The 115,343-nt window shown below is 71.9% G+C and carries 98 protein-coding genes, 1 tRNA gene and 2 pseudogenes (2 of these 101 cut by a window edge); 54 read left to right on the plus strand and 47 right to left on the minus strand.

Features of this window, described 5'->3' with window-relative positions; all coding sequences use genetic code 11:
* On the minus strand, positions 1–1,895 hold the 5' portion of the coding sequence (acs, locus tag ES689_RS01635; RefSeq protein WP_146899313.1) for an acetate--CoA ligase. The gene continues 91 nt to the left of window position 1, outside the view; only the first 1,895 of its 1,986 coding nucleotides appear in the window; its start codon is at positions 1,893–1,895; the stop codon falls past the left edge of the window.
* 401 nt (positions 1,896–2,296) lie between these two features.
* On the opposite strand from acs, the gene ES689_RS01640 reads away from it, so the two are divergent.
* The 15 genes from ES689_RS01640 (at position 2,297) to ES689_RS01710 (ending at position 17,247) form a co-directional block, all read left to right on the plus strand.
* The gene (locus ES689_RS01640) at positions 2,297–3,412 is read left to right on the plus strand and encodes a TadA family conjugal transfer-associated ATPase (RefSeq protein ID WP_146899316.1); all 1,116 of its coding nucleotides are present in this window, start codon (positions 2,297–2,299) and stop codon (positions 3,410–3,412) included.
* A complete protein-coding gene (locus ES689_RS01645) occupies positions 3,409–4,371 on the plus strand; it encodes a type II secretion system F family protein (protein ID WP_146899319.1) in 963 nt (320 codons plus the stop codon). Before ES689_RS01640 ends, ES689_RS01645 begins: the two co-directional genes overlap by 4 nt.
* A gap of 108 nt (positions 4,372–4,479) precedes the next feature.
* A complete protein-coding gene (locus ES689_RS15495; protein WP_191330124.1) occupies positions 4,480–4,734 on the plus strand; it encodes a DUF4244 domain-containing protein in 255 nt (84 codons plus the stop codon).
* A 3-nt stretch (positions 4,735–4,737) separates the two neighbouring features.
* Positions 4,738–5,085, plus strand: a complete 348-nt coding sequence (locus ES689_RS01655; protein ID WP_146899322.1) for a TadE family type IV pilus minor pilin — start codon at positions 4,738–4,740, stop codon at positions 5,083–5,085.
* 224 nt (positions 5,086–5,309) lie between these two features.
* Positions 5,310–5,657 (plus strand): helicase, encoded by a 348-nt coding sequence (locus ES689_RS01660; RefSeq protein ID WP_146899326.1) that lies wholly within the window; start codon positions 5,310–5,312, stop codon positions 5,655–5,657.
* A gap of 151 nt (positions 5,658–5,808) precedes the next feature.
* Entirely contained in the window at positions 5,809–8,760 is a 2,952-nt protein-coding gene (gene topA / locus ES689_RS01665; RefSeq protein WP_146899329.1) for a type I DNA topoisomerase, read from the plus strand.
* Entirely contained in the window at positions 8,760–9,386 is a 627-nt protein-coding gene (gene tmk / locus ES689_RS01670) for a dTMP kinase (RefSeq protein WP_146899332.1), read from the plus strand. Before topA ends, tmk begins: the two co-directional genes overlap by 1 nt.
* A 10-nt stretch (positions 9,387–9,396) precedes the next feature.
* Positions 9,397–10,542, plus strand: coding sequence for a DNA polymerase III subunit delta' (locus tag ES689_RS01675; RefSeq protein WP_146899335.1), 1,146 nt, complete (start codon positions 9,397–9,399; stop codon positions 10,540–10,542).
* Positions 10,543–10,556: 14 nt separating this feature from the next.
* Positions 10,557–11,216 (plus strand): TetR/AcrR family transcriptional regulator, encoded by a 660-nt coding sequence (locus ES689_RS01680; protein ID WP_146899339.1) that lies wholly within the window; start codon positions 10,557–10,559, stop codon positions 11,214–11,216.
* Positions 11,217–11,276: 60 nt separating this feature from the next.
* Positions 11,277–11,349: transfer RNA gene (locus ES689_RS01685), tRNA-Thr, on the plus strand.
* A gap of 109 nt (positions 11,350–11,458) precedes the next feature.
* Complete coding sequence (locus ES689_RS01690) at positions 11,459–12,439, plus strand: Gfo/Idh/MocA family protein (RefSeq protein ID WP_146899342.1); 981 nt, start codon at positions 11,459–11,461, stop codon at positions 12,437–12,439.
* 91 nt (positions 12,440–12,530) lie between these two features.
* Positions 12,531–14,084 (plus strand): D-alanyl-D-alanine carboxypeptidase/D-alanyl-D-alanine-endopeptidase, encoded by a 1,554-nt coding sequence (gene dacB, locus ES689_RS01695; protein WP_146899345.1) that lies wholly within the window; start codon positions 12,531–12,533, stop codon positions 14,082–14,084.
* A 54-nt stretch (positions 14,085–14,138) separates the two neighbouring features.
* Entirely contained in the window at positions 14,139–14,711 is a 573-nt protein-coding gene (locus ES689_RS01700) for an isochorismatase family protein (RefSeq protein ID WP_146899348.1), read from the plus strand.
* Entirely contained in the window at positions 14,708–16,183 is a 1,476-nt protein-coding gene (locus tag ES689_RS01705) for an NAD-dependent succinate-semialdehyde dehydrogenase (RefSeq protein WP_146899351.1), read from the plus strand. The genes ES689_RS01700 and ES689_RS01705 overlap by 4 nt, the downstream gene beginning before the upstream one ends.
* The gene (locus ES689_RS01710; RefSeq protein ID WP_146899354.1) at positions 16,180–17,247 is read left to right on the plus strand and encodes a Gfo/Idh/MocA family oxidoreductase; all 1,068 of its coding nucleotides are present in this window, start codon (positions 16,180–16,182) and stop codon (positions 17,245–17,247) included. The genes ES689_RS01705 and ES689_RS01710 overlap by 4 nt, the downstream gene beginning before the upstream one ends.
* Before the next feature lie 85 nt (positions 17,248–17,332).
* Here ES689_RS01710 and ES689_RS01715 read toward each other — a convergent pair whose 3' ends face one another.
* From ES689_RS01715 to ES689_RS01755, 9 genes and pseudogenes are all read right to left on the minus strand, one after another.
* A complete protein-coding gene (locus ES689_RS01715; RefSeq protein ID WP_146899357.1) occupies positions 17,333–18,382 on the minus strand; it encodes a 3-hydroxyisobutyryl-CoA hydrolase in 1,050 nt (349 codons plus the stop codon).
* A 94-nt stretch (positions 18,383–18,476) separates the two neighbouring features.
* Positions 18,477–20,429, minus strand: a complete 1,953-nt coding sequence (locus ES689_RS01720; protein WP_146899360.1) for an ABC transporter ATP-binding protein — start codon at positions 20,427–20,429, stop codon at positions 18,477–18,479.
* Positions 20,430–20,556: 127 nt separating this feature from the next.
* Positions 20,557–21,903: an MFS transporter gene (locus tag ES689_RS01725; protein ID WP_146899363.1), complete on the minus strand. Its 1,347-nt coding sequence runs from the start codon at positions 21,901–21,903 to the stop codon at positions 20,557–20,559.
* Between the two features lie 206 nt (positions 21,904–22,109).
* Positions 22,110–22,751: pseudogene (gene ribA, locus ES689_RS01730) on the minus strand (GTP cyclohydrolase II); the annotation flags it as partial.
* Between the two features lie 17 nt (positions 22,752–22,768).
* On the minus strand, positions 22,769–23,770 hold the full coding sequence (gene ribD, locus ES689_RS01735) for a bifunctional diaminohydroxyphosphoribosylaminopyrimidine deaminase/5-amino-6-(5-phosphoribosylamino)uracil reductase RibD (protein WP_146901674.1): 1,002 nt from the start codon (positions 23,768–23,770) through the stop codon (positions 22,769–22,771).
* 65 nt (positions 23,771–23,835) lie between these two features.
* Positions 23,836–24,495, minus strand: coding sequence for a GNAT family N-acetyltransferase (locus ES689_RS01740; RefSeq protein ID WP_191330126.1), 660 nt, complete (start codon positions 24,493–24,495; stop codon positions 23,836–23,838).
* 2 nt (positions 24,496–24,497) lie between these two features.
* Entirely contained in the window at positions 24,498–25,544 is a 1,047-nt protein-coding gene (trpS, locus tag ES689_RS01745) for a tryptophan--tRNA ligase (protein ID WP_146899373.1), read from the minus strand.
* A 48-nt stretch (positions 25,545–25,592) separates the two neighbouring features.
* Complete coding sequence (locus tag ES689_RS01750) at positions 25,593–26,438, minus strand: exodeoxyribonuclease III (RefSeq protein WP_146899376.1); 846 nt, start codon at positions 26,436–26,438, stop codon at positions 25,593–25,595.
* 10 nt (positions 26,439–26,448) lie between these two features.
* Positions 26,449–27,543, minus strand: coding sequence for a YihY/virulence factor BrkB family protein (locus ES689_RS01755; protein WP_146899379.1), 1,095 nt, complete (start codon positions 27,541–27,543; stop codon positions 26,449–26,451).
* Positions 27,544–27,665: 122 nt separating this feature from the next.
* Here ES689_RS01755 and ptsP point away from each other — a divergent pair, with 122 nt between their 5' ends.
* Both ptsP and ES689_RS01765 read left to right on the plus strand, forming a co-directional pair.
* Positions 27,666–29,318, plus strand: a complete 1,653-nt coding sequence (gene ptsP / locus ES689_RS01760; protein WP_146899382.1) for a phosphoenolpyruvate--protein phosphotransferase — start codon at positions 27,666–27,668, stop codon at positions 29,316–29,318.
* 62 nt (positions 29,319–29,380) lie between these two features.
* Positions 29,381–31,588 (plus strand): RDD family protein, encoded by a 2,208-nt coding sequence (locus ES689_RS01765; RefSeq protein WP_146899385.1) that lies wholly within the window; start codon positions 29,381–29,383, stop codon positions 31,586–31,588.
* Here the strand turns inward: ES689_RS01765 and ES689_RS01770 are convergent.
* Positions 31,581–32,513, minus strand: a complete 933-nt coding sequence (locus tag ES689_RS01770; protein ID WP_146899388.1) for a hypothetical protein — start codon at positions 32,511–32,513, stop codon at positions 31,581–31,583. The genes ES689_RS01765 and ES689_RS01770 overlap by 8 nt on opposite strands.
* Positions 32,514–32,677: 164 nt before the next feature.
* Here ES689_RS01770 and ES689_RS01775 point away from each other — a divergent pair, with 164 nt between their 5' ends.
* Complete coding sequence (locus tag ES689_RS01775) at positions 32,678–33,868, plus strand: DUF6177 family protein (protein ID WP_146899391.1); 1,191 nt, start codon at positions 32,678–32,680, stop codon at positions 33,866–33,868.
* Positions 33,858–34,205 carry a hypothetical protein gene (locus tag ES689_RS01780; protein ID WP_146899394.1) on the plus strand — a complete coding sequence of 116 codons (348 nt, stop codon included), beginning with the start codon at positions 33,858–33,860 and terminating at the stop codon, positions 34,203–34,205. The genes ES689_RS01775 and ES689_RS01780 overlap by 11 nt, the downstream gene beginning before the upstream one ends.
* A gap of 59 nt (positions 34,206–34,264) precedes the next feature.
* Here the strand turns inward: ES689_RS01780 and ES689_RS01785 are convergent, their stop codons facing one another.
* From ES689_RS01785 to ES689_RS01805, 5 genes are all read right to left on the minus strand, one after another.
* Positions 34,265–35,032, minus strand: a complete 768-nt coding sequence (locus ES689_RS01785; RefSeq protein WP_123546571.1) for a succinate dehydrogenase iron-sulfur subunit — start codon at positions 35,030–35,032, stop codon at positions 34,265–34,267.
* Positions 35,033–35,034: 2 nt separating this feature from the next.
* The gene (gene sdhA / locus ES689_RS01790) at positions 35,035–36,852 is read right to left on the minus strand and encodes a succinate dehydrogenase flavoprotein subunit (RefSeq protein WP_123546570.1); all 1,818 of its coding nucleotides are present in this window, start codon (positions 36,850–36,852) and stop codon (positions 35,035–35,037) included.
* 72 nt (positions 36,853–36,924) lie between these two features.
* Positions 36,925–37,371, minus strand: coding sequence for a succinate dehydrogenase, hydrophobic membrane anchor protein (gene sdhD, locus ES689_RS01795; protein ID WP_123546569.1), 447 nt, complete (start codon positions 37,369–37,371; stop codon positions 36,925–36,927).
* 4 nt (positions 37,372–37,375) lie between these two features.
* The gene (gene sdhC / locus ES689_RS01800) at positions 37,376–37,834 is read right to left on the minus strand and encodes a succinate dehydrogenase, cytochrome b556 subunit (RefSeq protein WP_146899397.1); all 459 of its coding nucleotides are present in this window, start codon (positions 37,832–37,834) and stop codon (positions 37,376–37,378) included.
* A gap of 142 nt (positions 37,835–37,976) precedes the next feature.
* Positions 37,977–39,152, minus strand: coding sequence for a glycosyltransferase family 1 protein (locus tag ES689_RS01805; RefSeq protein ID WP_146899400.1), 1,176 nt, complete (start codon positions 39,150–39,152; stop codon positions 37,977–37,979).
* 157 nt (positions 39,153–39,309) lie between these two features.
* On the opposite strand from ES689_RS01805, the gene ES689_RS01810 reads away from it, so the two are divergent.
* The 10 genes from ES689_RS01810 (at position 39,310) to ES689_RS01855 (ending at position 49,520) form a co-directional block, all read left to right on the plus strand.
* Positions 39,310–40,428, plus strand: a complete 1,119-nt coding sequence (locus tag ES689_RS01810; protein ID WP_146899403.1) for a mannose-1-phosphate guanylyltransferase — start codon at positions 39,310–39,312, stop codon at positions 40,426–40,428.
* Positions 40,429–40,582: 154 nt separating this feature from the next.
* Complete coding sequence (locus tag ES689_RS01815; RefSeq protein ID WP_146899406.1) at positions 40,583–41,671, plus strand: BMP family protein; 1,089 nt, start codon at positions 40,583–40,585, stop codon at positions 41,669–41,671.
* Between the two features lie 118 nt (positions 41,672–41,789).
* The gene (locus ES689_RS01820) at positions 41,790–43,310 is read left to right on the plus strand and encodes an ABC transporter ATP-binding protein (protein ID WP_146899409.1); all 1,521 of its coding nucleotides are present in this window, start codon (positions 41,790–41,792) and stop codon (positions 43,308–43,310) included.
* Positions 43,307–44,584, plus strand: coding sequence for an ABC transporter permease (locus ES689_RS01825; RefSeq protein WP_146899412.1), 1,278 nt, complete (start codon positions 43,307–43,309; stop codon positions 44,582–44,584). Before ES689_RS01820 ends, ES689_RS01825 begins: the two co-directional genes overlap by 4 nt.
* A complete protein-coding gene (locus tag ES689_RS01830) occupies positions 44,581–45,870 on the plus strand; it encodes an ABC transporter permease (RefSeq protein ID WP_146899415.1) in 1,290 nt (429 codons plus the stop codon). Before ES689_RS01825 ends, ES689_RS01830 begins: the two co-directional genes overlap by 4 nt.
* Positions 45,867–46,286 (plus strand): cytidine deaminase, encoded by a 420-nt coding sequence (locus ES689_RS01835; RefSeq protein ID WP_223269328.1) that lies wholly within the window; start codon positions 45,867–45,869, stop codon positions 46,284–46,286. Before ES689_RS01830 ends, ES689_RS01835 begins: the two co-directional genes overlap by 4 nt.
* Positions 46,287–46,300: 14 nt before the next feature.
* Positions 46,301–47,623 (plus strand): thymidine phosphorylase, encoded by a 1,323-nt coding sequence (locus ES689_RS01840; protein ID WP_146899418.1) that lies wholly within the window; start codon positions 46,301–46,303, stop codon positions 47,621–47,623.
* A gap of 54 nt (positions 47,624–47,677) precedes the next feature.
* Positions 47,678–48,802: an adenosine deaminase gene (locus tag ES689_RS01845; protein WP_146899421.1), complete on the plus strand. Its 1,125-nt coding sequence runs from the start codon at positions 47,678–47,680 to the stop codon at positions 48,800–48,802.
* A gap of 2 nt (positions 48,803–48,804) precedes the next feature.
* Entirely contained in the window at positions 48,805–49,251 is a 447-nt protein-coding gene (locus tag ES689_RS01850; protein WP_146899424.1) for a PTS sugar transporter subunit IIA, read from the plus strand.
* A complete protein-coding gene (locus ES689_RS01855) occupies positions 49,248–49,520 on the plus strand; it encodes a PTS sugar transporter subunit IIB (protein WP_146899427.1) in 273 nt (90 codons plus the stop codon). The genes ES689_RS01850 and ES689_RS01855 overlap by 4 nt, the downstream gene beginning before the upstream one ends.
* A 100-nt stretch (positions 49,521–49,620) precedes the next feature.
* Here ES689_RS01855 and ES689_RS01860 read toward each other — a convergent pair whose 3' ends face one another.
* Both ES689_RS01860 and ES689_RS01865 read right to left on the minus strand, forming a co-directional pair.
* Positions 49,621–51,291, minus strand: coding sequence for a phospho-sugar mutase (locus ES689_RS01860; protein WP_146899431.1), 1,671 nt, complete (start codon positions 51,289–51,291; stop codon positions 49,621–49,623).
* A complete protein-coding gene (locus ES689_RS01865; RefSeq protein ID WP_146899434.1) occupies positions 51,288–52,118 on the minus strand; it encodes a purine-nucleoside phosphorylase in 831 nt (276 codons plus the stop codon). The genes ES689_RS01860 and ES689_RS01865 overlap by 4 nt, the downstream gene beginning before the upstream one ends.
* A 257-nt stretch (positions 52,119–52,375) precedes the next feature.
* Between ES689_RS01865 and ES689_RS01870 the strand changes: the two genes are divergently transcribed.
* Complete coding sequence (locus ES689_RS01870) at positions 52,376–53,323, plus strand: endonuclease domain-containing protein (RefSeq protein ID WP_191330128.1); 948 nt, start codon at positions 52,376–52,378, stop codon at positions 53,321–53,323.
* Between the two features lie 47 nt (positions 53,324–53,370).
* Here ES689_RS01870 and ES689_RS01875 read toward each other — a convergent pair whose 3' ends face one another.
* Positions 53,371–55,128, minus strand: coding sequence for a biotin carboxylase N-terminal domain-containing protein (locus ES689_RS01875; RefSeq protein ID WP_146899442.1), 1,758 nt, complete (start codon positions 55,126–55,128; stop codon positions 53,371–53,373).
* Between the two features lie 79 nt (positions 55,129–55,207).
* Positions 55,208–55,897, minus strand: a complete 690-nt coding sequence (locus tag ES689_RS01880; RefSeq protein ID WP_146899445.1) for a nucleoside triphosphate pyrophosphatase — start codon at positions 55,895–55,897, stop codon at positions 55,208–55,210.
* Positions 55,898–55,923: 26 nt separating this feature from the next.
* On the opposite strand from ES689_RS01880, the gene ES689_RS01885 reads away from it, so the two are divergent.
* The 4 genes from ES689_RS01885 (at position 55,924) to ES689_RS01900 (ending at position 60,327) form a co-directional block, all read left to right on the plus strand.
* Positions 55,924–57,165, plus strand: coding sequence for a class I SAM-dependent RNA methyltransferase (locus ES689_RS01885; protein ID WP_146899448.1), 1,242 nt, complete (start codon positions 55,924–55,926; stop codon positions 57,163–57,165).
* Between the two features lie 75 nt (positions 57,166–57,240).
* Positions 57,241–57,939 (plus strand): response regulator transcription factor, encoded by a 699-nt coding sequence (locus tag ES689_RS01890; protein ID WP_223269329.1) that lies wholly within the window; start codon positions 57,241–57,243, stop codon positions 57,937–57,939.
* Positions 57,929–59,182, plus strand: a complete 1,254-nt coding sequence (locus ES689_RS01895) for a sensor histidine kinase (RefSeq protein ID WP_146899451.1) — start codon at positions 57,929–57,931, stop codon at positions 59,180–59,182. Before ES689_RS01890 ends, ES689_RS01895 begins: the two co-directional genes overlap by 11 nt.
* Positions 59,179–60,327 (plus strand): hypothetical protein, encoded by a 1,149-nt coding sequence (locus tag ES689_RS01900; RefSeq protein ID WP_223269330.1) that lies wholly within the window; start codon positions 59,179–59,181, stop codon positions 60,325–60,327. The genes ES689_RS01895 and ES689_RS01900 overlap by 4 nt, the downstream gene beginning before the upstream one ends.
* A 361-nt stretch (positions 60,328–60,688) precedes the next feature.
* Here ES689_RS01900 and ES689_RS01910 read toward each other — a convergent pair whose 3' ends face one another.
* Together ES689_RS01910 and ES689_RS01915 are read right to left on the minus strand one after the other, a co-directional pair.
* The gene (locus ES689_RS01910; RefSeq protein WP_146899453.1) at positions 60,689–60,958 is read right to left on the minus strand and encodes an acyl-CoA carboxylase epsilon subunit; all 270 of its coding nucleotides are present in this window, start codon (positions 60,956–60,958) and stop codon (positions 60,689–60,691) included.
* The gene (locus ES689_RS01915; RefSeq protein ID WP_146901680.1) at positions 60,955–62,535 is read right to left on the minus strand and encodes an acyl-CoA carboxylase subunit beta; all 1,581 of its coding nucleotides are present in this window, start codon (positions 62,533–62,535) and stop codon (positions 60,955–60,957) included. Before ES689_RS01915 ends, ES689_RS01910 begins: the two co-directional genes overlap by 4 nt.
* 136 nt (positions 62,536–62,671) lie before the next feature.
* On the opposite strand from ES689_RS01915, the gene ES689_RS01920 reads away from it, so the two are divergent.
* The 3 genes from ES689_RS01920 (at position 62,672) to ES689_RS01930 (ending at position 65,391) form a co-directional block, all read left to right on the plus strand.
* A complete protein-coding gene (locus ES689_RS01920; protein ID WP_146899456.1) occupies positions 62,672–63,466 on the plus strand; it encodes a biotin--[acetyl-CoA-carboxylase] ligase in 795 nt (264 codons plus the stop codon).
* Positions 63,467–63,470: 4 nt separating this feature from the next.
* Positions 63,471–64,022, plus strand: coding sequence for a PH domain-containing protein (locus ES689_RS01925; protein WP_223269331.1), 552 nt, complete (start codon positions 63,471–63,473; stop codon positions 64,020–64,022).
* A 61-nt stretch (positions 64,023–64,083) separates the two neighbouring features.
* Positions 64,084–65,391, plus strand: a complete 1,308-nt coding sequence (locus ES689_RS01930) for a UDP-glucose/GDP-mannose dehydrogenase family protein (RefSeq protein ID WP_146899462.1) — start codon at positions 64,084–64,086, stop codon at positions 65,389–65,391.
* 11 nt (positions 65,392–65,402) lie between these two features.
* On the opposite strand, the gene ES689_RS01935 is transcribed toward ES689_RS01930, so the two are convergent.
* Positions 65,403–65,867, minus strand: a complete 465-nt coding sequence (locus tag ES689_RS01935; protein WP_146899465.1) for a GtrA family protein — start codon at positions 65,865–65,867, stop codon at positions 65,403–65,405.
* A gap of 123 nt (positions 65,868–65,990) precedes the next feature.
* Between ES689_RS01935 and ES689_RS01940 the strand changes: the two genes are divergently transcribed.
* The 4 genes from ES689_RS01940 (at position 65,991) to ES689_RS01955 (ending at position 70,789) form a co-directional block, all read left to right on the plus strand.
* The gene (locus ES689_RS01940; RefSeq protein WP_146899467.1) at positions 65,991–67,127 is read left to right on the plus strand and encodes a 5-(carboxyamino)imidazole ribonucleotide synthase; all 1,137 of its coding nucleotides are present in this window, start codon (positions 65,991–65,993) and stop codon (positions 67,125–67,127) included.
* Between the two features lie 97 nt (positions 67,128–67,224).
* Positions 67,225–67,692: a 5-(carboxyamino)imidazole ribonucleotide mutase gene (gene purE / locus ES689_RS01945; protein ID WP_146901683.1), complete on the plus strand. Its 468-nt coding sequence runs from the start codon at positions 67,225–67,227 to the stop codon at positions 67,690–67,692.
* 14 nt (positions 67,693–67,706) lie between these two features.
* Positions 67,707–69,041, plus strand: coding sequence for an LCP family protein (locus ES689_RS01950; RefSeq protein ID WP_223269332.1), 1,335 nt, complete (start codon positions 67,707–67,709; stop codon positions 69,039–69,041).
* A gap of 152 nt (positions 69,042–69,193) precedes the next feature.
* Complete coding sequence (locus ES689_RS01955; protein WP_146899473.1) at positions 69,194–70,789, plus strand: hypothetical protein; 1,596 nt, start codon at positions 69,194–69,196, stop codon at positions 70,787–70,789.
* A gap of 74 nt (positions 70,790–70,863) precedes the next feature.
* On the opposite strand, the gene ES689_RS01960 is transcribed toward ES689_RS01955, so the two are convergent.
* From ES689_RS01960 to ES689_RS01990, 7 genes are all read right to left on the minus strand, one after another.
* Positions 70,864–72,954 carry an acyltransferase family protein gene (locus tag ES689_RS01960; protein ID WP_146899476.1) on the minus strand — a complete coding sequence of 697 codons (2,091 nt, stop codon included), beginning with the start codon at positions 72,952–72,954 and terminating at the stop codon, positions 70,864–70,866.
* A 100-nt stretch (positions 72,955–73,054) separates the two neighbouring features.
* The gene (locus ES689_RS01965) at positions 73,055–74,194 is read right to left on the minus strand and encodes a glycosyltransferase family 1 protein (RefSeq protein ID WP_146899479.1); all 1,140 of its coding nucleotides are present in this window, start codon (positions 74,192–74,194) and stop codon (positions 73,055–73,057) included.
* Entirely contained in the window at positions 74,169–75,068 is a 900-nt protein-coding gene (gene rfbD / locus ES689_RS01970) for a dTDP-4-dehydrorhamnose reductase (protein WP_146899482.1), read from the minus strand. The genes ES689_RS01965 and rfbD overlap by 26 nt, the downstream gene beginning before the upstream one ends.
* Positions 75,065–76,051 carry a dTDP-glucose 4,6-dehydratase gene (gene rfbB, locus ES689_RS01975; protein ID WP_146899485.1) on the minus strand — a complete coding sequence of 329 codons (987 nt, stop codon included), beginning with the start codon at positions 76,049–76,051 and terminating at the stop codon, positions 75,065–75,067. The genes rfbD and rfbB overlap by 4 nt, the downstream gene beginning before the upstream one ends.
* A 57-nt stretch (positions 76,052–76,108) precedes the next feature.
* A complete protein-coding gene (locus ES689_RS01980) occupies positions 76,109–78,025 on the minus strand; it encodes an FkbM family methyltransferase (RefSeq protein WP_146899489.1) in 1,917 nt (638 codons plus the stop codon).
* Positions 78,026–78,072: 47 nt separating this feature from the next.
* Complete coding sequence (locus ES689_RS01985) at positions 78,073–79,500, minus strand: glycosyltransferase family 2 protein (protein WP_191330130.1); 1,428 nt, start codon at positions 79,498–79,500, stop codon at positions 78,073–78,075.
* A gap of 23 nt (positions 79,501–79,523) precedes the next feature.
* On the minus strand, positions 79,524–80,894 hold the full coding sequence (locus ES689_RS01990) for a glycosyltransferase family 4 protein (protein WP_146899495.1): 1,371 nt from the start codon (positions 80,892–80,894) through the stop codon (positions 79,524–79,526).
* Positions 80,895–81,049: 155 nt separating this feature from the next.
* On the opposite strand from ES689_RS01990, the gene ES689_RS01995 reads away from it, so the two are divergent.
* Both ES689_RS01995 and ES689_RS02000 read left to right on the plus strand, forming a co-directional pair.
* The gene (locus ES689_RS01995) at positions 81,050–81,871 is read left to right on the plus strand and encodes an ABC transporter permease (protein ID WP_146899498.1); all 822 of its coding nucleotides are present in this window, start codon (positions 81,050–81,052) and stop codon (positions 81,869–81,871) included.
* Positions 81,872–81,888: 17 nt separating this feature from the next.
* Positions 81,889–82,596 carry an ABC transporter ATP-binding protein gene (locus tag ES689_RS02000; RefSeq protein WP_223269333.1) on the plus strand — a complete coding sequence of 236 codons (708 nt, stop codon included), beginning with the start codon at positions 81,889–81,891 and terminating at the stop codon, positions 82,594–82,596.
* A 91-nt stretch (positions 82,597–82,687) separates the two neighbouring features.
* Here the strand turns inward: ES689_RS02000 and ES689_RS02005 are convergent, their stop codons facing one another.
* Positions 82,688–84,178 (minus strand): glycosyltransferase family 2 protein, encoded by a 1,491-nt coding sequence (locus ES689_RS02005; protein ID WP_191330132.1) that lies wholly within the window; start codon positions 84,176–84,178, stop codon positions 82,688–82,690.
* A 34-nt stretch (positions 84,179–84,212) separates the two neighbouring features.
* The gene (locus ES689_RS02010; protein ID WP_146899503.1) at positions 84,213–85,568 is read right to left on the minus strand and encodes a glycosyltransferase; all 1,356 of its coding nucleotides are present in this window, start codon (positions 85,566–85,568) and stop codon (positions 84,213–84,215) included.
* A 113-nt stretch (positions 85,569–85,681) separates the two neighbouring features.
* Between ES689_RS02010 and ES689_RS02015 the strand changes: the two genes are divergently transcribed.
* The 4 genes from ES689_RS02015 (at position 85,682) to ES689_RS02030 (ending at position 88,388) form a co-directional block, all read left to right on the plus strand.
* Positions 85,682–86,290 carry a dTDP-4-dehydrorhamnose 3,5-epimerase family protein gene (locus ES689_RS02015; protein WP_146899506.1) on the plus strand — a complete coding sequence of 203 codons (609 nt, stop codon included), beginning with the start codon at positions 85,682–85,684 and terminating at the stop codon, positions 86,288–86,290.
* Positions 86,291–86,296: 6 nt separating this feature from the next.
* Complete coding sequence (gene rfbA / locus ES689_RS02020; RefSeq protein WP_146899509.1) at positions 86,297–87,157, plus strand: glucose-1-phosphate thymidylyltransferase RfbA; 861 nt, start codon at positions 86,297–86,299, stop codon at positions 87,155–87,157.
* Between the two features lie 106 nt (positions 87,158–87,263).
* Positions 87,264–88,121 (plus strand): D-alanyl-D-alanine carboxypeptidase family protein, encoded by an 858-nt coding sequence (locus ES689_RS02025; RefSeq protein ID WP_146899512.1) that lies wholly within the window; start codon positions 87,264–87,266, stop codon positions 88,119–88,121.
* A 36-nt stretch (positions 88,122–88,157) separates the two neighbouring features.
* Positions 88,158–88,388, plus strand: a complete 231-nt coding sequence (locus ES689_RS02030; protein ID WP_146899515.1) for a hypothetical protein — start codon at positions 88,158–88,160, stop codon at positions 88,386–88,388.
* A gap of 21 nt (positions 88,389–88,409) precedes the next feature.
* On the opposite strand, the gene ES689_RS02035 is transcribed toward ES689_RS02030, so the two are convergent.
* From ES689_RS02035 to ES689_RS02060, 6 genes are all read right to left on the minus strand, one after another.
* Positions 88,410–89,276, minus strand: coding sequence for a glycosyltransferase family 2 protein (locus tag ES689_RS02035; protein WP_146899518.1), 867 nt, complete (start codon positions 89,274–89,276; stop codon positions 88,410–88,412).
* Positions 89,273–90,412, minus strand: coding sequence for a glycosyltransferase family 1 protein (locus ES689_RS02040; RefSeq protein ID WP_146899521.1), 1,140 nt, complete (start codon positions 90,410–90,412; stop codon positions 89,273–89,275). Before ES689_RS02040 ends, ES689_RS02035 begins: the two co-directional genes overlap by 4 nt.
* A gap of 64 nt (positions 90,413–90,476) precedes the next feature.
* A complete protein-coding gene (locus ES689_RS02045) occupies positions 90,477–91,436 on the minus strand; it encodes a GDP-mannose 4,6-dehydratase (protein WP_146899524.1) in 960 nt (319 codons plus the stop codon).
* A gap of 3 nt (positions 91,437–91,439) precedes the next feature.
* Complete coding sequence (locus tag ES689_RS02050) at positions 91,440–92,429, minus strand: GDP-mannose 4,6-dehydratase (RefSeq protein WP_146899527.1); 990 nt, start codon at positions 92,427–92,429, stop codon at positions 91,440–91,442.
* A 106-nt stretch (positions 92,430–92,535) separates the two neighbouring features.
* Positions 92,536–94,704 (minus strand): carbohydrate binding domain-containing protein, encoded by a 2,169-nt coding sequence (locus ES689_RS02055; protein ID WP_146899529.1) that lies wholly within the window; start codon positions 94,702–94,704, stop codon positions 92,536–92,538.
* On the minus strand, positions 94,701–95,312 hold the full coding sequence (locus ES689_RS02060) for a hypothetical protein (protein ID WP_146899532.1): 612 nt from the start codon (positions 95,310–95,312) through the stop codon (positions 94,701–94,703). Before ES689_RS02060 ends, ES689_RS02055 begins: the two co-directional genes overlap by 4 nt.
* Before the next feature lie 195 nt (positions 95,313–95,507).
* Here ES689_RS02060 and ES689_RS02065 point away from each other — a divergent pair, with 195 nt between their 5' ends.
* Genes ES689_RS02065 through ES689_RS02075 form a run of 3 tightly spaced genes read left to right on the plus strand, consistent with a single transcriptional unit; the run spans position 95,508 to position 98,778 of the window.
* The gene (locus tag ES689_RS02065) at positions 95,508–95,756 is read left to right on the plus strand and encodes a hypothetical protein (RefSeq protein ID WP_146899535.1); all 249 of its coding nucleotides are present in this window, start codon (positions 95,508–95,510) and stop codon (positions 95,754–95,756) included.
* Positions 95,753–97,282: a glycosyltransferase gene (locus tag ES689_RS02070; protein WP_146899537.1), complete on the plus strand. Its 1,530-nt coding sequence runs from the start codon at positions 95,753–95,755 to the stop codon at positions 97,280–97,282. Before ES689_RS02065 ends, ES689_RS02070 begins: the two co-directional genes overlap by 4 nt.
* Positions 97,279–98,778 (plus strand): glycosyltransferase family 1 protein, encoded by a 1,500-nt coding sequence (locus ES689_RS02075; protein WP_146899540.1) that lies wholly within the window; start codon positions 97,279–97,281, stop codon positions 98,776–98,778. The genes ES689_RS02070 and ES689_RS02075 overlap by 4 nt, the downstream gene beginning before the upstream one ends.
* Here ES689_RS02075 and ES689_RS02080 read toward each other — a convergent pair.
* The 6 genes from ES689_RS02080 to ES689_RS02105 all read right to left on the minus strand — a co-directional run bounded on the left by ES689_RS02080 (position 98,755) and on the right by ES689_RS02105 (position 106,965).
* Positions 98,755–99,825, minus strand: a complete 1,071-nt coding sequence (locus tag ES689_RS02080; RefSeq protein WP_191330134.1) for a glycosyltransferase family 2 protein — start codon at positions 99,823–99,825, stop codon at positions 98,755–98,757. The two genes, ES689_RS02075 and ES689_RS02080, sit on opposite strands and share 24 nt — an antisense overlap.
* Entirely contained in the window at positions 99,822–100,802 is a 981-nt protein-coding gene (locus ES689_RS02085; RefSeq protein WP_146899546.1) for an NAD(P)-dependent oxidoreductase, read from the minus strand. The genes ES689_RS02080 and ES689_RS02085 overlap by 4 nt, the downstream gene beginning before the upstream one ends.
* Before the next feature lies 1 nt (position 100,803).
* Entirely contained in the window at positions 100,804–101,820 is a 1,017-nt protein-coding gene (locus tag ES689_RS02090) for a glycosyltransferase (RefSeq protein ID WP_223269334.1), read from the minus strand.
* A gap of 86 nt (positions 101,821–101,906) precedes the next feature.
* Positions 101,907–103,814, minus strand: a complete 1,908-nt coding sequence (locus ES689_RS02095) for a DUF2339 domain-containing protein (RefSeq protein ID WP_146899549.1) — start codon at positions 103,812–103,814, stop codon at positions 101,907–101,909.
* Positions 103,811–106,108, minus strand: coding sequence for a hypothetical protein (locus ES689_RS02100; RefSeq protein WP_146899552.1), 2,298 nt, complete (start codon positions 106,106–106,108; stop codon positions 103,811–103,813). Before ES689_RS02100 ends, ES689_RS02095 begins: the two co-directional genes overlap by 4 nt.
* Positions 106,108–106,965, minus strand: coding sequence for a glycosyltransferase family 2 protein (locus ES689_RS02105; protein WP_146899555.1), 858 nt, complete (start codon positions 106,963–106,965; stop codon positions 106,108–106,110). The genes ES689_RS02100 and ES689_RS02105 overlap by 1 nt, the downstream gene beginning before the upstream one ends.
* 176 nt (positions 106,966–107,141) lie before the next feature.
* Between ES689_RS02105 and ES689_RS02110 the strand changes: the two genes are divergently transcribed.
* The 3 genes and pseudogenes from ES689_RS02110 (at position 107,142) to ES689_RS02120 (ending at position 110,205) form a co-directional block, all read left to right on the plus strand.
* Positions 107,142–108,095 carry an ABC transporter permease gene (locus tag ES689_RS02110; protein ID WP_223269335.1) on the plus strand — a complete coding sequence of 318 codons (954 nt, stop codon included), beginning with the start codon at positions 107,142–107,144 and terminating at the stop codon, positions 108,093–108,095.
* Positions 108,096–108,137: 42 nt separating this feature from the next.
* Positions 108,138–108,833: pseudogene (locus tag ES689_RS02115) on the plus strand (ABC transporter ATP-binding protein); the annotation flags it as partial.
* A gap of 16 nt (positions 108,834–108,849) precedes the next feature.
* Entirely contained in the window at positions 108,850–110,205 is a 1,356-nt protein-coding gene (locus ES689_RS02120) for a hypothetical protein (protein ID WP_146899564.1), read from the plus strand.
* Here ES689_RS02120 and ES689_RS02125 read toward each other — a convergent pair.
* Positions 110,167–111,480: an exopolysaccharide production protein gene (locus tag ES689_RS02125; protein ID WP_146899568.1), complete on the minus strand. Its 1,314-nt coding sequence runs from the start codon at positions 111,478–111,480 to the stop codon at positions 110,167–110,169. The genes ES689_RS02120 and ES689_RS02125 overlap by 39 nt on opposite strands.
* A gap of 62 nt (positions 111,481–111,542) precedes the next feature.
* On the opposite strand from ES689_RS02125, the gene ES689_RS02130 reads away from it, so the two are divergent.
* On the plus strand, positions 111,543–112,322 hold the full coding sequence (locus tag ES689_RS02130; protein WP_146899571.1) for a polyprenol monophosphomannose synthase: 780 nt from the start codon (positions 111,543–111,545) through the stop codon (positions 112,320–112,322).
* A gap of 81 nt (positions 112,323–112,403) precedes the next feature.
* On the opposite strand, the gene ES689_RS02135 is transcribed toward ES689_RS02130, so the two are convergent.
* The gene (locus tag ES689_RS02135) at positions 112,404–114,224 is read right to left on the minus strand and encodes a hypothetical protein (RefSeq protein WP_146899575.1); all 1,821 of its coding nucleotides are present in this window, start codon (positions 114,222–114,224) and stop codon (positions 112,404–112,406) included.
* Between the two features lie 10 nt (positions 114,225–114,234).
* Positions 114,235–115,343: the 3' portion of an O-antigen ligase gene (locus tag ES689_RS02140; RefSeq protein ID WP_146899578.1), read on the minus strand. 259 nt of this gene lie beyond the right edge of the window; only the last 1,109 of its 1,368 coding nucleotides appear in the window; its start codon lies off the right edge, out of view — the gene reads right to left on this strand; it ends in the stop codon at positions 114,235–114,237.

Consider the following 115,343-nt stretch of genomic DNA (forward strand, 5'->3'; position numbering starts at 1 on the left):
AGGAGGCGCCGCATGATCTTGCCGGAGCGCGTCTTGGGCAGCTCGTCCACGAGCACGATCGAGCGGGGCCGGGCGATCGCGCCGATCTGTTGCGCGACGTGCGCTTTCAGGGCGACGGCCGCCTCCTCGGGGGTGAGGCTCTTCTTCTTCTTGTTGCGGAGCACGACGAAGGCCACGACGGCCTGGCCCGTGGTCTCGTCCGCGGCGCCCACGACTGCGGACTCGGCGACGATGGGATGGGAGACGAGCGCGGACTCGATCTCCGCCGTCGAGAGCCTGTGGCCCGACACGTTCATGACGTCGTCGACCCGGCCGAGCAGCCAGATGTCGCCGTCCTCGTCCCGGCGTGCGCCGTCGCCGGCGAAGTAGCGGTCCCCGAAACGGCTCCAGTACGTCTCCGCGTAGCGCTCAGGGTCGCCCCAGATGCCGCGCAGCATCGACGGCCAGGGCTCGGCGACGACGAGCAGCCCGCTGTCGCCGTCGGTCACGGACGCGCCCTGCTCGTCGACGACGTCGATCGAGATCCCCGGCAGCGGGGTCTGGGCGGCGCCCGGCTTCGTGGAGGTGATCCCGGGCAGCGGGGAGATCATGATCGCGCCGGTCTCCGTCTGCCACCAGGTGTCGACGATCGGCGTCGTGCCCGCGCCGACCACCTCTCGGTACCAGAGCCACGCTTCCGGGTTGATGGGCTCGCCCACGGACCCGAGGAGCCGCAGCGACGAGAGGTCGCGCGCCTGCGGGATCTCCCGGCCCGCCTTCATGAAGCTGCGGATCGCGGTCGGGGCCGTGTAGAAGAGCGAGACCCGGTACTTCTCGACGATGTCCCACCACCGGCCGGGGGCAGGCGAGTCGGGGGTCCCCTCGTAGAGCACCTGCGTGGCGCCGTTGGCGAGGGGCCCGTAGACGACGTAGCTGTGGCCGGTGATCCAGCCCACGTCGGCGGTGCACCACCAGACGTCCGTCTCCGGACGGAGGTCGAAGACCGTCGCGTGGGTGGTCGCGACCTGCGTCAGGTAGCCGCCGGAGGTGTGCAGGATGCCCTTGGGCTTGCCGGTGGTGCCGCTCGTGTAGAGGATGAACAGCGGGTGCTCCGCCTCGAACGACTCGGGCTCGTGCTGGTCGGAGACGCCCTCGAGCGCCTCGTGCCACCACCGGTCGCGTCCCTCGGTCCACTCGACCTCGTTGCCGCCCCGGCGGACCACCAGCACGTCGCGGACGCTCGACTCGCCGCCGACCGCGAGCGCGGCGTCGACGGCGGGCTTCAGGGGAGCGACGACGCCCTTCCGCCACCCGCCGTCTGCCGTGATGACGAGGACGGCCTGGGCGTCGTCGATCCTGGCGCGCAGGCTCTCGGCGCTGAAGCCGCCGAAGACGACGCTGTGGACGGCGCCGAGACGGGCCACGGCGAGCATCGCCACCACCGCCTCCGGGACCTGGGGGAGGTAGATCACGACACGGTCGCCGGCCACGACTCCCATCGAGGTGAGCACGTTCGCGGCCTGGCTCACCAGGGAGGTGAGCTCGGCGTAGGTGACCGAGCGGCTGTCGCCGGGCTCGCCCTCCCAGTGGAGCGCGACGCGGTCGCCGTGGCCCGCCTCGACGTGCCGGTCCAGGCAGTTGTAGGCGACGTTCAGGCGACCGTCGGCGAACCAGCGGGCGACCGGGGCGCCCGACCAGTCGAGGGTCTCCGTCGGTTCCACGTCCCACGACAGCCGCTGACGTGCCTGGTCGCCCCAGAAGGCGAGGCGGTCGGCACCGGCGGCGGCGGCGAGCTCCGGTCCGGCCACGGCCCGGGCGGCGAACTCGGACGACGGGGGGAAGGCGGCCACGGAGGCGGACCCCGCCCCTTCTTCGTCCGTGGCGGGGCTGGTGGGGATGTCCTGACGGTCGACCATCGTCGTCCTCTCGCGTCGTTGCGGATGCGGGCGCCTGCGCCCCGAGCGAGACTACTCCGGGCCGCGTCGGCGCCCGGGCGTGCGTGCCCGCGCCGTCACGCCTGGCCGGGAGGCGAATGCCGCCGAGCGGGCACGGCCACGATGCTGGCACCGCCCTGCCCCCGTGGGGTACACTCGACACGTCCGGATTCAACCCCGGTGTGCAGCGCGAGCGATTCCCCCCGATCCAGCGCTGCCGTGGCGGCACCAGTTCCCCCCAACTGGTGCCGCCCCTCTTTTTTGCCCTGACGGTCGCCCAGGATCACCCGGGTGATCCCTCCCCAGGGATCCTCGCACTGACCTGGTCCCCAGGATGCACAGTCCTGTCTGTCCAGTCGGCGGGGCGTGGCTAGGGTCCGGACATGACCGGAGCGCCTCCCGGCCCCACCCCGGGCCTCACCCTCGACCACCCGTTCACCACCGTCACTTCGACGCCAGGGCGCTTCGTGGCGTCGGCGCCGCCGATCACCTCGACGCATCGGGGTACGCGAGCTACGAACGGGGTACAAGACTCCCGGGTCGACTGGTCGTGGCTGGGGCCGCTCGCCCCTCTCCTGGACGACCCCGAGGTGACCGACGTCTTCGTCACCGGCGGGTCGGGCACGTGGGTCGACCGAGGAGGAGGCGCCCGCCCCGAGCCGCGGGTCCACCTCTCCGAGGCGGCCGTCCGCGAGCTCGCCGTGAGGCTCGTCGCCCGGGGCGGGCGCCACGTGGACGAGGCCAGTCCGTGCGTCGACGTGCGGCTCCCGGGCGGCGTGCGCGTCCACGTGGTCCTGCCTCCGATCTCGACCTCGGGGACAGCGCTCTCGATCCGTTTCCCCCGAGCCGTGCCGCCGACGCTCGACGACCTCAGCCGGGCCGGGTTCTTCGCCGACGTCGACGAGGACGCCGTGCGGGCGTGCGTGGACCGTCGGGCCAACGTCCTCGTCACGGGGGCGGGCGGGACCGGCAAGACGACCTTCCTGGCGGCCATGCTCTCCGCGTCGTCGCCGGGTGACCGCATCGTCACCGTCGAGGACGTGGCGGAGCTCCGCGTGGTCCACCCCCACGTGGTCTCGCTCGAGGCCCGCCAGCCGAACCTCGAGGGGGTGGGCGGCGTCGACCTGGCCAGGCTCCTGCGAGAGGCTCTCCGCATGCGTCCCGACCGCCTCGTCGTGGGCGAGTGCCGGGGTGCCGAGGTCCGAGACCTCCTGTCGGCGCTGAACACCGGGCACGACGGCGGAGCCGGCACGCTGCACGCGAACGGCCTGGCCGACGTCCCGGCCCGTCTCGAGGCCCTGGGAGCGATCGCCGGCCTCACGCCGGCGGCCATGGCTCGCCAGGCCGTCAGCGCGCTCGACGCCGTGTTCCACCTCGAGCGGGCGGGCGGCGGGCGGCGTCTGGCCGTCATCGGCTCCCTCGGCACGTCGGCGTCGGGCGAGCTGACGGCCCGCGAGGGCCTCGGAGCCACGGTCGTCGGCGGCCGACGCGGCCCGTGACGCAGCGGGGCCGCCGTCGACGTCCGCTCACTCCCGCCGCGACGGTGGTCGACCGACTCGCGGTCCTCCTCGCGGCCGGTGTGGCGCCTGCCTCCGCCTGGACGCACGTGGGGGAGGCCGAGCCGGACGGGCCCGTGCGTGCCGTGGCGACGCACGTCGGCCGCTCTGCGGACGAGGGCGTCCCCGTGTCCGTGTCCCTCCGGCAGGCCCTCGAGCACCGGGCGTTCGACGCGGCCGTGGACGGCGGACGGCACGCGGAAGAGTGGGCCCAGGTAGCCTGCGCCTGGCACGTGGCGGAGCGCAGCGGAGCTCCGCTCGCGGGGTGCCTGGGCAGCTTCGTCGCCGCTCTCCGCCAGGCCGACGCCGCTCGTCGCGAGGTGGAGGTGGCGCTCAGCGGCCCGCGCTCCACGGGGCGCATCGTCCTCGCCCTGCCGCCGGTCGGCCTCCTCTTCTCCCTCGGGCTCGGCGTCGACACCGCCTCGGTGCTCTTCGGCAGCCCGGCGGGGTGGGGGTGCCTCGCCACGGGAGGCTCTCTCGTGCTCGCCGCCCGCGCCTGGAACGGCCGGTTGGTCCGCTCGGCGGTCCCGAGCGCCGCCGTGCCGGGTCTCCGTCTCGAGCTGCTCGCCGTGGCCGTCTCGGGCGGAGGGTCCTGGGAGGGCGCGCTCGCGCTCGTCGACGAAGCCTGTCGCGACCGGCTCGGAGTCGACGCGGCGGACGACGGCGGGGGAGAAGCGGTCCTCGAGCTCTCGAGGAGGGCGGGAGCCCCGGCGGGTGCGTTGCTGCGCGCAGCGGCCGCGGAACGCCGCCTGGACGCGACGACCGCGGCGAGGTCCGCGGCGGCGAAGCTCGGATCGACCCTGATGCTGCCCCTGGGGGTCTGCGTGCTGCCGGCGTTCCTCGTGGTGGGCGTCGTCCCGCTCGTGGTCGCCCTCGTCTCCTCCACAGCCGAGGTCCTCTGAGGATCTGTGCCCAGGAGGCGCGGCTCGGCCAGCGCCGTCCGCCCCCCGGGATCGAGACTCGCTGCTGACCACGACGCGTGGTCGCCGCCGACCGAGAGAGAGCACCACATGAGCACCACCCTCACGACCCCGCCCGTCATCCTCACCGATCCGCCTGCTGCTGCTGCTGTTCCTGCCCCTGCCGGACGCTCTGCCTCGACCCGGAGGCGGTGGATGTCGGAGGACGGCGCCGCCACGGCCGAGTACGCCATCGTCATCATGGCCGCCGTGGGGTTCGCGGGCCTGCTCGTCGTCATCATGCGGTCGGACGAGGTGCGCGGGGTCCTCGGGGACCTCGTCCGCTCGGCGCTGACGGTCGGCTGATCGGTGGGGAGCGCAGCCGTCCGCCGCGACGTCGGCAGCGTCACCGCCGAGTTCGCCGTCGTCCTGCCCGCCGTCCTCGCCGTCGTCGCGCTGGCGGTCGGGGCCGTCGGGGCCTCCGCGCAGTCCGTCCGGCTCGAGGACGCGGCTGCCGTGGCCGCCAGGCAGACGGCGAGGGGAGATGCCGACTCGGTCCCGCGGACCCTGGCGTCCCTCGCGCCCGGTGCCGTGTCGAGCTCGTCCGACGACGGCTCGCTCGTCTGCCTCACGGTGGCCAGGCCCGTGTCCCTCGGTCCTCTCTCCGGAGTGGTCACTCTCCGGGCGCGCAGCTGCGCGCCGAGCGCCGGCGGGTGAACGGCGGGGAAGCTCCGAGCGGGCGAGAGGAGGTGCGCGCAGGGGAAGAGGTGCGCGGAAGAGAAGAGGTGCACGGAAGAGAAGAGGTGCGCAAGAGACAAGAGGTGTCCAGGAGAGAAGAGGTGCACGGGAGCGAGGAGGAGCAGACGAGAGGAGTGAGGCGCAGGAGGGGCCGGACCGTCCTGGGCCGCAGGGTCCGCCCCGGCGACAGGGGCAGCGCCTCCGTGGCCTGCGTCTCGGTCGTCGTCGTGACCGCCGTCCTCGCCGTCGCCGCCCTCGCGGGGACGCAGGCGCTCGCCGAGCGGAGCAGGGTGGCGGGCGCCGCGGACGCGTCCGCGCTCGCCGCCGCCGACGCCGCGGCCGGGCTCGTCGCGGACGGTGCCGGCCCTTGTGCGCGGGCGGCGTCGTCGGCCGCGGCGAACGCCGTCGAGCTCACCTCCTGTGCGGTCGAGGGGCTCGTCGTGACGGTCGTCGTGACGGGGTCCGCTGCCCTCCTCGGGGTCGTCGTCCGGGCTGCCGCCACGGCGGGTCCGCCTCCGTCCGCACGCGACCAGACCGGTCTCGGGCCGTGAGCCGGAGCGCCGGAGGGTGTGTGTATGGTGTGCCTGTCGGCAGCGCACGATCCGTCGGTCCCCAGGTCGGGACGCCTCGAGAACCGCCCGCCACCGCCCCCTGACCGGTCCTCGTGACCGGATCCAGACGTTCCCCGAAGCAAGGAGTCCCGTGCCAGGCACGAAGAAACTGGTCATCGTCGAGTCGCCCGCGAAGGCCAAGACGATCGGGCAGTACCTCGGCAGCGGCTACGAGGTGCTCGCCTCGGTCGGGCACATCCGTGACCTCGTCGAGCCCAAGAACCTGCCCCCCGAGCTGAAGAAGGGGTCGCTCGGCAAGTTCTCCGTCGACGTCGAGAACGGCTTCGAGCCCTACTACGTCGTCTCCGACGCCAAGAAGAAGACGGTCTCCGACCTGAAGCGAGCGCTCAAGGGCGCGGACGAGCTCTACCTCGCGACTGATGAGGACCGCGAGGGCGAGGCCATCGCGTGGCACCTGCTGCAGGAGCTGAAGCCGAAGGTCCCCGTCAAGCGGATGGTCTTCCACGAGATCACGAAGGACGCGATCCAGCAGGCGCAGGAGAACACCCGCGAGCTCGACACTGCTCTCGTCGACGCCCAGGAGACCCGACGAATCCTCGACCGCCTCTACGGCTACGAGGTCTCGCCGGTGCTCTGGCGCAAGGTGGGCCCCGGCCTCTCCGCCGGTCGCGTGCAGTCGGCGGCCACGCGCCTGGTCGTCGACCGCGAGCGGGAGCGGCTCGCGTTCGTCTCCGCTTCCTACTGGGACCTCACCGCCACCTTCGAGCCCGCTGCCGACGCCGTCCCGTTCTCGTCGCGCCTCGTGCGGGTCGACGGCACCAGGGTCGCCAGCGGCCGCGACTTCGACGACCGAGGCCAGCCCAAGGGGCAGGCCGTCGCCCTCGACGAGGCCTCGGCCGGGGCGCTCTCCCGCGCGATCCAGGCGAGCGGCGTCGACATCGTCGTCTCGTCGGTCGAGTCCAAGCCGTACACGCGCCGTCCTGCCGCCCCGTTCACGACGTCGACCCTGCAGCAGGAGGCGGCGCGCAAGCTGCGCTTCTCCGCCCGCCAGACGATGAGCGTCGCCCAGTCGCTCTACGAGAACGGGCACATCACCTACATGCGCACCGACTCGCCCTCGCTCTCCCAGCAGGCGACGAACGCCGCCCGCTCCCAGGCCGCGTCGCTCTACGGCGCCGACACCGTGCCCGAGAAGCCCCGCGTGTACACGGGCAAGAGCAAGAACGCCCAGGAGGCGCACGAGGCGATCCGCCCGTCCGGCGACACGTTCCGCACGCCGAGCGACATGCAGTCGACCCTCCGGGGCAACGACTGGAAGCTCTACGACCTCATCTGGAAGCGCACCGTCGCCTCGCAGATGGCGGACGCCAAGGGCTCGACGGCCTCCGTCGTCGTCACGGCCACGACCGCCGACGCGGTGGCGGGCGTCTCCGCCGAGGGCGTCGCCCGCACCGCGGCCGAGTTCGTCGCGACCGGCACGGTCATCACGTTCCGCGGCTTCCTGAACGCCTACGAAGAGGGGCGCGACGAAGACCGGCACGGTGCTGCTGACTCGGCCGAGGCCAAGCTGCCGCCGCTCACCGAGGGGCAGCAGCTGACGCTCGACGAGATCGAGGCGAAGGGCCACGACACGAGCGCGCCGCCGCGGTACACCGAGGCGAGCCTCGTCAAGACCCTCGAAGAGCTGGGGATCGGGCGTCCGTCGACCTACGCCGCCATCATGTCGACGATCGTCGACCGCGGCTACGTCACGCCCCGGGGCACGGCGCTCGTGCCGAACTGGATCGCGTTCTCGGTCGTGCGGCTGCTGGAGGAGTACTTCGGCGACCTGGTCCAGTACGACTTCACGGCCAGCATGGAGGACGACCTCGACCTCATCGCCGGCGGCGACGCCGACCGGGTCGACTGGCTCAACGGCTTCTACTTCGGCAACGACACGCACCGCGGGCTCCGCAAGGTGATCGACAACCTCGGCGAGATCGACGCGCGCGACATCAACTCGATCCCGCTCGGCGAGGGCCTCACCCTGCGCATCGGCCGCTACGGCCCCTACCTCGAGGCTCCGGGCGACGATCCCGAGACCCCCCGCCGGGTCAACGTCCCCGAGGACATGGCGCCGGACGAGCTGACGCCCGCCCGTGCCCGCGAGCTCATCGACGCTCCCGTCATCGGCGACCGCGTCGTCGGCGTCAACCCCGAGTCCGGCAAGGAGGTGCTCGCCAAGGACGGCCGTTTCGGCCCGTACGTGACGGAGCGCACCCCGGAGGGGATCACGGCGGACCCGGCGACGGGCGAGGTCGTCGAGACAGGGGCCGCCGCGGCCACGGCTGAGGCGACGGCGACGGGGGAGCCCGCGAAGAAGGCGCCCGCCAAGAAGGCCCCGGCCAAGAAGGCGGCGCCCAAGGAGCGGACGGCATCGCTGTTCAAGAGCATGAGCGTCGACACCATCGACCTCGACACCGCTCTCGCGCTGCTCGACCTGCCGCGCACCGTGGGTGTCGACCCGGAGACGGGCGACGAGATCCAGGCTCAGAACGGCCGCTACGGCCCCTACCTCAAGAAGGGCACCGACACCCGGTCGCTCACCGGCGAGGACCAGATCTTCGAGATCGACCTGCCCGGTGCGCTCGAGCTCTACGCCCAGCCCAAGTACGGCGCGAAGCGCGCCAGCAGTGCCCTCGCCGAGTTCGAGGCCGACCCGGTCAGCGGCAAGCCGATCAAGATCAAGGACGGCCGCTTCGGGGCGTACGTGACGGACGGCGAGACCAACGCCACCATCCCGCGCGGCGAGACCGTCGAGGAGGTCGACTTCGAGCGGGCGATCCAGCTGCTGGCCGACAAGCGCGCCAAGGGCCCTGCGAAGAAGCCCGCCGCGAAGAAGCCTGCCGCGAAGAAGCCCGCTGCCAAGAAGCCCGTCGCGAAGAAGCCGGCCGCGAAGAAGCCCGCGGCTGCGAAGCCCGCTGCTGCGACGTCGACTGCCACGAAGCCCGCCGCGGCGAAGAAGCCCGCTGCGGCGCGGAAGCCCGCTGCGGCGAAGGCCGCCGCGGCGAGCACGGACGGCGCCGCCCCGGAGGCCTCGTAGTGGCCGGTCTGTTCATCACCCTCGAGGGCGGCGACGGATCGGGCAAGACCACGCAGGCGGCGCTGCTCGAGGAATGGCTCGGCGGGCAGGGTCACGTCGTCGTGCGCACCCGGGAGCCCGGCGGCACCGACCTCGGCCTCGAGCTGCGGCAGATCGTCCTGCACCGCAGGGGGCACATCGCCCCGCGGGCCGAGGCGCTGCTCTACGCCGCCGACCGCGCCCACCACGTCGAGACGCTCGTGCGCCCGGCTCTCGACCGCGGCGAGGTCGTCCTGCAAGACCGGTACGTCGACTCGTCCGTCGCCTACCAGGGCGCGGGCCGCGTGCTCGGCGGCGACGAGGTCCGCGAGCTCTCCACCTGGGCGACCGGCGGGCTGACGCCCGACCTCACGGTGCTCCTCGACCTCGACCCCCAGGTCGGCCGGTCGCGCCTCGACGCGGCCGAGAAGTCGTACGACCGGCTCGAGTCCGAGGCTGCGGCGTTCCACGGCCGTGTCCGCGACGCCTACCTCGAGATCGCCCGTGCCGAGCCCGGGAGGTTCCTCGTGGTCGACGCGACGCTGCCCGTCGGCGAGGTGGCGGCGACCGTGCGTGCCAGGGTCGCCGACCTCCTGGCCGAGCAGTGAGCAGCGACCGATGAGCAGCTGGGACGGCCTGACCGGCCAGGCCGACGCCGTCGAGCTGCTCAGGGCGGCCGCCTCGGCCGACCCCTCCCGGTCGGCCATGACGCACTCGTGGCTGATCACCGGCCCGCCCGGCTCCGGTCGCTCGAACCTCGCCTACGCCTTCGCGACCGCGCTGCTGTCGAGGGGCCACGACGACGAGGCGACGAGCCGTCAGGTCGACGCCCGGTCGCACCCCGACCTGGCGGTGCTCAGCACGGAGCGGATCATCATCACCATCGACGAGGTGCGGTCGCTGGTCGCGTCGTCCCAGTTCTCGCCGTCGGTCGGCCGCTACCGGGTCGTCGTCATCGAGGACGCGGACCGGATGACCGAGCGCACCAGCAACCTGCTGCTCAAGGCCCTCGAGGAACCGCCGCCCCGCACGGTGTGGATCCTCTGTGCCCCGAGCGAGGCCGACCTCATCCCCACCATCCGCTCCCGGGTGCGCAGCATCCGCCTCCGCACGCCGAGCGTGGCCGACGTGGCCGACCTGCTCGTGCGTCGCGACGGCATCGACCGCGAGACCGCCGTGACGGCGGCGCGCGAGGCGCAGAGCCACATCGGCATGGCGCTCCGCCTGGCGACCGACCAAGAGGCGCGCGAGCGTCGCCGACGGACGCTCGAGGCCGCGCTCGCCATCCGCAGCGTGTCCGACGCGGTGAACGCTGCGACGACGATGCTGGCCGTGGCCGGCGACGACGCCAAGGCCATCACCGAGCAGCGCGACGCCCAGGAGCGTGCCAGCGCGCTCCGCTCCCTCGGCGTCGAGCCCGGAGGAACGGTGCCCCCGGCTCTCCGCAGCCAGCTCCGCGCGCTGGAGGACGACCAGAAGCGCCGGGCGACCCGGAGCCTGCGCGACGGCATCGACCGGATCCTCGTCGACCTGCTGTCGCTCTACCGTGACGTCCTCCTGCTCCACCTCGGCGTGGGCGAGGAGCCGATCAACCAGGCCGTGCGCGGTCGGCTCGACGAGGCCACGGCGGCCTCGTCGCCCGCGAGCACGCTCGCCGTCATGGACGCGATCGCCGTCGCCCGTCGGCGGATCGAGTCGAACGTCGCCCCCGCGCTGGCTCTCGAGGCCATGCTGGTGGCCGTCAGCCGACACGCGGTCAGGTGAGGCAAGATGGCGGCATGACCGACCCGACTGCCGCCCCGGGCCTGCGTGAGCGCAAGCGCCTGGCCACCCGACGGGCCATCCAGCTCTCCGTCCTCGACCTGATCGGCGAGGAGGGACTCGAGGCCGTCACCGTCGACATGATCAGCCGCCGTGCCGACGTGTCGCCCCGCACGTTCTTCAACTACTTCACGTCGAAAGAAGAGGCGGTCGTCGGCGACCTGCCGGACCTGCCCGAGGGCGAGTCGCTCGACCGGTTCCTCGGCGCGCACGACGAGCCGATCATCGACGGTCTCATCCGCCTCCTCGACGAGGCGGTCGTGACGGCGACCTTCGACCGCGACCTGGTGCAGCGCCGACGCATGGTGCTCCGCAGCCATCCCGACCTGCTCGCCCGCCGGATCGCCTCCACCCGCGTGCTCGAGGACCGCCTCACCGGCATCGTCGCCCGCCGGCTGGCCACCGCCCCCGGCCGCGCGGACGACGCCACGGAGGAATCCGACCTCAGCAGCGCCCACCTGCTCACCCTCGTGGCCATCGCCGCGCTCCGGCACGCCTGGGGCGAGTGGATCGACGACGACGACGCCGACCACGCGACGGACCACCGTTACGGGCTCCGCGCCCGCATGGAGGCGTCGTTCGCCGAGCTCGGCCGCGTCGTGACGCGACAGGTCTGAGAATCCGCTACAGTGGGTGATCGTGCCGCGAGGCACGGGTTCTCGATCTGATCGAGATCCGCCGCTTTAGCTCAGTCGGCAGAGCGTCTCACTCGTAATGAGAAGGTCTGGGGTTCGATTCCCCAAAGCGGCTCCGAAGAAGGCCCCGATCCCCGCCGGATCGGGGCCTTCACCGTTCCCGGCACCGCGCCTACACCGTTCCCGGCTCCGCGACGCCGCGCGCTGCCTGGTAGACAGGTCGCATGAGCATCCGATGGGGAATCCTCGGCGCCGGCGGCATCGCCGACACCTTCGTGAACGACCTGACGACGGCAGGGATCACGGTCGCGGCCGTCGGATCACGTGACGCCGACAAGGCCCGGCGCTTCGTCGACGACCACGGCATCGCCACCGCGCACGGCAGCTACGACGACCTCGTCGCCGATCCGGAGGTCGACGCGGTCTACGTCGCGACGCCGCACGTCTTCCACGAGCAGAACGCGCTCCTCGCGATCCGGGCGGGCAAGCACGTCCTCGTCGAGAAGCCGTTCACCGTGACCGCCGACGAGGCCGGGCGGGTGTTGACCGCGGCTCGCGAGGCGGGCGTCGTCGCACTCGAGGCGATGTGGACCCGCTACCTGCCGCAGCAGGTCCGGCTCCGCGAGGTCGTCCGCAGCGGGGTGATCGGCGAGCCGCGCCTCCTCACGGCCGCCCACATGCAGTCGCTGCCGACCGATCCGCGGCACCGCCTCAACGACCCGGCACTCGGCGGCGGCGCCCTGCTCGACCTCGGCGTCTACCCGGTCTCGTTCGCCCACGACCTGCTCGGCCCGGTCGGCGCCGTCGCGGCGACGGCCGTGCTCAGCGACCAGGGCGTCGACGTGCGCACGGGCATCACCCTCCGCCACGAGAACGGTGCGACGTCGAACCTGTTCTGCGCGCTCGACACCGCGGGGCGCAACGACGCCGTCCTGCACGGCAGCGCGGGTCGCATCGAGATCGACCACACCTTCTACGCCCCTGGCGGGTTCACCGTCGTCGATGCGGGCGGCGAGGTCGTCGAGCGGTTCGACTCGGACGAGGGCGACCTGCGCGGCATGCACCACCAGGCCCTCGAGCTGGCCCGCCTGGTCGAGGCAGGCGACCTCGAGAGCCCCGCCCTCACCTCCGACGGGATCGTGGCCGTGATGGCCACCATGGACGAGGTCCGCCGCCAGGTCGGCGTCCACTACCCCGAGCGCTGAGCCGAGCGCCGAGCCGGCCGGATGGGCCCGAGAGCCGAGGAGGCGCGGGCGCGGCCCCCGGAGGAGGCACGCGTTTCGTAGGATGTCCTGGATGAGCGAGCAGGACGCGACCCCCGACGACCGTCCCTCCGACGACGGCGCCCCCGAGGTGACGGCGGAGGGAGACCGGACGCGAGATGTGCGCGCGTCGGTCGCGCGCCTCCTGCGGGAGCACCCGCGCACCGCTCTCGTGACCGCCGGCGTCCTCGCGTTCGCCCTGCTCGGCGGCGGCGCGGTCGCCGCCGGGGCCGCGACCGCCCCCGACGCCTCGTCCGGGTCGAGCGCGCTGGCCGACGCCGACGCCGATGCGGACCCCGCAGTCGGACCGACCGACGTCGTCACCGTCACGCCCGACCCGACCGTGGCACCCGACCCGCAGCGGGCCGCCCCCGCGGTCGTCCCGCCCGCGACGAAGCTGCGGACCTGCTCGGTGGCCGCCGCCGCCTCCGACCCTCGCCTCGCGCAGTTCGAGGGGTCGGTGGTCGACGCCGCGACGGGCGAGGTCCTCTTCGACCGGAACGGCTCGACCCCGGCCCGGACCGGCAGCGTGCTCAAGACCCTGACGAGCGCCGTCGCGCTCTCCGTCCTCGGCGGCGACCACCGGCTCACGACCACGGTGACCGGCGATCCGGGCAGCGGGAGCGTCGCCCTCGTGGGCGGCGGCGACGCGACCCTCAGCGCGACGGGCCGCAGCGTGTACTCGGGCGCCCCGACGCTCGCCGACCTCGCGGGGCAGGTCGCCGCCTCCCTCGGCGGACAGCCGGTCTCGCAGATCACGCTCGACGCCACCTGGTGGAGCCAGGCCGACAGGTGGGACCCGTCCTGGAAGCGGACCGAGCAGACGATCGGCTACCACAGCGAGGTCACGGCGCTGATGGTCGACGGCGACCGTGCCGACCCGTCGGCGAACACGAGCCCGCGCAGCACCGACCCGGTCGGGCGTGCGGGCGAGGCGTTCCGCTCCGCGCTCGTCGCGGCGGGCGTCCCGGGCGCCGCCTCGGCGTCGATCTCCCAGGGCACGGCGAGCAGCACGACCGTGCTCGGCTCCGTCCAGTCGCAGCCCGTCTCGACCCTGATCGGCCAGATGCTGCCGAACTCGGACAACACGCTGGCCGAGATGCTGGCTCGGGCCTCGTCGCGGGTGTCCGGGGCGGACGGGTCCGCCGCCTCCTTGACGGCCCTGTACCGGTCGGCGCTCGGCGGCACCTACGGGCTCGACACGTCGGCGATCACGATCGTGGACGGCTCGGGGCTGAGCGAGGACAACGCGGTTGCGTCGACCTTCGTGGCGCGGCTGATGATCCAGGTGCGCGACCGCGCGCACGGCCTGGGCACGGTCTACGACGCCCTGCCGATCTCGGGCCGCACGGGCACGCTCGCCTCCCGCTTCACGGGCTCGAACGCCGACGCCCGCGGCGCCGTCCACGCCAAGACCGGCTGGATCGACACCGCGTACACGCTCGCCGGCTCGATCGACTCGGCGGACGGCACGCCCCTGACCTTCGCGTTCTACGCGATCGGCCCGGTGCAGGACAACGCCCGCAGCGCGCTCGACACCCTCACGGCCTCGGTGTGGCGCTGCGGCGGCTCGCTCGCGAACACCTGACCCGACCAGCACCAGCACCGAACCAGCACCAGAGCACAGAGGGAGGATGGGAGCATGACCACCGCGCTCTTCGTCATCGACGTCCAGAACGACTTCACCGAGGGAGGCGCCCTCGCCGTCACCGGGGGCGCGAGCGTCGCCGCCCGGGTGACGGAGCACCTCCGAACGGACCGTGCCCGGTACGACGTCGTCGTCGCGAGCCGCGACTGGCACGACGACCAGGGCGACAACGGCGGACACTTCTCGGCCGAGCCGGACTACGTCGACAGCTGGCCGCCGCACTGCGTGCGGGGCACGGCGGGCGCCGAGTACCACCCCGACCTCGACGTCTCGCTCGTCGACGAGCACGTGCGGAAGGGAACGGGAACTCCGGCCTACTCGATCTTCGAGGCCGCCACCGAGTCGGGAGAGTCGCTCGTCGACCTCGTGGCACGGCACGGCGTCACCGACGTCGACGTCGTGGGCCTGGCCACCGACCACTGCGTCCGGGCGTCGGCCCTCGACGCGGCGCGGGCGGGGCTCCACGTCAGGGTCCTGACCGACCTCGTCGCCGGGGTCGCCGAGGGGCCGAGCGCGGCCGCCCTCGACGAGCTGCGCGCGGCCGGCGTCGAGACGGCGCGCTCGTGAGCGCCGCCGACGAGGTCCGCGTCCTGGCGGCGGTGCCGACCGGCCTGCACGTCGACGGCGAGTGGGCCCCGGCGGCCTCGGGCCGCACCTTCGACGTGCACGACCCGTCGACCGGCGAGGTCATCGCGACGGTCGCCGACGCCGACGCGTCCGACGGCCTCCGCGCCCTCGACGCCGCCGTCGCGGCCCAGGCCGCCTGGGCGGCCACACCGCCCCGTACCCGCTCCGACATCCTGCGGCGGGCGTTCGACCTGCTGCGTGAGCGCGCCGACGACCTCGCCCTGCTCATGACGCTCGAGATGGGCAAGCCGCTCGTGGAGTCGCGCGGCGAGGTCGCCTACGGCTCGGAGTTCGTCCGCTGGGCCAGCGAGGAGGCGGTCCGCGTCTCCGGCCGCTACGGCACGAACCCCGAGGGCACCGGCCGGACGATCGTGCTGAAGCGCCCCGTGGGCCCGTGCCTGCTCATCACGCCCTGGAACTTCCCCCTCGCGATGGCGACGCGCAAGATCGCGCCCGCCCTCGCGGCCGGCTGCACCGTCGTGGTCAAGCCCGCCGACCTGACCCCGCTCACCACCCTCGCCCTCGTCGGCATCCTCACCGAGGCCGGGGTGCCGCGCGGCGTGGTCAACGTGGTGACGACGACCTCGGCCGGCGACGTCTGCGAGCCCCTGATCCGCGACCCGCGCCTCCGCAAGCTCAGCTTCACGGGCTCGACGCCGGTCGGCTCGACCCTGCTCGCCCAGGCGTCCGAGCGCGTGCTCCGCACCTCGATGGAGCTCGGCGGCAACGCGCCGTTCCTGGTCTTCGACGACGCGGACCTCGACGCCGCCGTCGAGGGCGCCCTGCTCGCCAAGTTCCGCAACGTCGGGCAGGCCTGCACCGCCGCCAACCGGTTCCTCGTGCACGAGGACGTCGCGGACGAGTTCGTCCGCAGGGTGACCGAGCGCGTCGCGGCGATGACGCTCGGCCGCGGCACAGACGACGGGGTCGACGTCGGCCCCCTGATCGACGACCGGGCCGTCGACAAGGCCGAGCGCCTCGTCGAGGACGCCGTCGCGCGCGGCGCCGTCGTGCGGACGGGCGGCGCGCGCGTCGACGGCACGGGCACGTTCTACGAGGCGACCGTCCTCGACGGGGTGCGGCCGGGCAGCGAGCTGCTCACGACCGAGATCTTCGGCCCCGTGCTCGCCGTCTCCACCTTCGCCGACGAGGAGGAGGCGGTGCGGAAGGCGAACGACACCGAGTTCGGTCTCGTGGCCTACGCCTTCACGCGCGACCTGGCACGCGGCCAGCGGCTGGCGGAGACCCTCGAGACCGGCATGCTCGGGCTCAACGTCGGCGTCGTGTCGAACGCCTCGGCGCCGTTCGGCGGCGTCAAGGCGTCCGGCCTCGGCCGCGAGGGCGGCCTGGAGGGCATCCAGGAGTACCTGGAGACCGTGTACCTGATGACCCCCGACCCCTTCGCCGCATGAGCGCCGCCGCAGGGCAGCAGCCGCGTGAGGTCGGCCGGCCCCGCCTCAGGGTCGGGATCGTCGGCTACGGCCTCGCCGGCCGGGTGTTCCACGCTCCGCTCGTGGCGGCGGACGACTCGTACGAGCTGGCCGCCGTCGTCACGCGCGACGGCGACCGTGCCGAGCAGGCCCGCACGTCGCACCCCGGGGTCGAGGTCGTCCCGCAGGCGGGTGACCTCGACGCCCTCGGACTCGACCTGGTGATCGTCGCGACGCCGAACGCGACGCACGCCGAGGTGGCCGCGGACGCGCTGCGCGCCGGGTCCGCGGTCGTCGTCGACAAGCCCGTCGCGACCACCGCCTCCTCGGCCCGTGAACTGATCGAGCTCGCCGAGTCGCTCGGGCGGACGCTGACGGTGTACCAGAACCGTCGGTGGGACGGCGACTTCCTCACGGCGTCGCGGCTCGTGCGGGACGGCACGCTGGGCGACGTCCACAGCTTCGAGTCGCGCTTCGAGCCCTGGAAGACCGCCAACCGCGCCGGCTGGAAGTCGTCGGCGACGGCCGCGGAGGGCGGGGGCGTCCTGTTCGACCTCGGCCCGCACCTGGTCGACCAGGCGCTGCACCTGTTCGGACCGGTGCTCGACGTGCACGCCGAGATCGCGCGGCGACGCCCGTCAGGAGCCGCCGACGACGACGTCTTCGTCTCGCTGCGACACGAGAACGGGGTCCGCTCGCGACTCTGGATGAGCCACGTCGACGCGCAGCCCGGCCCCCGCCTCCGGGTGCTCGGCACGTCGGGGGCGTACGTCGTCGACGGGCTCGACCCGCAGGAGGCGCAGCTCGCCTCGGGCACGTCGCCCCGCGATCCCGGGTACGGTCGCGTCCCCGACGAGCGCCACGGCCTGGTCGGCATCGGGGGCGATGCCCGGCGCGAGCCGACCGACCAGGGGCGCTACCCGCTGTTCTACGAGCAGCTCGCCCGTGCGCTCCGGGGGACGGGACCCGTGCCGGTCGACCCCCGCGACTCGCTGGCGGCGCTCGAGGTCATCGAGGCGGCGCGGGAGTCCGCGGGACCGGCCTGACGCGGAGCGCCTTAGAGTTCCCTCGGCTCCGGCTCCGGCTCCGGCTCCGGCTGCGGCTACGGCTACGGCTCGCCCTGGCTCCGGGTCAGAGGCGCGTCTCCCAGTCGACACGCGCCAGGACGGCCGCGGCGTCGACCTCGGCCAGGGAGCCGGGCGACCAGCGCGGCGCCCTGTCCTTGTCGACCACGCGGGCGCGGATGCCCTCGACCAGGTCGGGCGAGTCCGCGAGTGCGGTGACGAGCCCCAGCTCCTGGCCGAGAACCGCCTCGAGGTCGGGCAGCCCGCGCGCCCGACGCTGTGCGGCCAGCGTGAGCACGACGGAGGTGGGCGAGGCGGCCTCGAGGTCGTCCGCCGCCCCGCCTGCCGCGGCGACCCCGTCCTGCTCGAGTTCACGGAGCCGTGCGAGCACCCGTCCGGCGTCGTCGCCCCGGTAGGCGTCGTCGATCCAGCTGCGGTCGACGGCGAGCGCCGCCGGGGGAGGCTCGACAGCGAGTGCCCTGACCGCGTCGGGTCCGCCCGTGGCGAGCGCGTCCAGCACGAGGTCGCCGCCGGGCTCCCCCTCCTGCTCGACGAGGACGTCGGCGAAGCCCGTGAGCAGGGCGTCGGAGGCGGTCATCGCCGTGCCCGTGAGCGCCAGGTGGGTGCCCAGCTCGCCGGGCGCCCGCGAGAGCAGGTAGCTGCCGCCCGCGTCGGGCGTGAGCCCGATCAGCGTCTCGGGCATGCCGACCCGGCTCCGCGGCGTCACGACCCGGAGCGAGACGTGGCCGCCGAGCCCGACTCCCGCCCCCATGGCGATGCCGTCGAGGTACGAGACGACCGGCCGGTGCCAGCGGGCGAGGCGGAGGGCACCGCGGTACTCCCGGCGCCACATGGCGACGCTGCGGGCAGGGTCGGCGGTCGCGTCCCGGTGGATCGCCGTGATGTCGCCGCCGGCGCAGAACCCCCGGGGGCCCGCGCCCCGCAGCAGCAGGCTCTCGACCGCGTCGTCGTCCTGCCAGGCGTCCAGCGCCTGCTCGATCAGGCCGAGCATGCCCTCGGTCACCGCGTTGATCTTGCCGGGCCGGTTCAGCGTCACCACGCCCACGCCCCGGTCGACGTGGAACAGGACCTCGGGCTCGCGGGCGTCGTCGCTCATGCCGCCAGGCTAGGCGAACGAGCGGCCCGGCGACACGGCGCCCGGCGACACGGCGCCCGGCGATCTGGCGACCTGGCGCCTCGGGCGGCAGGGGTCAGACGAGCAGCTGGTGCTTCGCGAGGTCCTTGTAGAGAGGCGTGCTCTCGACCAGCTCGGAGTGCGTCCCGACGCCGACGACCCGGCCGTCGTCGACGACGACGATCTGGTCGCTGTCCACGACGGTCGAGAGCCGGTGCGCGATCACGATGAGGGTCCGGCCCTCGGCGACGGCGTCGATGGCCTCGCGGAGGCGCTGCTCGTTCAGCCCGTCGAGGCTCGACGTCGACTCGTCGAGCAGCAGCAGCGGGGGCGCCGAGAGCAGCGTGCGGGCGATCGCGAGCCGCTGGCGCTCGCCGCCCGAGAGCAGCACGCCGTCCTCGCCGACCTGGGCGTCGAGGCCGAGCTCGCCGCGCTCGAGCACGGCGGTGAGGTTGACCGCTTCGAGCACCCGGCGGCAGTCGTCGTCCGTGGCCTCGGGCGAGCCGAGCGTGAGGTTGTCTCGCAGCGTGCCCGCCAGCACGGCGGCGTCCTGCTCGACGTAGCCGATCTGCGCGCGCAGGTCGACGCGGTCGAGGGCGCGCACGTCGACCCCGCCGAGCCGGACCACGCCGGAGGTGGGGTCGTAGAAGCGCTCGATCAGGGCCAGGATCGTGCTCTTGCCTGCCCCGGACGGGCCGACCAGGGCGGTGCGCTTGCCCACGGGAGCCGAGAACGAGACGCCGCGGAGCACGGTGAGGTCGTCGTCGACGCCCTCGCGCGCCTCCTTCGCGGCGGTCGTGCCGTCGGGGGCGGGAGGCGAGTCCGGGTAGCGGAAGTGCACGTCGTCGAAGCGGATCGCTGCCTCCGTCTCGACCCTGGCGTCGCCGCCGAGGCTCGCCGCGACCGCCTCGTCGCCCTCGGTCTCGCGGGGCAGGTCGAGGATCTCCTGGATGCGGCCGAGCGCGCCGAGCGCCTGGTTGACGCTGAGCACGGCACCCATCGCCTGGCCGAGCGGCATGATCATGAGGAACAGGAAGAGGATGAACGACACGAGCGAGGCGATGTCGATCGTGCCGTTCGCGACGCGGAACCCGCCGACTCCGAGCACGACGAGGAACGACGCCTGCAGGGCGACGGAGGCGATGGGCACGACGAGCGCCGAGATGCGCGCGACCTCGAGGCCACGCTGGTACGCGCCCTCGGCGTCGGCCTGGACGCCGACGATCTCGCGCTCGGTGGCTCCGCTGGCCCGGATGGTCCGCACCGAGCTGATCGACCGCTCGACGGCGGCGGTCAGGTCGCCCACCTTCTCCTGTGCGCGCCGGCTCGCGACGCGGATGCGGCCCGAGAGCAGCACGACGACCGTCACCGAGACGGCCACCACGAGCACGGTGAGGCCGAGCAGCACGGGGTCGATCAGGAACATGCCGACCAGGGCGCCGACGAAGGTCAGCGAGCCGCCGATCGCCTCGACGAGGCCCTGGGTCAGGACGGCCCGCAGCAGCGTCGTGTCGCTGCCGACGCGCGACACGAGGTCGCCGGTGCGGCGACGATCGAACTCGCTGACGGGGAGGTGCAGCAGGCTCGAGACGAGGCGCCGGCGGCTCGAGAGAACCACGCCCTCGCCGGTGCGCTGCAGGAGGTAGTGCTGGAACCCGCTGAGCAGGCCGGCCACGACGACGAGGGCGACGAGGGCCCAGACGAGTCGGCCGAGCGTCTCGCCCTGCTGCACGAGCGTGATCACCTGGCTGACGAGGAGGGGCTGGCCGAGCGAGGCGGCGGCGCCCAGCACGCTGAGCACGATGATGACGACCATCACCTTCTTGTGCTCGAACAGGTAGGGGAGCAGCTGGCGGAAGGTGGCCCTCGGCCCGTCCGCCTCTCGCCGACGCGATCGTCCGCGTCGTGCGGGGGCGGGGGCGGGTGCAGGCGCAGGTGCAGCTGCGGGCGCAGGTGCAGCTGCAGGTGTGGCTACGGGGGACGACGCGGATCGAGTGCTCGGGCCGGAGCGGCTCGTGTCGGAGCTCATGGTGCCTCTCGGGGAAGGTCGTGGCTGATCGCCTCGACCACGGTACTTCGTCCGGTCTCCCGTCACCTGCGCCTGCGCTGGGACCCCGCCGCGTCAGCCCGCCCGGTCAGCCCGCAGAGGCGCCGCGTCAGCCCGCCGCGTCGTACTGCACGTGCTTCGTCTCGCGGCTGAGGATCAGCGCCACGAGCGTGAGCACGGCCATGGACGACAGGTAGAGGCCGACCAGCCAGGTGCTGCCGCCCGCCGCCTGCCAGAGCGCGACCGCGATGAACGGCGCGACGGCCGCGCCGAGGATGCTCGCGACGTTGTAGCTGATCGCCGAGCCCGTGTAGCGCACGCTCGTCGGGAACAGCTCGGGCAGCACGGCGCCCATCGGGCCGAAGGTGAGCCCCATGAGGGTGAACCCGACGATCAGCAGGGCCTGCGCGCCGAGCGCCCCGGCCGCGAAGAACGGCGCGAACAGGAACCCGAAGACGAGGATCGCGCTCGTCACGACGATGAGCAGGGCGCGGCGGCCGAAGCGCTCGGCCAGCGGGCCCGACACGAGCGTGAAGATGCCGAAGAACACGCAGCCGAAGATGAGCATCAGCAGGAACTGCGTGCGGTCGATGCCGAGCCCAGGAGCCTCGCCCGACGCCTCTGCGGTGCCGTAGGTCAGCGTGAAGGTCGTCATCAGGTAGAAGAGCGTGTAGGTCGCGAGCATGATGAACGTGCCGAGCACGAGCGGGCGCCAGCTCGTCGTGAACACCCGGGCGAGCGGCAGCTTCGCGACGTTGCCCGAGTCGACCACGGCCTGGAACGCCGGGGTCTCGATCAGCGTGAAGCGCACGTAGAGGCCGATGATCACGAGCAGGGCGCTCGCGAGGAACGGCACGCGCCAGCCCCAGCTCAGGAACTGCTCGTCGGTGAGGTTCGCGTTCAGGGCGATGAACACCAGGTTCGCGATGATGAAGCCGATCGGGGCGCCGAGCTGCGGGAACGTGCCCCAGATCGCGCGACGGCCGGCCGGCGCGTTCTCGGTCGCGAGCAGCGCGGCGCCGCTCCACTCGCCGCCGAGCCCGAGGCCCTGGCAGAAGCGCAGCACGACCAGGCACGCGGGCCCGGCCACGGCCCAGCCGGGCGTCGTGCCGGCCGGGATGCAGCCGATCAGCACCGTCGCCAGGCCCATGGTGAGCAGCGAGGCGACGAGGGTGCCCTTGCGGCCGATGCGGTCGCCGAAGTGGCCGAAGACGATCGAGCCGACGGGGCGCGCGATGAACGCGACCCCGAAGACCGCGAAGGAGGCGAGCCTCGCGACGGCCGGGTCGTCGTTCGCGAAGAAGACGGTCGGGAACACCAGCACGGCCGCCGTCGCGTAGACGTAGAAGTCGTAGAACTCGATGGAGGTGCCGACGAGGCTCGCGAGGACGACGCGCGAGCGCTTGTTGACGGGCGGGGCGGGGGGCGTCGACGAGGCGACGGTGCTGCGGGACATGCGGACTCCGGTGCGGCGAGGAGCGGACGAGTGGCGGCGGCCGGGGCGACGTCCGGAGCCAGGTGGGCTCGACGGGGTCGCAGGCGGAGATCCTGCCCCGGGAGATCGGCGGGGCGTGCGGTGCCGTGGTGCGTGGTGAAGGTGGCCGCTCGTGACAGCCCTCGTCCATCCTACGTCGCAGCGGGTGGTGCTGCTGCCCGTGTCGGTCAGGCGTCGCCGTGCAGCTGCCCCGGCAGCTCGTGGCCCATGCGGTCACGCTTGGTGTCGAGGTAGCCCTCGTTGAAGGCGCCCACGCCGACCACGAGCGGCACCGACTCGAGCACCTCTATCCCGTGCTGCACGAGCTGCCGTCGCTTCTCGGGGTTGTTGCTCAGCAGCCGGACCGACGTGACGCCGAGGTCGCGAAGCATGTCGGCGGCGGCGCCGTACTGGCGTGAGTCGGCGGGCAGCCCGAGTGCCAGGTTGGCGTCGAGCGTGTCGAGGCCGTCCTCCTGCAGGCGGTAGGCCCGGAGCTTGTTGATCAGGCCGATGCCGCGGCCCTCGTGGCCGCGCAGGTAGACGACGACGCCGCCGTGGTCGCGGATCGTGTCGAGCGCGGCGTCGAGCTGGGGGCCGCACTCGCACTTGAGCGACCCGAACGCCTCGCCGGTCAGGCACTCGGAGTGCACCCGCACGAGCGCCCCGTCGGAGGGGGCGGCGCCGTCGGGCCCGGAGGCGACGATCGCGATGTGGTCGGCGCCGGTCTCGACGTCGGTGTACGCGCGCATCCGGAACGTGCCGTGCGAGGTGGGGACGGTGGTCTCGACCTCGAAGGTCACGTGGGAGTCGGGGGAGGCGGGTGCCGGGTCGGGCAGAGGGGCGTCGGTCATGAGGTGCTCCGGGTGTCGTCGCGGGCCACGACCAGCAGGTCGGTGCCGAGCAGGGTGACGTCGGCGACGCGCAGGCGTCGCTGGTCGTCGATGGTGGCGACGCCGAGGTCGTCGAGTGCGGTGCGCGCGCCGCCGAGCAGCGTCGGGGCGAGGTAGACGAGGTAGTCGTCGGCGAGGCCGGCGCGGACGAAGGCGGAGGCCACGGTCGGGCCGCCCTCGACGAGCACGCTCCGGACGCCGAGCCGCCACAGCTCGTCGAGCGCGGCCGCGGGGTCGTGCCCCGCCACCTGCACGAGGTCGCGCGGGTGGCTCCGCAGGCGGGCGGCGGCGGGCACGGCGCGGTCCCCGACGACGACGGGGACCGGCTGGTCGGCGAGCAGCTCGCCGGCGTCGCCCCGGGCCGTGAGGCTCGGGTCGTCGGCGAGGACGGTGCCCGTGCCCACGAGGATCGCGTCGTGGGCGGCGCGCACTTCGTGCACGTGCTGCCGGGCGGCCGTGCCCGTGATCCAGCGGCTCGTGCCGTCGGCAGCGGCGGCCCGGCCGTCGAGGCTCGACGCCCACTTGACCGTCACGAACGGACGGCCGTGCCGCACCGGCACCAGCCAGTGGCGCACCAGCTCGGTCGCCTCGTCGACGAGCAGGCCCCGCTCGACCGCGACGCCGGCCTCGAGGAGGCGCGCGCCGCCTCCTGAGGACCGCTCGCCCGGGTCGTCGACCGCGTACACCACGCGGGTCACGCCCGCCTCGATCAGCGCGGTGCTGCACGGGCCGGTGCGGCCGGTGTGGTCGCACGGCTCCAGCGTGACCACCGCGGTCAGGCCTGTGGCGTCGCCGTCGCGGAGCTGGGCCAGGGCGTCGATCTCGGCGTGCGGGGTGCCCGCGCCGCGGTGCCAGCCCTCGGCGGCCGTGCTGCCGTCGGGCCGGAGGAGCACGCAGCCCACCTGGGGGTTGGCTCCGCGGGCGGGTCCCCTCGCGGCCAGCTCGAGCGCTCGTTGCATGGCACGGGTGAGTGACTCGGCGTCGTCGCGGCCGTCGGAGGGAACGTCTGGGGTGTTCGGGTCCGTCACGAGTCCTCCGGGCGGCGGGGCGTGCCCGGCGTCTCCGGGGCACTGTCGTCAACGTCGGCAGGGCGTAGCCATTCCCGCGGGGGCTCGCCGGCCCCGCCCGTCAGGTCGGGCCAGCCCTGCTTCGGGAAGCGCTCGTCGACGGGGCGCAGCCGCGCCTTCCAGCAGAGGGGGCGTCCGCCGTCGCGGTCGGGCTGCGTGCCGGGCCCGACACCCGTGTAGGTGAAGCCGGTGCGGCGAGCGACCGCGGCAGAGGCGTCGTTGCCGACGTAGCCCTCCCAGTGCAGCTGGTCGAGGCCCCCGTCGCCCAGCGCCCAGTCGGCGACGAGGCGCACCGCCGCCGTCATCAGGCCGCGGCCCCGGGCCGCGGGCGTCGTCCAGAAGCCGATGTCGCGGGTGCGCATCCGCACGCTCACGACGCCGAGCAGCAGCGACGATCCGGGCCCGCGCAGGCCCCAGGTCGCCTCCCGGCCGGTCGCCCACCCGTGGTCCACGATGCGCTCGAGGAAGAACCGGGCGTCCGCCGGCGCGTAGGGCCGGGGCACCGTCGTGAAGCGCTGCAGCACAGGGTCCTGACAGGCCTCGACGATCGCCTCGACGTCGGCCGCACCGGGCACCTCGAGACGGACCGCCGACGACTCGAGAACGAACGGCTGCACGATCAGGCCCTGCGGACGAACCCGATGCGGTCGTACACGGTGTCGAGCGTCGCCTGCGCGACGGCGTCGGCGCGCTCGGCGTTGCCGGCGAGCACGCGGTCGAGCTCGGCAGGGTCGTCGAGCAGCTCGAGCGTCCGCGCGCGGATCGGGGTGAACGTCTCGACCACGACCTCGGCCACGTCCTTCTTGAGGTCGCCGTAGCCCCGTCCTGCGTACTGCTCCTCAAGAGCGTCGACGGAGGTGCCGGAGAAGGCGGAGAGGATCGTGAGCAGGTTCGACACGCCCGCCTTGGCGCCGCGGTCGAAGCGGATCTCGCGCTCGGCGTCGGTGACCGCCGACTTGATCTTCTTCGCCGTGCGCGACGGCTCGTCGAGCATCCAGACGATGCCGGAGTCGGTCGCGGCCGACTTGCTCATCTTCGACTCGGGCGTCTGCAGGTCGTAGATGCGCGCGGTCTCCTTGAGGATCGCTGCCTCGGGCACGACGAAGGTCTGGCCGTACCGGGAGTTGAAGCGCCCGGCCAGGTCACGGGTCAGCTCGACGTGCTGGCGCTGGTCGTCGCCGACCGGCACCGACTCGGCCTGGTAGAGCAGGATGTCGGCCGCCATCAGCGTCGGGTACGCGAAGAGCCCGAGGGTGGCGGCGTCGGCGCCCTGCTTGGCGGACTTGTCCTTGAACTGGGTCATGCGGCTCGCCTCGCCGAAGCCCGTCAGCGTGTTGAGCACCCAGGCCAGCTGGGCGTGCGCGGGCACGTGAGACTGGATGAAGAGGGTCGACCGCTCGGGGTCGATGCCCGCGGCGATGTACTGCGCCGCGGTGCGGCGGGTCTGCTCACGGAGCGTCGCCGGATCCTGCGGCACGGTGATGGCGTGCATGTCGACGACGCAGAAGAGGGCGTCGTGGCTCGACTGCAGCTCGCGCCACTGGAGCAGCGCGCCGACGTAGTTGCCGACGTGCAGGGAGTCGGAGGTCGGCTGCATGCCGGAGAAGAGACGGGGCCGGGCGTCGGCGCGGGCGGGAGCGGTGCTGGCGGGGGCGGTGCTGGTCATGGTGTCCTCGGGAGAGAGCCGGGGAGGACCCGGCGTCGGCGGTGCAGGTCAGATGTCGTAGTCGACGACGACGGGCGCGTGGTCCGACCAGCGCTTGTCGTACGAGGCGGCGCGGTCGACGACCAGGCCGGAGGCGCGCTCGGCGAGGGCGGGCGTCGCGACGTGGTAGTCGATCCGCCAGCCGGTGTCGTTGTCGAAGGCCTGTCCGCGCCAGGACCACCACGAGTACGGCCCCTCGACCTCGCCGGCGAGGCGACGGCCGACGTCCACCCAGCCGAGGCCGGTGCCGCCCTCGCCGTCCGCGGTCTCGACGTGCTCGCCCGCGGGGCCGAAGAAGCGGTCGAAGTAGGCGCGTTCGCGCGGCAGGAACCCGGCGCGCTTGACGTTGCCCTTCCAGTTCTTGATGTCGAGCTCACGGTGCCCGACGTTCAGGTCGCCCGTCACGACGGCGAGCTCGGAGTGCTCGGCGAGCTGGGGCAGCCGCTCGCTCATCGCGTCGAGGAACTTCCACTTCTCGTCCTGCTTGTCGGTGCCGACCTCGCCCGAGTGGACGTAGGTGCTGACGACTGTGACGATCGTGCCGTCGACGTCGTAGTCGGCCTCGATCCAGCGACCGGCGCTGTCGAAGTCGTCGGCGCCGAGCTCGACGCGGTGGATCTGGGCGGCGCCCCGGGAGGCGATGGCGACGCCTGCCCGCCCCTTGGCCGTGGCCGGGTGGTGCAGCACGTTCCACTCGGGGCCGAGCAGGCCCTCGAGGTCCTCGGTCGTGGCCCGCACCTCCTGCAGGGTGAGGACGTCGACCCCGCGGTCGGCCAGCCACTCGCCCATGCCCTTGCGGTACGCGGCACGGATGCCGTTGACGTTGACCGAGGCGAGACGCAGACGAGAACCCATGGCAGAGAGACTAGCGGCGGCCCGGGCGGCGGAGGGCCTCCGGCAGCCTCGAGGCCAGGGCGTGCAGCCGCTCGGCCGCGCGCGTCCTGCGGGAGCCGGGCCGCGCCTCCTCGGCCAGCCGTGCCTCCTCGAGCAGCCGCAGCCGCTCCGCCTCGGCGTGGGGGTCGGCCAGCACGCCGATGTCGTCCATGCCGACGGCGATCCAGCCCGCGGCGAGCAGCAGCACCTGGCAGAGCAGGTTGATGACGAGCAGCAGCCCGACGATCGCGGCGAACGACGCCAGCAGGGGGTTCGAGCCGGCGGCCCGCAGCAGGGTGCCGCCGACGAAGGTGATGAGGACGAAGCCGGCACCGCCGATCGCCGAGCCGGCGAGGAGGCGGCGGGCGGGGATGTGCAGGCCGGCCAGCACCCGGAACAGCACGGCGAGCACGGCCGTGTCGAACACGAACACGAGCACGAGCCCGACGAGGCGCAGCAGGGCCACGGAGGCGTCGGAGTCGGTGGACAGGCCGACGAGCCGGAGGCCCCAGGTCACGGCCGTGGTGCTCAGGAGCGAGATCGACGCGGACACCAGCACCGTCGCGCCGAAGGCCAGCGCGAGGACGAGGTCACGGGCGATCAGCCGGAGGAGCGGCGTCGCGGGCTGCGGCGCCCGGAACACGGTGCGGACCGAGTCGCGCATGCTCCCGAAGAGCCTGATCGACGAGAAGAGCAGGCCGACGAGGGCGACCGTGCCGGTCCAGCCGAAGACGGAGGCGTTCATCAGCGCGCCGGGCTCGACGACGCCCGCGCCGGTGTCGTCCTTGATGACGCCGGGCACCGCCGACTGGATGAAGGTGATCAGCTCGTCGCGCACCACCTCGTTGCCCGCCACGACGAAGCCCGCCACGCTGAAGCCGACCCAGAGCGCGGAGAAGAGGGCGAACAGCGCCTGGTACGTGAGGCCGGCGGCCAGCAGAGGGCCCTTCTGCACGACGTGCCGGCCGACGACGCGGACGGCCCTCGACGACGCGAGGCGCGCCCCGGCGGCCCGGGCAGAGGAGGAGGGGGCGCGGGGGTCCGGGACGGCGTCGCCGCGCTCGGTGTCGTCGGGGCGGCGGCGCATGGACCCAGGGTACGGGGGCGTGCACGGGCCGCCCGCCACCGCTCGCGTACGATGTCGCTGACCCCGCGGCGCCGCCGATCAGCGTGCCCGCCGCAGACACCGCGAGCACGAAGAGGTACACAGTGGCACTACAGGGCGTTGGCGTCGGACGTGGAGTGGCCGTCGGCCCCGTCCTGAGGATGCCCGAGCCGCTTCCCGAGCCCGGCACCGAGGGGCGCACCGCGGACGCCGCCGTCGAGTCGGCCGCCGTCGCCACCGCGCTCGCCGCCGTCGCCTCCGACCTCGCCGCGCGGGGCGAGAAGGCAGGAGGCGAGGCGAAGGACGTGCTGGACGCCCAGGCCCTGATGGCCCAGGACCCGACCCTCGTGGAGGACGTCGACCAGCGCATCGCCGACGGCTCCACGGGCGAGCGCGCGGTCTTCGAGGCCTTCGCGGCCTTCCAGGAGATGCTCGTCGGCATGGGCGGCTACATGGCCGAGCGCGCGACCGACCTGGGCGACGTCGCCCAGCGCGTCATCGCCTCGCTGCGCGGCGTCGCGGCTCCCGGCGTTCCCGAGAGCGACACCCCGTTCGTGCTGGTCGCCCCCGACCTGGCGCCGGCCGACACGGCCCTGCTCGACCTCGAGAAGGTGCTGGCCCTGATCACTCGCGACGGCGGCCCGACCTCGCACACCGCCATCCTCGCGCGCTCGAAGTCCATCCCTGCGATCGTCGGCGTCACCGGCGCGCTCGACCTCGCCGACGGCACCGTCGTCGTCGCCGACGCCGCCACCGGCGTCGTCACCGTCGACCCGTCGGCCGCCGAGGTCGCCGACGCCGAGCAGCGGATCGCCGACCGCGCCGCCGCGGCCGCCGCGCCCCTCACCGACGGCGCGCTCGCCGACGGCCACACGGTGCCCCTGCTCGCGAACCTCGGCTCGCCCGACGAGGCCGCGGGCGCCGTCGCGCTCGGCGCCGAGGGCGTCGGCCTGTTCCGCACCGAGTTCCTGTTCCTCGGCAACAGCACCGCCCCGACCGTCGAGAGCCAGACCGCCAGCTACACGGCGCTTCTCGAGGCGTTCCCCGGCCGCAAGGTCGTCGTGCGTGCGCTCGACGCCGGCGCGGACAAGCCCCTCAGCTTCCTCAACGACGCCCACGAGGAGAATCCCGCTCTCGGCCTGCGCGGGCTGCGGGCGCTCCGCGTCAAGGAGCAGATCCTCCGCGACCAGCTCAGCGCGCTCGCCGCGGCGCAGGCCGCGACCACGGCCGACCTCTGGGTCATGGCGCCCATGGTCAGCGACGCAGAAGAGACGGAGTACTTCGTGTCGCTCGGCCGCGAGCTCGGGCTCAAGACCGTCGGCGTGATGGCCGAGGTGCCGTCGCTCGCCGTGCTGGCCGACCAGATCTTCGCCTCGGCCGACTTCGTCAGCGTCGGCACCAACGACCTGACGCAGTACACCCTCGCCGCCGACCGCATGCTCGGCTCCGTCGCCAGCTACCAGGACCCGTGGCACCCGGCCGTGCTCCGCCTGGTCAAGGTCCTCGGCGACGCCGGAGCGGCCGCGGGCAAGCCCGTCGGGATCTGCGGCGAGGCCGCGGCCGACCCGCTGCTCGCCGTCGTGCTCGTCGGCCTCGGCGCGACCACGCTGTCGATGACGCCCGCGGCGCTCGCCGACGTCCGCCTCGAGCTGGGGAACCACACGCTCGAGCAGGCACGCGCCCTGGCGACCGCGGCGATCGCGGCGACCACCGCCTCCGGCGCGCGCGAGGCGGCCGAGGCCGTCGCCGCCGGCTGACGTCGGCTGAGGAGGGGGATGCAGGACGAGACGGCCTCCGTGCGTCGCGGGCGTCGGTCGCCGTGAGCGGGGGGATCGTGGGGGAGGGGGCGGCGTCCCGCGAGGGCGCCGCCTCCCGGGAGGTCTGGCCCGATCAGGAGGCCCAGCTCGTCCTCGTCCGCCGGCACGGCGGAGAGGTCGTGGCGCTCGACCGCGACCGCCTCGAGTTCCGCACCTCCTCCGACCGGCACGTGGTCGAACGGACCGGCTCGGGCTGGCGGCTGTCGTCCGGTCCTCACGGGCAGGTGCCTGAGCCCGTCCTGACGACCCCCGACCCGGCCTACCTGCAGCGTCTCCTGCTCGGGCCGGTCATCGCGTCACGACGCCTCGGCCTGGGCTACCCGGAGCCCTGGCTCCCCACGGCTGCCGACGACGACGTCGGCGGCGGCTTCGACGTCCGTCGCGGCGGGCCCGACGGCGCCGTCCTCCTGGTGGACCGCCGTGACGGCACCGCCGTGCGCTTCGACGGCGCGCTGGCCGAGGAGCGCGCCGTCCAGGCGAGCTGGACGGCGCGTGTGGCGTGGCGCGACCTGCTCGAGGTCGCCGAGCACCGTGACGCCGCCCGGCGGCTCGGGGTGCCAGGAGCTCCCGGAGCGCCCGCGGACGAGGCGAGCCGGCACGAGGCGAGCCGGGACGAGGCGAGCCGGGACGAGGCGAGCATCGGCGACGGCGCGGCCTCCGCTCTGCTCCCCGTCCCCGCGTCGGTGGTCGGGATCGTCGACCTGCCCGGGTGGGACGCCGTGTGGCGGTCGGTGGCGGGGCACCTCGCCGTCGTCGTCGACTCCGGGACGGCGAGGGAGCTCGCCGCCATGACCCCGGCAGACCGCGGCTGGGAGGCCGACCCCCTCACCGAGGGCGTCTGGGACGCCGTCTGGACGGAGCAGGTGCGACCGCTCGACGGCGCGGGCGTCGTCGCCCTCTGGGCGCCGTGGGCCCGCGCGACCGGTCGTGACCTCGCCGCCGGCGACGCCGTCGATCCGTCGTCGCGGCCCGACGCGCCCGACGCTCCGCTCGACGCCGTGCTCCAGGACCTGGGCGACGTCGTCGACGTGCTGGTCGAGGCGGCCCTCGAGGTGCGGATGGCGGCGACGGGAGGCGGCGGGGCCCTCGAGGCCGCCGGCGCGGGCGCCGTCGCCGCTGCGGTCGCGGTCGTCCCCCGGGCCCGAGCGGCCGACCACGACACCCGCGCACTGGTGGCGGCCCTCGCCGAGCGCGGCCGCATGCGAGTCGTCGACGAGCCGGGTGCCGAGCTCGCGGTGGGCAACGGCGACACGGGGTTCCAGGTCGTCGTCTCGGCCCGTGGCGCGGACGTGGCCAGCACGGAGCGGGGCACGTCTCGTGTCCGTGCCGCGGCGGGCACCCTGGACCTTGCCCTCAGGGTGCTCCTCTGGGAACTGCGAGTCCCCGTGCGGGCCGCACTCGGACTGCCCCGGATCGCCCTGGTCGACGACGTCGGCCAGGTCCCGTCCGACGTCGACGTCGAGCTCGAGGAGCGGACGACGATCCTGTCCTGGGAGACGGGCGGCACGGTCGAGCGGGTCGCCTTCGTCGGGTCGGGGCACCGTCGGTCGGCCGTCGGCTTCTCCCGTGTCGCACACCGAGACGCCGCGGAGATCGTCGCGCTCGTGCTGGAGCCGGGACCGGCTCCCGTGACGGGACCGGCGCCCGCGACGGGGGCGGCGCCCGCGACGGGACCGGCGCCCGCGACTGCACCTGCCGCGGCCACGGCGCCCTCGCCCGCGCCCGCCTCAGCTCCGACACCGCCGCTCGCACCCGCACAGGGCGTCGTCGTCGCGGGCACGGGCCGACGCGCTGCCGGGTTCATGGTCGACGCGGTGCTCTCTGTCGTCGTCCTCTACGGCGCGTTGTTCGCCGCCGCCGCGCTGGTCCCGGACAGAGCCGTCCAGACGACCGTCGTGCCCGCGGCGTTCGTCACCGCCGAGCTGCTGTGGCTCTGCGGGCTGGCCGTCGCCGTGGGCAGGTCGGGGAGGACGCCGGGCAAGGCCCTGCTCGGCCTGCAGGTCGTCAGCGCCGACGAGCCCGGCCGGGTGATCGGGATCGGCAGGGCGTTCGTCCGGGGCCTCGTCGTCGTGCCGCTCGGCCTCCTCTGGCCCTGGCTCCTGCTCCTGCTGCTGTCTGCCACGACCCTCGACCGGTCGGGCAGGGGGAGGGGCTGGCACGACCGGGCTGCCCACAGCCAGGTGGTCGACGTGCGGCGGGGCCTCAGGTGAGGACGGCCCGCAGGTGCTCGGCGACGATCGCGTCGATGACTCCGGCGACGGCCGCCTCGACTGCCGGGACGACCTCGGGGGAGGCGACGCGCGCCTCCTCGAGGCCCAGCTCGGGGTCGACCGACTCGACCGCGTCCACGGCCGGCAGCACGCCGGCGTCGACGGCTTCGGCGTGCAGCCGGAGGAGCGTCGCGACACGGTGGGGCGCGATGACGTCGAGCACCACGGCGTCGCGCACGCGGAGCGCGACGTGCCCGAGCGTGAGCTCCGGGGCGTCGGACTCGTCGGCGGGCGTGGCCTCGGGCGACGACGCCACGGGGGAGGCCGCGGTCTGCTGCGCGATGCTCGCGAGCACCCCCGGCCAGCCCCAGCGGTCGGCCAGGCCGGCGAGCGAGGCGGGAAGGATCGCCGCGGGCGTGGTGGTCGCGGCGGGGGCGGCAGGCGACCCGGAGGCGGTCGGCGCGGTCGGGGCGGCAGGCGTGACGCCCTCGGGCAGCCACTCGGGCCGGTACTTCTCCGCACGCGGGAAGCGCTCGAGGTCGGCGGCGTAGTCCGCGTCCGACGGGACGACGTCGTCGCCCGTCGCCTCGAACGGCGAGGCGGCGTCGTCGAACACCCGGCGCTCGCCGTTGAAGCGGGCGGTGAACGAGCCGTCGGACGAGAGGGTCAGCACGAGCGAGAACCAGGTGCCGCGCTCGGGATCGGCCATCGCCTCGCGGAGCTGCGTGCCGAGGGCCGCCACGTCGGGGGTCGCGAGGTCCTGCTTCGCGCTGCCGGCCGCGTCGAGCGCGTCGACCCAGGTCCGGCTGACGTCGCCGACCTGGAGGAGGAAGAGCGTCGCCTCCGCCCAGTCGACGTCGGCCATCGACTCGGCGACACGGGCGGCGATCTGGTTCTGCAGGTCCTGCTGTCGGGCGACGTCCACGTCGGGGCCTCTCGGTCGTGATCGGGGATCGGGAGCGGTGCCGACGCGGCGGGCGTCGCGGACGGCACCGACAGACTATTCGCCCGGCCCGCCTCCTGCCCTCTTCCCGACGAGCTGGCTCCTGCACCGGTCACCGCCCAGGGGCCTGGAGCAGACTTGTCGTCGTGGGCACCCCTATCCGACACCCGTTGATCGACGCCGTGAGCGCGCGCGTCGTCCGGGTCGACAGCCGGTCCCGCGTCGTCAGGCTGAGCCCGCCCCTCGCCGACCTCCTCGCCCGACGTCGCGGCCGGCGCCGGGTCGTCCTCGTCACGGGTGAGTCCTCCCGCCTGACCGTGGGCACACGGGCAGCGCTCGTGCACGCCGGCGCAGCCTGGGCCGTGACCGACGAGCACGGCGACCTCCGCGACGGCCTGACCGGGTCCCCGTACGCCGACCTCGACGCGGCGGGCTGGCCGCCGACAGGCGGGGACGGCCCGGACGACGACGCGCTCGCCCAGGAGACGACGGCAGTCAGGGAGGCGGTCGACACGACCGCCCAGCTGTCGGTCGACCTCACGGTGCTGCACCGCACCGACCACGACACGACCCTGGGCGGCGCGGTCGAGGCCCTCTCCGAGGCCGTAGCCGGAGCCGTCCCCGACCGCTGGGGCGAGACCGAGCCGCTGCGTCGGCCCTGGGACCGGTGGGTGCTGACCCAGAGCGCGCGGCACGCCGCGCCCGAGCTCGTCCGGGTGGTCGTCGAGGGGCCGGGCCTCTCGGGCACCGTCACGGCACGCGTGACGGAGAACGGCATCGAGGAGACGACGGCGCTCACGATCACCGTGCCCGTCGTCGCCGCTGCGGGCCGTGCCGAGACCGACCCCGTCGACGCCGCCGTCGAACGACTCACGGAGGCGCTGTCGGAGATCGCCCGCACCTCCGTCCCCACCTTCGCCCTGGTGGTGGCACGCGAGGGCGAGCCCGACCGCAGCGTCCGGGCCGTCACGTACCCGCCGCCCAACCCGGTGGTCCTGCTGATTGGTGCTCCGTCCGTCGCGCGGCTGGGCCTGGCAGCCTCGACGATCCCCGTCCCCCGGCCCGTGACCGTGGTGGGGCGTCCGCGCCTGCCGGCCTACGTCGTGTCGCTCGGCGACGCCGCCACGTCGGGGTGGGACGCGCTGCACGACACCCTCGACGCGGTGGGACCCGAGCGCCTGGCCGAGATGGTGTCGCCGCCGCTCCTGGAGGCGTGGGAGGACGACCTCCACGAGCACGACCTCCTGCACGAGGGGCGAGGCGCCGGGCCCGAGGCCCGGGTCGACGACCAGGCCGACACCGACACCGACGAGGAGGCGCCCCCCGGTGCCCCGTGACATCACGATCCTGAGTCCGCACGTCGTCGACGTCCTCGACCTCGCCACGGCGGCCAGGGCGGTCGACGAGTCCCTCGGCGTCCGCGAGATCGACGGCGGAGCGGCCCTGCAGGTGTTCGGCGGCTCGGGCGACGCCGTCCTCACCGTCTTCGGCTCCGAGGAGATCACGGTCGCCGGCGAGATCGAGCGCCTGCTGCCCGACCCGCCCGGCGTCCGCCTTCCCGTGCACTGGGTCGACGCGGTCGCGCCTCACGGCGCCGACGGGGAGCGAGGGGTCTCGGTGGCCCTCCGGCTCGCGCTCGGACTCGAGGCCACCTGCATCGTCGAGGACGACTGAGGGCCCGGCACCACCGAGGTGGTGCCGGGCCCTCAGCCTGGCGCGGGTGCGCGGCGGGATCAGCTCACGGGTGCGACGCTGCCGCGCAGCACGGCGTTCTTGACCTCGGCGATCGCCTTCGTCACCTGGATGCCGCGGGGGCACGCCTCGGTGCAGTTGAAGGTCGTGCGGCAGCGCCACACGCCCTCCTTGTCGTTGAGGATGTCGAGGCGGACCTGGGCGCCCTCGTCACGCGAGTCGAAGATGAAGCGGTGCGCGTTGACGATGGCGGCCGGGCCGAAGTACTGGCCGTCGGTCCAGAACACGGGGCAGCTGGACGTGCACGCGGCGCACAGGATGCACTTGGTCGTGTCGTCGAAGCGCTCGCGCTGGGTGGCGCTCTGGATGCGCTCCTTCTCGGGCTTCGAGGAGGCCATCAGGAACGGCTGGATCTCGCGGTACGACTGGAAGAACGGCTCCATGTCGACGACGAGGTCCTTCTCGAGGGGCAGGCCCTTGATCGCCTCGACGTAGATCGGCTGGCTGAGGTCGAGATCCTTGATCAGGGTCTTGCAGGCGAGGCGGTTGCGACCGTTGATGCGCATCGCGTCCGAGCCGCAGACGCCGTGGGCGCACGAGCGACGGAACGTCAGCGAGCCGTCCTGCTCCCACTTGATCTGGTGCAGGGCGTCGAGCACGCGGTCGGTGGGCAGCACCTGCACGTCGAAGTCCTGCCAGCGCGGCTCGTCGTCGACCTCGGGGTCGAACCGGCGGATGATGAGCGTCGCCGTGAAGGTGGGGACCGCGTCGGAGGCGGTGGGGGCGTTCTCGAGGACTGCGGAGCTCATGCTCAGTACTTCCGTTCCATCGGCTGGTAGTTCGTGATCACGACGGGCTTGGTGTCGAGTCGGATGTGGTCGCCCGCGAGCGACGAGTGCGGGTCGCCGGTCAGGTAGGCCATCGTGTGGACGAGCCAGTTCTCGTCGTCGCGCGTCGGGTAGTCCTCGCGGAAGTGGCCTCCGCGGCTCTCCTGGCGCGACCGGGCCGAGTACACGACGACCTCGGCGAGGTCGAGCAGGAACCCGAGCTCGATCGCCTCGAGCAGGTCCGTGTTGAAGCGCTTGCCCTTGTCCTGGACGGAGATGTTCTTGAAGCGGTCGCGCAGGTCGGCGATGACGTGCGTCACCTCGTCGAGCGTCTCCTCGGTGCGGAAGACCTGGGCGTTGCGGTCCATGCTGTCCTGCAGCTCCTTGCGGAGCGTCGCGATGCGCTCGGTGCCGGTCGCGTTCCGCACGTCGGCCACGAGCCCGCGGACGAAGCCCGCCGGGTCCTCCGGCAGCGGCACGAACTCGGCGGTCCTGGCGAACTCGACGGCGTTGTTGCCGGCGCGCTTGCCGAAGACGTTGATGTCGAGCAGCGAGTTGGTCCCGAGCCGGTTCGACCCGTGCACGCTGACGCAGGCGCACTCGCCGGCGGCGTACAGGCCCGGCACGACGGTCGTGTTGTCGCTGAGCACCTCGGCGTGGACGTTCGTGGGGATGCCGCCCATCGCGTAGTGCGCCGTCGGCAGCACGGGCACGGGCTCCGTGTAGGGCTCGACGCCGAGGTAGGTGCGGGCGAACTCCGTGATGTCGGGCAGCTTCGCGTCGATCACGGCCGGGTCGAGGTGCGTGATGTCGAGGTAGACGTACTCCTTGTGCGGGCCGCCCCCGCGACCCTCGCGGATCTCGGTCGCCATGCAGCGGGCGACGATGTCGCGCGGCGCCAGGTCCTTGATGGTGGGGGCGTAGCGCTCCATGAAGCGCTCGCCCTCGCTGTTGCGCAGGATGGCGCCCTCGCCGCGAGCGGCCTCGGACAGGAGGATGCCGAGGCCGGCGAGGCCGGTCGGGTGGAACTGGAAGAACTCCATGTCCTCGAGAGGGAGGCCCTTGCGCCAGATAATGCCGACCCCGTCGCCCGTCAGGGTGTGGGCGTTGGACGTCGTCTTGTAGATCTTGCCGAAGCCGCCCGTGGCGAAGACCACGGACTTGCCCTGGAACACGTGCAGCTCGCCGGTGGCGAGCTCGAGCGCCACGACGCCGGCCGGCCGTGCCACGCCGTCGACCTCGCCCATGATCAGGTCGAGCACGTAGAACTCGTTGTAGAAGTCGATGCCGAGCTTGACGCAGTTCTGGTACAGCGTCTGGAGGATCATGTGCCCCGTGCGGTCGGCGGCGTAGCAGGCACGACGCACGGGGGCCTTGCCGTGCTCGGCGGTGTGGCCGCCGAAGCGGCGCTGGTCGATCTTGCCCTCGGGCGTGCGGTTGAACGGCAGGCCCATGTTCTCGAGGTCGAGGACGGCGTCGATGGCTTCCTTCGCGAGGATCTCGGCGGCGTCCTGGTCGACGAGGTAGTCGCCTCCCTTGACCGTGTCGAAGGTGTGCCACTCCCAGTTGTCGTCCTCGACGTTGGCGAGGGCCGCGGCCATGCCGCCCTGGGCGGCTCCCGTGTGCGAGCGGGTCGGGTAGAGCTTCGAGATCACGGCCGTGCGGGCGTTGGGCCCGGCCTCGATCGCGGCGCGCATCCCCGCGCCGCCGGCGCCGACGATCACGACGTCGTGCTGGTGGTAGTGGATGCCGTCGACGACGGAGTCCTGGTCGGACGAGGCGGGAGCGGAGGGAGTGGTCACAGTTCTTTCCGAGGGACGGTGGTGCCGGCGGCGGGGCAGGTCGAGGAGGCGGTGGTCGTCACGCCGAGGAGGTCAGGCCGAGCAGATGGACGGCAGCATGTCCGCCGGCGCGTTGGCCGGGCACGGGTCGAAGGTCCAGACGACGAGCGTGCCGAGGAGGAGGAGCACGGCCGCCGAGACGACGAGCGTCCCCAGCAGGACGCGGCGCACGGCGGGGCGCCCGACGTAGTCGTTGACGATCGTGCGCATGCCGTTCGAGCCGTGGATCAGCGCGAGCCAGAGGAGCAGCGTGTCGTAGACCTGCCAGAACGGGTTCGCCCACTTGCCGGCGACGAAGCCCCAGTCGATGGCCTTGACGCCGCCCTCGCCGGCCAGCAGGTTGACGAACAGGTGGCCGAAGATCAGCACGACCAGCACGGCGCCGCTGACGCGCATGTAGATCCAGCCCCACTTCTCCCAGTTGGTGCTGCGGCGGGCGGTGCGCGCGCTGCGCGGGGCCTCGACGGTCTCAGTGGTCATCGCGTTACTCCGAGAAGACGTTCATCAGGTGGCGGGGGGCGAAGCCGGCGAACAGCACCACGGCCACGCCGATCACGATCCAGAAGAGGAGTCGCTGGTGCTTGGTGGCCGGGGCCCAGAAGTCGATGAGGATGATGCGCAGGCCGTTGAGGGCGTGGAAGAGGATCGCGGCCACGAGGCCGGTCTCGCCGAGGCCCATGATCGGGTTCTTGTAGGTGCCGATGACCGCGTCGTACGCCTCGGGGCTGATCCGCACGAGAGCCGTGTCGAGGATGTGCACGAGGAGGAAGAAGTAGATGCTCACGCCGGTGATGCGGTGCAGCACCCACGACCACATGCCCTCGCGGCCGCGGTAGAGGGTGCCGGCGAAACGGCCGCCCCTGCGGGGCTCGGGCACGCGCGGCGACGAGCCGCCCGACCTGCCTGCCGGTGACGCCAGTGTTCCCGTCGACTGCTCAGCCATGAGCGGCCCTCCTCGCGGACGAGGCGGTCGGCTGCGATCCGGGGGAGGACAGCCGCGTCCGCCGTGTGCGTTCATAGAACTGTCCCAGCATACGAGCGGCGTGCGCGCTCCCGCCGCTTAGGCGGGCCTAAGAACGGTCGATCTACCTCGATGTCGAGAGAAGGTCGCCTGTCGTGGCCGCTCGGGCGGCCGTGGTCCGTCGGACCTCGGCCCGAGCGTCGGCGTAGTGGCCCAGCAGGTCGTCGCCGACGCCCTCCCAGGTGCGGCCGACGACCGCGCGACGCCCGGCCTCGCCGAGGCGGGCCCGCAGCGCCCCGTCCGCCACCAGCGTGCCGACCGACCGCCGGAGCGAGTGGTCGTGGCGCGGGTCGAACAGGTAGCCGTCGACGCCGTGGCGCACGAGGTCGAGAGGCCCCCCTGCTGCCGGCGCGACCACCGGCAGGCCCGCGGCGTGCGCCTCCTGCACGGTCTGTCCGAACGTCTCGGTCGTGCCGGTGTGGACGAAGACGTCGAGCGCGGCGTAGGCGTCGGCGAGCTCGTCCCCGTGCAGGGGGCCGGTGAAGAGCGGGTCGAGGTGGCGCAGCCGCCGACGGAGCGAGGGCAGCGACGGCCCGCCGCCCACGACGACGAGGCGGACGCCGTCCCGGCGGCGCAGGGCCCCGAGGCGCTCGACCTGCTTCTCGGCGGCGAGCCTGCCGACGTAGCCGACGAGCACGTCGCCCGGCCCGGCGCCCGCCCTCGCGCGCAGCCGCGACGCGGCGTCGCCCCCGCGGCGGTTCGGGTGGTAGCGGCGCGCGTCGACGCCCCGCCCCCACGTCGCCAGGCGCTGCACGCCTGCTCGCTCGAGATCACGCAGGGAGGCGGTGGACGGCACGAGCGTGACGGTCGCCTGGTCGTGGATGCGCCGCACCAGGCGCCACGCCACCGCCTCCGTCACGGAGCCGAGCCCGCTGGTGGCCGCGTAGCGCGCGACGTCCGTCTGGAACACGGCCACGCTCGGGAGGCCGAGCCTGGCCGACGCCGAGATCGCCTGGGCGCCGAGCAGGAACGGCGAGGCGACGTGCACGACGTCCGGGGCGAAGGCCGCGAGGGCCCCCGCGACCTGCGGGCCCGGCAGGCCGACGGGGAACTGCCGGTACGCGACGGACGGCACGCGGTGCACCCTGGCCCCGGCGTAGGAGGCGTGTCCACGGCCGGCCGGGGCGATCACGAGGGCCTCGTGGCCGCGGCGCTCCAGGTGGTCGAGCACGCGCAGCACGCTGGTGGTCACGCCGTTGACGGTGGGAAGGAAACTCTCGGTCACGATGGCGACCCGCATGGGCACTCCTCGACTCGGCGTGCCTCCAGGCTGGCGCGCCGTCGTGGCCGGGCGGAGCAGACGCCGTGACGCTGCGGTGTCGGGTCGGTGAACTCCGGGAGGGGGCGACGGACGGTCGTGCCCGGTCGACGCGAGTCCGCTCGGTAGGGTGGCGGTCATGACCAGCACGGACGGCCTCGACCGCTTCTACAGCATCATCCCCGCGGGCGGCATCGGATCGCGCCTCTGGCCCCTCAGCCGTGCGGACGCCCCCAAGTTCCTCCACGACCTCACGGGCAGCGGGTCGACCCTGCTCCGCGGCACCTGGGACCGACTCGCGCCCCTCGCCGGAGAGCAGCGGATCATGGTCGTCACCGGCCGCTCCCACCGGGCTGCGGTCGAGGCGCAGCTGCCGGCGCTCGCCGACCACAACGTCGTGCTCGAGAGCGAGCCGAAGGACTCGACGGCGGCCATCGGGCTGGCCGCCGCCATCCTGCGTCGGCGTGAGCCCGACGTCATCATCGGCTCGTTCGCCGCCGACCACGTGATCGCCGACGTGCGGGGGTTCGGACGCGCGGTGCGCGAGGCGATCGCCCTGGCCGACGCAGGGTGGATCGCGACGATCGGCATCACCCCGACAGAGCCCGCCATCGGCTTCGGCTACATCCACGTGGGCGAGGGCCTCGACGTCGAGGGCGCGCCCAGCGCCAGGCGGGTCAGGTCGTTCGTCGAGAAGCCCGACCTCCCCACGGCCGAGGGGTACGTCGCCGGGGGCGACCACCTCTGGAACGGGGGCATGTTCATCTCACGTGCCGACCGCCTCCTCGAGCAGCTGGGCGAGACGCGACCCGACCTGCTCGCGGGCATCGAGGAGCTCGCGGAGGCGTGGGACACCTCGCGCCGCGGCGCGGTCGTCGACGCCGTCTGGCCGGGCCTCGAGAAGATCGCCATCGACTACACCGTCGCCGAGCCCGCGGCGGCGGCGGGGCGGCTCGCGGTCGTGCCCGGCGACTTCGACTGGGACGACGTCGGCGACTTCGCCTCGATCGCGAAGCTGCACTCCGCCGGTCGGAAGAGCGACCTCGCCATCCTCGGCGAGAACGCGCGCGTGCTGTCCGACGCGTCGAGCGGCATCGTCGTGGGCCACAGCGGTCGTCTCATCTCGCTCATCGGCGTGAACGACATCATCGTCGTCGACACCCCCGACGCCCTGCTCGTCACGACGACGGCGAACGCGCAGCGCGTCAAGAGCGTCGTCGACGCGCTCAAGCTGAGCGGCCGCAGCGACGTCCTGTGACCCGGGCGGTGTTTCGGCGCCGTTACGTCCTGGTCCCGCTTGTGTAACGCCTCCGCATCACTCCGTCCGCACGGTCGGGAGCGGCCGTCACAGTAGGTAACCTGTCGCCATACGTGCCCGGCTCACGGTGCCGGGCTGCATCTTGGAGGACAACTTGACTACAACTGCGCGTAGGGCCGTCTTCAGCGGCCTCGCACTGGCCAGCAGCGTCGCCATCCTGGCCGGCTGTGCCTCGGCCCCCGAGGGCGACGGCGAAGCGGCCGGCGGCTCCGGCGGCAGCGACTTCGTGCCCTGCATGGTCTCCGACGCCGGCGGCTTCGACGACAAGTCGTTCAACCAGCTCGGCTACGAGGGCCTCACCGAGGCCGCCGAGGCCGAGGGCGCCGAGGCCAAGACGGTCGAGTCGGCCGACGAGACGGTCTACGACGCGAACCTGTCGAACCTCGCCGACCAGGGCTGCGGCCTGATCGTGACGGTGGGCTTCGCGCTCGCCGACGCGACCAAGACCGCCGCCGAGGCCAACGCGAACATCAACTACGCCACGATCGACGACTCGTCGATCACGGCGGACAACGTCAAGCCGATCACCTTCAACACCTCCGAGGCGGCGTTCCTCGCCGGCTACGCGGCGGCGAGCTACTCGAAGACGGGCACCGTCGGCACCTTCGGCGGCATGCAGTTCCCGACCGTCACCATCTTCATGGACGGCTTCGTCGACGGCGTCGAGTACTACAACGAGCAGAAGAGCGGCGACGTCAAGGTCGTCGGCTGGGACGTCGCGTCGCAGACCGGCACCTTCACCGGCGGCTTCGAGGCCGGCACCACGGCCAAGCAGAGCGCGCAGACCCTGATCGACCAGGGCGCCGACGTGATCCTGCCGGTCGGCGGCCCGATCTACCAGAGCGCCGCCGAGGCGATCCGCGACTCCGGCTCGGACATCGTCCTCGTCGGCGCCGACTCGGACACCTACGAGACGGACAGCGCCAACAGCGACCTGTTCCTCACCTCCGTGCTCAAGGGCATCAAGCAGGCGACGGACGACGTCACGACGCAGGCCGCCTCGGGCGACTTCTCGAACGAGCCCTACGTCGGCACGCTGGAGAACGACGGCGTCGGCATCGCTCCGTTCCACGACTTCGAGGACGAGGTCGACGCCGGCCTCTCGGACGAGCTGGACACCATCAAGGCAGGCATCATCGACGGCTCGATCACCGTCGAGTCGCCCTCCTCGCTGACGAACTGACACCAGTCCGCAGCAGGTCAGGCATCGATTAGCATGGCCTGATCGAGGGCCCGGGCAGGACGGTCTCCACCGTTCGTCCCGGGCCCTTCCCACGCCTACACCGAGGTAGATTGACGAGATGAAGCTCGAGCTCAAGGGCATCACCAAGCGATTCGGCGCACTGACCGCCAACGACCACATCAGCCTCACCGTCGAGCCGGGAGAGATCCACGCTCTCCTCGGCGAGAACGGGGCCGGCAAGTCGACCCTGATGAACGTCCTCTACGGCCTGTACCAGGCCGACGAGGGCGAGATCCTGCTGGACGACGTCGTCCAGCACTTCTCGGGTCCCGGCGACGCCATGGCCGCGGGCATCGGCATGGTGCACCAGCACTTCATGCTGGTGCCCGTCTTCACCGTCGCCGAGAACGTCATGCTCGGCCACGAGGAGACGAAGGGCGGCGGCCGCCTCGACCTGGCCGCCGCGCGCGCCAAGGTGCGCGACATCTCGCGTCGGTTCGGCTTCGACATCGACCCCGACGCCGTCGTCGAGGAGCTCCCCGTCGGCGTGCAGCAGCGCGTCGAGATCGTCAAGGCGCTGTCGCGCGACGCGAAGGTGCTCGTCTTCGACGAGCCCACCGCCGTGCTGACCCCGCAGGAGACGGACGAGCTGATGGGCATCATGCGCCAGCTCCGCGACGCGGGCACCGGCATCGTCTTCATCACCCACAAGCTGCGAGAGGTGCGCGAGGTGGCGTCGCGCATCACGGTGATCCGTCTCGGCAAGGTCGTCGGCGAGGCCGAGCCCTCGGCGAGCAACGCCGAGCTCGCCTCGCTCATGGTCGGCCGCGCCGTCGAGCTCACCGTGCAGAAGGGCCCCGCCGACCCCGGCGAGGCCGCCCTCGTCGTCGAGTCGCTGCGCGTCGTCGACCCGATCGGGCAGGTCGTCGTCGACGACGTCTCGTTCGAGGTCCGACGCGGCGAGGTGCTCGCGATCGCGGGCGTCCAGGGCAACGGGCAGACCGAGCTGACGGAGGCGATCCTCGGCCTCCAGCCCCGGGTCCAGGGCCGCGTCACCCTCGACGGCCGCGACATCACGGGCCACAGCGTCCGTCGGGTGCTCGACGCGGGCGTCGGCTTCGTTCCCGAGGACCGCAACGAGGACGGCCTCGTCGGCGAGTTCACCGTCGCGGAGAACCTCATGCTCGACCGGTCGCAGTCCGGGCCGTTCGTCCGTCGGGGCTCGCTCCGCCTGGCGGAGCTCGCGGCGTTCGCCGTCGAGAAGGTGCGCGAGTTCGACATCCGCACCCAGGGCATCACCACGCCTGCCGGTCGCCTCTCCGGCGGCAACCAGCAGAAGGTCGTCCTCGCGCGTGAGCTGAGCCGCGACCTCCGGCTCTTCGTGGCGGCGCAGCCGACGCGCGGCATCGACGTCGGCTCCATCGAGTTCGTCCACAAGCGCATCGTCGCGACGCGCGACTCGGGCGTGCCCGTGATCGTGGTCTCCACCGAGCTCGACGAGGTCGTCGCGCTCGCCGACCGCATCGCGGTGATGTACCGGGGCACGATCATCGGCATCGTCCCGGCCGACACCCCGCGCGACGTGCTCGGGCTCATGATGGCCGGCGAGGCCCCCCAGACCAAGGAGACCGCGGCGTGAGCGACGCGACCACCACGACCACCCCGGCGCCCCAGGGCGCACCGACCGGCGGCGCGTCCGACACGGGCGACTCGCGCGGCTCTCGGCTCCTCCGCGAGATCACCACCGGCAACGCGGCCATCTCCGTGCTCGCCGTCGTGCTCGCGCTCGTGGTCTCCGGGCTGCTGATCGGCTTCACCGACCCCGACGTCCAGGCGACGACCGGCTACTTCTTCTCGCGCCCCTCCGACTTCTTCCAGGCTTTCTGGGCGTCGGTGGGCGGAAGCTACTCGTCGCTGTTCCAGGGTGCCGTGTACAACTTCCGCGTCGACGGCTTCGCCGCGGGCATCCGGCCCCTGACCGAGACGCTCAACTACTCGGTGCCGCTGATCGCCGCGGGCCTCGGCGTCGCGCTCGCGTTCCGCGTCGGCCTGTTCAACATCGGCGCCCGCGGCCAGATGCTGACCGCGGCCGGCGCGGCCGGCTGGGTCGGCTTCTCGTTCGACCTGCCCCTGGCCGTCCACCTCCCGCTCGCCCTGCTCGCGGGCATCGCGGGCGGCGCCGTCTGGGGCGGGATCGTCGGTCTGCTCAAGGCGCGCACCGGCGCCCACGAGGTGATCCTCACGATCATGCTCAACTACGTGGCCTTCTACCTGATCGCGTACGCACTGCGCACCCCAGGCCTGCTCCAGGCACCGGGCAGCCCCAACCCGAAGTCGCCGGCCACGCTGCCGAGCGCCGTGCTCCCCGACCTGTTCGGCGCGCGCTACAACCTCAACTGGGGCTTCCTGCTCGTCATCGTGATCACCGCGGTCGTGTGGTGGCTGATCAACCGGTCGACGCTCGGCTTCCGCTTCAGGGCTGTCGGCGAGAACCCGCACGCCGCCCGCACCGCCGGCATGAACGTGAAGAACATCTACCTCTACGCGATGCTCATCTCGGGCGCGCTCGCGGGCGTGGCCGGGTCGACGCAGGTGCTCGGCACGCTCACCACCGGCTTCACCTCGGGCATCGACGCCGGCATCGGCTTCGACGCCATCACCGTGGCCCTCCTCGGTCGGTCGCGGCCCTGGGGCGTCTTCGGCGCCGGCATCCTCTTCGGGGCGCTCAAGGCCGGCGGCTACTCCATGCAGGCGGCGAACGGCGTCCCCATCGACATCGTCCTCGTCGTCCAGTCCCTGATCGTGCTGTTCGTGGCGGCCCCGCCGCTGGTCCGCAGCATCTTCCGTCTGCCCGCGCCGGGTGCCCCTCGGGTGCCGCGCGGCTCGAAGAAGGAGGCGGTGGTCACCAAGTGAGCACCCTCACCCCCGACACGGCGGTCCCCGCCGCGCCGACCCCCGGCCTCAGCCGCACCGCCACGCGCAGCTACAAGGCGCCGATCGCCTTCGCGGTCTTCACCGTGATCGCGGTCGTCCTGTTCGTCGTCAACCCGCGTGAGGGGTCGAGCACGTTCCGCCTCGCCACCGCGACCGACTTCTTCGCGCTGCCCGACGCGGTGCTGCCCTCGGCGGCCACGGGCATCGCGCTCACGGTCGTGCTCGCAGTCGTGACCGTGCTGGCGTTCCTGCTCGCGCGGCGCGCCCAGCGTGTGCCGATCTGGCTCGTCGCCGTCTTCGGCGTGCTGTTCCTCGTCGCGTTCCTGACCTGGACGAGCGCAGACGCGACCATCCCCGTCCCCGGGCTCCTCCTCGGGGCACTCGCCCTCAGCACGCCGCTGATCTTCGGCGCCCTCGGCGGCGTGATCAGCGAGCGGGTCGGCGTCGTGAACGTCGCCATCGAGGGCCAGCTCCTGGCCGGCGCCTTCGTCTCGGCCGTCGTCGCGTCCGCGACCGGGTCCGCGTACGTGGGCCTCGCCTCCGCCATGGTCGCCGGGGTGCTCGTGTCCATGGTCCTGGCCGTCTTCAGCATCCGGTACATCGTCGACCAGGTCATCGTAGGCGTCGTGCTGAACGTTCTGGTCACGGGGCTCACGAGCTTCCTGTACTCGCAGGTCCTCACCAAGTCGGACGCGCTCAACCAGGGCATCCGGTTCCCGCAGCTGCCGATCCCCGGGCTCAGCCAGATCCCGATCGTCGGGCCCGTGTTCTTCCGGCAGACGATCATCGTGTACCTGATGTACATCGCCATCGCGGTCGTCTTCTACGGGCTGTTCCGCACCCGGTGGGGCCTGCGGCTCCGCGCGGTGGGCGAGCACCCGCAGGCGGCCGACACCGTGGGCATCAAGGTCAACGCCACCCGCTTCTGGAACGTCTCGCTCGCGGGCGCCATCGCCGGCCTCGGCGGGGCGTACTTCACCCTCGGCTCGCTGGGCAACTTCCAGAAGGAGATGACGGCCGGGGCCGGCTTCATCGCCCTCGCGGCGGTCATCTTCGGCCGGTGGGACCCGATCCGGGCGACGCTCGCGGCGCTGCTCTTCGGCTTCGCGTCGAACCTGCAGAACGTGCTCGGGGCCATCGGGTCGCCGGTGCCGAGCGAGTTCATGCTCATGCTGCCGTACGTCGTCACGATCTTCGCCGTCGCCGGCCTCGTCGGCCAGTCTCGGGGCCCTGCCGCGTCCGGCAAGCCCTACGTGAAGTCGTGAGCGTCGCCGAGGCCATCGACTGGGAGGCCCTGCGCGAGGCCGCCCGGGAGGCGATGACGAAGGCGTACGTGCCGTACTCGCGCTTCCCGGTGGGCGCTGCCGCACTCACCGTCGACGGCCGCCTCGTGACCGGCTGCAACATCGAGAACGCCTCGTACGGCATCACCCTCTGCGCCGAGTGCTCGCTCGTCTCCGACCTCGTCATGGGAGGTGGCGGCCAGCTCGTCGCCTTCGCCTGCGTCGACGGCAACGGGGGCGTCCTGATGCCGTGCGGCCGCTGCCGGCAGCTGCTGTACGAGCACTCGCACGAGTCGATGGTGCTCGACACCGTCTCCGGCCTCAAGACCATCGACGAGGTGATCCCGGACGCGTTCGGGCCCCGTCAACTCGAGCAGTACCGCGACTCGCAGTCGTAGCTAGGAGCACCACCATGACCACCAGCGACACCGCCCCCACCGCCTCCTCGACGGCCGTCGAGCCGTTCGACACCGTCGACCTGATCCGTGTGAAGCGCCGCGGCGACGCACTCGAGACGCCGCAGATCGACTGGCTGATCGACGCCTACACGCGCGGGTACGTCGCCGACGAGCAGATGGCCGCGCTCACCATGGCGATCTTCCTCAACGGCATGGAGCGCCGGGAGATCCGCGACATGACGCTCGCGATGATCCGCAGCGGCGAGACGATGGACTTCACGGGCCTCGGCAAGACGACGGTCGACAAGCACTCGACCGGGGGAGTGGGAGACAAGATCACGCTGCCCCTGGCACCGCTGGTCGCCTCCTTCGGGGTCGCCGTGCCCCAGCTCTCGGGCCGCGGCCTCGGGCACACGGGCGGCACGCTCGACAAGCTCGAGTCGATCCCCGGCTGGCAGGCGTCGATCTCGAACGAGCGCATGCGCGAGATCATGGCCGACTCCGGCGCGGTCGTCTGCGCCGCCGGCTCGGGCCTCGCCCCCGCCGACGGCAAGCTCTACGCGCTCCGCGACATCACGGGCACGGTCGAGGCGATCCCCCTGATCGCGTCGTCGATCATGAGCAAGAAGATCGCGGAGGGCACGGCCGCCCTCGTGCTCGACGTGAAGTTCGGCTCGGGCGCCTTCATCCAGGACATCGAGCAGTCGCGCCTGCTGGCGCAGACCATGGTCGACCTCGGCAAGGACGCGGGCGTCGCGACGACCGCCCTGCTCACCGACATGAACGTCCCCCTCGGCCTCACGATCGGCAACGCGCTCGAGGTCCGCGAGTCGGTCGAGACCCTCGCCGGAGGCGGTCCGTCCGACATCAGGGAGCTCACGGTCGCGCTCGCCCGCGAGATGCTGACCCTCGCGGGCCAGCCCGACGCCGACGTCGAGGCCGCACTCGACGACGGCCGCGCGATGGACGCCTGGAAGACCATGATCCGTGCCCAGGGCGGCGATCCCGACGCGGCGCTGCCGACCGCCCGCGAGACGCACGTCGTCACCGCGAGCCGGAGCGGCTACCTCACCGAGCAGCAGGCCCTGCCCTTCGGCATCGGCGCCTGGCGTCTCGGCGCCGGCCGTGCCCGCAAGCAGGACCCGGTCCAGGCGGCCGCCGGCATCGAGCTGCACGCCAAGCTCGGCGACGCCGTCGTCGAGGGGCAGCCGCTCTTCACGCTCCACGCCGACGAGCCCGCGCGCTTCGAGCGCGCGCTCGAGGCCGTCGAGGGTGCGTGGTCGATCGGCGACGAGCGCGTCGAGCGCGGCCCCCTGGTCGCCGGCCGCGTCTCCTGACCCGCGGGCGTCGCCCCCCAGCGACGTGACGGTCGGCGGCGGTAGCCTTGTCCCATGAGCGCACCGGACAAGGACTACCGCCTGCCTGACGGCGGACCCCGCATCGCCCCCCTGCCGAAGGTGTCGTTGCACGACCACCTCGACGGCGGGCTGCGGCCCCAGACCATCGTCGAGCTGGCCGACGAGATCGGCTACGAGCTGCCCGTCGCGGGCGGTGCCGACGAGCTGGGGCGCTGGTTCGTCGACAGCGCCGACTCGGGCAACCTGCCCGACTACCTCAAGACCTTCGACGTCACGACGGCGGTCATGCAGACCGAGGCGGGGCTCGAGCGGGTCGCGCGGGAGTTCGTCCTCGACCTGGCAGCCGACGGCGTCGTCCACGGCGAGGTCCGCTGGGCGCCCGAGCAGCACCTCCAGGGCGGGCTCACCCTCGACCAGACCGTCGAGGCCGTCCAGCGCGGCATCGAGCAGGCGATGGACCAGCTCGACGGCGAGGGCCACGTCATCTCCGTCGGCCAGCTGGTCACCGCGATGCGGCACGCGGACCGCGGCCTCGAGATCGCGCAGCTCGCGATCAAGCACCGCGAGGCAGGCGTGATCGGCTTCGACATCGCGGGGGCCGAGGCGGGCTTCCCGGCGTCGAACCAGCGCCCGGCCTTCGACCTCCTGGCACGCGAGTTCATGCCCGTCACCGTCCACGCCGGCGAGGCCGACGGCCTCGAGAGCATCCGCAGCGCGCTCCTCGACGGCCGCGCCCTCCGCCTCGGTCACGGCGTCCGGCTCGCCGAGGACATCCGGGTCGTCGCGTCCGCGGGCGACCAGACGACGGTCGAGCTCGGCCCGATCGCCGCGTGGGTCCGCGACCGCGAGATCGCGCTCGAGCTCTCGCCGCAGTCGAACCTGCAGACCGGCGCGATCGCCGCGTGGGGCCGCGACCTCGACGACCATCCCTTCGACCTGCTCTACCAGCTCGGCTACTGCGTCACGGTCAACACCGACAACCGCCTGATGAGCGACACGAGCCTCACGAAAGAACTGGCGTTGCTCGCCCAGGCGTTCGACTACGGCCTGTCGGACCTCGAGACGTTCCAGCTCAACGCCGCGGCGTCGAGCTTCCTGCCCCTCGAGGACCGAGAGGCGCTGGCCGACCGGATCACGGCGGGCTTCGGGGAGGTCTGACCGTGGCGCTGCCGTCCCTGCCCGACTCGGCGATCGTCATCGCCGCCGACGCCCCCGACTGGCGCGCCGCCGTCCGTCGGGCGGGCGACGCCCTGGTGGCGTCCGGCTCGACCCGTGACGGCTACGGCGACGAGATGGTCCGCATGATCGAGGAGCACGGCCCGTACGTGGTCATCGCGCCGGGCCTGGCGCTCGCACACGCGCGTCCGGACGAGAGCGTCCTGCACGACGGCCTCGCCGTGGTGAGCCTCGCCGAGCCGGTGCCGTTCGGCCACCCGCACAACGACCCCGTGAGCGTCGTGCTCGCCCTCGCGGTGAAGTCCGTGGGCGGGCACCTCGAGTCGATCGCCGACCTGGCGAACGTCTTCAACGACGCCTCGGTGATCCCTGCCCTGGCGGCCGCGACGAGCGCCGACGAGGTCCGTCGGCTGATGGGGGCGACAGAATGAAGATCGTGACGATCTGCGGTGCCGGCATCGGCAGCAGCGGCATCCTCAAGGTCAACGCCGAGCGCGTCCTGGCGCGGCTCGACATCGAGGCCGACGTGGTCGCGGCGGACGTGGCCTCGATCGCCAACGTGGCCGACGACGCCCAGGTCATCCTCACGTCGCAGGAGTTCGTCGAGGCGATCGGGACGACCTTCGCCGACGTCATCGTGATCCAGAACCACTTCGACCAGGCCGAGCTCGCCGAGAAGCTGCAGAAGTCCCTGGGCTGACCGCAGCCCCCTCGACGACAGAGGGCCAGGACGCACGACGTGCGACCTGGCCCTCTGTCCGTAGTCCGGTTCGCGCCGGAGCGACGACCGGCTCCGGGAGCTAGCGCAGCAGCTCGCGCATGCCGGCGTCGAGGTCGGCGACCGCCGCCTCCGCCGCAGCCCGACGCGCGAGCGCGTCGCCCTCGGTGCTGGACGCGTCGATGTAGACCTTCAGCTTCGCCTCGGTTCCGCTCGGGCGCACGATCACGCGGGACCCGTCGGTGAACCAGTAGCGCAGCACGTCACCGGCGGGGAACCCGCCGAAGCCGTCCCGGAAGTCGTCGACACGGTCGACCCGGTGCGATCCCACGGTCGCGGGAGGCGCCTCCCGCAGTCGGCTCGTGAGCCTGCCGATCTCGGCGAGGTCGTCGACCCTGAGCGAGATCTGCGACGACGCGTACGCCCCGAAGCGCTCGTCGAACGCGACTAGGTGCTCGGCGACGGACGAGCCTGCCGCGGCCAGCTCGGTCGCCAGCGCGAGGAAGTCGACCGCGGCGGAGATGCCGTCCTTGTCGCGGACCTTCTCGGGGTCGACGAGGTAGCCGAGGGCCTCCTCGTAGCCGTAGAGCAGCCCGCCGACGCGGGAGACCCACTTGAAGCCCGTGAGGGTGTCGACGTAGTCGAGCCCGTAGCGCCCGGCGACCTCGCGCAGGGCCGGCGACGAGACGATGCTCGCGGCGAGGGTGCCGTCGACGTCGTCGCGTCGGGCTCGCTCGGCGGCGCGCCAGCCGAGCAGCGCGCCCACCTCGTTGCCGGACAGGCGGCGCCAGCCCTCGGCCGAGGGGACGGCGACGGCGAGCCGGTCGGCGTCGGGGTCGTTGGCGATCACGAGACCGGCCGACACCCGGTCGGCGGTGGCGAAGGCGAGGTCGAGCGCCCCGGGCTCCTCCGGGTTGGGGAACGCCACGGTCGGGAAGTCGGGGTCGGGGGCGGACTGCTCCGCGACGGGGACCGGCTCGACGAAGCCGGCCTGGCTGAACACCCGGCGGGCGACCTCCCACCCGACGCCGTGCATGGCCGTGTAGACGACGCGGGGCTGCGTGCCGGAGGCGGCTGTGCCGGCGAGCGCCGCCGTGCGGCGGACGTACTCGTCGACGAGGTCCTCGCCGGCCTCGGACCAGTCGTCGGACCGCGGCAGCTCGCTGACGGGCCTCGTGGCCGCGTCGTCGATGTGGGCCGCGATCTCGGCGTCGACCGGGGCGACGATCTGCGAGCCGGCGTCGACGCCGCCGAGGTACACCTTGTAGCCGTTGTCCTGAGCGGGGTTGTGGCTGGCGGTGACCATGACGCCGGCGCTGACGTCGAGGTGGCGCACCGCGAAGGCCAGCACCGGCGTGGGGAGGGCACGCGGGAGGATCGTCGTGCGGACCCCGGCGGCGGCCATGATCTCGGCGGTGTCGCGGGCGAAGACGGCGCTGTTCTTGCGCCCGTCGTAGCCGACGACGATCGAGGGCTCCTGCTCGCGTGCCGTGAGGAACGCCGCGAAGCCGGCCGCGGCCTGCGCGACGAGCACTCGGTTCATCCGGGCGGAGCCGGCCCCGAGTGCACCACGGAGCCCGGCCGTGCCGAAGGCCAGGCGGGAGCCGAAGCGGTCCTGCAGGTCCGCGGCGGCGGAGGCGTCTCCGGACTCGACGGCCGCCAGGACGGCGTCGAGCTCGTCGCGGGTCTCACGGTCGGGGTCCTGGTCGCGCCAGGAGCGGGCTGCGGCGACCAGGGCCGCGTCGTCGGTCACAGGGCCGCCACGATGCGGGCGAGGAGCTGGCTGATGGCGCCCTCGGCGTCCCTGCCGGCCTGCAGCACCTCCTGGTGGCTCAGCGGCGTCGTCTGGATGCCGGCGGCGAGGTTCGTGATCAGCGACATGCCGAGCACCTCCATCCCGGCCTCGCGGGCGGCGATCGCCTCGAGCGCCGTCGACATGCCGACGATGTGGCCGCCCATGGCCTTCGCCATCTGCACCTCGGCCGGCGTCTCGTAGTGGGGGCCCCTGAACTGCGTGTAGACGCCCTCGTCGAGGCTCGGGTCGATGCCCTTGGCGAGCTCGCGCAGGCGCGCCGAGTAGAGGTCGGTGAGGTCGATGAAGGTCGCGCCCTCGAGCGGGCTGTCGGCCGTGAGGTTGATGTGGTCGCTGATCAGGACGGGGCTGCCGGGCGTCCAGGTCTCCTTGATGCCGCCCGCGCCGTTCGTGAGGATCATCGTCCGGGCGCCCGTGGCGGCGGCGGTGCGGACGCTGTGCACGACGCGGCGGACGCCGTGGCCCTCGTAGTAGTGCGTGCGGGCGCCGATGACGAGGGCGTTCTTGCCGCTCGGGAGCGCGATGCTGCGGATCGAGCCCGTGTGGCCGACGACCGCCGAGGCGCTGAAGCCGGTGATCTCGGTCGCGGGGACCTCGGCGGTCGTCTCGCCGATCAGGTCGGCGGCCTTCGCCCAGCCGCTGCCCAGGGTGAGGGCGATGTCGTGGTGGGCGACGCCGGTCGCGCGGGCGATGTCGGCGGCGGCGGTGCGGGCGACCTCGAACGGGTCGGCGGCACCGTCGAGGGGGTGCGTGGGGGTCTCGGACATGCGCTCCACTCTAGGTCCCGCGCCCGCCTCCTCCATCGCTCTCCTCATTCAGGAACTCGAGTCCTGATCTGCGCGGCGGGGGGACTGATCCTCCTGATCCGTGCACGGTTCAGGAACCTCGAACACTGCCTTCCTGCATGTTGCGCGTCCACAGGGCGTCACCGTCGTTCCCGCACGAGGCGCAGGTCTCCGTCATGCGTCCACAAGGCAGACGAGGAGGCGCGTGTCGGGGCTCGGACACCGGTGACCATGCCGACATGGACCTCCTGCAGACACTCGCCGCGTTCGGCGGCATCGCGACCCGCCGACAGCTCCTCGCGAACGGACACAGCGGTGGCGACCTGACGACCGCGGTGCAGCGAGGTGCCGTCCGCAGGGTCCGCCAGGGGCACTACACGAGGCTCGACGCGGCCACGGACGCCGTCGCGGCCGTCCGCCTCGGCGGCCGCCTCGCGGGCCCCTCCGCCGCCTCCGTGCACGGACTCTGGGCCGGCTACGACCGGCGTCTGCACGTCTCGGTCGCGAGGAACGCGTCCCGTCTGCGGGTGGCGCGTCGGGTCGCGCCGGGGGGCGAGGACGCGCCGAGGTCCGCCGACGGGTCCGTGGTGGTCCACTGGACCGACACGGAGCCCCTCGCGCTCGCTGAGCCGTGCTGGCGGTCGTCCGTCGTCGTCTGCCTGCGACAGATGGTCGCGTGGTGCGACGAGGTGACGGCGGTGGCGTGCGTCGACACGGCCCTGCAGGCCCGCCTGGTCGGGCTCGACGAGCTCACGGCGGGCCTCGAGGGCCACGGCCCTCGCGTCCGGGCCGTGCTGCAGAGGTGCCGCCCGGGCTCGGACTCGGGTGTCCAGTCGATGGTGCGGCAGGCGCTCGCGGCCAGGGGCGTCGACGTCGAGCAGCAGGTGTGGGTCACGTCGGTCGGGCCGAGCGACATGCGCCTGCGAGGTCGTCGCGGGCAGGCGCTCCGCGTGCTCGTGGAACTCGACGGCTTCGCGTTCCACTCACGGCGAGACGCGTTCGACCGGGACCGGACGAAGGACGCGGAGGCGGCGTCGGCCGGCTACACGACCCTGCGGTTCAGCGCTGACCAGGTCGAGCGAGATCTCGGAGGGGTCGTCGACACGATCACGCGCGTTCGCGACGCACACGATGAAGGAACGCAGGCGTCCCTGTTCCTGGATCGTGCACAGTTCAGGACGATCTGACCCCCTCTCGCGAGGATCAGGACGGAACTTCCTGAATGAGGAGCGGGCTAGTCGATGCTGAGCAGGACGTGGCCCGACGAGACCGTCTCGCCGACCGTGGCCGAGATGCCCGAGACGACCCCGTCGCGGTGCGCCGCGACCGGCTGCTCCATCTTCATTGCCTCGAGCACGAGCACGAGATCGCCCTTGACGACCTGCTGGCCCTCCTCGACGGCGAGCTTGACGACGGTCGCCTGCATGGGCGACTTGACCTCGGCGCCCGTGGCGGTGACCACGGCGCCGCGACCCGCGCCGCGACGGCGGGGGGCGGCCGCAGGAGGCGCGGTGCGCGCGCCGAGACCAGCCGGCAACGAGACCTCGACGCGCTTGCCGCCGACCTCGACCACGACGGTGGTGCGCTCGTCGTCGGGGCGGGGCGCCTCGGCCTCGCCGCTCCACGCGGGGATGTCGTTGACGAAGTCGGTCTCGATCCAGCGGGTGTAGATAGAGAACGGCTGGCCGCCCTCGGGGGCGAAGGCCGGGTCGCGGACGATCGCGCGGTGGAACGGCAGCACGGTGGGCAGGCCGGCGACCTCGAACTCGTCGAGCGCGCGGCGGGATCGCTCGAGGGCGTCCTCGCGCGACGAGCCGGTGACGATCAGCTTGGCGAGCAGCGAGTCGAACGAGCCGCTGATCTCGTCGCCGGCCTGGACGCCGCTGTCGACGCGGACGCCGGGGCCGCCGGGCGCCTTGAAGACGTGCACGGGGCCGGGGGCAGGCATGAAGCCGCGGCCCGCGTCCTCGCCGTTGATGCGGAACTCGAACGAGTGGCCGCGGGGCTCGGGGTCGCCGTACTCGAGCACGCCGCCCTCGGCGAGGCGGAACTGCTCGCGGACGAGGTCGATGCCGGTGATCTCCTCCGAGACCGGGTGCTCGACCTGCAGGCGGGTGTTCACCTCGAGGAACGACACCGTGCCGTCCTTGCCGATGAGGAACTCGCAGGTGCCGGCGCCGACGTAGCCGACCTCGCGGAGGATCGCCTTGGACGACTCGTAGAGAGCGGTGGTCTGCGCCTCCGTCAGGAACGGGGCGGGCGCCTCCTCGACGAGCTTCTGGTGACGGCGCTGCAGCGAGCAGTCGCGCGTCGACACGACGACGACGTTGCCGTGCGCGTCGGCGAGGCACTGCGTCTCGACGTGGCGGGGCTGGTCGAGGTACTTCTCGACGAAGCACTCGCCGCGGCCGAAGGCGGCGACGGCCTCGCGGACGGCCGAGTCGAACATCTCGGGCACCTCGTCGCGGGTGCGGGCGACCTTGAGGCCGCGACCGCCGCCGCCGAAGGCCGCCTTGATGGCGACGGGGAGCCCGTGCTGGTCGACGAAGTCGAGCACCTCGTCGGCGCCCGAGACGGGGTTGAGGGTGCCGGGCGCGAGGGGCGCGCCGACGCGCTCGGCGATGTGCCGGGCGCTGACCTTGTCGCCGAGCTGCTCGATCGCCTCGGGGGAGGGGCCGATCCAGACGAGGCCCGCAGCCGTCACGGCGCGGGCGAAGTCGGCGTTCTCGGCGAGGAACCCGTAGCCGGGGTGCACGGCGTCGGCACCCGAGCGGCGGGCGACCGAGAGGATCTTGTCGATGACGAGGTAGGTCTCGGCGCTCGTGGTGCCGCCGAGGGCGTACGCCTCGTCGGCGAGGCGGGCGTGCTGGGCGTCCCTGTCCTGGTCGGCGTACACGGCGACGCTGCCGATCCCGCTGTCGCGCGCTGCGCGGACGACCCGGACCGCGATCTCTCCACGGTTGGCGATGAGGACCTTGCTGATGGACGGCATAGTCCCCCACCCTATTGCGCCGCCCGCAGCCTCCTTTGGATGACGTGCACGAAAACACGCAGGAGGCGCGTGAGGATTGCTACAACGCGCCGGCGGTCGGCGAGGTCCACAGCTCGTGCCACGGCACGCCGAACCCGCGCACCAGCGAGCGCAGCACGGGCACGGACAAGCCGACGACGGCGCTCGGCGTGCCCTCGATGTGGGTGATGAACGCCGAGGCACGGCCGTCGATGGTGAACGCGCCCGCGACCTCGAGGGGCTCGCCCGTCTCGACGTACGCCGCGAGCTCGGCCGGGTCGAGGTCGTCGGCGAAGGTGAGGTCGGCGCTGGCGACGGCCCCCGCGCCGGAGGAGGGGAACGCCGCGTCGGCCCGGGGCACGCCGCCGCGGTGGTCGATCAGCCAGTGCCCCGACCACAGGGTGCCCCGCCCGACCTCGGCCATGCGCCGCCAGCGGTCGAGGGCGAGCGCGGGCTCGTGCGGCTTGCCGTGCACCTGGCCGTCGAACTCGAAGGCGCTGTCGCCCCCGAGCACGAGGCCGTCGAGCGGGGATCCGTCGACGGTCACGTCGAGCACCGCCTCCGCCTTCGCCCTGGCCAGCAGCGACACCGTCTCGGAGGCGGTGAGGGATCGGCCCGCCGCCTGCTCGGCGGACGCGACCGCCGCCTCCTCGTCGACGCCCGGGCTGATCAGCACCGGCTCGACGCCCGCGGCGCGCAGCAGGGCGAGGCGAGCGGGGGAGGTGCTGGCCAGGTAGAGGGGAACGGTCATGTCCGCCAGCCTGGCAGACTCGGGGCATGGGAGACATGCTGGGCCGCGAGGTCGAACTGGACGTGACCGGGATCGCACACGGGGGCATCTCGGTGGCGCGCCTCGACGGGCGGGTCGTGTTCGTGTCGGACACGCTGCCGGGCGAGAAGGTCCGCGCGCGGGTCACCGACGACCGCAAGAAGTCGTTCTGGCGGGCCGAGACGCTCTCGGTCGTCGAGGCCAGCCCGCACCGCCGTCCGCACGTCTGGTCGGCCGCGTCGGTCGACCGCGACCCCGAGGACCGAGCCGGCGGCGCCGAGTTCGGGCACATCGAGCTCGCCCACCAGCGCGAGCTCAAGTCGCAGGTGGTCCGCGACGCCCTCACGAGGACGGGCGGGCTGCCCGACGACCAGGCGACCGTCCCGGTCGAGGTGCTGCCCGGCGACGACGAGCGCGGCGGGACCGGCTGGCGCACCCGGGTGCGCCTCCACCTCGACGACGAGGGCCGCCCCGGGCAGTACGCCGCGCGGTCGCACCGGGTCGTGCGCGTCGCCGACCTGCCGCTCGCGACCCCCGAGGTCGCCGAGGCCGCGCCGCTGGGGGACGCCTTCCCGGGCGAGCAGCACGTCGACGTGCTGGCCCCGAGCACAGGAGGCGCCCGCCTGATCATCGGCGGCCAGGCGCCCAGCACGGTCACCGAGGTCGTCGGCGACCGCACGTTCCAGCTGGACGACGGCGGATTCTGGCAGGTGCACCGCCACGCCGCGGTCACGCTGACCACCGCCGTGCAGCAGATGATCGACCCCGAGCGCTTCGAGCCGGGCGCGGCGAACCTCGACCTCTACGGCGGCGTGGGGCTGCTCGCGGCGGCCGTGGGCGACGCGTTCGGCAGCGCCGTCCGCATCACGAGCGTCGAGAGCGACGAGCGCGCGACCGACCACGCCTCGGAGAACCTCGCCGACTGGCTCGGCGCCTCGGCCGTCACGGCAAGGGTCGACCGCTGGGTGCGCCAGGCCGCCGCCCAGGCGACCTCGGCCGAGCGCGGCCGCTTCCGCGAGGCGACGGTCGTGCTCGACCCGCCCCGCTCGGGAGCGGGCCGACCGGTGGTCGACGGCGTCGCCGAGCTCGCCCCCGCGCAGGTCGTCTACGTCGCCTGCGACCCCGTCGCCCTCGCCCGCGACCTCGCGCTGTTCCGCGACCACGGGTACGACGTCGACGCGATCAGGGCCTTCGACCTGTTCCCGAGCACGCACCACGTGGAGACGGTGGTCCGGCTGCTCCGGCGGTGACGCCCCTCACGTTACGATGACCACGTTGACGACCCGGAATTCAGGGACCGGGTCGCACACGAACGAAGGACCATCGTGACCGACACCTCGACGGACGCCCCGGCGTCGACCACCCCCGCCCCCGTCCGCGTCGCCATCGTGGACGACCACGAGTCGGTGCGGCTCGGGATCCAGGCGGCCTGCCAGGCCGAGGGCTTCGACGTGGTGCTGACGGCAGCCGGCGTGCAGGAGCTCGTGGAGTCCCTCGCGGGCCGCGAGGTCGACGTCGTCGTGCTCGACCTCTCGCTCGGCGACGGCTCGACGGTCACCGAGAACGTGAAGCGCGTGCAGGCGACCGGCTCCGCCGTCCTCGTCCACAGCATCGCCGACCGGGTGGCGAGCGTCCGCGAGGCTCTCGCCGCCGGCGCGGCCGGGGTCATCCCCAAGTCGTCCGCGACGAAGACCGTGATGGCCGCCGTCGCGACGGTCGCCAGGGGCGACGTGCTCAACAACCTCGAGTGGGCCAGCGCCATCGACGCCGACCGCGACTTCGCCAAGGCCCAGCTCGGCCGGCGCGAGCGCGAGATCCTGCACCTCTACGCGTCGGGACTGCCCCTCAAGCTCGCCGCGCAGCAGCTCGGCATCGGCTACTCGACCGCGCGGGAGTACCTCGACCGGATCCGGGTCAAGTACGTCGAGGTCGGGCGTCCCGCGCCGACGAAGGTCGACCTGCTCCGCCGCGCCGTCGAGGACGGCATCCTGCCGGGCCTCGACGCGGACGGCGATGGCCGCTGAGCCCCTCCCGGCGCTGACGCCGCCGACGACGCGCTCGGCGCGGAACCCGATCAGCCGTGCCCTGTTCGACAAGGTGCTCGGCCGGGTCATCGCCCTGGCCGGGCTCATCTTCGGGCTGCAGGCCCTGCAGACGACGACGGCCCAGATCGAGGTCATGCAGGTGGCGTGGGCCTGGCTGATCGGCCTGGGCATGCTCGGCGCGATCGTGGCCGTGGGCGTGGCGAGCGTCCTCGTGCGCGGGGTCGAGACGACCTGCGCGATCCTCGCCGTCTTCTACCTCGTCGCGCTGATCACGTGGCCCCTCGCGGTCGTCGACCCCGACCAGGTCCTGGTCGGCGTGCCGTGGCTCTGGTACCTCTGCACCGTCGCCACCGCAGCGGCGGCCTACGCCTTCTCCGCCTGGATCGCGATCGGCTACTCGGTCGTCGTCCCCCTCGTCTACGGCGCGATCCGGCTGACGCCCTCGGGGGGAGGCGAGTCGCCGACGCGGGCAGCGCTCGACTCGACCTACGCGATCCTGCTCGGCGGAGCCGTGCTCGTGCTCGTGCTCGTCCTGCGCCAGGCGAGCGCGGCCGTGGACGCCGCCCAGGCCACGGCGGTCGCCCGCTACTCGGGTGCGATCAGGGAGCACGCCACCGAGCTCGAGCGCGTGCAGGTCGACGCCATCGTGCACGACAGCGTGCTGACGACCTTCATCCAGGCGGCGAGGGCCTACACGCCGGCCGAGCAGGTGCTCGCCACGACCATGGCCCGGAACGCGATGGCCCACCTCACCTCGGCCGCCGCGACGACGCCCTTCGACGAGTCGACGACGAGCCTCGCGAGCCTCAGGAGGCGGTTGTCCGAGGCGGCGGACGCGAGCGGCGTCGTCGTCGAGCTGCGCACCGACGACACGGACGACCGCGTGCTGCCGACGACGGCCGCCGAGGCCATCGTGAGCGCTGCGGCCCAGGCCCTCGTCAACAGCTCCCAGCACGCGGGTCCCGGGCCCGTCCGGCGCTGGGTCGCCCTCGAGGGCACGGGCGAGGCCGGGGTCCTCGTCGAGGTCGGCGACGACGGGGCGGGCTTCGACCCCGCCGCGGTGCCCGAGGAGCGTCTCGGCGTCCGTGTGTCGATCATCGAGCGCGTGGCCAACGCGGGCGGGCGGGCCTGCATCGACTCCCGGCCCGGCGCGGGCACGGTCGTCCGCGTCATGTGGCCGACGGGCTTCGTCGTCGGGCCGCAGAGGGACGCCTCCTCGTGAGGATCTCCGTTCCCCGCTGGCTCATCGTCTCGCTGGCGGCGGTCTTCTCCGGCTACCACCTGGTGCTCGCGGCGGTCTCGCTCGGCCAGGCCGCCGATCCCGTGCCCGTCGTCGCCTGCATGGTCGCGTACGCGGTCGTCACGGCCGTCGTGCTGTGGCCCAGCAGCCATCCGGTGCTGCCGGTCTGGGCGGCCGCCTTCGCCCTGGCCGTGAGCATCGTCGTGCCGCTGGTCGTGACGAGCGTCCTCGACCCCGACGCGGAGAACGGCTACGCGACCTGGTACGTCGCCGCCGTGGGCACGCTCATGGTGATCGTCTCGACCCGTCGCCGCCAGGGGTTCGCGTGGCTCGGCGTGGGGTTCATGGCCGTGCAGGGCGTGGCGTGGGCCGGGCTGTCGCCGATCGCCGACCTCGGCATCGTGGGCAGCGTCAGCTGGGTCGCCTTCTCGCACGCCATCTCGTCCACGCTGACCCGGGCGGGTCGCGAGACCCGGGAGTTCATCCTGGCCGAGCACGAGGCCGCCGACTGGCAGGCAGCCCAGGAGGCGCACGTCAACGAACGTCAGTACCGCCTCCTGCAGACGGGCCGGACCGCACGGCCCATGCTGCAGGCCATCGTGTCGCAGTCGGGCGACCTGTCGCCCGGGCAGCGGCAGGAGAGCCTCCACCTCGAGGGCGCCATCCGGGACGAGATCCGCGGGAGGCGCCTCCTCGACGACGAGGTCCGTCGCGAGGTCATGGCAGCGCGTCGCCGAGGGGCCGAGGTCAGCCTGCTCGACGAGGGCGGCATCGACGACGTGCCCGACGACGAGCTGCGGCGCATCCACGAGGCCCTCGCCGAGGCCCTGCACGGCTCGCGCGCCGACAAGCTGATCATCCGGACGGTCGGGGGCGGCGAGCAGGCCGTCAGCGTCGTCGGTCTCGGGTCGCCCGACCTCAGCTCGAGCGCGCTCGGTCGAGGGGTCTCCGCCGAGGCCGACGAGGACGACGACGACGACGAGGTCCTGCTCTGGCTGCAGATCCCGCGCCGGGCAGGGGACGCCGAGAACGGCCTGCGGGTCGCCGGCCGGGACGACCTCGACGACCTCGACGACCTCGACGACCTCGACGACCTCGACGACCTCGACGGCCCCGCCCTCCACTAGGCCCCGGAACGGGAAAGAGGCCAGGGCCGGGAACGGGAAAGAGGGCCAGACACCCGTCTGGCCCTCATGGGAGATATCCCGGTCCAGGGCGACAACCCGAATGTCGCCCTGATCCGCCTCCGACCGAGAACTCGCTTACCCTAGTCAGCTCTCGATCGGTGGTGCGACTCATGGAGAGGCACCTAGCAAGAACGAGTATGTCGTCCCGTGCCGTGAGCGCAAAGTCGTCATTTAGGGGGACAGGGCGGGGGCTTCGGCCTCGTCTACCCCCGTTCGGGTGGCGTGGTTCCGGGGCTGTCGGCCTGATGCCCGTCAGGCCGGGGTACACGCGGGGGGTACGTCAGGGCGTTCGCCCAGCCGGTCAGCCGGAGAAGCTGCGCCAGCGGCCCGGGCCGCTGGCGAGCGGCGCCCGCAGGCGAGCCGCTCGCGACGACCAGCCGGACGGAGCGGAGCTCCGGGGCGTCGTGGCGCGTGCCGCCGCTGCCTCGGCCTCGAGGGCGGCGAGGACGGCGGTGACGGCGGCGAGCTCCTCGGGCGTCGGCGCGCCCCCCACGACGCGCAGCAGCGACTGCTCCGGCTCGTTCCCGGCGTCGACCCCGTCGACCCCCTCGGCTGCGTGACGGCCGCTCACAGGGGGATGTTCCCGTGCTTCTTCGGCGGCAGGTCGGCGCGCTTGGTGCGCAGGGCCCGCAGCGCCTTGACGACGGCGACCCGGGTCGCGGCGGGCTCGATGACGCCGTCGAGCTCGCCACGCTCGGCGGCCAGGAACGGGCTGGCGACGTTGTAGGTGTACTCGCTGGCCAGGCGTGCCCGGACCTCGGCGACGTCCTCGCCCGCCGCCTCCGCGGCCTTGATCTCGTTGCGGTACAGGATGTTGACGGCTCCCTGACCTCCCATGACGGCGATCTCGGCGGTCGGCCAGGCGAGGTTGATGTCGGCGCCCAGCTGCTTGGACCCCATGACGATGTAGGCGCCGCCGTAGGCCTTCCGCGTGATGACGGTGACGAGCGGCACGGTCGCCTCGGCGTAGGCGTAGAGCAGCTTCGCGCCGCGGCGGATGACGCCCGTCCATTCCTGGTCGGTGCCCGGCAGGTAGCCGGGCACGTCGACGAGCGTGAGGATGGGGATGCCGAACGCGTCGCAGAAGCGCACGAAGCGGCTGGCCTTCTCGCCCGCCTCGATGTTGAGCGTGCCGGCCATGGCCGACGGCTGGTTGGCGATCACGCCCACCGAGCGGCCCTCGACGCGGCCGAAGCCGATGACGATGTTGGGCGCGAAGAGCGGCTGCACCTCGAGGAACTCGGCGTCGTCGACGACGTGCTCGATGACGGTCATCACGTCGTAGGGCTGGTTCGGGCTGTCGGGGATCAGCGTGTTCAGCTGGCGGTCGTCGTCCGTCGTCTCGAGCTCGACCGCGGTGTCGAAGACGTGCGGCTCCGACAGGTTGTTGTCGGGCAGGTACGACAGCAGCGAGCGCGCGTAGTCGAGCGCGTCGTCCTCGTCGCTCGCGAGGTAGTGCGAGACGCCGCTGACCTTGTTGTGCGTGAGGGCGCCGCCGAGCTCCTCGAAGCCGACGTCCTCGCCCGTGACGGTCTTGATGACGTCGGGGCCCGTGACGAACATGTGGCTCGTCTTGTCGACCATGATGACGAAGTCGGTGAGCGCGGGCGAGTACACCGCGCCTCCTGCGGCCGGGCCCATGATCAGCGAGATCTGGGGGATCACGCCGGAGGCGCGGGTGTTGAGGCGGAAGATCTCGCCGTACTTGCCGAGCGCGACCACCCCCTCCTGGATGCGGGCCCCGCCCGAGTCGAGGATGCCGATGATCGGCACGCCCGTCTTCAGGGCGAGCTCCATGACCTTGATGATCTTCTCGCCGGCGACCTCGCCGAGCGAGCCGCCGAAGATCGTGAAGTCCTGCGAGTAGACCGCGACCTGGCGGCCGTGGACCGTGCCGGTGCCCGTGACGACCGCGTCGCCGTAGGGGCGCTTCGACTCCATGCCGAAGGCGTGGGTGCGGTGCCGCACGAACTCGTCCAGCTCGACGAACGAACCGGGGTCGAGCAGGCCGTCGATGCGCTCGCGGGCGGTCATCTTGCCCTTGGCGTGCTGCTTGGCGATCGCGGCCTCGCCGCTGGCCGTGACGGCCTCGTGGTAGCGGGCCTTGAGGTCGGCGAGCTTGCCTGCCGTCGTGCGGAGATCGGGCATCGAGGCGTCGTCGCGGGGAGCGGTGTCAGAAGTCACATCGGTCACTCTACCGAGGGCCCCCGCGGTCGCCGTTGGAGGTTCCCTCGCGCGCGACGAGTCTCGGATGGTGGAAGTCGTCAACGCCTAGGCTGGCCGCGTGACCGACCCCACGAGCGACTCCTTCCCCCTGAGCTCGGCCCACAGCCCGCGCCTCGTGCACGTCGCCGAGACGGGCTCGACGAACGCCGACCTGCTGGCCGACACGTCGGCTCCCCACCTCTCGGTGCTCGTCACGACGTCGCAGACCGCGGGCCGGGGTCGTCGCGGCCGCACCTGGACGGCGCCTCCTGGGCGCACGCTCGCGGCCAGCGTCCTGGTCGAGCGCCGGGGGCTGCCCGTCGAGTCGCTGGGCTGGCTGCCGCTCGCTGCCGGGGTCGCGATGCGCGCCTCCCTCGCGGCGCTCGTCAGGACGGGCGAGGTCGGGCTCAAGTGGCCGAACGACGTCCAGGTCGACGGGCTGAAGGTGTGCGGCATCCTCGCGCAGGCCAGGGACGACGGGGCGGCCGTGGTCGTCGGGGCCGGCGTCAACCTCGCCCTGGCGCGTGACGAGCTGCCGACCCCTGTGTCGACCTCGCTCTCGCTGCACGGCGCGGAGGGGACGACGGAGGAGCTCGCCGACCGGGTCCTCTCGGCGTGGCTCGCCGAATTCGTCCTGGTCGTCGAGGCCCTCGTGGCCGCGGGCGGCGACCCGGAGGCGAGCGGGCTGCGAGCCCGCGTGCTCGCCGAGTGCACCACCCTCGGCCGCGACGTGCGCGTCGAGCTGCCCTCCGGCGAGGTCCTGACGGGCTCGGCGTCGTCGATCGACCACGACGGCCGTCTCGTCGTCGAGGCGCGGACCGGGGGAGTCGTCGCCGTGTCCTCGGGCGACGTGACGCACCTGCGGTATGAATGACCCCGTGAGCACGGCCGAGCAGCAGCCCCGAGAAGAGGTCGTCGCGCGCCTGCACCCGCACTCCCGGGTGCTGTTCTGGCCGTCGGTCGCCCTCGTCGCGGTGAGCGCCGCGGGCGGGTACTTCGGCAGCTGGTTCGACCTCGAGTGGCAGAACTGGGTCGTGCGCGGCGCCGCCGCGCTGCTGGCGGTGCTGCTGTGGCTCGTCCCCGTGCTCGTGTGGCTCGGCCGCCGCTACGTCATCACGACGAGGCGCATCGTCCTGCGCCGAGGGTTCTTCGTGCGCTCGCGCCAGGAGCTCCTGCACAGCCGCGGCTACGACCTCACGGTGCGGAAGAACGCCGTGCAGAGCGTGTTCCGCAGCGGGGACGTGCTCGTGAACACGGGCCTGGACCGCCCGGTGGTGCTGTGGGACGTGCCGGGAGCCGACCTGGTGCAGGCCACGCTGCACGACCTGATGGAGGCGGACCAGACGCTGATCGCCCAGCGCCGCAGGCTCGACCAGTCCGCGCCGGGCCAGCACGGCGCTGCCGACCCCTGGCCGCCCGCGCGCGGCTGACGCCCGACGTTCGACGCCCGTCGATTTTCCGGCCAGGGTCCGGACACGCCAAGATGTCCCCATGCGCATCTCTGTCATCGGCTGTGGTTATCTCGGAGCGGTCCACGCCGCGTGCATGGCCGAACTCGGCCACGACGTCGTCGGCATCGACGTCGACGAGCGCAAGGTCGCCGAGCTCTCGGCCGGCCGGGCCCCGTTCTTCGAGCCGGGCCTCCCCGAGGTGCTCCAGCGAGCCACCGAGAGCGGACGCCTCCGCTTCACCACCGACATGGCGGAGGCGGCGGGCGCGCAGGTTCACTTCGTCGCGGTGGGCACGCCCCAGACCGCCGGCAGCCACGCGGCCGACCTGACCTACGTGGACGCGGCCGTCACCGGGCTGCTGCCCCACCTCGCGGACGGCGACCTCGTCGTCGGCAAGTCGACCGTTCCGGTCGGCACCGCAGCCCGTCTCGGCGAGCTGGTCCGCGCCTCCTCGGACGGTGCCGACCTGGCCTGGAACCCCGAGTTCCTCCGCGAGGGCTTCGCCGTGCAGGACACCGTCTCGCCCGACCGCTTCGTCTACGGCGTGCCCGCGGGGCAGCCGGGGGAGCGTGCCACGGCGCTGCTCGACGAGGTGTACGCCAAGGCGCTCGCGACGGGCACGCCCCGCATCGTCACCGACTACGCGACGGCCGAGCTGGTCAAGGTCTCCGCCAACGCGTTCCTCGCCACGAAGATCTCCTTCATCAACGCCATGGCCGAGATCGCGGAGGCGACGGGCGCGGACGTCACGCAGCTCGCCGACGCGATCGGCCACGACGCCCGGATCGGCCGGCGGTTCCTCAACGCGGGCCTCGGCTTCGGCGGCGGCTGCCTGCCGAAGGACATCCGTGCGTTCCAGGCGAGGGCCGACGAGCTGGGGCTCCGCTCCCTCGACTTCCTGGCCGACGTCGACGCCGTCAACCTTCGTCGCCGCGACCGCGTGGTCTCCCTGGCAGAGGAGCTCGTGGGGACGGTGTCGGGCTCGCGCATCGCCGTCCTCGGCGTGGCCTTCAAGCCCGACAGCGACGACGTGCGCGACTCGCCGGCGCTCGACGTGGCCCGGCGCCTGCACGCCGCGGGCGCCCACGTCGCGGTCTTCGACCCGGAGGCGAACGCCACGGCCGCCCGCCTCGCGCCCGACCTCGACTACGTCGCGGACGCGACCGCCGCGCTGCGAGGCGCCGACGCGGTCCTCGTCCTCACCGAGTGGCCCGAGTTCCGCCAGCTCGACCCGGCCCTCGTCGGCGAGCTCGCGGCGCACCGTCGGGTCGTCGACGGCCGCAACGTGCTCGACCCTGCGGCGTGGCGTGCTGCCGGCTTCGAGTACAGGGGCCTCGGTCGCCCTTAGCGCCGGACGGGTCAGGCGCCGGTGAGCCCGGCCGGCACCGGGTTCGTGCGCGCGGGGTGGAAGACCCACAGCTTGTAGAGCGTGAAGCGGAACGCGGTGCCGAGCGCCAGGCCGACGACGTTCGACGAGACGTTGTCGGCGAGGGGCGACGTGAAGCCGAGCACGTAGTGCGACACGTACAGGCAGAGCAGCCCGATGCCCATGCCGCCGAGGGCGACGGCGAAGAACTCGAGGGCCTCGCGGAGCGCCTGGCCGGGGGCCCGTCGCGTCTCGCCGAAGGTCCAGAGACGGTTGCCGAGCCACACCACGGCGATCGAGACGAGGCTCGACACGAGCTTCGCCAGCAGGGGGCCCGCCGCGACGTCGTCGGGCGAGAAGACCGTCAGCCGGAGGGCGTTGAACACGGCGAGGTCGACGACGAGCCCGCACAGGCCGACGAGGCCGTAGCGGACGAGCTGGCGGAACAGGCGGTGCATGCGGCTCCCCCCGGGATCGGCCAAGATGGACCGTGGCTCGGCGCGCGACAGTGCGACGCGTCGACGAACACGATCCGAGCATCATCGCAGCAGGACGTGCCCCGCACACAGTCAGGAGACGAGATGGCCTTCCGTGTCGGAGTGATCGGAGGCGGGCAGCTGGCCCGCATGATGGTTCCCCCCGCCGTGCACCTGGGCCTCGACATCCGGGTGCTCGCCGAGGCCGAGGGCTCGTCGGCGAGGCTGGCGGCGACCCAGGTGGGCGACCACCGCGACGTCGACACCGTGCTGGCGTTCGCCCGCGACGTGGACGTCGTCACGTTCGACCACGAGCACGTCCCCCAGCACGTCCTCAGGGCCCTCGTCGACGCGGGCGTGCGCGTGCACCCCGCACCGGAGGCGCTGGCCGTGGCCCAGGACAAGATCGTCATGCGGCAGCGGCTCACCGAGCTCGGCCTCCCCGTGCCCGACTGGGCCGCGGTCGCCGACGCCGCCGAGCTCGCGGCGTTCCTCGACGCGCACGGCGGACGGGCCGTCGTCAAGACGCCCCGGGGCGGCTACGACGGCAAGGGCGTCCGCGTCGTCCGCGCCGCGGACGAGGCGGACGACTGGTTCGCGGCGCTCGCCGAGGGCGACCAGGGCGGAGCGCTCCTCGTCGAGGAGCTCGTCGAGTTCCGTCGCGAGCTCGCCCAGCTCGTGGCCCGGCGCCCGAGCGGCGACGTCGTCGCCTGGCCCCTCGTCGAGACCGTGCAGCGGGACGGGGTCTGCGCCGAGGTGATCGCGCCCGCGCCGGGCGCCGCCGACAGGGTCGTGGACCTCGCCGGGCAGATCGCCCGGACCGTCGCCGACGAGATCGGGGTCACCGGAGTGCTGGCGGTCGAGCTGTTCGAGACCACGGACGACCGCCTCCTGATCAACGAACTGGCCATGCGACCGCACAACACGGGGCACTGGAGCATCGACGGGGCCGTCACCGGCCAGTTCGAGCAGCACCTCCGCGCCGTGCTCGACCTCCCGCTCGGCTCCACGACTCCGCACTCCGACTGGAGCGTCATGGTGAACGTGCTCGGCGGGCCCGCCCAGGGCACGCTGGCCGACCGCCTGCCCGCCCTGATGGCCGACCAGCCCGCCGCCAAGGTGCACGACTACGGCAAGGATCCGCGGCCCGGCCGCAAGGTCGGCCACGTGACGGTCTCGGGCGACGACCTCGACGACGCGGTCTGGCGGGCGCGCGCCGCTGCCTCGTTCTTCGAGGGCTGACGCTATCCTCTAGTCCGTGTCCGACCCGAAGAGCACCGCACCCGCCAGCCCGACGACGCCCAACGACCCGTCGGCGTCGCCGCTGGTGTCCGTCGTGATGGGCTCGGACAGCGACTGGCCCACCCTCCGCAGCGCCTCGGACATCCTCTCCGAGTTCGGCATCGCGCACGAGGTCGAGGTCGTGTCGGCGCACCGCACGCCCGAGAAGATGATGCGCTTCGGCCAGGATGCCCAGGGGCGCGGCGTGCGGGTGATCATCGCCGGTGCCGGGGGAGCAGCCCACCTCCCCGGCATGCTCGCGTCCGTCACCACGTTGCCCGTCATCGGCGTGCCGGTGGCGCTCGCGAAGCTCGACGGCCTGGACTCCCTGCTCTCGATCGTGCAGATGCCCGCGGGCATCCCGGTCGCCACCGTGTCCATCGGCGGTGCGGCCAACGCGGGCCTCCTCGCCGCCCGCGTCCTGGCGACGTCGGACGCCGTGCTCACGCAGCGGCTGGCCGACTACGCGACGAGCCTCGGCGAGCTCGTCGAGGAGAAGAACGCAGCCCTCCGGCGGTCGCTGTGAGCGCGGCGCTGCCGGTGCGGAACCCGGATCTCGGCTCGCCCGCGTTCATGACGAGGCGCGCCTGGACGCTCGTCCTGCTCAACGTCCTCGTGCCGGGCTCGGCCCAGGTGCTGGCAGGAAGCCGCCGCCTCGGCCGGTGGGGGCTCGCGTCGACGCTGGTGTTCTGGGCCGTCGCGCTGATCACGGGCGCTCTCGCCTTGTTCTGGCAGACGCCGCTGCTGACCGTGGCCACGAACGTCGTCGCGCTCACGGCGGTCCAGGTGTTCCTCGTCTACTACGCCGTGCTCTGGCTCGTCCTGACCGTCGACACCCTCCGCCTGCTCCGCATCGTCCGGGCCCTGCCGACCGCTCGGGGGTTCATCGCCGGGGTCATGGCGCTGCTGCTCGTCGCGACCGTCGGCCCCGCCGCGTGGGGCGCCTACCTCACGACCGTCCAGCACGGGCTGCTCAACAGCCTGTTCACGTCGCAGGCCGCAGCGGCCGAGCCGGTCGACGGTCGGTACAACATCCTCCTGCTGGGCGGCGACGCGGGCTCTGACCGGACCGGTCTGCGGCCGGACAGCATCTCGGTCGCCAGCATCGACGCCGAGACCGGCGCGACGACGATCATCGGCGTGCCGCGCAACTTGTACAACGCGCCGTTCGCGGGGGGCTCGCCCCTCTACGGCGAGTTCCCGACCGGCTACGACTGCGGTGACGACTGCCTGGTCAGCTACCTCTACACCTACGGCGAGGAGCACCCCGACCTCTACCCCGACGCCGAGGCGGCGAGCAGCAACCCCGGCGTCGAGGCCATGCGCGACGCGGTCGAGGGCGTCACGGGCCTGGCGATCCAGTACTACGTGCTCATCGACATGCAGGGCTTCGTCGACCTGATCGACGCCCTCGGCGGCATCCAGGTGAACAACACCGAGGGCCGGCTGCCGATCAACGGCGGGGTGGACTCCGACGGCCAGCCGACGAACGTCGACGGCTGGATCGAGCCGGGCGAGCAACGGCTCGACGGGTACCACGCCCTCTGGTACGCCCGCGCCCGTCACGGCTCGGACGACTACCACCGGATGGCCCGTCAGCGTGAGGTCCAGACGGCGCTGCTGTCCCAGTTCCAGCCCGCGACGGTCCTCGCCAAGTTCCAGTCCGTGGCCGACGCCGGCGCGGAGACGGTCGACACGGACATCCCGCAGGGCGCCCTGACCGCGTTCGTGCAGCTCGCCCTGGAGGCGAAGGGCCAGCCGATCACCTCGCTCGAGATCGTGCCGCCCCAGTTCGACAACGTCTACCCCGACTACCACGCGATCCACGCGGCCGTCGCGGCGGCCACGGCCCCCGCGGCGGACCCGGCGCCGTAGGGCGACAGCCGAGGACGGCGCCGGCCGAGGACGGCGCCGGCCGAGGTTCATCCGCGCGACGGAGGGCAGGCGCCCCCTGCCCGCCCAGCGCCCCGTAGACTCGACCGGTGCTCGGACGTGGGCACCATCCCCGTTCCCTGAGGAGGACCTGCGTGACCACCGTGCCCCACGACGGAAACCGCAGGCTCTCGGACATCCGGGCCTTCTTCGCTCGTCAGGGCGCGCTCTTCTGCGCCGCGGCCGTGGTGGTCGTGGCGGTGCACCTCGCGATCTTCCTCGCCGGCGTCTACGTCTCGCCCGTGAACTTCGACGAGGCGTACGTCCTGCAGTCGCCCGCCAACCTCGTCAAGGGCCTCGGCTGGGGCTCGTACGACTGGCAGACGGGCGGGCCGATCGTCCTCTTCGACCCGATCACCTCGACGGGCCCGACCGCGCTGGTGCCGGTGGCCGCCTCCTTCGCCGTCTTCGGCGTCGGGATCGAGCAGGCCCGCTGGGTGATGTTGCTCTGGTACGCGCTCTTCGTCGGAGGGGCCTGGACGCTCGGCCACAAGATGGTCGGCCGGTGGGCGGGCCTGGCCGTCGCCGTCGCGACCCTGGCGCTGAACACACGGGTCGACTTCCCCAGCTCGGTGATCTTCGGTCCGGCCGAGGTGCTCGGCGAGATCCCCGCGGTGAGCTTGATCCTGCTGGCCGTCCTGCTCCTGCGACGACACCCGCAGCTCGCCGGGCTCGCGTTGGGGCTGGCCGCCATGGCGAAGCTGGCCGCGCTGCTCGCGGTGCCCGTCCTCGCCGTCGCGCTGCTGTTCGTGCCGCGGGCCTCCTGGGGTGTGTTCTGGGTGCGCGTGCGGCGCGGGCCCGAGCTGGTGCGTCGATTCCTCAGCGCGGTCGTCCTCGGGCTCTGGGTCGTCGTGCCCGTGGGGCTGTGGGAGGTCGTGAAGCTGCTCGGGCTCGGCTGGACCGCGTACAAGCAGAACCTCAAGGGCAACCTCGCGTTCTTCGGCCGCAGCGGCTCGGGCGTGACCGGCACCCGCGTCACGGACTTCAGCGGCCGCATCGACAAGTACCAGCTGTCGTGGTTCATCCCCGACTGGCTCGCGACCCTCATCTTCGCGGCGACGGCCGTGATCGTCGTCGGGCTGCTGGTGCTGGCGATCGTGACCTGGCGTCGCGGCGGGTCGTTGCCGGGCCGCGTCGGCGCCCCGGAGTTCGCGGTGGCCGCGATCTTCCTGGGCTACATGATCTGGTGGATCTTCCTCGCGAACAGCCTGTTCGCCCGCCAGTCGTTCCCCGGCATGCTGCTCGGGGGGCCCATCACGGCGGCCTTCGTCTGCGTGGCCGCCGGTGTCGCGTGGCGATCTCGACACCTCATCGGCCGGATCGCCGCGGTCGGGCTCATCGCCGCGTGGGGCGTCGTGGCCGTGACGCAGACCGTGCGGCACGTCGAGAAGTCGTTCTCGGACGAGACGTATACGCGGGCCGAGCAGGTGGCCGCGGCGCAGTTCATCGAGGACAACTTCCCCCAGGGCATCCAGAGCCTCGACTACTGGCAGAACCCCGAGCTGACCTTCCTGTCCGGCGTCGACTCCGTGCCGTTCCCGGCGCAGGACGACACCCGGCCGCTCGTGCTCTCGCCCCTGCATGCGCAGCTCATCCCCGGCCAGTATCGCGAGGCCCTCAACGACGACTGCGTCGACTTCCTGTACAGCCAGGACGGCTTCGTCGTCTGCACGGTCGCCCCGACCGACTGAGCCCTACCGCGCTTCTTCCCGCGGCCGTCTTTCCTGACGCGCCTCAGGGCGGGGCGCGGACGTGGCGCGGAGAGCTACTCCGCGGCCTCGGTGACGGGCAGCAGCTGACCTGCGACGAACGGGGTCAGCGTCTCGACGAACGTGGCCGTGACGTGTTGACGATCTTGATAGACCATGACGCCGCCGATGACCGACGGGCAGGTCTCGTCGTCGCAGAAGTACGGCGTGAGATCGATGAGGTCTGCACCGGAGGCGGCCGCGGCGGCTACCTGCGGGTCGGTCAGGAGAGCATCGTCCCTCGGCAGGTCGCACTCGCTGGTCGCCGTGGCGTTGGCGACGCACGTCTCCATGTCGGGAATGCCTGCCTCGATGGGGTTCGGGTTGTCCCTGATCGCGACGACGTCAGTCCCGAGGGACTCGAGCCGCGACCAGTCCCCGGCGAAGCCGCGGGACGCGGCGGCGTCGTTCGTCTCGCCTGCCGACGCCCGCCACGTCGCTCCGGTGACCGCGGAGACGACGACCACGTCGGGACGTGTCTGCTCGAGGATCTGCATCACTGCGTCGTTCCACTTAGGGCAGGCGTTGCCGTTCTCGTCCGCTCCTGCGGTCGACACGCTCGAGAGCGGGCAGCTCGACCTGACCATCGTCGTGAGGGCCCAGCCTTCCCGGTCCGCGAGGCGGGCCAGGGCCGGCTCCCACTGGCCGGCGTGCGAATCTCCCACCAGGACCACCTGCTCGGCATCGGCGTCGTCCGAGCCGAACGAGCAGGATGTCACCTCGGTGAACGGCCCGAGACGCTGCTGGCACCCCTCCGTGTCCTCGCTCGCCGTCCAGTTGTCGGACTTGGCGATGAGAGGGTCCGGGACGACATCGGCGAGGTCTTCAGGCCCGGCGAAGTCACCCTGTGAACTCGCTGCAGCACCGAACCCCGGGGGGAACTCTCCGGCCAGTGCATCGAGCTCACGAGTAGCCGCGGCGGTCTCGTAGTGGGGGACCGCGATGAGGAACGCGGCGGGGATCGCGACGACCACCGACACTGCGACCACCGTGCGGATCGCTGGGCCAGCGACTGTGCGCGGTGTCCGAGCATGGTGGCGAACGGCTGGGGCGCCACCTCGGAAGCGGTCCTCGACGAAGGTCTTGGTCACTGCAGCGGCCACGATGCTGGCGCACAGGATGAAGGCCTTGTTCCCCGTCGTGAGGGCCTCGCCGGTGACGAACGGGAGGAGGACGATCAGCGGCCAGTGCCAGAGGTAGAGCGAGTAGGAGATGTCCCCGAGCCAGGACAACGGAGCCCAGACGACCACAGGCGTCGCGCCTTCTGCCCGCACCAGCGGGGCGAGCAGGAACAACGCGGCCCCGCCCACCGGCAGCAGTGCGAACCAGCCGGGGAACGGCGTGGCGGCTGAGAACGCGAGCGCTCCGGCTGTCATGGCCGCCACCCCAGCCCACCGCACCGTGCTCTCAGGAACGGCTGATCGAACAGGACGTGCACGGAGGAACGTGAGGAGACCACCGACGGCGAACTCCCAGACACGAGTCGGGGTGATGAAGTAGGCGACGCCGGCGTCGTACCCGGTCATCGCGATCGAGACGACCAAGGACGCGAGGGCCACGACGACGAGCCCGCCGCACAGCCAGGCCCCCGGCCGTCGTCGGCGACGACTGATCACGAAGATCCCCAGGAGGAGGACCGGCCAGACGAGGTAGAACTGCTCCTCGACGGACAGCGACCAGAAGTGCTGGACCGGGCTCGCGTCGGCCGCTGCAGCCGAGTAGTCCACGGAGTTGGCGGCCAACGCCCAGTTCTCGACGTAGAAGGCGCTGGCGAGGAGTTGCCGACCAGTCGCGGCCCACACCGTGTGGGGAGCGAAGAGCAGGGTCCCGAGCCCGGTGACGGCCAGCACGAGTCCTGCTGCGGGCAGCAGGCGTCGCACCCGCCGCACGTAGAACCGGCCGAGGTGGACCTTGCCGGTGTTCTCCAGCTCACGACGCAGGTGCGCGGTGATCAGGAAGCCCGAGATGACGAAGAAGACGTCGACCCCGACGTACCCACCCGGCAACCTGTTGGGGTACAGGTGATAGGCGACGACGAGCATGACAGCCAGCGCGCGCAGAGCTTGGATGTCGGCACGGGCGACCCGTGAGTTCTGGTTGACGTTCATCGTTCCCTGGACCGGGTCTGGACGGCCGCTCGCGTTGCCCGCGACCGATCGAGCTGGATCATGTGATGTGGCGAGGGCAGACGCGTTCGCCGGGCGGACCTCAGAGGTCGGCGTGCAGCTGCCAGACCTTGTCGGCCGAGTCGCGCCAGCTGAAGGCCCTGGCACGGTCGAGCCCGGCGATGCCGAGGCGCGACGAGAGCTCGAGGTCGGCGACGACCTGGTACATGGCCTGGGCCAGGCGCTCCGGGTACTCGGCGGCGGGCTCGCGGGCCACGACCACGGCCGCGTCGGCCGCCACCTCCACGAGGGCGGGCGCGTCCGAGATCACCGAAGGCGTCCCGAGGCTGAGGGCCTCGACGACGGGCAGTCCGAAGCCCTCGGCGAGGCTGGGGAACACGAAGACCGAGGCGCGCTGCAGCAGCACGGCGAGCTGCGCGTCGCTGACGAAGCCGAGGGTGCGTACCCGCTCTGCCGGCAGACCCGCCTCCTCGGCGATGTCCGCGACGCGGACGTCGCCCCAGCCCTCAGGGCCCACGATCAGGAGGGGCAGGTCGGGTGCATCGGGGTGGGCCAGCGCCTTGATGAGCGGCTCGATGCCCTTGCGGGGCTCGACCGTGCCGACACTGAGTGCGTACCGGTCGGGCAGACCGAGGGACTCGGCGATGGTGTCGGGGTCGTCCGGCACGACGAGGGCATCGCTGACGGCCCCGCCGATCACCCTGATGCGGTCGCCGAAGCGGTACCACTCGTCGAGGTCGGCGGCGACGGCGTGCGTGGGCACGACGACCGCGTCGGCGTACTTGTAGGCGCGCTTCGTCATCGCCTTGTGCCACTGCACGCCGCGCGGAGTGAGGGTCTCGGGGTTCGTCCACGGCACCGTGTCGTGGATCGTGGCGACGGTCTGGTTGCCGGGGTCATGGAGCCGGTCGTGCTTGACCAGGGGAGCCATCAGGCTCGTCGCGTGCACCATGCCGCCACCCCGGAGGCCGACGACGCCGAGCTGCCAGGCCAGGGCCATCTCGCGACGTCCCAGGGGCGACTTGGCGATGTTCGACAGACCGGGGAGGCGGTCGGCCAGGTCGTCGTACTCGGCCTGCGGATGCGCGGCGACGACGGCCTCGACGTCACAGCCCTGAGGGGCCGAGGCGATCAGGCCCCGGGTGATCTCTTCCGTGTACCGGCCGATGCCGCCGGGGACGGGCGCGAGGATCTGGTCAACGACCACTCGAAGCGTTGTCATCGTTCTCCAAGACTCCCCGGTCGGCGGCCTCGGTCAAGGCTTCGGTCCACGGGCGCAGGGGAGCCAGACCAGCTTGTTCCCATGCACCGTGACCGAGCACGCTGTAGCTCGGTCGCGGTGCGGGTCGGACGAAGGTCGAGCTGTCGGTCGGCTCGACCCTAGCAGCGTCGAGACCGGCGGCTGTGAACACCGCGCGGGCGAAGTCGAACCAGCTGGCGGTGCCCGAGTTGGTGCCGTGGTAGACGCCGGCGGGGGCCCCGGAGTCGACCAGGGCGACGATCTGGTGGGCCAGGTCGAGGGTCCACGTGGGCTGGCCCACCTGGTCGTCCACGACGCTGACGGTGTCCCGCGTCGCGGCGAGCTTGAGCATCGTCTTCGCGAAGTTCGGGCCGTGCTGCCCGTAGAGCCAAGCGGTGCGGACCACGTAGGTGCGGTCGGGGTTCGCCTGCAGCGCTAGGCGCTCGCCCTCGGCCTTGGTGCGGCCGTACGCGCTCACCGGGGCCAGCGGGGCGTCCTCGGCGTAGGGCGACGTGGCCGTCCCGTCGAAGACGTAGTCGGTCGACACCTGGACGAACACGGCCCCGACGGAGGCGGCTGCCTCGGCGAGCAGGCCGGCGGCGGTCCCGTTGACGGCGAGTGCCGCCTCCTCGTCGGACTCGGCCGCGTCGACCGCGGTGTAGGCGGCGGCGTTGACGACGACGTCGTGGCCCTGGACGGCCGCGAAGACGGCGTCACGGTCGGTCACGTCGAGGTCGGCCCGGCCCAGCACGGTGACGTCACGGCCGAAGAGGGCCTCGAGCAGGTCGGAGCCGAGCATCCCGCGGGCACCCGTGACGAGCCAGCGTCGACGGCCGGCGGTCGTGGCGTCGCTCATGCGAGTGCCGCGCGCTCCTTGAGGGGCTGCCACCACTCACGGTTGTCGCGGTACCACTGCACGACGTCGGCGAGGCCCTGCTCGAAAGGCACCTGGGGCTCGTAGCCGAGCTCGGCGCGGATCTTCGAGATGTCGACCGAGTAGCGGAGGTCGTGGCCGAGGCGGTCCTGGACGCGGTCGACGGAGGACCAGTCCTTGCCGGTGGCCTCGAGCAGCATGCCGGTCAGCTCTTTGTTGGTGAGCTCGGTGCCGCCGCCGATGTTGTAGATCTCGCCGGCGCGGCCGCCTACCAGCACCATGGCGATGCCGCGGGTGTGGTCGTCGACGTGCAGCCAGTCGCGGATGTTGTTGCCTTCGCCGTAGAGGGGCACGTGCACGTCGTCGATGAGGTTCGTGACGAAGAGCGGGATGACCTTCTCGGGGAAGTGGTACGGGCCGTAGTTGTTGCTGCAGCGCGTGATCGAGATGTTCAGCCCGTGGGTGCGGTGGTAGCTGCGGGCGAGCAGGTCGCTGCCGGCCTTCGACGCCGAGTAGGGGGAGTTCGGCTCGAGGGGGCGGTCCTCGGCCCAGGAGCCCTCGGCGATGGAGCCGTAGACCTCGTCGGTCGAGACGTGCACGAAGCGCTCCAGGTCGTTCCGCAGGGCGGCGTCGAGCAGCTGCTGCGTGCCGAGCACGTTCGTCTCGACAAAGATCGACGCGTCGCGGACCGACCTGTCGACGTGCGACTCGGCCGCGAAGTGGACGACGGCGTCGACCTCGGGGAAGAGCGTGTCGAGCAGGGCGCCGTCGCGGATGTCGCCCTCGACGAATCGGTAGCGGGGCGAGTCGGCGACGCTCGCCAGGTTCGCGAGGTTGCCCGAGTAGGTGAGCGCGTCGAGCACGACCACCTCAGCGCCCTCGAGGCCCGGGTACGCGTCTTCGAGGGTGCGTCGGACGAAGTTGGAGCCGATGAAGCCGGCGCCGCCGGTGACGAGGATTTTCACGCAGGAGAGCTTTCTCTGGGGGGAGTCGGTCGGGGTCAGTTTAGGGCACGGCCAGGTTCAGTCATGGCGGGCCGAGGGGCCTTGGCCGCCGCTGAGCGTCGCCCGTGCGCGTTGCAGCACGCGACGAGCGATCGGCTTGGCCAGTTCGTCGTTGAGGCGACGGACGTCATCTTCTAGACGCTGAGATCGTCGTCGCCGAGCGGCGTTCTCCTGTCGGGCCTGCTCCAGTTCCCGGCGTGCCTCATCGAGGCTCGCGACGGCGTCGGACAGGGCCTCGCCCAGCCGTTCGGCGTCCCGCCGTGTTCGACCACTCTGGCGACGTCGTTGGCCCGCCAGCTCAACTGCGTCGTCTCGCTCCGTGCGCAGCGTCGCGATGGTGGCGTCGCGTTCTGTGAGTTCCTTCTCCAGGCTCGACACTCGAAGGAGCGCGGGTGTCTCGAGCCGCTTCAACTTGGCGAGTGGAGCGAGGATCGCGTTCTGGAACTTCGTCGCAGGCAGGTCGGTCCTGCGCTGCAGGTGAGGCGAGACCGGGGGCCAGCGGTGCCACTCGGACTCTCGGTTGTCAGAGACCAATCTGGTCACCCGCAGATGCTGGCTCCTGACAGCCTGAGAGATCGAGAGCTGGTCCCGGCGGGAGTAGCGCATGACGTGATCACTCCACGAAGCCATGGTCGCCTTCACTGCAGGCGTGCTTCGACGGGCGATCATGCCTGTCCACAGAGGTCGTTCCTCCAAGACGTCCGGGTCGCTTTCCGCATAGTGGATGAGTTGCTCGTAGACGCGTGACGGGTCGTCGTAGCCTCCGTCGACCACAGCGGTGAACTCGTCCAGGACCGTCTCGCGGAAGCTGTGCTCGAACAGCGCGACGTCGGCGTCGCGGAGCCAGGAGTCGAGCACGGCACCAGGGTCGGCGATGAGCTCGACTCGGTTGTCGATCCACAGTGTCTCGGTGAAGTCGGCGAGGTCTGGATGCCCCAAGATCTTCAGCGAGCGTGCGCTCCGGATCGAGTCGAGCGGGAACCGAGGAGCAGCGAGGCGGACCTCCCAGGTCTCACTCGTCAGGTCGGGATCGTCGGTGAAGCAGATGAAGGGGACGGTGGAGCTCACCGCAGCGGGTTGCTCCTGCAATCCCTCGTAGTTGCCGAAGAGCGCCGTGTAGACCGCTCGCTTCGGAGTTCGCGTCGACGTGATCTTCGACTGATCCAAGAAGGCGGCAGCCTCACGGCCTCCGACGATGAGGGCGTTCTCCCTGTGGAACCCACCCCCGTGCAACAAGGTCCCGAGTTCCTCGGGCCCGTCGACCTCGATCTTGACGAGTTCCTCTGTGCCCGTCTTCTTCAGGACGAGGGGGAACCGACTGGTGAGGTCCCAGAGATCCTGGACCGGCATGTGAAGGACCTCCAGCATGACGACGACGACGCTCGCGGAGCTGAGGGTGGCCGCCGTTCCTTGCAGGACTTCGGACTCATGGCCTTCGACGTCGATCTTCATCACCACCGTGTCAGGGTGAGAAGCCGCCAGTTCAGCGTCGACGGACGTGGAGGGGACCTCTTCTGTGGCCGCGGGAACTGGGCTCGGACCAACGTGGCTCTTGCCGGACCACTCAGGGTCCCTGCTGAAGGTCACCGTTGTGCCGGCGACTGCGCCGACCGCGACCTCACGCAGCTCGATGCCGTTCGACAAGCCGGCGACCGTCTTCCGAAGAGCCGGCAGGACGCTCGAGTTCGGCTCGAAGGCGACCACCCGCCTGCACGACGAGAGATCAGCACCGGCGAGCATCTCGCCGTAGTTGCTCCCGATGTCCAACGCGACGTCCCACGCGTTCAGCGCGAGTGCCGCCCGCCACAGTTGCAGAGACTCTGGGTTGAGGTCTCCGTTCGCCTTCGCGAGGGCGCGCCCTCTCCGGTCGTTCGGATCGAACCACACGGTCTGCCCGGCGGTGTTGAGGACGGAGCCGAGCTCTGCTTCAGTCATGTTCGTGCCAATCCTGCTGGGTGGTGAATGCGGCCCCGGGTTGCATCTCAGCGGCGTCCTACGATGTTCCGCAGGTGCGACGACGCGCGCGGTGACAGCGATCCCAGAGCAAGCGCCGCTCGCCGCTTGAGCGAAGCACGTCGGGGATAGAGATGGAGTCCCGCGGCGGAGCTCACGTGGCCGAGGAGAGTCCAGCGTCGTCGCAGGCGCGCTACGTCGATCGGCTGTTCGACGGCGTTCGCCAAGGCCGTCACCACGTCGATCGTCGTCGAACCACACACGGTGTCAGCGATGTCCTCGGCGAGGCTGGAGAAGGAGTGGGTCTCTGCATCGTGAACTCGCTCCTGCCACCCCCGGTGTCCGGTGTGGGGTACTGAGACTATGACGCGGGGAGCGAGACGGGCCGCGGCCGTGACATCCGCGAGAGTCCGGACCGGCCCGAGGAGGACGACTCCGTCGAAGAGCGCGTCTGTGGCACCTGCTCGAGCCACGGCCTTGTCTCTCCTCGGCGGTCGTAGCCCAGAAGAGCGGCCGGAGGTCGACAGGAGCGTCGCCCGGTAGTCGGCGGGGAGGTTCGCGAGGACCGCATCGGCTCTTTCCCGGTCGGTGGGCGTGGGGCGCGCGGGGAGCAGAACAGCGATGCGGCGGAGAGCATCGCCCGGCGCGAAGGTGTCAGCGAAGAAGTCGACCGGGTCTCGTCCCGAGTCCCGGTACAGCTGCAGGGCGCCGACGTAGAACGGATACCGCTCCACCAGGATCTTCTCGTGGGCGAAGCGCAGGGAGCGGCCGCGGTCGCCGCTGAAGCTCGTCGACCCGGTGTGGAACACCAAGGCGCGGTTCGCGAGGACGGACCGGTAGCCCACGAGATCCATCCGCAGGCAGAAGTCGTTCTCCTCCCCGTAGCCCGGCGAGAACGTCTCGTCGAAGAAGCCGTGAGCGTCGATGAGCTCCCGTCGGACAAGGAAGCAGAATCCCATGGCGACAGGTGCGATCGTGAATCTGGGCAGGTGGGGGAGCACCGCGGCGTGTACCTCGCGGGACCGGCCGACGGGGCGTCTCGTGCTCGCCACCCGCCGAGCATCCGGGAGGCTGGCGATCGTGGCGTTGTTGGAGCGGGCAGTGACGACCCCGTGTCGCGGCGACGAGTAAAGGACGGCCGAGAGCTCCTCAACGAATCCTGGTGTGGTGACGGTGTCGCTGTTGAGGAGCAGCACGTCGTTCCCGCTTCGGTCGAGTTCCAGGACAGCGCGGTTGCAGTTCAGTACGAATCCGAGGTTTTCTGCATTGCGGTTGTACGAGAAGCCCGGGTTGCTCCCGATGAGCTGGAGGAGCAGCGATTCAATGTTATCTGCCTGAGGGCCGAGGTCGTTGCTGAGGATGATCTTGTCCCGAGTGAGGTCGACATTCGCGATGAGCGACTCGACGCAGGCCACTACCCCCTCGGGATCGTCATAGATCGGCACCACGATCGTCACGGGCCGCCGACCGTCCACGACGTTCATCGGCCCCGGAGCCGCCTCGCTGCCGCCCCCGGCCTGCTGAGGACCCTGCCGACCATCCCCGTTCGTGTCCTGACCCGCGATGCGAGCAGCCCGAGTGCCATCTTCGCGGTCATCGCCTCGACGGAGGCGAAGGCGGCAGGCAGGGCGAACCAGTACTGAGCAACGCGGGGCAGCTGATAGCCCGGCTGGCCTATCAGTGCTTCGAGCCTGTCGATGACTGCCTCGTTGCTGTGGTCCCCGGTGAGCACCGCGTCGATACGATCAGAGCCGGCGGCTCCGTGCGCGAACGCAGTAGCCGGGTCCGTTGCGTACGCCTCGAGCGCGTCGGCGAGCGATGCCACGTCCGAGGGGTCGAACAGGCTCCCGGTCGTCCCGGGGACGACGAGCTCGGCGCTGCCTCCTGACGCGCTCGCCACGACTGCCCTCCCGACAGCCATGTACTCGAGAGTCGTTCTGCCGAACGCCTCGATCGTCGACGGGGTGACGCAGACGTCTGCGGCGTCGATGAACGGGAACGGATTCTCCTGCTCGCCGACGATGGTCACTCGCCCGTCGAGCCCAGCTGCACGGGCACGATCACGAAGTTCCACATCGTAGCCCGGGGACTTCCACGAGCCCACGATGCACAGCGACGCGTGCGTTCCACGAGCCGCGAGGACACCCAGTGCGTCAATCACCCGGTGCTGCCCCTTGCCCGGCTCCACGCGTCCGACCACGGTGACCTTGAGTCCCGGTGAGGCCTGGGGGAACGGCCGCGTCGTCGGTTCTTCCGAGGCGCGCGCCCGCACAGCATCCAGATCGACCTGCGGGTAGGCGACCGAGATCTTGTCCGGCTCCATGTACTGAGCGAGATGCGCCTTGACGGCGTGCGAGTTCGCCACGACTGCGTTCGACAGGAGGCCGATGTCACGGAACGTCGACTCTCGCCCGATCTGGAAACTCAGACCATGATCGAGGTCGCCGAACTCACGGACGAACCAGACGTGGGGGATGCCGAGCGAAGCCGCCGCGAAGGCAGCCCACGGGGCGACCAACGTGTTGGTGACGACGAGATCGGGCTTCTGGGAACGCATGAGCTCGGTCATCGCCGAGACGGCTGCATAGTCGACCGTCGCGAAGGCTGCGATCTCGCTCGCCGGTGCAGGCTGCGGCGACGGAACTGCCCAACCGCGGAACCGATAGGCCTTGAACGGCCAACCGCGCTCTTTGAGGGCCTTGATGAACTGCCCCTGGGGGGCCTTCGTGAGGAAGACGGGCTCGAGATCGGGCCGCCCCTCCAGCCAGTCCTCGACCAACCTCAGGAGCGAGCGCTCCGCGCCACCGAGATTGACCGGGGCTGTACTGTGGTTGGAGAAGAAGACGCGCACACCTGAAGTCTAACAAGTGTTGTCCGGCTCCCAGGAGGGCTGCCTAAGCTGACGTGTCTCGACCCGATCCTCATCGGGCGCGTGAGGATGCTGAGGCTCCTGTCGCGCCCCACCTGAACAGCGACGCCGGCCCGTGCCCGTCGGAAGCGGAACCAATGTCCTACATCTCAGAGCTCGTGTCGTCGCGCGAGCTGCTCGCGAACCTGACGATGCGCGAAGTCAAGGGCAAGTACCGCCGCACTGTCTTCGGGCAGCTGTGGTCCTTGATAAACCCTCTGGCGACGATGCTCGTCTACACGATCGTCTTCGCGTTCATCTTCCGGGCCCGAATTGTTACGGGCGACCCGAGCGGCCTGACCATCTACCCGCTCTGGCTCATGGCAGGTCTTCTCCCGTGGACGTTCTTCACGCGCGTCGTCAACGGGAGCATGGCCTCGATCGTGAGCAACGGATCGCTCATCAAGAAGGTCTACTTCCCGCGGATGAACCTGCCCTTGTCGACGGTCGGCTCGGTCGGGTTCACCTGGCTCCTCGAGATGGGCGTGCTCTCCGTCGCGCTCCTCATCGCGGGTGCCTTCGTCCTTCCGTGGCTCCCGGTCGTCGTCCTGGCCATGATGTTCCTCGCCCTCTTCGCAGTGGGGCTCGGGATGATGCTCGCCATCGCGAACGTCCATTTCCGGGACATGCAGCACTTCGTGGGGATCGTGCTCCAGATGTGGATGTATCTCACGCCGATCATCTACCCGGTGTCGCTCGTCGCCGATGCCGCTGAGAACGGGGGCAGGCCCTGGATCCTGACCCTGTACCGGCTTAACCCGCTGGAACGGTTCGTCGAGGTGTTCCGGAACCTCCTCTATGACACGCGGTGGCCAGACTTCTCCGATTCCCTGTACTGCGTCCTCGCGTCACTCATCGTGTTCACCCTGGGGTTCCTCGTGTTCTCCCGAAACGAGAAGAAACTGGCGGAGTTGCTGTGACTCAGAATGCAGTCGTCGTGGACGACGTCTCGAAGAAGTTCCGCATGTACCACGAGCACAACAACTCGTTGAAAGCAGCGCTGATGCGCGGACGTAAATCCGTGCACGATGACTTCTGGGCGCTCAACAACGTGTCCTTCGAGGTTCCGGCGGGATCGACGTTCGGGCTGATCGGCCGCAACGGCTCGGGAAAGTCGACGCTCCTCAAGTGCCTGGCTCGAATCCTCCAGCCCGAGAGCGGCACGATCACGGCGAATGGACGGCAAGCGTCCTTGCTCGAGGTCGGCTCGGGCTTCCATCCTGAGCTCTCCGGGCGCGAGAACATTTTCTTGAACGGTTCGATCCTCGGCATGAGCAGGAAGGAGGTGACGTCGAAGTTCGACGAGATCGTCGCATTCTCCGGCGTGGAGAAGTTCATCGACCAGCCCGTCAAGAACTACTCGTCCGGCATGTACGTCCGATTGGGCTTCTCGGTCGCAGTCAGCGTCACCCCCGACATCCTCGTCGTCGACGAAGTCCTGTCCGTGGGTGACGCCACGTTCCAGAAACGCTGCCGAAACAAGTTCCAGGAGATGAAGAAGAGCGGTCAGACCATCATTCTCGTCTCGCACTCGATGAGCACTGTCGAGTCGATGTGTGACCAGGTCGCATGGCTCGACAGCGGGACCCTGCGGCAGGCAGGCCCGGCCAAGGGTGTCATTGCCGCGTATACAGCGACCGTCTGATTGACAACGAGAGCGCCTCGTGGACGGCCGGGACTGTCTGACTAGCGGTCCGCTGACGAACTGCCTGTCGTCCGGTTCGACGACTGACGTGTCACCGTCTGCGGAGCACCCGCTTTCCCAACTTGACTCCGGCTTCGGCAGCTCTGTATGCGCGGCCGGAGGTCACGGCTGCGAGTTCATCGCGGACCCTCCGGAGTTGTTCCTCGTCACCTGATGTGTCCCGTCGTGCGGCGGCGTCGACCAGGGCCGCCGTCTCTGCGCGCTCCACAAGCGACTCGACCTTCTCCGGTAGCGGACGGCCGTTCCACGTGTTCCACGACTTCAAGACCGTGGCGAGGACCCCGCTCGTTCCCGTCCCCACTTCGACACGCGTGTCTGCAACCCGTGCCGCGATCGCATCGAGGAAGAGTCGAGCGGAGTTCGGACCGGCATCTGCCCAACGAAGCACGCCGTCGTCGATGTCCAGTCGTGCCCAGAATGCGTAGCGCCGTCCGAACGACGCGAAGCGATCGCCATCGAGCTTGCCGGCGACGTAGACGCCGATGGCGACGATGTCGTCATCCACCACTTCGGACCTCACCGTCGCGCCGGGCATGGCATGGGCTACCTGAGACGCCGCCGCCGGATCCGTGACGACCTCGAGGGCGATGTGATCGTTTGGCGGCGAGAGAGCGGGAAGAATCCTCGACAGCTCGGCGTCCGAGCAACCCCTCAGGTCGACTGCGACGCGGAGCGGAGACGGAGCGTCCACGAGCAGATCCGCGAACCTGTCGGCAGGGTGCACCGAATACTTGAGGAACCCTCCCGTGGCCTGTCCGTAGAACGGGTAGCGCGCCTCGAGGATCGCCTGGTGCGCAGAGCGGAGCTTGTTGCGTCTCGCTCCGACGAAGCTCTTCGAGCCGGCGTGCAGCACCAGGGCGCGGTTCGAGATGAGGGACTTGTAGCCGTGGGCGTTGATCCGGAGGCAATAGTCGTTTTCCTCGCCGTATCCCGGGGCGAACACGTTGTCGAAGAGGCTGTGTTCCCGGATGAGGGACCGTCGCGTGAGGAAGCAGAAACCCATCGACACCGGCGAGACGTACCATCGGGGCAGGTAGCCGGACAGAGCGTCGAAGACGGCGACTGTCCTCGCTTCGGTGCGTGAGGCAGAGCCGTGCGTCAGGCGGAACGGGATGCTCGCGATCGTGGCGTTGTTGCTCCTCGCGCAGACGACGCCATGGTCCTCCGAGGCGTAAAGGACCTCGCGCATCTCATCCAGGAAACCGGGGGTCGTGACGGTGTCGCTGTTGAGGAGCAAGATGTCGTTGTCCGACGTGTCTAGCTCGAAGACGGCTCGGTTGCAGTTGCCGACGAAGCCCAGGTTCTCCGCGTTGCGTTCGTAGCGGAAGCCTCGGTGACCGTCGAGGGAGGCCAGGACCGCGCGTTCGATGTCGTCGGCGTCTGGACCGCAGTCGTTGACGAGCAGTACCTGGTCACGCTCGAAGTCGATGTTCTCCTTGAGGGAGGCGATGCACGCCAGGAGGGATTCGAGGTCCCCGTACACAGGCACGACGATGGTGATCGAGGGGAGCGTGTTGTTCACAAGTGTCCTTGGATTGGAGGAACGGGCGGCGAAGTCAGGGACGCGTGAGCAGCGTCGAGGCTGTCGTGGCCACGGCATCCGCCAGCGACCCGCCCAGGGCGCCCGGTCTCACTGGCAGGAACGAGCCAGGCCCCTCCGCTCGCTCGCGGCGGACTGCAGCGACGATGGCGTCGGCGAGGGCTCGTGGCTCCGTCGCGACTGCGTCCAGGCGTTCATGGAGATCTCGTCTCGTCCCGCCGAAGTCGTTGGTCACCGCGTAGGCGCCGGAGATGGCCGCATCGAAGGGGGGATGGCTCGGGTGCGGACTGTACTGGAGGGAGAGCACGACGTTCGTCGAGGCCAAGAGATCGAAGTACTCGTCCCAGGGCAGCGTGCCCACGCTGGTCAGCTTGTGGCCCGAGCCTAGATCGACGGCGCGGTGCTTCTCGCCGGCAGAGACAAACTCCACCGGCAGGTCTTCTTCGTGCAGTTCACGAGCGGCCATGCGGAGTGCGGTGAGCCCGAGGCGGTATAGGTTGCGGTGCTTGCTCGGTCGACCGTAGAAGAGGACTCTGGTGACCTGCTCCTTGCGGCGGTCGAGCGAGACACGTCGCAGGAGGTCGAGGTCGAGATCGGGTGCGAAGGTGCGTGAGCGCGGGATGGCGAGCCCCTGGTGTTGTTCGAGGTAAGCCCGGAGGGGTTCTGAATTGACGATCGGCTCGAAGCCGTGCTGATACGTCGACGCCGCGACCGCGTACTCGGTCGACCAAGGACTGAAGCCTGGCTCGTAGTCCTGCATGAGGTAGGCGACTCGGTCAGGGGCGATCCTCCCTCCTTGGACGGCGACGTCCACGGCGTGTGCGGTCTTCCAGTGAGTGACCAACCAGAAGTCCTGAGATGAGAACGCGACCGTGGGGATGTCCTCCCGGGCGAAGAGCTCGACCTCCGCAGCGTCCTGGAACCGTGAGCGCAAGAACTCGAGCGCAGCGCTGCTGCTGTTCCCGGTCGTCGTGTATGACACCATCACGACGCGAAGTGGCACGTGGAGGGCACGCGACATGGCGAGGCCGACCGTCACTGCCGTCTGGATGCCCGCGAAGGCCGCGCCCTCCCGGATCTCCCCGACGACGAGATTGAGTCGCGGCTCGGCCCCGTCCTGCACCGTGATCCCCGCGAGGGAGAGACTCGTCTCGACGAGCCCGGCGAAGGCCTGGGTCTCGAGGGGCGCGTTGTCGGATTCCGCCTGCGCGATGCTCGTGTTCCGGGAGTCGCCCGGCCTGGTAGTTCGACGACGTGCCGACGGGGGCGCCAAGCGCTCCCGTACGTCGTTCCTGTAGCTGCCGTTCGCGACGTAGGCGCGGTTGACCCGTGCCAGATCTTTGAGCAGGTGGCCGATCTTGGCGGCGTTCATCACGAAAGCGGACTCCCCACGAGGTCGACGCGGCACGCAGGCCCGCGCATCGCCCGACCAGCCTAGCGGCGGGCGCGGGCTGACGCCTACGGCGTCGTTGCTATGCTCTCGGGGTGCAGACGAGAGAACTGGCCATCCCCGGCGCCTGGGAGTTCACCCCGAAGCAACACGGTGACGACCGCGGCGTCTTCTTCGAGCAGTACCGCCACGACGTGCTCCAGGAGGCCGTGGGCCACTCCCTGGCCCTGAAGCAGGCCAACACGTCGGTGTCGGCCCGCGGCGTCGCCCGCGGCATCCACTACGCGCTGGTGCCGCCGAGCCAGGCCAAGTACGTGTCGGCGCCCAAGGGCGCGTTCATCGACTTCATCATCGACATCCGGATCGGCTCGCCGACCTTCGGCCAGTGGGACAGCGTCGTGATCGACGACGTCGACCGCCGCGCCGTGTACCTGTCCGAGGGGCTCGGGCACGCCATCGTCGCCCTCACCGAGGGCGCCACCGTCAACTACCTGGTGACCGAGACCTTCAACCCCGAGCGGGAGAAGGGCCTGAGCGTCCTCGACCCCGACGTCGGGCTCGTGTTCCCCGACGACATCGGGGAGATCCTCCTCTCTCCCAAGGACACGTCGGCGCCGACGTTGGCCGAGGCCGAGTCACTCGGGCTGTTGCCCACCTGGCAGGAATGCCAGGACCTCTACCAGCAGCTCCGAGCTGCGAACTAGGCAGGTATGCGCGGAATCATCCTCGCCGGCGGGTCCGGCACACGTCTCTACCCGATCACCAAGGGCATCTCGAAGCAGCTGATGCCCATCTACGACAAGCCGATGGTCTACTACCCCCTCTCGACGCTGCTGTCGGCGGGGATCCGCGAGATCTTGATCATCACGACGCCCGACGACGAGGCCCAGTTCAAGCGCCTGCTCGGTGACGGCAGCGACCTCGGCATCGAGCTGACCTACGCGGTGCAGCCCTCGCCCGACGGCCTGGCCCAGGCCTTCATCATCGGCGAGGACTTCATCGGCGACGAGAAGGTCGCGCTCGTGCTCGGCGACAACATCTTCCACGGCGTGGGCCTCGGCTCGAGCTTGCGGGCCAACACCGACCCCGACGGCGGCGTGATCTTCGCCTACCACGTGGCGAACCCCCGGGCCTACGGCGTCGTCGACTTCGACGAGACCTTCACGGCGCAGTCCATCGAGGAGAAGCCGGAGCACCCCAAGAGCAACTACGCGGTGCCCGGCCTGTACTTCTACGACAACACCGTGGTCGAGATCGCGAAGCGCATCGAGCCCAGCTCGAGGGGCGAGCTCGAGATCACGACGATCAACGAGGAATACCTCAAGGCAGGCAAGCTGCAGGTGCAAGTTCTCGACCGCGGCACGGCCTGGCTCGACACCGGCACCCACGAGTCGATGATGCAGGCGTCCGAGTACGTCCGTGTCATCGAGCACCGTCAGGGGTACAAGATCGGCTGCGTCGAGGAGCTCGCTTGGCGCCGTGGCTGGATCGACGACGAGCAGCTCCGCGCCCTCGCTGCGCCCCTCGTGAAGAGCGGCTACGGCACGTACCTGCAGGGCCTGCTCGGCTAGTCGCTCCTCGCCCGTCCCCGCTCGGGGGGTGGTGGACCTCTGCCGTCCGTGCGATCTTAAGAAGATGGACTCCTCTGTTGGTCAGGCAGAGCCGGGGGACACGGCGGTGAGCGGCTTCGGTCGTCGGCGCCTGCTGTCGCTCGCGGCTGTCGGCGCGGCGACCGCCGGCGCCGCTCTCGCCCTGCGCCCCGAACCCGCCCGTGCCGCGACTTCCCTCGCCGAGACCTCGAGCTCGGTGTCGAGCGTCGCCGAGGCACTCGAGGTCGCCAAGGTCAACGCCTGGGGCGGCCAGTCGAACGGGCAGATCCCGTCGTCGTACCTCGTCCCCGTCGTGGCGTCGGTGTCCGGCTCCGGGTACCTGCGCGACGACGCCGCCCGTCAGTACTTCTCGATGAGCCTCGCCTTCTCGAACGCCGTCGGACGTCCGCTCGCCATCACCGAGGGCTACCGCAGCTACGCCCGGCAGGTCGAGTACTGGAACAAGTACCAGGCCGGCACGGGCAACCTCGCCGCCTACCCGGGCACCTCGAACCACGGCTGGGGCATCTCCTGCGACTTCGGCGCCAGCGTCGACCAGGCAGGGAGCACGGCGAAGCGCTGGATGGACGCGAACGCTCCGTCCTACGGCTGGAACCCCACGGGCAACGGCTTCAGCCGCCCCGAGCCCTGGCACTTCGACTACGTGGGCGCCTACGCCGGGCAGCCGACCAGCGGCGTCGACAAGGACAGCGACGTCATCGTCATCCGCAGCACGCAGGCCCTGAACGAGCAGAGCGTCGGCTACACCGCGCTCGTCGGTGTGCGCAGCCTCCGGCACCTCTCGTCGATCGACATGATCAACTCGATGCGCGTCGTCGGCGTGCCGTACTACGAGATCAACCGCAACCAGTTCTACGCCGTGCTGTCGTCGCTGGGCATCGCCCGAGCCTCGCTCACGCAGGACTCCGACTACTGGCGTCGTTGACGCTCACCCCGACCCGCGAACCCTGGAGACACGAGAATGCTGATCATCCGATGCACTGACAACCTGCCCGAGGTGGGCGGCGGCTACGTCTGCATGGTGGGCGTCCGCAGCCTGCGCCACATGACGAGCATGGACATGGTGAACGCCATGCAGGCGGTCGGCGTGCAGTACAAGAACCTGAACGCCTCGGGCTTCTACGCGGCCCTGAGCTCGCTCTCGATCCCGCGGACGGCCCTCAAGCCGGGCGCCGACTGGTCGGGACGCTAGTCCGGCTGGGGTCGCCGCGGCTCAGCCGCGGCGGCGCCCGGCCGCGATGCTGAGCCGGGCCCGGAGCGACAGCCCGATGCCGAGCACCGCGACGACGGGCCGCCACAGCAGGCCCGGGTGCGTCTTCGCGATGTAGCGACGGGCCGAGGCGTGGTGCGCCTCGATCATCACGTCGGCGGCCCTGGCCGTGCTCTCGCCGCCGATGTGCATCACCTCGGCGGTCGGGACGTAGAGGTTCGACCAGCCGGCGGACGCGATGCGCCGCCCCAGGTCGACGTCCTCGAAGTACATGAAGAAGTCGTCGTCGAAGCCGCCCACCTGCTCGAAGGCCTCGCGCCGGACGAGCAGGAACGCCCCCGACAGCCAGCCGACGGCGGTGGCCGACTCGGCCGACGACGACACGTCTCGCTGCTGGTAGCGCCGCGTCCAGGGGTTCGACGGCCAGACGCCCGAGAGCAGGGCGTGCCCGATGCCCGTCCTGATCGACGGCAGCGCCCGGGCCGAGGGGTAGACGGTGCCGTCGGGGTCGAGGATGCGCGGCCCGAGGACGCCTGCGCGCGGCTCGGCCCTGGCAGCCTCGAGGAGGTGCGTCACCGTCTCCGGGGTCGCGATGGTGTCCGGGTTGCAGACCAGCAACCACTGCTCGTCGGGAGTCGCCAGCCGGGCGCCGATGTTCGCGGCGCTGCCGTAGCCGACGTTGCCGGGGGAGCGGACCAGGGTGACGTGCTCGTGGGCCGCGGCGACCGCCTCCGGCGCACCGTCCGTCGACCCGTTGTCGACGACGAGCAGGCGCCCGGGCGGGAAGCCCGTGGGCACGAGCGAGTCGACGAACTCCGCGAGGGTGCCCCCGGGGTTGTAGGTGACCGTCACGCAGAGCACGTCGTTCACGACCGCCTCCCTGCTGCCTCGGCGTAGACGGCGGCGTGCTCGCCGGCCGTCCTGCGCCAGGTGAACGTGAGCGCGCGCTCGCGCCCTCGGCGTCCGAGGTCGGCCCGACGGGCGTCGTCGTCGAGCAGCGCCTCGAGGGCGCTCTCGATCGACGGGGCGTCGGGCTCGCAGTAGACGGCGACGTCGCCGCCAACCTCGGGCGCGGCCAACCGGTCCGTCGTCAGCACGGGGACCCCGCTCGCCAGCGCCTCGAGGATCGGCAGGCCGAAGCCCTCGCCGACGCTGGGGTACGCCACGAGCGACGACGACGCCACGAACGACGGCAGCAGCTGCTCGTCGACGTAGCCGAGCCAGCGGTAGGCCGCGCCGGGTGCTGCGGCATCGAGGCGCTCGATCACCGACTCGTCCCAGCCGCGGCCTCCGGCGAGCAGGAGGCGCGGTGCCAGTTCCGGACGCCGCCGGGCCAGCCCGACGATCGCGTCGAGCAGCGGACCGACGTTCTTGCGCGGCTCGATCGTCCCGACGAACGCCACGTAGGGGGCGTCGCCGACGGCCAGCGCCCCTCGCATCTCGGCCTCACGATCGCGGCTTGCGGGGCTGTAGCGCTCGGTGTCGACGCCGTGGAACGACACCACGATCGACCGCGCCGGGTCGCCCGCCCAGCGCGCGACCTCGTCGGCCGTCGCCTGGCTCGGGGCGATGCACCGGTCGGCGAGGCGCGAGGCGAGGCGGATCCAGGCGCGGAAGAACGGGCCCTTCAGCCGGCCGTGCAGCCCGGGGTGCGAGAAGAACGTGGCGTCGTGCAGCGTGACGACGCGCGCCGCGCGGACGAGGAGGGGCATCGTGTAGTGCGGCGAGTGGACGACGTCGGCACGGACTCGGCGGGCGAGACGGGGGAGGGCCGTCTGCTCCCACAGCAGACGGCGGGCGACGGACGTCGTCGCCTCGGGCACCGGGTGCAGCTCGGCACCCGGCGCCTCGCGTCGCAGCCAGGGCACGTCGCGGCGCTGGCAGGCGACGTGCAGGACGAGGTCGTCCCGGCGGGCCAGCTCGGGCACCAGCTCGCGCAGGTAACGACCGACCCCGCCGGAGTCGGCCGGGATCGAGGTCGCGTCGAGGAGGACGGTGGTGCTCACGACGGTGCTCCTCGGGTCGGTGGTACGGGCGGACACGCGACCAGCGCGCCAGGGGACAGGTGCGTCAGCGGTCGGCGTCGACCATGGCGCCGACGATCTCGGTGAACGAGCGCGTCGGGGCCCAGCCGAGTCGCCCGCGGATCCGCGACGAGTCTCCGCGCAGTTCCTGGGCGTCGGCGGGCCGGACGAACTCGGCGTCGCTGCGCACGAGACCGGTCGTGTCGTGGATCCCGACCCGGGCGAAGGCGGCGTCGACGAAGTCCTGGATGCTGTGCGACTCACCCGTGGCGACGACGAAGTCGTCGGCCACGTCGTTCGTCGCGACGAGCGCCAGGGCCTCGGCGTAGTCGGGGGCCCAGCCCCAGTCGCGGCGGACGGTCAGGTCGCCGAGCACCAGCTCGCTCTGCTCGCCGCGGGCGATGCGCGCGGCCGACGCGGTGATCTTGCGCGTGACGAACTGCTCGGGACGCCGGGGCGACTCGTGGTTGTAGAGCACGACGCCCGACGCGCGCATCCCGGCGGCGCGGTAAGCGCCCACGAGGAGGTGCGCGTAGGCCTTCGACGCACCGTACGGGTTGATCGGAGCGATGCGCGTCGACTCGTCCTGGGGCGACTCGGCGGCCTGCCCGAAGATCTCGGCACTCGAGGCCTGGACGAAGCCGGCATCGCCGCCGTCGGCGTTCAGCTCGGCGACGGCGGCCAGGAGGGCGGCGACGGCCGTGCCGTTGAGCAGGCTCGTCTCGAGCGGCTTCTTCCAGGACGCGGCCACGCTGCTGAGCGCGGCGAGGTTGACCACGACGTCGGGACGCACGTCGAGGACGATCGCACGCACGGCGGCGTGGTCGGTGAGGTCGGCCCGGTGCAGGACGGCCTCGGCGGGCACGCCGTTCTCGACCACGGGCGCGTGGTCGACGCCGCCGGCGTCGCGGACGACGCCGTGCACCTCGTGGCCGAGGGCCACGAGGTGCTCAGCGAGGTAGCTTCCGGTCTGACCGGCGATCCCGGTGACGAGCGCGCGGGACATGCCTTACTTGCCCTGCGCGGCCTTCTCGCGCTCCATGTCGGCGTCGACCATCATCGTCACGAGCGTCTCGAAGTTCGTCGCCGGCGTCCAGTCGAGCGCCTCGCGAGCCTTGGCGGAGTCGCCGATGAGCAGGTCGACCTCGGCGGGACGGAAGAACTGCGGGTCCTGGAAGACGTGCTTCTCCCAGTCGGCGATGCCGACGTGGTTGAAGGCGATGTCGAGGAACTGACGCACCGAGTAGGTCTCGCCGGTCGAGATGACGTAGTCGTCGGCCTCGTCCTGCTGCAGCATCAGCCACATGGCCTCGACGTAGTCGCCGGCGAAGCCCCAGTCGCGCTTCGCGTCGATGTTGCCGAGGCTGAGCTGGTCCTGCAGGCCGAGGGCGATGCGGGCCACGGCGATGCTGATCTTGCGGGTGACGAACTCCGGTCCGCGCAGCGGCGACTCGTGGTTGAAGAGGACGCCCGACGAGGCGTGCATGCCGTACGACTCGCGGTAGTTGATGGTCATGTAGTGGCCGAAGACCTTCGCGACGCCGTAGGGCGAGCGGGGCCACAGGAGCGTCGTCTCCTTCTGGGGGACCTCTTGTACGCGGCCGAACATCTCGGAGGACGACGCCTGGTAGAAGCGGACCTTCGAGATGTCGTCGCCGGCGTAGAGGCGGATCGCCTCGAGCATGTTCAGGACGCCGAGGCCGGTGACCTGGCTGGTCAGCTGGGCGTTCTCCCACGAGTAGGCGACGAACGAGATGGCGCCGAGGTTGTAGACCTCGTCGGGCTTCGAGCTGTTCAGCGCGCGCAGCAGGCTGGACTGGTCGAGCAGGTCGCCCGTGAGGATCTTGACCTCGGGAGCCCACGACTGGATCACGGGGATCTTCGGGTTGTTCTGGCCACGGACGAGGCCGTAGACCTCGTATCCCTTCGAGAGGAGGAGGCGGCTGAGGTACATGCCGTCCTGTCCCGTGATCCCGGTGATGAGGGCGCGCTTGGTCATTCAGGTTCCTTACGTTCGTTCCGGCCGACACGACATCTTAGCCAGGTGCCGCGCCGCGGCCCCGTGTCAGGGGGGGCCCGGCGCGGCACGGCCGGGGGAGGGTGGATCAGTACAGGGAGCCCGCGTCGAGGAACATCGTGTTGTTCACCGAGTCCTCGTAGATCTCGAACTTGAGCTGGCTGTGGGCCGACTTCGTGGGCAGTGCCACCTCCACCCGGGTCCACGAGCCGGTCGTCGTGAACGACTTGCTCGCCGCCTCTGCGGTGCCGCCGAGGCCCCACAGGGCCAGCCGCCCCGAGAACGGCGTGGCGGTGCCGCTGCGGACGTAGACCACCGCCGTGTACGTCTCGCCGGGCGCCGTCTGCCGGGCCACCGTCTGCGACAGCGAGGTGCCGGGCGTCGTGGTGTTGGTCGCCGCGAAGTGCGTCCCCGACGCGGGGGCGACGCCGCTGGTGGCCTTCGTGTAGGTCGCGAAGTTCATCCCGCGGCCGCTCGTCGACCAGCCGGCGGTCTGTCCGCCCTCGAACCCGGGGCTCGCGAGCAGCTGCTTGCTGATGCTGCCGTTGTCGAGCCAGAGCGTCTGTCCGTTCGCGGTCTTCATGTAGACCTCGAGCTTCAGCGACTTCGGGGTGACGTTCGACGTGCCGAGGGCGACCTGGAACTTCTGCCAGCTCGAGCCCACCGTGAAGTCGGACTGCCCGACGATGTTGCGCGAGCCGCCGAGGCCCCAGAGCGCGAACGTGCCCTTGTAGGGCGTGCTCGACGTCGAGCGGAGCCACACCGTGGCCGTCCAGGTCTGGTCGGGAGCGGCCTGCACCGCCACCTCCTGGGCGAAGCTGCGACCGGCGACGGGCGTGTTCGCGGCGGCGAACCAGGACCCGGCCTGGGCGAGCGAGGGGTCGTTGTAGACCTGCCGGTTGATGAAGCCGTTGCCCGGCGTCCACGCCCCGAACGAGCCGCGCTCGAACGACGGGTCGATCATGACGTTCTGCTGCTCCGGCGCGCGGCCGAACTGGAGGGAGGTCGTGTCCATCCAGAGGTCGGAGCCGGTGGTCTCCATGTAGACGTCGAGCCGGATGGTGCTGTGCGAGCTCGCGCGGACGGGCAGGGCCACCTTCACCTGGGTCCAGGTCTGGCCGACGCTGAACGACTTCTCGGCCACCTCCTGGGTGCCGCCGAGCCCCCACACGACCACCTTGCCCTTGAAGGTCGAGGCCGCGCCGGAACGGAGCCACACCGTCGCGGTCGCCTGCTCGCCGACGTTGGTGGTCCGACGGACGTCCTGAGTCACGGCCCGGCTGCCGACGCTGGTGTTCGTGGCGAGGAAGTAGTTGCCGGACTGCGCCTGGCCGGCGTTGTTCACCGCGACGCGGTTGATGAAGCCGTTGCTCCACTGCCAGCCGGCGACCGAGCCGCCCTCGAAGGAGGACGACTGCAGCCAGTTGGACGGGCTGCCGAACCAGTCGGTGAAGTAGAGGTAGAAGTTGCGGTTGCCGTACGCGCTGCACGAGTCGCCCGTGCCGTAGCCGGCGTTCAGAGCCGCCTGGTTGGGCGTGTACGGCGTGTAGATGTAGAGGTTCGCCGTCGCCTGGTTCGCGATCGTGACGCTCTTCGTGCCGCAGCCGGGATTGTTCGCCTGGTAGAGGATGTTGCTCGTCCGACCCGGCTGGTAGCTCCACGACGAGCTCGTCTTCGTGTACCGCTGGAACTGGTGCGCCGCGTTGTAGACCTGGTTCGCGAAGCCGTAGTACCGGGTGTCGCACGCCGCCGTGTCGGGGCAGCCGTAGCCCATCGCGATCCGGTAGGCGCTCGCCGAGGGCGCCGTCGAGTTCACGAGGCCCTGCTCCTTCTGCAGCATCACCAGCAGCACCTGGGGGTTGATGCCGCAGGCCTGGCCGATGCGGACGATGGCGGACGCGGCGGTCTCGTTCGAGCTCCCGCCCAGTGCTGCGCAGTAGGCGTCGGCGCTGCGTGCCGGCGTCGCCGACCGGTAGTCCTTGAGGCAGGGCTGGCCGTTGCTGCCCTTGCACGTCACGACCCGAGAGTTCAGGAACGCCTGCACGCCCTCGGCCGTCATGGCCGCCGCGTTGTAGAAGGACGCGTCGCTGATGATGTTGCCGGCGTTGAAGTTCCGCGCGTCCGCCGTCACGGCGGCCTCCGCGGACTCGGCGGCCTGGGCGGGCGCCTCCTGCACGAGGCTCGTGACCCCGGTGAGGAGGCCGGCCGCGACGGCCACGGAGGTGGCCAGGGCGATGAAGCGGGAGTGTCGTCTCATGGGATGGTGACCTCGTAGTCGGAGAGGGTGCCGGCCGCGGTGGGCGACGCGTACGCGACGCTCACCGTCCACGTCCCGGCGCTGAAGGAGGGGCTCGACAGAGCCATGGAGCCGCAGTCGGTGCTCGACGCGGAGGGCAGGGCGGTGAACGACCCGGAGACCGTCGCCGCGCCCCTGGTCGCGGTCAGGGTGCACACGCCGCCCTGCTCGACGACCTCGGGGACCGTGGCCCCGACCGTCAGGGTGCTGCTCTCGGCGGTCCACTGGTCGAAGGTGACGAACGGCGTGACCGAGACGGGCGTGGTGCCCGGCGCGGGCGCCGCGGGCACCTCGGTGGTCTGCTGGCCGGGACCCACCGGCACTGCCGGCGTGGGCTCGGCCGACGGCCCGGAGTCGGGCTCGGACGGGTCCGTGCCCGGCTCCGCCGAGGCCGACGGCGTGGCGGCGGGCGTGCTGCTCGCGGTGGGCGTGGCGCTCGTGGTGGGGGACACGGACGGCGGCGCGTCCGGCCCTCCGTCGGAGGCCGCGACGGCCACGGCGGCGACGATGCCGCCCACGACGACGACGCCCCCGACGATGCTCCACGTGATGATGGAGGCTCTCTTCATGTGATCACTCGTTCCGGCGCGGACCCTGCTCCGAGCCTGATGGGTTAGACGATATGCTAACGGCGCGTCAGGCCGGGCAGGGCGTTCTCGAGCGATCCGCGTCGTCCCTTTCGGGGGACAACCGCGCTCGCGGGCACGCCGTCGCGGCGCCGCCGACGCAGGCGACGTGCAGGCACGACCTCGGAGGATTCAGTCATGGAACAACACCGGACGGACGCGGAACGCGACCTCGACGAACTGCGCGACGCGGTGCTCGACGACTGGCTTACGGTCACGTCGAACGTCACCGACGCGCTCCAGGCGATCCAGCAGACCGTCTCGTGGCGGGTCACCCGCCCGCTCCGCTCCGCGAAGCTCTTCTCGAACAAGGCCAAGGAGGTGGGGGTCGTCCCCGCCGGTCGACTCGCGGCCGTCGAGGTGGCCCGTCGGCTCGTGCGCCGATGACGAGCGTCGTCCCGATCGACCGTGACGTCGTCAGCGACGAGGTCGACGCGCTCCGCGCCGCGCTCTCCGGACGGCTCGCCGTCGTGGCCGAGGCCCTCGCCGTCGACGTGTCGGGGCTCACGCCCTCGCAGACCCTGGACGCCCTCGCCCGGGTGGCCCGCGCCTCCTCGTCGCCTCGAGACCGCTGGCTGCTCTACGTCGGGCTGACCGGCACGTTCCCGTCGGTCGCCGAGATGGGCAAGCTGACGCGCGCCCTGCTGCTCGCGACGCCCGCCACGGCTCTCATCGCCGTGCTGCAGTCGACCCTCGACGTGCAGTCGCGCACGCACTCGGGCCTCCGGACCATCGAGCTCGTCCGCGACACGGTGATCGTCGACGTCGACTTCTGCGCGAAGTACGAGCACAACACCGGCATCCAGCGCGTGGTCCGCCACACGGTGCCGGAGTGGCAGGACGACCCCTCGCGCGCGCACCGCCTGGTCGCCTGGAACCAGGACAGCACGGGCTACCGGGAGCTGACCGACCTGCAGCGCGACCGGGTGCTGCACTGGAGCGACCGTCAGCTGCCGAAGTCCGCCGACCCCGTGCTGACCGACCGGCAGCTGGCCGTCGAGCACGTGCTCGTGCCCTGGGACTCGGTGCTGTTGATCGCCGAGGTGCCGGCGTTCCACGTCTGCGACACCCTCACCTCCATCGCTCGGTTCTCGGGCAACCGCGTCGACCTGATCGGCTACGACGCGATCCCGCTCGTCATGGCCGACACCCTGCCGAACGCCGAGTCGGAGCGCTTCGCGCACTACCTGACGCTGGTGAAGCACTCCCGCCGGGTGCACGGCATCAGCGAGTCGGCGTCGAACGAGTTCCGCGGCTTCGTGAGCGCCCTGCCGAGCCAGGGCCTCACGGGGCCGGAGGTCGTCACGACCAGCCTCGCGACCGAGGTCTCCGCGGTCGCCCGCGAGGCGGCGGGCCGAGTCGCCCCCGAGTCCGCGGCCGACCCCGTCGTCCTCTGCGTCGGGAGCCACGAGCCTCGCAAGAACCAGGACGCGACCCTCTTCGCGGCCGAGCTGCTGCACCGAGAGGGGCACCGGTTCCGCATCGTCTTCGTCGGCGGCGGCAGCCGGACGGCGACCATGCACTTCGACAAGCGCGTCGCCGCGCTCTCGAAGCTCGGGATGCGCGTCGAATCGCACCGCCGACTCGGCGACGCCGAGCTCTGGGGGCTCTTCGGCATCGCCCGGTTCAGCGTCTTCGTCTCGTTGCACGAGGGGTTCGGCCTGCCCGTGGCCGAGTCGCTGGCGCTCGGCGTGCCGGTCGTCACGAGCGACTTCGGCAGCCTCGACGAGATCGCCCGGGTGGGAGGCTGCCTCCAGGTCGACCCGCGCGACGACACGGCCATCGTCGACGCCATGCGGCGCCTCCTCACGGACGACGCCCTGCACTCGTCCCTGGTCGCCGACATCGCGAGACAACAGCCCAAGACCTGGCGTGCCTACGCCGACGAGATCTGGCAGGGGGTGGCCGCGTGATCGCGCGACCCGTGCACGACCAGGGCCTCCGGCTCGCCGCACGCACCGCCTCATCGGCCTCGGTCGACTGGCAGGCCCTGTCGGGGGGCCGCCTGATCGAGGCGCTCTCCCGTGACCTCGGCGAGCCCAGCGACCGGCTCTCGTACCTGCTCCTGTCGGTGCTCGAGCGTCGTGTGCCCCTCGCGACGAAGGTCGTCGACTTCACCCGTCAGTGGCGCATCGAGGGTCTCGCCGCCCCGCTGACGGCCGAGTACGCCCGGCTCTCACGGTCGCTCCCGCGCCGCGTGCGCCCGCTCGTCATCGTCAGCGGTGTGGTCGTCGACGTGACGGACACGAGCCGGAGCCGCTTCACGACCGGCATCCAGCGGGTCGCCCGCGAGACGGTCACGCGCTGGACCCGGAGCGCCGAGGTCACGCTGGCCGCCTGGGACCCGACGGGGCGCACGCTGCACGGCCTCACGGACGACGAGACCGGACGGGTGCTCCTCGCCGGGGCCGGATCCGTCGCGCCGGTGCCCTCCGGCGCCGTGCTCGTCCCCTTCGACGCGACCTTCGTCCTGCCCGAGATCACCGTCGCCGCGGCGCGGACGGCCTCGCTGCGCTCGGTCGTCCGGTTCGGATCGGCGCGGTCGGGCGCCATCGGGTTCGACTGCATCCCCGTGACGACGTCCGAGACGAGCGGTCCGGGGATGCCGGGGGCGTTCTCCGAGTACCTGGCGATGCTCTCGCTCACCGACGTCGTCGCACCGATCTCGAGTGCCGCCTTCACCGAGTACAGCGGGTGGGCTTCGATGCTGCCGGGTGCCGGGCTGACGCCGCCGCGGATCGAGACCGTGGGCCTGCCGAGCCAGGTCGGGAGCGTCGACGACGCGACGGTCGCCCGCGTGCGCGCCCAGCTCGGCCTCGGCGACACGCCCGTGGTGCTCTCGGTGGGCAGCCACGAGCCGCGCAAGAACCACCTGAACCTGCTCGTCGCCGCCGAGCTCAACTGGCGACGCGGACACGAGTTCACACTCGTGCTCGTCGGCGGCAACGCGTGGGGCGACGGGGAGTTCCAGGCGATGGTCGCCACGCTGCGGCGCAAGGGGCGCCCCGTGAGCATGCTCTCGGGCGTGGACGACGACGTCGTGTGGAGCCTCTACCGGTCCGCTCGCTTCACCGTGTTCTGCAGCGTGAACGAGGGCTTCGGCCTGCCCGTGGTCGAGTCGCTCGTGAGCGGGGTGCCCGTGATCACGAGCGACTTCGGCAGCATGCGCGAGCTCGGCGAGGGCCACGGCGCCCTCGTCGTCGACCCGCACGACCCCTCGGCCATGTCCGACGCGATGGAGCGGCTGCTCACCGACGACGCCCTGCACGCCGAGCTCGTCGCCCTGAGCGACTCGCTGCCCCGTCCGAGCTGGGACGACTACGCGGAGCGCCTCTGGCAGCTGGTCGCCGCGCCTGCGCCGGCCGCGCCTGCGCCGGCCGAGTCGTCAGCCCCGGCGGAAGCGAGCTGACACGCGCGAGCGGACCTGGTCCGCGAGCGTGGTCGCCTCCAGCTCGTCGATGCGCAGCTTCATCGCGTGCGTGAGCTGGAGCGACTCGTGGTGGGTGTGCTGCAGGTCGGCGAAGCGGTGTGCGAGGGTCTCCTCCGCCTCCTCGGCTCGCTGTGCGCGCTCGAGCAGCGAGGCCACGTAGGAGGCGGCCACGGCCGGGTGGGGTGCCTCGAGGGCGTCGTCGGGCAGGGCGACGGGGGCAGGCGGGCGCACGGCGCACAGCTCGCCGAGCGGTGCGTCAGGCGCCGGGGCCGAGGTGAGGGTCTCGGCCCACCTCTCGGCGAAGAGGCCGCCGTTCCGTCGACCGAGGAACGCGCGGTAGTCGGGCGTGCTGCCGGTGGACGTGCCCGACGAGTGCTGCACGACGGCCGCGGGCTCGACGACGACCAGGCCGCCGGCCAGGCGCAGTCGGAGCTGCAGGTCGACGTCCTCGTAGTAGGCGGGGGTGAAGAGGTCGTCGAAGCCGTCCGCCGAGTCGAACGCCTCTCGGTCGACCCAGAGCGCCGCTGCTGAGCAGTAGTCGACGGCACGGCTCACGAGCAGGCCGTCCCGCTCGGCGTCGGCCAGGGTCGAGCCCGCGCCCAGCTGGATGGTGCCGGCGTCGTGGCGGAGGCGGCAGCCGGCCTCCTGCACGACGTCGTGCTCGTCGACGAGGAGGCTCCCGACGGCCACGGGGGAGTCGGGCCGGTCGGCCCGTGCCGCGAGGGCGGCGAGCCAGGACGGGCGCGGCAGGGCGTCGTCGTTGAGGAAGACGAGAGCCGAGCCGGAGGCCGCCGCGGCGCCGGCGTCGCAGCCCGCCCCGAACCCGGCGTTCTCGGGCAGGCGGACGCGCACGAGCCCGGGGACGCCGTCCAGCGCACTGCCGATCTCGGGCCGGGCGCCGTTCTCGACGACGACCACCTCGAAGTCGGGGGCGCCGACCTGCGCGGCGAGGGAGTCGAGGCAGAGCAGGAGCTCGTCCAGGAGCTTCCAGGCCAGGACGACGACGGACACGCGCGGGGCGGTCACCGGAGGCCTGCCTGGAGGGACAGGAGCGTCCGGTGGATGCCGGCGGGCAGCGGCGTCAGCATCCTGCGGTCGATCTCGGGCCAGACGACCGACCCGAACCGGAGGTCGGGCGCCTGGACCGACGCCGTGAAGTGGCTGCCCATGACGATGCGCGGCTTCTTCTTGACGATGCGCTGCAGCTCGCTGATGAGCGAGCCGATGGTCACTCCCTGCTGCGAGGCGATCACCTTGAGCACCACCGTGCCGGCCGGGGAGCCGGCCGCCCGGTCGACGGCCTCGACCGTCATCGCCGCGGCGTCGTCGACGAAGAGGTAGTCGCGGATGGTGTCGATGGGCACGTAGATGGACGAGGGCCGGCCCTGCAGGTGCGCGAGGCACAGCTGGGAGACGAGGCCCTGCGCCTTGCTCAGGTCCTGGCCGGGGCCGTAGAGGTTCGAGTACCTGCCGATCACGACGGGCACGCCCGTGGTCGCCGACCAGTCGCGGAAGAGCTTCTCGACGGCGAGCTTGCTCCAGCCGTAGGGCGCGAGGGGACGGGCCTCGGTCGTCTCGTCGAAGGGCGTGCCGGTCGAGCCGGCGAAGGCCCCTCCCGCCGAGGAGGCGACGAAGACCGACCCGCGGGAGGCGCGGGCAGGGTCGACCGCGATCACCGCGGCCACCTCGGACAGCACGCGGGCGACGACCGAGCGCTCCTCGGCGAGGGCGTCGGGCCCGCTGGCCACGACACCGGCGCCGGCGGCCCACACGAGCGACCACGGGGTGCCGTCGAGGATGAGGCCGCGCACGAGCGACGAGATCACGCTGACGGACGCGCCGGGATCACGCCACGGCACCGTGGCCCGCACCACGTCGCGTCCGTCCGCCTCGAGGGCCGCGACGACGGCGCCCCCGAGGAGGCCGCCAGCCCCGACGACGAGGTGGCGACGCCGCACCGTCGCGGTGGGGTCTGCTGCTCCGGTCACGACTGGGCCGGTCACGTCAGGAGTCGTGGGATCGACGGCGACCGAGCGGGCCGCGTCCGGGGTCGCTGACGATCAGGTACGAGGGCCGGCCCATCGCCATGTTGACCGCGACGCCGACGTACTCGGCGACGACCCCGAGGGAGAAGAGGATCGCGCCGGTCGACAGGAGCACGACCACGATGGTCGACGACCAGCCCGCGGCGAGCTGCGTCCCCGCGATGGCGGAGATGACGACGTAGACGGCGAAGAGCAGCCCGATGACCGCGAGGGCGATGCCCAGCACGCTGACGAGGCGGAGCCCGCGGGTGCCGGAGGTGAGGACCATCTTCCAGAAGTGGGAGAGGAGCTTGCGCAGCGAGTAGCCGCTCGCGCGGCCGCCTTCCTCGCGCAGCTCGACGGGGCTCGTGGTGATGCGCCGGGTGATCCAGCCGATGGCGACGTCGAGGTAGACGCCCGAGCCGGCGTACGCCGACACGCTGCGGCCGACGTCGCCGAGGACGAGCCGGTAGCTCTGGAACTGCGAGGCGTCGCCGCCGCCCATGACCGTCCGCAGGACGACCTTCGCGCCCTTCGAGGCGGCGTTCCGGAAGGGGCCGTGGGGCGCCGCGTTCGTGGGCTTCGCGTAGACGAGGGCAGCCTGCTCGCGCATGGCCGTGTCGAGCATGGAGTCGAGGTAGGCCGGATCGTGCTGGCCGTCCTCGTCGACGGTGGCGATCCAGTCGCCGCCCGTGGAGGCCATCCCCGCGAGCGTCGCCGCGTGCTGGCCGAAGTTGCGGCTCAGCCAGACGCCCCGCACGAGGGCGTGCCGGCTCTCGAGGTCGCGGATCACCTGGTCGGAGGCGTCGGGCCCGTTGTCGTGCACGAGCAGCACCTCGGTGATCTGCCGCAGGTGGCCGTCCGGCGTCAGGCGCTCGGAGGCGAGGGCGAGAATCTCGTCGACCAGCGCCGGCAGGGTGGTCTCGCCCTGGTACACGGGGATGACGACGGAGATGCGGTGCGCGGGCGAGACGGGAGTTTCGGCGGGTCTCGACACGGGACGTGACACTATCACGGCGCGGTCGGCCGACCCGGGCCCCGGAGGTGCGTCCGAGAGGCCGTCCCGGCGTGCGTCGCGGGGGCTCACGCGGGCACCCGCCACAGGGTGATCGTGCCGGTGATGCCCGGCAGCTCGAAGTCCGCCGAGTCGACGCGTTCCAGCTGAGCGCCGTAGGCGGACTCCCAGTTGACGGTGCAGGCGCTGTCGGTGAGCACCCAGCGGACGTTCGCCTCCCGCAGGTGCTCGAGGTCGAGCACGCCCGCCGTCCGGTCCGCCGACACCTGGTCGATCGACGCGCGGTCCTCGGGCCACGCCATGCCCAGGTTGTAGTTCACGACGGGAACGCCGGCAGCGATCTTCAGCTGCATGGGCTCGATGCACGGGTCGCCGACGAGGAGGCCCGTGGCGTCGCCTGAGCCGCCGGCCGTGTCCTCGATCGACCTCGTCGCCGCGGTCATCGCCTGGTCGCGCGTCGTGTTGTAGTCGATGAGCTGGTGGTACTCGTCGTCCTGGGCGAAGCGGACGAAGTCCACCGCCGACAGGGCGGCGAGCCCGACGCACACCGTCACGACCGCGCCGACCGTGCGTCGGACGACCGGCCCGAGGGCGGGGCCGTCGACGAGCAGGTCGCGCAGCACGATCGCGCCGACGGGGAGGATCGTCATGCAGACGAGCACGAAGGTGTCGAGCCAGAAGCGGTAGGGCTCCTGGTTGGCGCCCCAGATGTCGTTCGAGGAGGCGAGGAACCAGGCGGCGAGGACCCCGACGGGGTAGGCGACCCAGAACGGACGACGCCGGGCGACGCCGGCGGCCGCGATGCCGAGCAGCGGCAGCCAGAGAGCGGCCGACCCCACGACGCCGTGCCAGTCCACGCCCAGGTTGGCGCTCGAGGCGACCCGGTAGGTGAGGAACGGATCCCCGGAGGCGACGCCTCCGAGGGTCGCGCTCAGCTGGGGAGCAGCGGCCGCGAGGGCGACGACGCCGTACACGGCGAGGAGTCCGCGACTGCGCACGAGGGCGACGACGAGCCCGGGCAGCGCCGGCAGGAGCCCGAACATCAGGGTCACGAGGGGGCCGGCTGAGTCGGCGATCCCTGGGCCGAACACGAACACGGCGACGACCCCCGCGCCCGAGACGAGCCACAGCAGACGGCGCCCGATCACGACGAGCCAGTACGCCGCGAGCACGAAGGCGACGAGGTAGATCGTGACGAGGAACGAGTAGGTCTGGATGTTCGCCATCAGGCCGATCATCCCGGCCGCCACGACGGAGAGCGCCACCCGGGCTCCGGTCGCGCGGACGTGCGTCCACGCGACGAGCAGCAGCAGCAGGGCGGTCCCGCCGAGGCACAGCGAGACCGTCTCCCCGTTGATCGTGAACAGCGTGCCGAAGGCCCCCCAGAGCACGGCGTGCGCGTCGAGCTTCTGGAACCAGCCGTCGGGAGAACCGGAGAAGGAGGAGAAGGTGCCGACGACGAACGGCAGGGGAGCGAGCAGCCCCGCCCAGAGGCGCCTGGTGAGGAGGACCAGCGTCAGGGCGAGCACGGCCACGAAGACCAGCTGCACCGCCAAGCCCGAGACGGCCCAGGCCTGCAGCGGGTCGAGTCCCGTCAGGCGTGAGATGTGCCCGAGCGCGACGTACCAGAGGTGCGGGTAGTTGTTCACGCCCGTCTCCGTGAACGGCTCGAGGGCGTCCGACTTGCCCTCGGCGGTGTTCACGACCATCGACATGTACGACAGCTGGTCGTACGGGAAGTAGTCGCGGAACGAGCTCCAGGCGAAGTCGGGGCGGGTCAGGAGCATCCCCGCCTGCAGCCAGAGGTGCGCGAGCGCGGCCACGAGGGCCACGCCCACGGCGACGGCGGCGCGCACGGGACCGCCCGAGACGCGCTCGCGCGCGCTCGCGAGCCAGGGCCGGACGGCGCCGAGCGACCCGGAAGCGGGCGACGAAGGGCGTCGGGACTCGGACGGAGGAGGCGCGTCGGTCGTCACGGGGTCAGGTCCAATCTCTCGACGTCGTCCTGCAGGACCGCCGCGTGGTCGATGCCGACGGACAGCGAGGTGGCCGTCGTCGTGGCGCCTCCGTCGGTCGAGCCCTCCACGGTGACGTGGGTGGTGCCCGGCGCGAAGGCCGCGGGGAGGTCCACGTCCACGCTCGCGTCGGACACGGGGACCACCGTCCGGGTGCCGTCCGGCGTCGTCACCACCACGGCGTCGACGCCGGGCAGCGTCGTCAGCTCGAGGCGGAGGGAGCCGGCGACGGCGTCCTCACGGTCGTTCTGCACGTCGACGCTGTTCACGGTGTTGTCGCCCCCGACCGTCGGGTCGGTGCTGCCCGGCGTCGCCACCAGGGGCTGCCGGATCGCGTCGCGGAGCTCGTCGAGCTCTGCCCGGGGCAGGGCGGCCGCGGCGTCGCGGAGCTCTTGAGGGACGGTGTAGAGCACCCACCGGCCGTCGTCCGAGGTGAGCGAGGGCGCGCCGAGGGCACCGTCGAGCCCCGACTCGAGCTCGGCGCCCCGGTCGACGGTCCCGTCACGGTCGACCAGCACGCCGTCGAAGCCGAGGACGGCGACCTGGTCGGCGATCGACGCCGCGTCGTAGTCCTGCGCGGCCGCGGGCCACTCGGCGGCCGTCCGCCCCTTGATGCCGCCCGCGGACCACCTGACCGTCGTGGTGTGCAGGTAGGGGATCAGCACCTCCGCGTAGTCCAGCCCGCTCTCGAAGTCGTGGCCGGTCGACGCGCTCGCCTCCGGGAAGTCCGAGTAGGGCAGCTGGAGCACCTGCGCGCCGTCGCCCACCTCCGTCTGCACCTGCGAGAAGAAGGACGAGCGGGCGGCCCAGGTCGCGTCGAGCTCGGAGTAGTCGGGCACGAGCTCGGCACTGGTCTGGTCCCAGGTGCCGCCCGCGAGCAGGACGGCCCCGACGGCGAGGGTGGCGGTGGTCGGCGCCAGGTGCAGGTGAGGTCGCCACGTCACGACGCGCGCGACGGCGGCGTCGAGCGCGAGCCCGAGACCCGCGAGCGACAGGAGCGCGATGACGATCGACATCCGGTTCGCTCCGCGCAACGAGCTGGTGACGAACGAGAAGAGGCTGGAGAGCCCGCCCAGGGTGCCGAAGAGGAACGCCACGAGCGCGAGGCCGGCCATGAGGCGGACCGTCCGGAATCGCTCCGCGTTCGCCGGCGTCGAGCCGGCTGCGGGGCGTCGACGTCCGAGCAGCGTGGACACGGCCACGACGACGAGCAGCACGAACCCCGCCGCGGCGACCGCGCCGAGCACGGGGGTCTCGGACCGGTAGGGGAAGTAGTCGTCGTAGTACTCGCGGAGGTTCGAGAGGAGCTGCACCCGGTGGCCCGGCATCGGCAGCAGAAGCTGGGTCAGCTTCAGCGAGTAGTACTCGGTCTCGACGGGTGTCCGGACGAGAGCGCCGCCGTCGGAGCCGTTGCGCCACGACCAGAGCACGTCGGGCAGCATGTTGAGGACCGCCGTCAGCACGACGACCAGGCCGGCGACGACCGCGCCGCCGAGGCGACGCCAGTCGCGCAGACGCCACCACGAGGCCACGCCCACGAGCGCGATGAACACGACGGTGAAGAAGCCGTAGTACGTGGCGCCGGTGACGACGAGGGCCGAGGAGGCGGCGACCGCGGCCCCGCGACCGGTCAGGACGGCGAGCACGGGGTTCCGCACGCCGGCCCGGCGCAGCCAGAGCGGCTGGCCGGTGGCGATCAGGTGCACGACCCAGAAGGCGAGCGGCAGGGTGAAGTACGACGAGAGCGCGAGGTGGTTCTCGTTGCGGATGAAGTGGTACGGCGCGAGGGCGAAGAGCACCGAGAGCACCACCGACAGGATGCGGGACATGCCGATCCGGAGGAAGAAGAAGGTCGCGGTCAGCGCGACCAGGACGAAGCCCAGCACGTACCAGACGTTCAGGGCGGCAGCCCAGTCGCCGAGCACCGCAGAGAGGACCCGCGCGGCCATGAACTGCAGGTTGTCCGCCGTCGGGAAGTCGTGGTACTGCTGCCCGAACGGGGCGCCGAGGAGGGGCTGCGACTCGTACCAGCCGGTCTCGGACACCGTCTTGAAGTGGGCCGCGACGGCGAGGGCGTCGTTGCGGTCGAAGAACGGCACCGTCCAGTCGGCCCGCCACAGCTTCATCGCGAAGACGACCCCCGCCGCGGCGAGCACGCCGGAGACGAGGTAGGCGGTGCCCCACCAGTCGGCGGCACGGCGCACGGTGCCGCGCCGCTCGACCCGGGTCGTCGTCGATCCGCGGGGCGGTGCCATCAGCGGCGGCCCGAGGCGCGCTCGCCGGCCTGCATCCGGCGTCGGAGGACGAGGTAGACGAGTCGACGCGACTGTGCGGCCAGGCGTGCCCGCAGGTCGCCGAGGCGGCGGTCGCCGGCGCTCACGACCTCAGGGTGCTCGCGGTGCAGCTCGGCGTGGTAGCCGCGCGCCTGGCGGGACTGCTCGGCCGAGAGGGCCACGCTCCACTGCGTGGAGCTCAGGCGGAACCCGCCGGCGAGCGAGGGGACGGCGACGAGGTCGCCCCGCAGCAGCACCCGGCAGTAGCTGGCCTGGTCGATCAGGTACGGGAACGCCGGGTACCACCCGCCGGCCTCGACGAGGGCCGATCGGCGGAAGGTCACGCAGAAGGGCTCGCCGAACACGTTCGTGCCCGCGCGCACGGTCGCGCGGACCGCCTCGGCGCCGGGGACGAGCCGTCGGCCCCAGTCGCGGCCCCGACGGCGGAGGACGGTGGCGCCCGAGGCGTCGATCAACGAACGCGGGGACGACGCGACGACGGCGGTCGGCTGCTCGTCGAGGGCCTCGACGTGGTCGCGGAGCGTTCCCGGGTGCAGGACGTCGTCGCCGGGCACGAGGCGGAGGTACTCGCCGGTGGCGGCGTCGGTCACGCGAGTCCAGTTCGCCGGTGCGCCGCCTCCTGCGGGGGTCTGCAGCAGCGTGACGCGGGGGTCGTCGGCGTAGGCCTGCAGGCGCTGCCACGTGTCGTCGGCCGACGAGTGGTCGGCGACGACCAGCTCGAAGTCGTCGTAGTCCTGGGACAACACGGAGCGCACCGTCTCGTCGATGAAGTCGGCGTTGTTGAAGGACGGGATGACGACGGTGAGACGGGGGGACATGCACGCTGCTCTCTGGCTCGATCAGTGAGCCAGTGTACTGGCGGGCCCCGGTGGGGGCGGGCAGCCTCGCGCAGGCCGTCGGGACGATGTGTGATGATGATTCGTCGCCTGCCGGGCGACGTCGTCGCCCCGGCGACGGGGACTGTCGCCGCGTGAGGCGCGAGGCATGGAGATCCGTGAGTACTGAATCCGAGGCGCGCATCCAGCGCATCGCGACCCTTCCCTTCGAGAAGGCGGGCGCCGCGAGCGGCGGGCTCATCTCGGGCGTCGTGCCCGCGGTGCGCGACATCTGGGGGCACCGGGCCCTGCTCGACCTGCTGATCCGCCGCGAGCTGAAGGCCCGCTACAAGGACAGCGCGCTCGGGTTCGTGTGGAGCTTCATCCGGCCGCTCACCATGCTCGCGATCTACTACTTCGCCGTGGGACAGGTGCTCGGCGCCGCGCGGTCGGTTCCGCAGTTCGCCATCTACGTCTTCGCAGGACTCACCCTGTGGGGGCTCTACAACGAGATCATCGCCGGCGGCACGACGTCCATCCTCGCGAACGCCGGGCTGATCAAGAAGGTCTACGTCCCGAGGGAGCTCTTCCCGCTGGCCTCGCTGGGGTCGGCCCTCTTCAACTTCGTCGTGCAGTTCGCCGTGTTGCTCGCGGCCGTGCTGGTGCTCGGACAGTTCCCGCTCTCGTGGAACCTGCTCTACGTCCCGGTGGCCGTGGTGCTCACCGTCATCTACGGCCTCGCCTTCGCGCTGTTCCTCTCGGCGGTCAACGTGTACCTCCGCGACGTGCAGTACCTCGTCGAGGTGGCGCTGCTGATCCTGTTCTGGGCGTCGCCCATCGTCTACTCGTTCGGGATGGTCGTCGACCGGGCGGCCGCCCGCGGACAGGAGTGGATCGTCACGCTCTACCAGCTGAACCCCATGACGGACATCATCCTCGCGTTCCAGAAGGGGATCTGGCGCGCGGGCAGCGAGACCTCCGTGCTGGACGACGGCACCGTCATCCCGCCGCAGCCGTTCCCTGCCGACCTCGACTTGCGCCTCCTCGTCATCGGCGTCGTGGGGCTCGTCCTGCTGCTCCTCGCCCAGCGGGTCTTCGCCCGCCTGCAGGGCAACTTCGCCCAGGAGATCTGAACCGTGAGCACTGCACCCACCTCGCCCGTCTCGGTCGTCACGATGACCGGCGTCTCGAAGCGCTTCGTCATCCGCAAGGAGAAATCGCTCAAGGAGCGCATCGTCAACCTCGCCAGGTCGAACAAGCACAAGGACGACTTCTGGGCGCTCCGCGACGTCTCGCTCGAGATCGAGGCAGGCACGACCGTCGGGCTCATCGGGGCCAACGGCTCGGGCAAGAGCACCCTGCTGAAGGTGATCGGCGGCATCCTCCAGCCCACCACCGGCGAGGTGCGACGTCGAGGTCAGCTCGCGGCGCTCCTCGAGCTCGGGGCGGGGTTCCACCCCGATCTCACGGGCCGCGAGAACGTGTTCCTGAACGGCTCGATCCTCGGGCTCACGCAGCAGCAGATCGCCGGCTTCTTCGACTCGATCGTCGACTTCAGCGAGATCGGCGAGTTCATCGACACGCAGGTGAAGTTCTACTCGTCGGGCATGTACGTCCGGCTCGCCTTCGCCATCGCCATCCACGTCGACCCCGACGTGCTGCTGGTCGACGAGGTGCTGGCCGTGGGCGACGAGCCGTTCCAGCGGAAGTGCCTGGACAAGATCGCGCAGTTCCAGCGGGAGGGGCGGACGATCGTCATCGTCACGCACGACCTCGGGACGGTCGAGTCCCTGTGCGACCGGGCGGTCGTCCTGTCCCACGGCGCCGTGATCTTCGACGGCGACCCCGTCGAGGGCGTGGCCGCCCTGCGGCGGAACTTCTCGTAGCGTGACGGAGCGCCGCAGCCCGCTGGTCGCGCTGGGCACCGGCACCGTCCTGCTGGGCGGGTGCAACTACCTCTACCTGGCCCTGGTGGGGAACATCGTGGGCGGCGTCGCGAGCGCGCCCGTCTCGGTGCTCTGGACGATGATGGCCGGCATCGCGGTGGGGCTGTTCCAGCCGGTCGAGCAGATGCTCTCGCGGGGCATCGCCCGGGCACGCGACGGAGGGGCGTCGACCCGGCCGATCGTGCTGCGGACGCTGGGGCTCGCCGGCGTCGTGCTGGCGGTCGCGCTCGTGCTGCTGCTCGTCTTCGCCGAGCCCGTCGGGCGCCTCCTCTTCTCCGGGCAGACGGAGTTCGTCTACCTCTTCGGCGTCGGTCTCGTCGCCTCGACGGCCCTGTTCGCCGCGCGCGGCTGGCTGGCCGGCACGGGCCGGTTCGGACGCTACGGGCTCGAGATGTCGCTCGAGGGAGTGCTGAAGGTGCTGGGCGTCGTCGCCCTCGCCGCGGGCGGCGCGACCGATCCGCGGCTCCTGGGCTCCGTCCTGGTCGCGGCGCCGATCGCGGCAGCCGCCGTCGCCCTCGTCGGCGTGCGACGGGGAGAGACGGTGCCCGAGGCTCCGCACGTGCCGCCGACGCCCCGGTCGTCCGACCTGGCGGCCTACGCCGCGCTGACCACGGGCTCCCTCCTGCTGCAGCTCTTCGTCAACGTGGGCGTGATCCTCGCCCAGGTGGCCGTCAGCGGCGAGGCCACGGCCTACACGGCGAGCCTCGTGGCCGCGCTCGCGGTCGCCCGCGTGCCCCTGTTCCTCTTCAACGCGGTCCAGTCGCTCATGCTGACGCGGTTCACGGTCGACGTGCAGCGTGCCCGGTTCGCGGCCCTCGTCCGGTCCCTGGCCGGGTGGAACGTCGCCGTCCTGGGGCTCGGCGTCGTCTGGGTGGTGCTGGTCTGGCTCACGGGCGCCGTGGTGGTCTCGTGGTTCGGCGAGGGCTACGAGATCGCCACGACGGACCTCGTGCTGCTCGCCGTGTCCTGCGTGCTGCAGATCGTGACCATGGTCGTGACGCAGGCCCTGCTGGCCCTCCACCGCGAGCGGTCGGCCACGCTCGTGTGGCCCGTCGGCCTCGCCGTGCTGCTCGCGGTGTACCTGCTCTCGCCCGCTGACCTGGGGACGGCCGTCGCGGCGTCCATGGTGGCCGGGACGGCGGCGACGGCGGCGGCCGCGACGGCGCTGGCCGCGTGGTCGATCCGTCGTGCGTCGGCGTCGGCCTCGGCCTCGGCATCCGAGTCCGCGTCGGCGTCGGCGTCAGGAGACTCGTCGGCGTCAGCGGAACTGGGCCGTGGGGCGCGCCTCGAGCCGTGAGCGCCACGAGCGCTTGCGCGCCGCGATGGCCGACGTCGCCACCACGAGCATGAGGGTGCCCTCGAAGAGCGCGTAGCTCTCGGCGATCGACACGACGGCGATCAGCACGAGGACGAGGGCGGGCCAGACGTAGGCCACGATCGGGTGCGACGACGCCGTGGTCCACGCCCTCACGAAGGCGAGGCCGCCGGCTGCGGCGAGCAGGAGCACGCCCACGAGCCCGACCTGGAACCACGTGTCGAAGAGGGCTCCGAGCCCGGTCGCGGAGGGGCGGCCCGCGGGCGTCAGGAGGGTCGAGAAGGGGAACACCTCGGTGGGCCACTGGCCGACGAAGCCCCAGCCCTGCAGGGAGTTGACCTCGATCAGCTGCCGGAGGCGCGCCCAGAGCGCGATGCGGACGTCGACGTCGCCCGTGGCGTCGACGGCGGGGAATATCTGCTCCCGGCTCAGCCAGGCGACCACGCCGCCCAGGGAGACGATCCCGGCCAGCGCGCCCTGGATGAGAGGACGTCGGGTCGGGGGAGCCTTCCGCAGCGAGCGCAGGGCCAGCCCCGCCACCACGAGCGCGAGGACCGCGGCCGCCGTCACGGGGGACCGCGAGAAGAGGACGCACAGCGCGGCGAGCGTGCACGACGCGAGCCCCAGGCCCTTCGCCACCGAGCGGGTCAGGTACTCGACGGCGAAGGTGACCAGCCCGAACGCGGCGAGGAACCCGAGGTAGTTCCTCGTGCCCGCGATGCCCTGGATGGGCCCGCCGAGGGCGAGGTCGCCCGCGATGCCGAGGAACCGGATGGGCTGGTCGATCAGGAGCCCGCTGAGGACCTCGAGGGCCAGCGACGTCACCAGGAGGATGCGCAGGGCGTCACCGGAGGCGCGGACGACCTGCACGAGGTCGCGCCCGAGTGCCAGGTACAGGCCGAGTGCGCCGAAGGCGACGGCGTACGCGACGCCGCCGATCGTGGCCCACGTGTAGTCGCTCCAGAACACCGAGACCGCCCACCAGCCGAACAGGGCGATCAGCGACACGGGCAGGATGCCGTGCCACTCGATGTGGCGGCGCTGTCCGAAGAGCGAGCACGCGGCCAACGCGACGAGCGACACCAGCACGGCGAGGGAGCCCGGCCAGCCGATCAGCGCACGGACGGCGTGCGCGGAGAACGCGTACACGACCACGGCGACGGCGAGCGCTTGGCTGAAGTGCCCGCCCGCGGAGAACCCGATCCACGCGGAGACGTAGCGGCGCACGGGCTCGTGCGCGCCTCCGGGGGATCCCATCGCACCATCATGGCAGCCCGTGCCTCGCCGACCCGCCGCGTCGCCTGGGCTAGAGTCGTGCCGTGCTGCCCACGAACGACCCTGTCCACTCCGGCCGCGGAGCCCTCGTCATCATCCCCACCTACGACGAGGTCGACAACATCGAGCTCATCATCGGACGCCTCCTGGCCGCCGTGCCCGACGCGCACGTGCTCGTCGTCGATGACGCCAGCCCCGACGGCACCGGCGATCTCGTGGAGCGCATGGCCGCGGCCGACGACCGCGTGCACGTCGAGCACCGGACGGGCAAGCTGGGCCTCGGCGCCGCGTACGTCTTCGGCTTCGGCTGGGGCCTGCAGCGCGGGTACGAGTTCCTCGTCGAGATGGACGCGGACGGCTCCCACCCGCCCGAGCGGCTCCCGGCCATGCTCGCCCGCGTCGCCGCGCAGGCGCCGGACGCGCCGGCCCTCGCCATCGGCTCCCGATGGGTCCCGGGCGGCAGCGTGGTCAACTGGCCGGTCAGCCGACAGATCCTGAGCCGTGGGGGGAACACCTACGCCCGCATCGTCCTCGGCCTGTCGCTGAAGGACGTCACCGCCGGCTTCCGCGCCTACCGGGCCGAGACGGTCCGGGCCATGGACCTGTCCGGCATCGACTCCAAGGGCTACTGCTTCCAGGTCGACATGACCCTGCGCGTGCTCGACCAGGGGCGCCGCGTCGTCGAGGTGCCGATCGAGTTCCGCGAGCGCGAGAGGGGCGAGTCCAAGATGAGCCAGGCGATCGTCGTCGAGGCCATGGTGCGCGTGACGCAGTGGGGCGTCGCGCGCCGACTCGCGGCCCTCCGCGGCGCCCGGCGCCGCTAGCCGTCACTCGCTCGCCAGCCGTCGGCCGTGGGACGCCGCCGGCCGCTGACCGCTGGCCGGCGGCCTTCGGGTCGCTGACCGCTAGCCGGCCTTCGGGTCGCTGACCTCGAACAGGAGGTAGCGACCGTCGGCGGACGCGACCTCCGGGTCGACGTCGCCCGCGGCGGCCTCGACGAAGGGGCGCCAGCCCTGGGGGGCGTCGCTGTAGCCTGCCGTGTCGACCAGCACGGCGCAGGCGGACGTCTCCTCGACGGTCTCCGCGAACGACCGGGCGGTCCGTACGTCGGCCCAGACGTCCCAGCCCGTGGTCCCGCGGACGGACCCGTAGCTCCACTCGAGCTGGCCGGGTGTCGAGTAGAGGTACGGCAGGGCCTCGTCGTAGTCGTTGAGCTGGCCGATCTTGCCGCTGTCGGGGAAGCTCTTCAGCGGGAGCTGCACCACTCCGCAGCCGTCCGGCAGCGCCTCCTCGGCTGCCTCGACGAAGACGGAGGTCTGCGTCCCGTCGGTCGGGCGGATCGGGTACGCGTGGTCGACGCCCGTCACCTGGTCGGGCACGGCGACCGCGACGACAGCGAGGACCGCGGCCAGCTTCAGGCCGGCCTTCCTCGGCACCGCGTCGACGAGGAGCGCCACGGCGGCGAGGCCGAAGAGGATGAGGAAGATGCTCAGGCGGCTCCAGGCACGGATCTGCGGGCCGATGACGAGCGCCACGAAGACGCCGAGCCCGGAGACGATGTAGAACGCGAAGGTCCACGCGGTGGCGAAGGCCAGCACCCGGATCTGCGGGCGCGTGACGAAGCGCCCCACCGCGGTCGCCTGCAGGCCCCGCCCCGACGTGGCGGTGGTGACGAAGACGACGGCGAAGAGCAGGACGATGCCGATCGACGCGAGGAGGGGCGCACCGGGCGGCTCCGTCGTCGAGATGGCGTTGCCCTTGGCGTACTCGGCGGCGAACTCGTCGAAGAACGTGAGGTCCGAGCCGGCCCACGGCGTGAGGAGGGTGACGAGCTTGCCCGCGTAGTACTCCGACTCGCCGACGAGCCGGTCGTTCACGTAGGGCGCGTAGCGCTCGCCGAAGCCGAGGCCCAGGACGACGAGGGCCGTGCCGACGGACGCGGCGAGCGACCCGAAGGCGAGCGTGGGCCACGCGAGCTGCCTGACGCCCTCGCGGCGGACGAGCACGGCCACGACGCGAGCCGCCCAGGTCCCCGCGACGACGATGGCGGCGAAGACGAAGTAGTAGGCCCCGGTCGTGGCGATGAGGAGGCTGAGCATCACCACGGGGGCGCCGTGTGCCAGCCGTCGGGCCAGCGGCGACGCGTACCTCGCCCCCCACCGTCGGAACGGATCGGTCGACGGGCCGGCCGCGACGAGGACGAGGATGCCGGCCAGGGGGATCGCCCAGTAGGCGGCCAGGAACGCGTGACCGGCGGCCACGCGGAAGAAGTGGTACGGCGCGACGCTGAACAGCACGGCGAACAGGACCCCGACCGCCGGCCGGACGCGCACCGCCCGGAGGAACGCGTACCCGGTCACGGCGGTCGCCGCGAACGTGAGCAGGTAGTACAGGTTCAGCATCAGCAGGCCGCCGTCGAGCACCGTGGCCATGGCGGCCATGACCAGGGCCGACGCGACGTCGACCTGGCTGCTGAAGAAGACGTTCAGGCCGTCGGGGAACCCCAGGGCCGGGTTGTCGGCGAACGAGAAGGACTGGGTCGCCGAGGTGAAGAGGGTGTAATGCAGGATCGCGTCGTCCCCGCCGGCCTGCCAGCGCTGGGAGAGGTCGGCCGGGCTGATCCTGAAGGCGACGACGGCGACGGCGACGCTGATGATCGCCGCCGCCACCGCCCCGGCGAGGTCGATGAGGCGTCTGCGGACGGGCGACGGTGCGGCGGAGGACATCGGCTCGACCTTATCGAGCGTCGGCTCCCTCGCCGGCCGCCACACGCGGCGCAGGTCGGTCGCGGTCCGTCCAGCCGTAGGCGTCGCGACGGGTCACCACGACGACGATCACGAAGATCGCCCAGCCCCACTCGACGATGAGCCGCGACTCGGTCAGGCCGTGCACGAGCAAGAGGGCGAGCAGCAGCACGGGCAGCAGGTCGAGCGCGGACCACGCGGCCTCGCGCCTCACGCCGAGGACGCGGCGGTCGGTCGCCCACGACCACGCCCGCAGCAGCACTCCCGCCACGACGAGCAGGAACAGGACGAGGCCGACCCAGCCCAGCTGGAACCAGACGTCGAGGTACGCGTCGTGCGCCTGCAGGTAGACGACGCCGTTCCGCTCGGCGAGGTCGATGAACGGCTCGGAGATGGGGATCCAGTAGCTGACCCAGCCCCAGCCGACGACGGGGTGCTGCACGCCGAGGTCGAGGACCGCGGCCCAGATGTCGGTACGGCCGGTGAGGTCGCCGCTCCGCCCCGCCAGGGCGAGCAGCGGCTCCCGTGCGAGCACCAGCAGCCCTGCCGCGAGCAGGGCCAGCGCGGCGGCGACGCCGTAGACCCGACCGCGCCCCTCGACGGGCGTGGCCCGCAGCCTGGTCACGAGCAGGAGCACCAGGGCGACGGCCACGGCGCAGACCAGCGTGGTGGCCGACCGGGTGAGCAGGAGGACGACGACGGCGGCCGCGATGCCGACCCTACCGGCGTTTTTCGTCACCTGTGCGGCCGAGAGCTGCACCGCCGTCACGACCAGGGCGAGGAGCGCGAGCACGGCGAGGATGTTGCTGTTGCCCTGCAGTCCCTGGATGCGGCCCCCGGTGAAGAGCTCGGCGCGTGACCAGAAGAACGCGTCGGGAACGTCGCCCGAGCAGTCGGTGTAGACGGTGCAGACGGGCTGGCGGACGAAGACGCCGACGACGAGCTCGAAGAGCAACGAGAGCCCGACGTGCAGCCGGAGGGCACGACCCAGCGCGACGACGATCGACGGCCAGGGCAGCGCCGACGTGACGGCGACGGCTCCGAGGGTCGTCGCGAGCGTGGCGACGATGCCGATCGCCGAGGCGGCCGGGTACTGCGACC

This window comes from Frigoribacterium sp. ACAM 257 (assembly GCF_007954365.1).
GTDB lineage: Bacteria > Actinomycetota > Actinomycetes > Actinomycetales > Microbacteriaceae > Frigoribacterium.

Excerpts from the sequence above, each read along its gene's own strand:
- ES689_RS01640 (WP_146899316.1), top strand. The coding sequence starts at position 2,297 with ATGACCGGAGCGCCTCCCGGCCCCACCCCGGGCCTCACCCTCGACCAC.
- ES689_RS15495 (WP_191330124.1), top strand. The coding sequence starts at position 4,480 with ATGAGCACCACCCTCACGACCCCGCCCGTCATCCTCACCGATCCGCCT.
- ES689_RS01675 (WP_146899335.1), top strand. The coding sequence starts at position 9,397 with ATGAGCAGCTGGGACGGCCTGACCGGCCAGGCCGACGCCGTCGAGCTG.
- ES689_RS01680 (WP_146899339.1), top strand. The coding sequence starts at position 10,557 with ATGACCGACCCGACTGCCGCCCCGGGCCTGCGTGAGCGCAAGCGCCTG.
- ES689_RS01690 (WP_146899342.1), top strand. The coding sequence starts at position 11,459 with ATGAGCATCCGATGGGGAATCCTCGGCGCCGGCGGCATCGCCGACACC.
- dacB (WP_146899345.1), top strand. The coding sequence starts at position 12,531 with ATGAGCGAGCAGGACGCGACCCCCGACGACCGTCCCTCCGACGACGGC.
- ES689_RS01700 (WP_146899348.1), top strand. The coding sequence starts at position 14,139 with ATGACCACCGCGCTCTTCGTCATCGACGTCCAGAACGACTTCACCGAG.
- ES689_RS01710 (WP_146899354.1), top strand. The coding sequence starts at position 16,180 with ATGAGCGCCGCCGCAGGGCAGCAGCCGCGTGAGGTCGGCCGGCCCCGC.
- ES689_RS01715 (WP_146899357.1), bottom strand. The coding sequence starts at position 18,382 with ATGAGCGACGACGCCCGCGAGCCCGAGGTCCTGTTCCACGTCGACCGG.
- ES689_RS01720 (WP_146899360.1), bottom strand. The coding sequence starts at position 20,429 with ATGAGCTCCGACACGAGCCGCTCCGGCCCGAGCACTCGATCCGCGTCG.
- ES689_RS01725 (WP_146899363.1), bottom strand. The coding sequence starts at position 21,903 with ATGTCCCGCAGCACCGTCGCCTCGTCGACGCCCCCCGCCCCGCCCGTC.
- ribD (WP_146901674.1), bottom strand. The coding sequence starts at position 23,770 with ATGCAACGAGCGCTCGAGCTGGCCGCGAGGGGACCCGCCCGCGGAGCC.
- trpS (WP_146899373.1), bottom strand. The coding sequence starts at position 25,544 with ATGACCAGCACCGCCCCCGCCAGCACCGCTCCCGCCCGCGCCGACGCC.
- ES689_RS01750 (WP_146899376.1), bottom strand. The coding sequence starts at position 26,438 with ATGGGTTCTCGTCTGCGTCTCGCCTCGGTCAACGTCAACGGCATCCGT.
- ES689_RS01755 (WP_146899379.1), bottom strand. The coding sequence starts at position 27,543 with ATGCGCCGCCGCCCCGACGACACCGAGCGCGGCGACGCCGTCCCGGAC.
- ES689_RS01785 (WP_123546571.1), bottom strand. The coding sequence starts at position 35,032 with ATGAGCTCCGCAGTCCTCGAGAACGCCCCCACCGCCTCCGACGCGGTC.
- sdhD (WP_123546569.1), bottom strand. The coding sequence starts at position 37,371 with ATGACCACTGAGACCGTCGAGGCCCCGCGCAGCGCGCGCACCGCCCGC.
- sdhC (WP_146899397.1), bottom strand. The coding sequence starts at position 37,834 with ATGGCTGAGCAGTCGACGGGAACACTGGCGTCACCGGCAGGCAGGTCG.
- ES689_RS01805 (WP_146899400.1), bottom strand. The coding sequence starts at position 39,152 with ATGCGGGTCGCCATCGTGACCGAGAGTTTCCTTCCCACCGTCAACGGC.
- ES689_RS01810 (WP_146899403.1), top strand. The coding sequence starts at position 39,310 with ATGACCAGCACGGACGGCCTCGACCGCTTCTACAGCATCATCCCCGCG.
- ES689_RS01820 (WP_146899409.1), top strand. The coding sequence starts at position 41,790 with ATGAAGCTCGAGCTCAAGGGCATCACCAAGCGATTCGGCGCACTGACC.
- ES689_RS01840 (WP_146899418.1), top strand. The coding sequence starts at position 46,301 with ATGACCACCAGCGACACCGCCCCCACCGCCTCCTCGACGGCCGTCGAG.
- ES689_RS01845 (WP_146899421.1), top strand. The coding sequence starts at position 47,678 with ATGAGCGCACCGGACAAGGACTACCGCCTGCCTGACGGCGGACCCCGC.
- ES689_RS01855 (WP_146899427.1), top strand. The coding sequence starts at position 49,248 with ATGAAGATCGTGACGATCTGCGGTGCCGGCATCGGCAGCAGCGGCATC.
- ES689_RS01865 (WP_146899434.1), bottom strand. The coding sequence starts at position 52,118 with ATGTCCGAGACCCCCACGCACCCCCTCGACGGTGCCGCCGACCCGTTC.
- ES689_RS01870 (WP_191330128.1), top strand. The coding sequence starts at position 52,376 with ATGGACCTCCTGCAGACACTCGCCGCGTTCGGCGGCATCGCGACCCGC.
- ES689_RS01875 (WP_146899442.1), bottom strand. The coding sequence starts at position 55,128 with ATGCCGTCCATCAGCAAGGTCCTCATCGCCAACCGTGGAGAGATCGCG.
- ES689_RS01880 (WP_146899445.1), bottom strand. The coding sequence starts at position 55,897 with ATGACCGTTCCCCTCTACCTGGCCAGCACCTCCCCCGCTCGCCTCGCC.
- ES689_RS01885 (WP_146899448.1), top strand. The coding sequence starts at position 55,924 with ATGGGAGACATGCTGGGCCGCGAGGTCGAACTGGACGTGACCGGGATC.
- ES689_RS01895 (WP_146899451.1), top strand. The coding sequence starts at position 57,929 with ATGGCCGCTGAGCCCCTCCCGGCGCTGACGCCGCCGACGACGCGCTCG.
- ES689_RS01915 (WP_146901680.1), bottom strand. The coding sequence starts at position 62,535 with ATGCCCGATCTCCGCACGACGGCAGGCAAGCTCGCCGACCTCAAGGCC.
- ES689_RS01930 (WP_146899462.1), top strand. The coding sequence starts at position 64,084 with ATGCGCATCTCTGTCATCGGCTGTGGTTATCTCGGAGCGGTCCACGCC.
- ES689_RS01935 (WP_146899465.1), bottom strand. The coding sequence starts at position 65,867 with ATGCACCGCCTGTTCCGCCAGCTCGTCCGCTACGGCCTCGTCGGCCTG.
- ES689_RS01940 (WP_146899467.1), top strand. The coding sequence starts at position 65,991 with ATGGCCTTCCGTGTCGGAGTGATCGGAGGCGGGCAGCTGGCCCGCATG.
- purE (WP_146901683.1), top strand. The coding sequence starts at position 67,225 with ATGGGCTCGGACAGCGACTGGCCCACCCTCCGCAGCGCCTCGGACATC.
- ES689_RS01960 (WP_146899476.1), bottom strand. The coding sequence starts at position 72,954 with ATGAACGTCAACCAGAACTCACGGGTCGCCCGTGCCGACATCCAAGCT.
- ES689_RS01965 (WP_146899479.1), bottom strand. The coding sequence starts at position 74,194 with ATGACAACGCTTCGAGTGGTCGTTGACCAGATCCTCGCGCCCGTCCCC.
- rfbD (WP_146899482.1), bottom strand. The coding sequence starts at position 75,068 with ATGAGCGACGCCACGACCGCCGGCCGTCGACGCTGGCTCGTCACGGGT.
- ES689_RS01980 (WP_146899489.1), bottom strand. The coding sequence starts at position 78,025 with ATGACTGAAGCAGAGCTCGGCTCCGTCCTCAACACCGCCGGGCAGACC.
- ES689_RS01995 (WP_146899498.1), top strand. The coding sequence starts at position 81,050 with ATGTCCTACATCTCAGAGCTCGTGTCGTCGCGCGAGCTGCTCGCGAAC.
- ES689_RS02010 (WP_146899503.1), bottom strand. The coding sequence starts at position 85,568 with ATGAACGCCGCCAAGATCGGCCACCTGCTCAAAGATCTGGCACGGGTC.
- rfbA (WP_146899509.1), top strand. The coding sequence starts at position 86,297 with ATGCGCGGAATCATCCTCGCCGGCGGGTCCGGCACACGTCTCTACCCG.
- ES689_RS02030 (WP_146899515.1), top strand. The coding sequence starts at position 88,158 with ATGCTGATCATCCGATGCACTGACAACCTGCCCGAGGTGGGCGGCGGC.
- ES689_RS02045 (WP_146899524.1), bottom strand. The coding sequence starts at position 91,436 with ATGTCCCGCGCGCTCGTCACCGGGATCGCCGGTCAGACCGGAAGCTAC.
- ES689_RS02050 (WP_146899527.1), bottom strand. The coding sequence starts at position 92,429 with ATGACCAAGCGCGCCCTCATCACCGGGATCACGGGACAGGACGGCATG.
- ES689_RS02055 (WP_146899529.1), bottom strand. The coding sequence starts at position 94,704 with ATGAGACGACACTCCCGCTTCATCGCCCTGGCCACCTCCGTGGCCGTC.
- ES689_RS02060 (WP_146899532.1), bottom strand. The coding sequence starts at position 95,312 with ATGAAGAGAGCCTCCATCATCACGTGGAGCATCGTCGGGGGCGTCGTC.
- ES689_RS02065 (WP_146899535.1), top strand. The coding sequence starts at position 95,508 with ATGGAACAACACCGGACGGACGCGGAACGCGACCTCGACGAACTGCGC.
- ES689_RS02070 (WP_146899537.1), top strand. The coding sequence starts at position 95,753 with ATGACGAGCGTCGTCCCGATCGACCGTGACGTCGTCAGCGACGAGGTC.
- ES689_RS02100 (WP_146899552.1), bottom strand. The coding sequence starts at position 106,108 with ATGGCACCGCCCCGCGGATCGACGACGACCCGGGTCGAGCGGCGCGGC.
- ES689_RS02105 (WP_146899555.1), bottom strand. The coding sequence starts at position 106,965 with ATGTCCCCCCGTCTCACCGTCGTCATCCCGTCCTTCAACAACGCCGAC.
- ES689_RS02125 (WP_146899568.1), bottom strand. The coding sequence starts at position 111,480 with ATGGGATCCCCCGGAGGCGCGCACGAGCCCGTGCGCCGCTACGTCTCC.
- ES689_RS02135 (WP_146899575.1), bottom strand. The coding sequence starts at position 114,224 with ATGTCCTCCGCCGCACCGTCGCCCGTCCGCAGACGCCTCATCGACCTC.